The 115343-nt window shown below is 71.6% G+C and carries 98 protein-coding genes, 1 tRNA gene and 1 pseudogene (2 of these 100 running past the window's edge); 52 read left to right on the top strand and 48 right to left on the bottom strand.

Annotated features, from left to right (window positions below):
• Positions 1 to 1274 carry the 5' portion of a homogentisate 1,2-dioxygenase gene (hmgA, locus tag K4B79_RS26980; protein ID WP_232029526.1) on the bottom strand. The gene continues 52 nt to the left of window position 1, outside the view, so only the first 1274 of its 1326 coding nucleotides appear in the window; the start codon lies at positions 1272 to 1274; the stop codon falls past the left edge of the window.
• 183 nt (positions 1275 to 1457) lie between these two features.
• Between hmgA and K4B79_RS26985 the strand changes: the two genes are divergently transcribed.
• The 14 genes from K4B79_RS26985 (at position 1458) to K4B79_RS27050 (ending at position 22000) form a co-directional block, all read left to right on the top strand.
• A complete protein-coding gene (locus K4B79_RS26985; RefSeq protein WP_232029527.1) occupies positions 1458 to 2063 on the top strand; it encodes a hypothetical protein in 606 nt (201 codons plus the stop codon).
• A complete protein-coding gene (locus K4B79_RS26990; RefSeq protein ID WP_232029528.1) occupies positions 2060 to 2677 on the top strand; it encodes a TetR/AcrR family transcriptional regulator in 618 nt (205 codons plus the stop codon). Before K4B79_RS26985 ends, K4B79_RS26990 begins: the two co-directional genes overlap by 4 nt.
• A gap of 82 nt (positions 2678 to 2759) precedes the next feature.
• A complete protein-coding gene (locus tag K4B79_RS26995; RefSeq protein ID WP_232029529.1) occupies positions 2760 to 3620 on the top strand; it encodes a hypothetical protein in 861 nt (286 codons plus the stop codon).
• Entirely contained in the window at positions 3601 to 9087 is a 5487-nt protein-coding gene (locus K4B79_RS27000) for a caspase family protein (RefSeq protein ID WP_232029530.1), read from the top strand. The genes K4B79_RS26995 and K4B79_RS27000 overlap by 20 nt, the downstream gene beginning before the upstream one ends.
• A 76-nt stretch (positions 9088 to 9163) precedes the next feature.
• Complete coding sequence (locus K4B79_RS27005; protein WP_232029531.1) at positions 9164 to 11464, top strand: molybdopterin oxidoreductase family protein; 2301 nt, start codon at positions 9164 to 9166, stop codon at positions 11462 to 11464.
• A 134-nt stretch (positions 11465 to 11598) separates the two neighbouring features.
• Positions 11599 to 13071 (top strand): CitMHS family transporter, encoded by a 1473-nt coding sequence (locus K4B79_RS27010; protein ID WP_232029532.1) that lies wholly within the window; start codon positions 11599 to 11601, stop codon positions 13069 to 13071.
• Between the two features lie 20 nt (positions 13072 to 13091).
• Positions 13092 to 14333, top strand: a complete 1242-nt coding sequence (locus K4B79_RS27015; protein WP_232029883.1) for an MFS transporter — start codon at positions 13092 to 13094, stop codon at positions 14331 to 14333.
• Positions 14334 to 14434: 101 nt separating this feature from the next.
• Positions 14435 to 15064, top strand: a complete 630-nt coding sequence (locus K4B79_RS27020) for a hypothetical protein (protein ID WP_232029533.1) — start codon at positions 14435 to 14437, stop codon at positions 15062 to 15064.
• Positions 15054 to 15905 (top strand): class F sortase, encoded by an 852-nt coding sequence (locus K4B79_RS27025; protein ID WP_232029534.1) that lies wholly within the window; start codon positions 15054 to 15056, stop codon positions 15903 to 15905. The genes K4B79_RS27020 and K4B79_RS27025 overlap by 11 nt, the downstream gene beginning before the upstream one ends.
• Before the next feature lie 172 nt (positions 15906 to 16077).
• Positions 16078 to 17424, top strand: a complete 1347-nt coding sequence (locus K4B79_RS27030; RefSeq protein ID WP_232029535.1) for an ABC transporter ATP-binding protein — start codon at positions 16078 to 16080, stop codon at positions 17422 to 17424.
• 54 nt (positions 17425 to 17478) lie between these two features.
• Positions 17479 to 17952 (top strand): DUF3574 domain-containing protein, encoded by a 474-nt coding sequence (locus tag K4B79_RS27035; protein WP_232029536.1) that lies wholly within the window; start codon positions 17479 to 17481, stop codon positions 17950 to 17952.
• 99 nt (positions 17953 to 18051) lie between these two features.
• Positions 18052 to 19440, top strand: coding sequence for an aldehyde dehydrogenase family protein (locus K4B79_RS27040; protein WP_232029537.1), 1389 nt, complete (start codon positions 18052 to 18054; stop codon positions 19438 to 19440).
• An 11-nt stretch (positions 19441 to 19451) separates the two neighbouring features.
• Positions 19452 to 20531 (top strand): Zn-dependent alcohol dehydrogenase, encoded by a 1080-nt coding sequence (locus tag K4B79_RS27045; protein ID WP_232029538.1) that lies wholly within the window; start codon positions 19452 to 19454, stop codon positions 20529 to 20531.
• A gap of 146 nt (positions 20532 to 20677) precedes the next feature.
• Positions 20678 to 22000 carry an MFS transporter gene (locus tag K4B79_RS27050; RefSeq protein WP_232029539.1) on the top strand — a complete coding sequence of 441 codons (1323 nt, stop codon included), beginning with the start codon at positions 20678 to 20680 and terminating at the stop codon, positions 21998 to 22000.
• Between the two features lie 19 nt (positions 22001 to 22019).
• On the opposite strand, the gene K4B79_RS27055 is transcribed toward K4B79_RS27050, so the two are convergent.
• The 3 genes from K4B79_RS27055 to K4B79_RS27065 form a co-directional block, all read right to left on the bottom strand.
• On the bottom strand, positions 22020 to 22958 hold the full coding sequence (locus K4B79_RS27055; protein ID WP_374208517.1) for a DMT family transporter: 939 nt from the start codon (positions 22956 to 22958) through the stop codon (positions 22020 to 22022).
• Between the two features lie 91 nt (positions 22959 to 23049).
• Positions 23050 to 23760, bottom strand: coding sequence for an ArsR/SmtB family transcription factor (locus tag K4B79_RS27060; protein ID WP_232029540.1), 711 nt, complete (start codon positions 23758 to 23760; stop codon positions 23050 to 23052).
• A gap of 47 nt (positions 23761 to 23807) precedes the next feature.
• A complete protein-coding gene (locus K4B79_RS27065) occupies positions 23808 to 24458 on the bottom strand; it encodes a TetR/AcrR family transcriptional regulator (RefSeq protein WP_232029541.1) in 651 nt (216 codons plus the stop codon).
• Between the two features lie 66 nt (positions 24459 to 24524).
• Between K4B79_RS27065 and K4B79_RS27070 the strand changes: the two genes are divergently transcribed.
• The 3 genes from K4B79_RS27070 to K4B79_RS27080 all read left to right on the top strand — a co-directional run bounded on the left by K4B79_RS27070 (position 24525) and on the right by K4B79_RS27080 (position 26686).
• Positions 24525 to 25679, top strand: a complete 1155-nt coding sequence (locus tag K4B79_RS27070) for an acyl-CoA dehydrogenase family protein (protein ID WP_232029542.1) — start codon at positions 24525 to 24527, stop codon at positions 25677 to 25679.
• A 61-nt stretch (positions 25680 to 25740) separates the two neighbouring features.
• Positions 25741 to 25986 (top strand): YiaA/YiaB family inner membrane protein, encoded by a 246-nt coding sequence (locus K4B79_RS27075; protein ID WP_232029543.1) that lies wholly within the window; start codon positions 25741 to 25743, stop codon positions 25984 to 25986.
• A 73-nt stretch (positions 25987 to 26059) separates the two neighbouring features.
• Positions 26060 to 26686: a TetR/AcrR family transcriptional regulator gene (locus tag K4B79_RS27080; RefSeq protein ID WP_232029544.1), complete on the top strand. Its 627-nt coding sequence runs from the start codon at positions 26060 to 26062 to the stop codon at positions 26684 to 26686.
• Positions 26687 to 26709: 23 nt separating this feature from the next.
• On the opposite strand, the gene K4B79_RS27085 is transcribed toward K4B79_RS27080, so the two are convergent.
• On the bottom strand, positions 26710 to 27171 hold the full coding sequence (locus K4B79_RS27085) for a MaoC family dehydratase (protein WP_232029545.1): 462 nt from the start codon (positions 27169 to 27171) through the stop codon (positions 26710 to 26712).
• Between the two features lie 105 nt (positions 27172 to 27276).
• On the opposite strand from K4B79_RS27085, the gene soxR reads away from it, so the two are divergent.
• A complete protein-coding gene (soxR, locus tag K4B79_RS27090; RefSeq protein WP_232029546.1) occupies positions 27277 to 27762 on the top strand; it encodes a redox-sensitive transcriptional activator SoxR in 486 nt (161 codons plus the stop codon).
• A 118-nt stretch (positions 27763 to 27880) separates the two neighbouring features.
• Here soxR and K4B79_RS27095 read toward each other — a convergent pair whose 3' ends face one another.
• Positions 27881 to 28612, bottom strand: a complete 732-nt coding sequence (locus tag K4B79_RS27095; RefSeq protein ID WP_232029547.1) for a 3-keto-5-aminohexanoate cleavage protein — start codon at positions 28610 to 28612, stop codon at positions 27881 to 27883.
• Positions 28613 to 28766: 154 nt separating this feature from the next.
• Positions 28767 to 29369, bottom strand: a complete 603-nt coding sequence (locus tag K4B79_RS27100) for a hypothetical protein (RefSeq protein ID WP_232029548.1) — start codon at positions 29367 to 29369, stop codon at positions 28767 to 28769.
• A 232-nt stretch (positions 29370 to 29601) separates the two neighbouring features.
• Here K4B79_RS27100 and K4B79_RS27105 point away from each other — a divergent pair, with 232 nt between their 5' ends.
• On the top strand, positions 29602 to 32388 hold the full coding sequence (locus K4B79_RS27105) for a penicillin acylase family protein (protein ID WP_232029549.1): 2787 nt from the start codon (positions 29602 to 29604) through the stop codon (positions 32386 to 32388).
• 22 nt (positions 32389 to 32410) lie between these two features.
• Here the strand turns inward: K4B79_RS27105 and K4B79_RS27110 are convergent, their stop codons facing one another.
• A complete protein-coding gene (locus K4B79_RS27110; RefSeq protein WP_232029550.1) occupies positions 32411 to 33754 on the bottom strand; it encodes a serine-threonine protein kinase in 1344 nt (447 codons plus the stop codon).
• Between the two features lie 104 nt (positions 33755 to 33858).
• A complete protein-coding gene (locus K4B79_RS27115; RefSeq protein ID WP_232029551.1) occupies positions 33859 to 35097 on the bottom strand; it encodes an exo-beta-N-acetylmuramidase NamZ family protein in 1239 nt (412 codons plus the stop codon).
• 113 nt (positions 35098 to 35210) lie between these two features.
• Here K4B79_RS27115 and K4B79_RS27120 point away from each other — a divergent pair, with 113 nt between their 5' ends.
• The 4 genes from K4B79_RS27120 to K4B79_RS27135 all read left to right on the top strand — a co-directional run bounded on the left by K4B79_RS27120 (position 35211) and on the right by K4B79_RS27135 (position 39212).
• On the top strand, positions 35211 to 35984 hold the full coding sequence (locus K4B79_RS27120) for an SDR family oxidoreductase (RefSeq protein WP_232029552.1): 774 nt from the start codon (positions 35211 to 35213) through the stop codon (positions 35982 to 35984).
• Positions 35985 to 35986: 2 nt separating this feature from the next.
• Positions 35987 to 37651 carry a class I adenylate-forming enzyme family protein gene (locus tag K4B79_RS27125; protein ID WP_232029885.1) on the top strand — a complete coding sequence of 555 codons (1665 nt, stop codon included), beginning with the start codon at positions 35987 to 35989 and terminating at the stop codon, positions 37649 to 37651.
• Positions 37652 to 37704: 53 nt separating this feature from the next.
• Positions 37705 to 38298 carry a TetR/AcrR family transcriptional regulator gene (locus K4B79_RS27130; RefSeq protein WP_232029553.1) on the top strand — a complete coding sequence of 198 codons (594 nt, stop codon included), beginning with the start codon at positions 37705 to 37707 and terminating at the stop codon, positions 38296 to 38298.
• Positions 38299 to 38375: 77 nt separating this feature from the next.
• Positions 38376 to 39212, top strand: a complete 837-nt coding sequence (locus tag K4B79_RS27135; RefSeq protein WP_232029554.1) for a hypothetical protein — start codon at positions 38376 to 38378, stop codon at positions 39210 to 39212.
• 18 nt (positions 39213 to 39230) lie between these two features.
• Here the strand turns inward: K4B79_RS27135 and K4B79_RS27140 are convergent, their stop codons facing one another.
• From K4B79_RS27140 to K4B79_RS27165, 6 genes are all read right to left on the bottom strand, one after another.
• Positions 39231 to 40943, bottom strand: coding sequence for a type IV secretory system conjugative DNA transfer family protein (locus tag K4B79_RS27140; RefSeq protein WP_232029555.1), 1713 nt, complete (start codon positions 40941 to 40943; stop codon positions 39231 to 39233).
• A gap of 106 nt (positions 40944 to 41049) precedes the next feature.
• Positions 41050 to 42066: a hypothetical protein gene (locus K4B79_RS27145; RefSeq protein ID WP_232029556.1), complete on the bottom strand. Its 1017-nt coding sequence runs from the start codon at positions 42064 to 42066 to the stop codon at positions 41050 to 41052.
• On the bottom strand, positions 42063 to 43100 hold the full coding sequence (locus K4B79_RS27150) for an AAA family ATPase (RefSeq protein WP_232029557.1): 1038 nt from the start codon (positions 43098 to 43100) through the stop codon (positions 42063 to 42065). Before K4B79_RS27150 ends, K4B79_RS27145 begins: the two co-directional genes overlap by 4 nt.
• A gap of 63 nt (positions 43101 to 43163) precedes the next feature.
• Positions 43164 to 44378 (bottom strand): acyl-CoA dehydrogenase family protein, encoded by a 1215-nt coding sequence (locus K4B79_RS27155; RefSeq protein WP_232029558.1) that lies wholly within the window; start codon positions 44376 to 44378, stop codon positions 43164 to 43166.
• A 6-nt stretch (positions 44379 to 44384) separates the two neighbouring features.
• Positions 44385 to 45407: a phosphotransferase family protein gene (locus K4B79_RS27160; RefSeq protein WP_232029559.1), complete on the bottom strand. Its 1023-nt coding sequence runs from the start codon at positions 45405 to 45407 to the stop codon at positions 44385 to 44387.
• Positions 45408 to 45548: 141 nt separating this feature from the next.
• Entirely contained in the window at positions 45549 to 46502 is a 954-nt protein-coding gene (locus tag K4B79_RS27165) for a LysR family transcriptional regulator (RefSeq protein ID WP_232029560.1), read from the bottom strand.
• Positions 46503 to 46621: 119 nt separating this feature from the next.
• Here K4B79_RS27165 and K4B79_RS27170 point away from each other — a divergent pair, with 119 nt between their 5' ends.
• Together K4B79_RS27170 and K4B79_RS27175 are read left to right on the top strand one after the other, a co-directional pair.
• The gene (locus K4B79_RS27170) at positions 46622 to 47740 is read left to right on the top strand and encodes a PrpF domain-containing protein (protein ID WP_232029561.1); all 1119 of its coding nucleotides are present in this window, start codon (positions 46622 to 46624) and stop codon (positions 47738 to 47740) included.
• Between the two features lie 103 nt (positions 47741 to 47843).
• Positions 47844 to 49097, top strand: a complete 1254-nt coding sequence (locus K4B79_RS27175) for an SLC13 family permease (RefSeq protein WP_232029562.1) — start codon at positions 47844 to 47846, stop codon at positions 49095 to 49097.
• 19 nt (positions 49098 to 49116) lie between these two features.
• Here the strand turns inward: K4B79_RS27175 and K4B79_RS27180 are convergent, their stop codons facing one another.
• The 5 genes from K4B79_RS27180 to K4B79_RS27200 form a co-directional block, all read right to left on the bottom strand.
• The gene (locus K4B79_RS27180) at positions 49117 to 49413 is read right to left on the bottom strand and encodes a hypothetical protein (protein ID WP_232029563.1); all 297 of its coding nucleotides are present in this window, start codon (positions 49411 to 49413) and stop codon (positions 49117 to 49119) included.
• A gap of 279 nt (positions 49414 to 49692) precedes the next feature.
• Positions 49693 to 50016, bottom strand: coding sequence for a DUF202 domain-containing protein (locus tag K4B79_RS27185; protein ID WP_232029564.1), 324 nt, complete (start codon positions 50014 to 50016; stop codon positions 49693 to 49695).
• Entirely contained in the window at positions 50013 to 50405 is a 393-nt protein-coding gene (locus K4B79_RS27190) for a YidH family protein (protein ID WP_232029565.1), read from the bottom strand. The genes K4B79_RS27185 and K4B79_RS27190 overlap by 4 nt, the downstream gene beginning before the upstream one ends.
• 52 nt (positions 50406 to 50457) lie before the next feature.
• Entirely contained in the window at positions 50458 to 50982 is a 525-nt protein-coding gene (locus tag K4B79_RS27195; RefSeq protein ID WP_232029566.1) for an NUDIX hydrolase, read from the bottom strand.
• A 52-nt stretch (positions 50983 to 51034) separates the two neighbouring features.
• Complete coding sequence (locus K4B79_RS27200) at positions 51035 to 51928, bottom strand: DMT family transporter (RefSeq protein ID WP_232029567.1); 894 nt, start codon at positions 51926 to 51928, stop codon at positions 51035 to 51037.
• Between the two features lie 411 nt (positions 51929 to 52339).
• Here K4B79_RS27200 and K4B79_RS27205 point away from each other — a divergent pair, with 411 nt between their 5' ends.
• The 4 genes from K4B79_RS27205 to K4B79_RS27220 all read left to right on the top strand — a co-directional run bounded on the left by K4B79_RS27205 (position 52340) and on the right by K4B79_RS27220 (position 56292).
• Positions 52340 to 53293, top strand: coding sequence for a hypothetical protein (locus tag K4B79_RS27205; RefSeq protein ID WP_232029568.1), 954 nt, complete (start codon positions 52340 to 52342; stop codon positions 53291 to 53293).
• Positions 53294 to 53324: 31 nt separating this feature from the next.
• Positions 53325 to 54866, top strand: coding sequence for an APC family permease (locus tag K4B79_RS27210; RefSeq protein ID WP_232029569.1), 1542 nt, complete (start codon positions 53325 to 53327; stop codon positions 54864 to 54866).
• Between the two features lie 93 nt (positions 54867 to 54959).
• Positions 54960 to 55688, top strand: a complete 729-nt coding sequence (locus K4B79_RS27215) for a molybdopterin-dependent oxidoreductase (RefSeq protein ID WP_232029570.1) — start codon at positions 54960 to 54962, stop codon at positions 55686 to 55688.
• The gene (locus tag K4B79_RS27220; protein ID WP_232029571.1) at positions 55672 to 56292 is read left to right on the top strand and encodes a cytochrome b/b6 domain-containing protein; all 621 of its coding nucleotides are present in this window, start codon (positions 55672 to 55674) and stop codon (positions 56290 to 56292) included. Before K4B79_RS27215 ends, K4B79_RS27220 begins: the two co-directional genes overlap by 17 nt.
• 11 nt (positions 56293 to 56303) lie before the next feature.
• Here the strand turns inward: K4B79_RS27220 and K4B79_RS27225 are convergent, their stop codons facing one another.
• The 6 genes from K4B79_RS27225 to K4B79_RS27250 form a co-directional block, all read right to left on the bottom strand.
• Positions 56304 to 57356 carry a hypothetical protein gene (locus K4B79_RS27225; RefSeq protein WP_232029572.1) on the bottom strand — a complete coding sequence of 351 codons (1053 nt, stop codon included), beginning with the start codon at positions 57354 to 57356 and terminating at the stop codon, positions 56304 to 56306.
• Positions 57353 to 58084, bottom strand: coding sequence for a hypothetical protein (locus tag K4B79_RS27230; RefSeq protein ID WP_232029573.1), 732 nt, complete (start codon positions 58082 to 58084; stop codon positions 57353 to 57355). Before K4B79_RS27230 ends, K4B79_RS27225 begins: the two co-directional genes overlap by 4 nt.
• 642 nt (positions 58085 to 58726) lie before the next feature.
• On the bottom strand, positions 58727 to 59752 hold the full coding sequence (locus K4B79_RS27235) for an L-idonate 5-dehydrogenase (protein WP_232029886.1): 1026 nt from the start codon (positions 59750 to 59752) through the stop codon (positions 58727 to 58729).
• A 14-nt stretch (positions 59753 to 59766) separates the two neighbouring features.
• Positions 59767 to 60525, bottom strand: a complete 759-nt coding sequence (locus K4B79_RS27240; protein ID WP_232029574.1) for an SDR family oxidoreductase — start codon at positions 60523 to 60525, stop codon at positions 59767 to 59769.
• 10 nt (positions 60526 to 60535) lie between these two features.
• The gene (locus K4B79_RS27245) at positions 60536 to 61933 is read right to left on the bottom strand and encodes a GntP family permease (protein WP_232029575.1); all 1398 of its coding nucleotides are present in this window, start codon (positions 61931 to 61933) and stop codon (positions 60536 to 60538) included.
• Positions 61934 to 62034: 101 nt separating this feature from the next.
• Positions 62035 to 62553, bottom strand: a complete 519-nt coding sequence (locus K4B79_RS27250; RefSeq protein ID WP_232029576.1) for a gluconokinase — start codon at positions 62551 to 62553, stop codon at positions 62035 to 62037.
• A 143-nt stretch (positions 62554 to 62696) separates the two neighbouring features.
• Between K4B79_RS27250 and K4B79_RS27255 the strand changes: the two genes are divergently transcribed.
• On the top strand, positions 62697 to 63398 hold the full coding sequence (locus K4B79_RS27255) for a FadR/GntR family transcriptional regulator (RefSeq protein ID WP_232029577.1): 702 nt from the start codon (positions 62697 to 62699) through the stop codon (positions 63396 to 63398).
• 23 nt (positions 63399 to 63421) lie between these two features.
• Here the strand turns inward: K4B79_RS27255 and K4B79_RS27260 are convergent, their stop codons facing one another.
• The 3 genes from K4B79_RS27260 to K4B79_RS27270 form a co-directional block, all read right to left on the bottom strand.
• A complete protein-coding gene (locus tag K4B79_RS27260) occupies positions 63422 to 63844 on the bottom strand; it encodes a YchJ family protein (protein ID WP_232029578.1) in 423 nt (140 codons plus the stop codon).
• A 29-nt stretch (positions 63845 to 63873) separates the two neighbouring features.
• Positions 63874 to 64359 carry a hypothetical protein gene (locus tag K4B79_RS27265; RefSeq protein WP_232029579.1) on the bottom strand — a complete coding sequence of 162 codons (486 nt, stop codon included), beginning with the start codon at positions 64357 to 64359 and terminating at the stop codon, positions 63874 to 63876.
• A 310-nt stretch (positions 64360 to 64669) separates the two neighbouring features.
• Positions 64670 to 65494, bottom strand: coding sequence for a hypothetical protein (locus tag K4B79_RS27270; protein WP_232029580.1), 825 nt, complete (start codon positions 65492 to 65494; stop codon positions 64670 to 64672).
• Positions 65495 to 65616: 122 nt separating this feature from the next.
• Between K4B79_RS27270 and K4B79_RS27275 the strand changes: the two are divergent.
• Positions 65617 to 65976, top strand: a pseudogene (locus tag K4B79_RS27275) (peptidoglycan-binding protein); the annotation flags it as partial.
• Positions 65977 to 66008: 32 nt separating this feature from the next.
• Here K4B79_RS27275 and K4B79_RS27280 read toward each other — a convergent pair.
• From K4B79_RS27280 to K4B79_RS27290, 3 genes are all read right to left on the bottom strand, one after another.
• Positions 66009 to 67352 (bottom strand): M1 family metallopeptidase, encoded by a 1344-nt coding sequence (locus K4B79_RS27280; RefSeq protein ID WP_232029581.1) that lies wholly within the window; start codon positions 67350 to 67352, stop codon positions 66009 to 66011.
• 68 nt (positions 67353 to 67420) lie between these two features.
• Positions 67421 to 71284, bottom strand: a complete 3864-nt coding sequence (locus K4B79_RS27285; protein WP_232029582.1) for a Pls/PosA family non-ribosomal peptide synthetase — start codon at positions 71282 to 71284, stop codon at positions 67421 to 67423.
• A gap of 262 nt (positions 71285 to 71546) precedes the next feature.
• Positions 71547 to 71631: transfer RNA gene (locus K4B79_RS27290), tRNA-Leu, on the bottom strand.
• A gap of 190 nt (positions 71632 to 71821) precedes the next feature.
• Here K4B79_RS27290 and K4B79_RS27295 point away from each other — a divergent pair.
• From K4B79_RS27295 to K4B79_RS27305, 3 genes are all read left to right on the top strand, one after another.
• The gene (locus tag K4B79_RS27295; protein ID WP_232029583.1) at positions 71822 to 73147 is read left to right on the top strand and encodes a M20/M25/M40 family metallo-hydrolase; all 1326 of its coding nucleotides are present in this window, start codon (positions 71822 to 71824) and stop codon (positions 73145 to 73147) included.
• A gap of 171 nt (positions 73148 to 73318) precedes the next feature.
• Positions 73319 to 73552, top strand: coding sequence for a chaplin ChpH (chpH, locus tag K4B79_RS27300; RefSeq protein ID WP_232029584.1), 234 nt, complete (start codon positions 73319 to 73321; stop codon positions 73550 to 73552).
• 173 nt (positions 73553 to 73725) lie between these two features.
• Positions 73726 to 74484, top strand: coding sequence for a chaplin (locus K4B79_RS27305; protein WP_232029585.1), 759 nt, complete (start codon positions 73726 to 73728; stop codon positions 74482 to 74484).
• A gap of 101 nt (positions 74485 to 74585) precedes the next feature.
• On the opposite strand, the gene K4B79_RS27310 is transcribed toward K4B79_RS27305, so the two are convergent.
• Positions 74586 to 74774, bottom strand: coding sequence for a DUF5703 family protein (locus tag K4B79_RS27310; RefSeq protein WP_005485166.1), 189 nt, complete (start codon positions 74772 to 74774; stop codon positions 74586 to 74588).
• 47 nt (positions 74775 to 74821) lie between these two features.
• On the opposite strand from K4B79_RS27310, the gene K4B79_RS27315 reads away from it, so the two are divergent.
• Positions 74822 to 75526, top strand: coding sequence for a hypothetical protein (locus K4B79_RS27315; protein ID WP_232029586.1), 705 nt, complete (start codon positions 74822 to 74824; stop codon positions 75524 to 75526).
• A gap of 107 nt (positions 75527 to 75633) precedes the next feature.
• Here the strand turns inward: K4B79_RS27315 and K4B79_RS27320 are convergent, their stop codons facing one another.
• Both K4B79_RS27320 and K4B79_RS27325 read right to left on the bottom strand, forming a co-directional pair.
• A complete protein-coding gene (locus tag K4B79_RS27320; protein WP_232029587.1) occupies positions 75634 to 77817 on the bottom strand; it encodes a helix-hairpin-helix domain-containing protein in 2184 nt (727 codons plus the stop codon).
• Positions 77814 to 78797, bottom strand: a complete 984-nt coding sequence (locus K4B79_RS27325; protein WP_232029588.1) for an aldo/keto reductase — start codon at positions 78795 to 78797, stop codon at positions 77814 to 77816. Before K4B79_RS27325 ends, K4B79_RS27320 begins: the two co-directional genes overlap by 4 nt.
• A 188-nt stretch (positions 78798 to 78985) precedes the next feature.
• Between K4B79_RS27325 and K4B79_RS27330 the strand changes: the two genes are divergently transcribed.
• Positions 78986 to 80041 carry an LLM class F420-dependent oxidoreductase gene (locus K4B79_RS27330; RefSeq protein WP_232029589.1) on the top strand — a complete coding sequence of 352 codons (1056 nt, stop codon included), beginning with the start codon at positions 78986 to 78988 and terminating at the stop codon, positions 80039 to 80041.
• Positions 80042 to 80259: 218 nt separating this feature from the next.
• Positions 80260 to 81048, top strand: coding sequence for a ferritin-like domain-containing protein (locus tag K4B79_RS27335; RefSeq protein WP_232029590.1), 789 nt, complete (start codon positions 80260 to 80262; stop codon positions 81046 to 81048).
• Between the two features lie 34 nt (positions 81049 to 81082).
• On the opposite strand, the gene corA is transcribed toward K4B79_RS27335, so the two are convergent.
• The gene (gene corA / locus K4B79_RS27340; protein ID WP_232029591.1) at positions 81083 to 82078 is read right to left on the bottom strand and encodes a magnesium/cobalt transporter CorA; all 996 of its coding nucleotides are present in this window, start codon (positions 82076 to 82078) and stop codon (positions 81083 to 81085) included.
• Positions 82079 to 82140: 62 nt separating this feature from the next.
• Here corA and K4B79_RS27345 point away from each other — a divergent pair, with 62 nt between their 5' ends.
• The 4 genes from K4B79_RS27345 (at position 82141) to mshC (ending at position 85657) form a co-directional block, all read left to right on the top strand.
• Positions 82141 to 82827, top strand: a complete 687-nt coding sequence (locus K4B79_RS27345) for a histidine phosphatase family protein (protein WP_232029592.1) — start codon at positions 82141 to 82143, stop codon at positions 82825 to 82827.
• Positions 82828 to 82936: 109 nt separating this feature from the next.
• Complete coding sequence (locus tag K4B79_RS27350) at positions 82937 to 83527, top strand: DUF3090 domain-containing protein (RefSeq protein WP_232029593.1); 591 nt, start codon at positions 82937 to 82939, stop codon at positions 83525 to 83527.
• The gene (locus K4B79_RS27355; protein ID WP_232029594.1) at positions 83491 to 84309 is read left to right on the top strand and encodes an SCO1664 family protein; all 819 of its coding nucleotides are present in this window, start codon (positions 83491 to 83493) and stop codon (positions 84307 to 84309) included. The genes K4B79_RS27350 and K4B79_RS27355 overlap by 37 nt, the downstream gene beginning before the upstream one ends.
• A gap of 118 nt (positions 84310 to 84427) precedes the next feature.
• A complete protein-coding gene (mshC, locus tag K4B79_RS27360; RefSeq protein ID WP_232029595.1) occupies positions 84428 to 85657 on the top strand; it encodes a cysteine--1-D-myo-inosityl 2-amino-2-deoxy-alpha-D-glucopyranoside ligase in 1230 nt (409 codons plus the stop codon).
• A gap of 96 nt (positions 85658 to 85753) precedes the next feature.
• Here the strand turns inward: mshC and K4B79_RS27365 are convergent, their stop codons facing one another.
• Both K4B79_RS27365 and K4B79_RS47930 read right to left on the bottom strand, forming a co-directional pair.
• On the bottom strand, positions 85754 to 86356 hold the full coding sequence (locus K4B79_RS27365; protein ID WP_232029596.1) for a hypothetical protein: 603 nt from the start codon (positions 86354 to 86356) through the stop codon (positions 85754 to 85756).
• A gap of 48 nt (positions 86357 to 86404) precedes the next feature.
• Complete coding sequence (locus K4B79_RS47930) at positions 86405 to 88138, bottom strand: S8 family peptidase (RefSeq protein ID WP_269464008.1); 1734 nt, start codon at positions 88136 to 88138, stop codon at positions 86405 to 86407.
• A gap of 258 nt (positions 88139 to 88396) precedes the next feature.
• Here K4B79_RS47930 and K4B79_RS27375 point away from each other — a divergent pair, with 258 nt between their 5' ends.
• Positions 88397 to 89326 (top strand): SMP-30/gluconolactonase/LRE family protein, encoded by a 930-nt coding sequence (locus K4B79_RS27375; protein ID WP_232029597.1) that lies wholly within the window; start codon positions 88397 to 88399, stop codon positions 89324 to 89326.
• A gap of 55 nt (positions 89327 to 89381) precedes the next feature.
• Here the strand turns inward: K4B79_RS27375 and K4B79_RS27380 are convergent, their stop codons facing one another.
• Complete coding sequence (locus K4B79_RS27380; RefSeq protein ID WP_067429548.1) at positions 89382 to 90368, bottom strand: PAC2 family protein; 987 nt, start codon at positions 90366 to 90368, stop codon at positions 89382 to 89384.
• 228 nt (positions 90369 to 90596) lie between these two features.
• Here K4B79_RS27380 and K4B79_RS27385 point away from each other — a divergent pair, with 228 nt between their 5' ends.
• A complete protein-coding gene (locus K4B79_RS27385; RefSeq protein ID WP_232029598.1) occupies positions 90597 to 93071 on the top strand; it encodes an NACHT domain-containing protein in 2475 nt (824 codons plus the stop codon).
• 1 nt (position 93072) lies between these two features.
• Here the strand turns inward: K4B79_RS27385 and K4B79_RS27390 are convergent, their stop codons facing one another.
• On the bottom strand, positions 93073 to 93744 hold the full coding sequence (locus K4B79_RS27390; RefSeq protein ID WP_232029599.1) for a FadR/GntR family transcriptional regulator: 672 nt from the start codon (positions 93742 to 93744) through the stop codon (positions 93073 to 93075).
• A 140-nt stretch (positions 93745 to 93884) separates the two neighbouring features.
• On the bottom strand, positions 93885 to 94658 hold the full coding sequence (locus K4B79_RS27395) for a nucleoside phosphorylase (protein ID WP_232029600.1): 774 nt from the start codon (positions 94656 to 94658) through the stop codon (positions 93885 to 93887).
• Positions 94659 to 94787: 129 nt separating this feature from the next.
• Here K4B79_RS27395 and mtnA point away from each other — a divergent pair, with 129 nt between their 5' ends.
• Complete coding sequence (gene mtnA / locus K4B79_RS27400) at positions 94788 to 95819, top strand: S-methyl-5-thioribose-1-phosphate isomerase (protein WP_232029601.1); 1032 nt, start codon at positions 94788 to 94790, stop codon at positions 95817 to 95819.
• Positions 95820 to 95885: 66 nt separating this feature from the next.
• Here mtnA and mtnB read toward each other — a convergent pair whose 3' ends face one another.
• From mtnB to K4B79_RS27415, 3 genes are read right to left on the bottom strand one after another with little or no spacing between them, the layout of a single operon-like run.
• Positions 95886 to 96494, bottom strand: coding sequence for a methylthioribulose 1-phosphate dehydratase (gene mtnB / locus K4B79_RS27405; RefSeq protein ID WP_232029602.1), 609 nt, complete (start codon positions 96492 to 96494; stop codon positions 95886 to 95888).
• A complete protein-coding gene (gene mtnC / locus K4B79_RS27410; protein WP_232029603.1) occupies positions 96491 to 97219 on the bottom strand; it encodes an acireductone synthase in 729 nt (242 codons plus the stop codon). The genes mtnB and mtnC overlap by 4 nt, the downstream gene beginning before the upstream one ends.
• Positions 97216 to 97815: a 1,2-dihydroxy-3-keto-5-methylthiopentene dioxygenase gene (locus K4B79_RS27415; protein WP_232029604.1), complete on the bottom strand. Its 600-nt coding sequence runs from the start codon at positions 97813 to 97815 to the stop codon at positions 97216 to 97218. The genes mtnC and K4B79_RS27415 overlap by 4 nt, the downstream gene beginning before the upstream one ends.
• A gap of 504 nt (positions 97816 to 98319) precedes the next feature.
• Here K4B79_RS27415 and K4B79_RS27420 point away from each other — a divergent pair.
• From K4B79_RS27420 to mtnK, 4 genes are read left to right on the top strand one after another with little or no spacing between them, the layout of a single operon-like run.
• On the top strand, positions 98320 to 99417 hold the full coding sequence (locus tag K4B79_RS27420; RefSeq protein ID WP_232029605.1) for a substrate-binding domain-containing protein: 1098 nt from the start codon (positions 98320 to 98322) through the stop codon (positions 99415 to 99417).
• Positions 99404 to 100936, top strand: a complete 1533-nt coding sequence (locus K4B79_RS27425; RefSeq protein ID WP_232029606.1) for a sugar ABC transporter ATP-binding protein — start codon at positions 99404 to 99406, stop codon at positions 100934 to 100936. The genes K4B79_RS27420 and K4B79_RS27425 overlap by 14 nt, the downstream gene beginning before the upstream one ends.
• A gap of 52 nt (positions 100937 to 100988) precedes the next feature.
• Positions 100989 to 102035, top strand: a complete 1047-nt coding sequence (locus K4B79_RS27430; protein WP_232029607.1) for an ABC transporter permease — start codon at positions 100989 to 100991, stop codon at positions 102033 to 102035.
• Between the two features lie 8 nt (positions 102036 to 102043).
• Positions 102044 to 103213, top strand: a complete 1170-nt coding sequence (gene mtnK / locus K4B79_RS27435; RefSeq protein WP_232029608.1) for an S-methyl-5-thioribose kinase — start codon at positions 102044 to 102046, stop codon at positions 103211 to 103213.
• A gap of 124 nt (positions 103214 to 103337) precedes the next feature.
• Here the strand turns inward: mtnK and K4B79_RS27440 are convergent, their stop codons facing one another.
• From K4B79_RS27440 to K4B79_RS27455, 4 genes are all read right to left on the bottom strand, one after another.
• A complete protein-coding gene (locus K4B79_RS27440; protein ID WP_232029609.1) occupies positions 103338 to 104954 on the bottom strand; it encodes a glycerol-3-phosphate dehydrogenase/oxidase in 1617 nt (538 codons plus the stop codon).
• A 54-nt stretch (positions 104955 to 105008) separates the two neighbouring features.
• The gene (glpK, locus tag K4B79_RS27445; protein WP_232029610.1) at positions 105009 to 106547 is read right to left on the bottom strand and encodes a glycerol kinase GlpK; all 1539 of its coding nucleotides are present in this window, start codon (positions 106545 to 106547) and stop codon (positions 105009 to 105011) included.
• Positions 106548 to 106637: 90 nt separating this feature from the next.
• Positions 106638 to 107438: an MIP/aquaporin family protein gene (locus K4B79_RS27450; protein ID WP_232029611.1), complete on the bottom strand. Its 801-nt coding sequence runs from the start codon at positions 107436 to 107438 to the stop codon at positions 106638 to 106640.
• A 293-nt stretch (positions 107439 to 107731) separates the two neighbouring features.
• Positions 107732 to 108505: an IclR family transcriptional regulator gene (locus tag K4B79_RS27455; protein WP_232029612.1), complete on the bottom strand. Its 774-nt coding sequence runs from the start codon at positions 108503 to 108505 to the stop codon at positions 107732 to 107734.
• 316 nt (positions 108506 to 108821) lie between these two features.
• On the opposite strand from K4B79_RS27455, the gene metH reads away from it, so the two are divergent.
• From metH to K4B79_RS27475, 4 genes are all read left to right on the top strand, one after another.
• Positions 108822 to 112346, top strand: coding sequence for a methionine synthase (gene metH / locus K4B79_RS27460; protein ID WP_232029613.1), 3525 nt, complete (start codon positions 108822 to 108824; stop codon positions 112344 to 112346).
• A 99-nt stretch (positions 112347 to 112445) separates the two neighbouring features.
• On the top strand, positions 112446 to 113141 hold the full coding sequence (locus K4B79_RS27465; RefSeq protein ID WP_232029614.1) for an HAD family hydrolase: 696 nt from the start codon (positions 112446 to 112448) through the stop codon (positions 113139 to 113141).
• A gap of 445 nt (positions 113142 to 113586) precedes the next feature.
• The gene (locus K4B79_RS27470) at positions 113587 to 115191 is read left to right on the top strand and encodes an ABC transporter substrate-binding protein (protein ID WP_232029615.1); all 1605 of its coding nucleotides are present in this window, start codon (positions 113587 to 113589) and stop codon (positions 115189 to 115191) included.
• 70 nt (positions 115192 to 115261) lie between these two features.
• Positions 115262 to 115343, top strand: partial view of an ABC transporter substrate-binding protein gene (locus K4B79_RS27475; protein WP_232029616.1) — the 5' portion only. It continues 1499 nt past the right edge of the window; only the first 82 of its 1581 coding nucleotides appear in the window; it begins with the start codon at positions 115262 to 115264; its stop codon lies beyond the right edge, outside the window.

Here is a 115343-nt window from a genome sequence, read left to right on the forward strand (position 1 = left end):
CCCTGTTGCAGGTGCTCCGCCCGGGCCGCCCCGGGGGTCAGGGTGACCGGCCAGCGCGTCTCGAACATGAAGGCCAGGCCGTCGTCCACCTTCTGCGGCCGCAGCTCGGCCGCGCTCGCCCGGTCGAAGGTCTCCCGGTCCGGACCGTGCGCCGACATCATGTTGTGCAGCGAGCCGCCCCCGGGCACGAATCCCCCCTCACCGGCGGTCTTCGCGTCGTACGCGCCCTCGATCAGGCCCATGTACTCGCTCATCACGTTCCGGTGGAAGTACGGCGGCCGGAAGGTGTCCTCGCCCACCAGCCAGCGGGGCGCGAAGACGACGAAGTCGACACCGGCCAGCCCCGGGGTGTCGGACGGAGACGTCAGCACCGTGAAGATCGACGGGTCCGGGTGGTCGTAGGAGATGGTGCCCAGCACATTGAAGCGGCGCAGGTCGTAGCTGTACGGCACATGGTTGCCGTGCCAGGCGACGACATCGAGCGGGGAGTGGTCGTAGGTGGCCGTCCAGAGAGTGCCGCAGAACTTGTTGACCACCTCCACCGGGCCCTCGGTGTCCTCGTAGGCGGCGACGGGTGCCAGGAAGTCCCGGGGGTTGGCGAGTCCGTTGGCGCCGATGGGGCCGAGGTCGGGGAGCCGGAAGGGGGCGCCGTAGTTCTCGCACACATAACCGCGGGCCGAGGCGTCCAGCAGCTCCACACGGAAGCGGACCCCGCGCGGGATCAGGGCGATATGGCCCGGCTCCACATGGAGGAGCCCGAACTCGGTGCGCAGCAGCAACCCGCCGAGCTCCGGGACGATCAGCAGCTCGCCGTCGGCGTCACTGAAGACCCGCTCCATCGAGGACGTGGCGTGGTACAGGTGCACGGCCATGCCGGTGCGCTGGGTCGCGTCGCCGTTGCCGCCGAGCGTCCACAGCCCCGCCAGGAAGTCGGTCCCCGGCGCGGGCTCCGGCAGCGGGTTCCAGCGCAGGCGGTTCGGGTCGGGCACGGACTCCGTGAAAGGGGCCGTTCGGATCGAGCCGTTCTCCGTGCGGGTGAACGCCGGATGCGCGGCCGACGGGCGGATCCGGTACAGCCACGAGCGGCGGTTGTGGGCCCTCGGCTCGGTGAAGGCCGTACCGCTCAGCTGCTCCGCGTACAGCCCGAGCGGGGCGCGCTGCGGCGAGTTGCGGCCCTCGGGCAGGGCGCCGGGCACCGCCTCGGAGGCGTGCTCGTTGCCGAAACCGGAGAGGTGGGTCAGTCCCTCGGCGGTCTTGCGCGCTTCCCCGCTCATGATCACTCCCTGGATCTCTGATTCCTATGCAACACCGTAGGATTGCGGTTTCTCGGGCGCAAGAGGTCGGCAGGACGTCCTCATCGAGACGCAGGACGTCCTCATCGAGAACGACCGGAAGGAGACCGGAACCCGACCCCAGGGGGATTCGAGGTGTCGGACCGGTGTTCTACGCTCCCGGGCATGTCGTGGAGGCGGGGAGTTCTGGCCGTGCTCGCGGTCTGTGTCCTGTTGCTGACCGGATCCGCGGGCTGCGGGTCCAGTGGTGCGCGGGAGCAGGAGGACGGGAAGGGCGGATCCTCGCCCTCCCCGGTGGGCGAGCTCCTCGACGACCGGGACAAGCAGGGCCACCGCTACCGCGAGGTCGACGAGAAGGGCGCGCCCGACGTCGGCATCGAGGTGCAGCCCGCCGCCGGCGGCGCCTGGGACGTACGGCTGACCGTGCGCGACTTCCGCTTCTCGCCCGCCGGTACGCCGGCGCGGGCCGTGGCCGGGCGGGGCTTCGCCCGCCTCTTCGTGAACGGTCGTCCGGTCGTCCTGCTGCGCACCTCCGAGTACCGCCTCCCGGCCCGCTACGTCCCGCACGGCACCCATCACCTCACCGCGCGCCTGTACGCCGACGACTCCACCGTCTGGGCCGTCGACGGCAAGCCCGTCGAGAGCACGGCCGACATCACCGCCTCCGAACCGGCCCCCGATGCGAGCGGGAGCGGTGCGCTGAGTGCCCCGGCCACCGTCCTGCGTACCGGGGGGCGAGGTTCCCCGGACGACGGCGGAGAGGCATCATGAAGCCCGTGCCCCACGTGACATCGCTCCGTCGCGCTCCCGTGCAGCGGCGCAGCGCCGAACGGCTGACCAGGATCCTCGACGCCTGCGCCGACCTGCTCGACGAGGTCGGCTACGACGCCCTGAGCACCCGGGCCGTCGCCCAGCGCGCCGAGGTGCCCATCGGCTCGGTCTACCGCTTCTTCGGCAACAAGCGCGCGATGGCCGACGCGCTCGCCGAGCGCAACCTGGAGCGCTACACCGAGCGTGTCACCGACCGCCTCAAGGACGCCGGCGACGGCGGCTGGCGCGTGGCCATGGACGCCGTGCTCGACGAGTACCTCGCCATGAAGCGCACCGCCCCCGGTTTCTCCCTCGTCGACTTCGGCAACCAGATCCCGGTCGGCGTCCGCCACGCCGAACCCAACCACCGTGTCGCCGACCGCCTCACCGACCTGCTCTCCGGCTATCTCGCCCGCACCCCCGACGACGACCTCCGCCGCGTCTTCCTCGTCGCCGTCGAAACCGCCGACGCCCTGGTCCACCTCGCCTTCCGGGTCGCGCCGGAGGGCGACGAGCGGATCATCGCGGAGACGCGGGAGATGCTGCGGGCCTATCTGGCGCGGGTGCTGGACTGAACCGGCCGATGCGCCAAGGGCCCCACCGCGCCCCGTCGTTGCTAGGGTGATCACACCCTTGGGTCGGGCATGGGGGGACGCGATGGCTCGGGTGGTCTGCATCCATGGGATCGGCCAACAGTACGCGGGAGAAGCGGAGTTGACCGGCGCCTGGCACACCGCGCTCTCCGACGGCCTGCGCCGCGCCGCCTCCCCGCTCACCCTCGCCCCCGACGACGTCCACTGCGTCCTCTACGGCGACCTGTTCCGCCCACCCGGCCGCACCCTCGCCTTCGGCGACCCACCGCTGGACGCCACGGACGTGGGCGAGGGGTTCGAGACGGAGCTGCTGTTCGCGCTGTGGGAGGAGGCGGCCCGTACGGATCCGGGCGTCATGCCGCCCGACGCGCGCACCCTCGTCCGCACGCCGCGGACGGTGCAGCGGGCGCTCGACGCCCTGGGCCAGTCGCGGTTCTTCGCCTCCCTCGCCCTGCGCGCCCTGGTCCTCGACCTGAAACAGGTCCGCGCCTACCTGCACGACCCCGCGGTGCACGCCGCCGTGCAGGCACGCGTCGAGGCGGCCGTCACCGACCGCACCGAGGTCGTCGTCGGTCACTCCCTGGGCAGTGTGGTCGCCTACGAGGCGCTGTGCGCGCATCCCGAGTGGCCGGTGCGGGCCCTGCTCACCGTCGGCTCGCCGCTCGGCATCCGACGGCTCGTCTTCGACCGGCTGCGGGTCGGCGGGAGCGGCACACCGGGGGACTGGCCGGGCTCCGTCACGACCTGGACCAACCTCGCCGACGAGGGGGACGTCGTCGCCCTGGTGAAGGACCTGCGCCCGCTGTTCGGACCGGACATACGGTGCCTGACCGTGCACAACGGCTCCCGGGCGCACGATGCGACGCGCTACCTCAACACCGCCGAGGCGGGCCGGGCGATCGCCGATGGCTGCTTTCCCGACTGAGGACGGCGGGCCCCCGGAGCCGCCGCCCCGCCGCTACCTGATCACCGCGACCGTCCCCCGGGTCCACGCCTTCCCCGACCTCGAACGGCCGGAACTCGCCTCCGACGTACACCGGGTCGAGGACCTCTTCGTCGGGCTGCTCGGCCACGAACGGGTCGCTGTCACCGGCCCCGACCCCACCAAGGAGCAACTCCTCAAGGCCTTGAGGGCGTTCGCCGTCTCCGACGAGCGCCGCCCCGACGACTACGTGGTGCTCTACTTCGCCGGCCATGGAGCGCTCGCCGAACAGAGCGGCCGGCACTACCTGTTGACCGCGGACAGCGACCGCGACCTGCGGGGCACCGCTCTGCCGACGGAGGAACTGGTCGCCCAGCTCTGGGAGGAGACCGGGATCGAGCGGTTGCTGGTCCTGCTGGACGCCTGCCACGCCGAGGCGGGCCTCGACGAGGCGCTGCGCGGCGCCCTCCAGGACCGCCGGTTCCGGCCCACCTCCGGGCGGGGCCCCGGCAACGGCCTGGTCATGGTCGCCTCGTCGCGGCGCAAGCAGGAGACCGCGCCCGGTGCGCTGTCCGCCGCCCTCGACCGGGCCGTGCGCCGGGAGGCGACGTTCGCGGGCCGGGTACCCGAGCATCTGCGCCTGGACGACGTCCTGAAGCGGGTGGCGAGCGACCCCGACGTGCCGACGTGGCAGGAGCCCGTCGTCGCCACGGCGCACTGCACCTCCGGCCTGCCGAGCTTCCTGCCCAACCCCCGCCATGTGCGCGGCGCCCAGGGCCGCAGGGTCGACGAGGGCGACGAACTGTTCGCCCGGTTCACCCGCGGCCGGGAGGAACGCAAGGCCGAACTGACCGCCCACTTCGACCCGAGGGCGCGCGGGACCGACGTACCGGCATCCGAGGTCGCGTACTTCACCGGCCGGCACGCCGCGCTGCGTACGATCGGCGCCTGGCTCGCCCCCGAACGCGCCGACGAACGGCTCTGCCTGGTCACCGGGGACCCTGGTTCCGGCAAGTCCGCGCTCCTCGGACTGGTGACCGTCCTGGCCGACCCGCGACGGCGGGCCTCCCTCCCGCGCGACGGTCTGCCCGCCGACGCCCTGCCGGCCCCGGGAGCCCTGCACGACTCCGTGCTCGCCAGCCACAAGTCCACCCGGCAGATCCTCGACCGGCTCGGAGCCGCCGCCGGCATGGGCACCGTGGAGTCGTCCGCCGCGCTCGTGCGGACGCTGCAACGACGGACCGAACCGCTGGTCGTGGTCCTGGACGCGGTCGACGAGGCACTCGTCCCGCAGGAGGTGGTCGACCTGGTGCTGGCGCTGACGGACCCCGCCCTCGGACTGCCCCTGCGCCTGCTGGTGGCGGCCCGGCGGCACGTGACCGACCAGCTGAGCTCGGGCGTGCTGCGCGTCGACCTGGACGACGAGCGGTACGTCGATCCGCCCGCCGTGCGGGCCTACGTCCGCAAGCTCTTCGGCGCACCCGGGTCGACCCTGGCGGACCACCGGGCCGACCATCTCGGCGCCATCGCGGACGCCGTCGCCGAGGCCGCGGGACGCTCGTTCCTCGTGGCCCTCATCACCGCGCGCACCCTGATCCGCGAAGAGCCGCCCGCCGACCCCTACGACCCGGCCTGGCGGGCCGGACTGCCCACGCGCCCGGGTCAGGCCATGCAGCGCGATCTGGAGCGGCGGCTCGGCGACGGCACCCGCCGGGCCCGGGACCTGCTGCTCCCGTTGGCCTTCGCCCAGGGTGCCGGACTGCCCTGGGGCGGTGTGTGGCCGAGCCTGGCCACCGCGCTGGCCGGTCGCGAGTACACCAGCGAGGACATCGTCTGGCTGCGGGAGGTGGCCGGCTCCTACCTGGTGGAGACCGAGGAGGACGGAGAGTCCGTCTACCGGGTCTACCATCGCGCGCTCATCGACCATCTGCGCGCCGGGCACGCCACCGGCTTCGCGCAGCGCACCGTCACCCGCGTCCTGCGCGCCACCGATCACCCCTACGCCCGGCGGTACCTGGCGCGACACGCCGCCGAGGGCGGTGTCCTGGACGACCTGGTGCAGGACGCCTCCTTCGTGCTCCGGGCCCGTCCCGGTCCGCTGCTCGCCGCGCTGCCCGCGCTGCGCACACCGGCCGGGCAGGCGGCCGGGCAGGCTCTGCGGGACCTCGAACCCCTGCTGCGCGACCACGAGGGCGGCGGCCCGGACCCCACCGCCCTGGCCAGGCTGCGGCTGGCCGCCGTATGCCGACGGGCGGACGCGCTGGCGCGCTCCTGCGACCAGGGCGTACCGCTGCCCTGGCGAGCCCGCTGGGCGGTGTGGGACGCCCGGGAGGGTGACCGCTCCCTGGCCGGGCTCCCCGGCGGCCGGGGCGTCGTCGTGCCGATGCCGGGAGGCGGCGCCCGGGTCGTGGAGCCGGGCGACCGCGGAGAAGCCCTCGTCCGCGGACGGGACCTCGTCACCGGCCGGGCGGTGCGCACCAGACGGCTGCCCTTCACTCTGTACGACACGACACTGACCGTCCTGCCGGCGCTCGGCCCGTGCGTGGCCGTCCTGTCCGCCGATTTCGGTGACGTCCGCAGTGTCACCCGGCGTGTCCTCGGCAGCTCGGAACCGAAGGAGAGGCCCGGCTTCCCTCTGGCGCACCGACTGCCGGGGCGCGCCGACCCCGCCGGGCGGGGCACAACGGTACGGCGTGAGGTGGCCGAGGCGCGCCTGCTGCACGTCTGGCGGCTCGACGGGACCGCGGGCACGGACACCTGGCGGCTGCCGGCCCACCCGACCCTGGACCAGGAGGGGCACGCGCGTGGCCTGGTGCCCGCCGAGGAGCTGACCGTGCTGCGGGCGCGGGGCGGACCGCGGTACGCGGCCCTGCGCTTCACTGGCGGACAGGTCGTCGTGCACGCGCTGGCGGAGACCAGCGACCTGCCCGGCCTGCCCCGGCGGCGCTGGCGTCAGATCCACCCCACCGACCAGGCGCTCTACAACCAGCTGCGCGCCCAGCGCATGGCCACCGTCTCGGCCACCCTGGGACCGGAGGTACCGGGCGCGGGCAGGCACCTGAGGCTGCCTCCCGTCACGCGCTGCGCCCCCGCCGGGGCCCTGCCCGACGAGCTGCTGCTCGGCCACGCGGACGGCAGCGTCACCGTCTACGCGGCGGACCGGCACCTGACGCGCCGGTTCGCTCCCGGGCACGAGGGAGCGGTGACCGCGCTGGAAGTGGTACGGCCCGACGGCGAGGGACGCCTGCTGGTGTCGGCCGGCCGGGACGGATCGGTCCGGCTCACCGCGCTGGACACCGGAGAGCCCGTCCGTACCCTGCACCGGGGCGCCGCCGCGGTGAGCGCCGTCGCCGTGCACCGGGTGGAACCGGACGGCGTGGAACCGGGCGGCGTGGAACCGGACGGCCAGTGGCTGGCGGCCGTGGCCACCGCCGACGGCCTGCTGCACCGGATCGACGTCGCCAGCGGCCGCCCGGTCGGTCGCCCGACGCGCTGCGGCGGCGCGGGTGAGCGCGCGCTCACCACGCTCGACCTGCACGGCAGGCCGAGCGTGCTGGTCCGGCTGCCGGGCCGGCCGGGCGCCCAGGTGTACGCCCTCGACACCGGGGAGCGCATCGGCGCCCCGGCCACGCGGCACGAGGTCACCGCCCTGTGCACCGTGAACGGCACGGTGTGGGTGGGCGGTTCGGACGGGGTCGTCCGTTGCTGGCCGACCGAGCACGCGGCGAACACCACCCGCGTCGACGCGCACGACGAGCGGATCCTCGCGCTCGGCGTGATCCGTGGCCCCCGGGGCGTACCGGCGGTCGTCAGCGTGGGCCAGGACCACATGATCCGCTGCTGGTCGGCGGACGGCACGGCCCACGAGCTGTGGCACCGGTCGGTGCCCCGTCCGCACCCCTGGGAGGTTCCGCTGATCGGGGCGGCCGCCGTCGGCGCCACGGCGGACGGCCGGGACGTGGTGGTGACGGGGGAGTACGGCGGCCTGGTCCGGGTGCTCGTGCTGCGCGGCGGACTCGCCGTGGCCGAACAGCGGTTCACGGTCCCGGAGACGGTGACCGCGCTGTGCGTGGGGCGGGTGCGCGGCCGGGACGTCGTGGTGGTCGGCACGGGGACCGGGCGGGTGTCGTGCTGGGACGTGACCGGTGCCCGCTGGTACGCGCGCGGACCGGCGCCCGACCGGGAACGGTGGACCACCGCCGTCGCCCTCGGCCCCGACGGTCGGCTCGCGGTCGGCGCCGACGACGGCACCGTCCAGGAGTGGCTGCTGCCGGCCTGCCGTCCCCTCGGGCCGCCGCGGACCGTGCACACGCGGGTGGCCGCCCGGGACCCCCTGCCCGGTTCCACGGCACGGGTCACGGGTGTGGCCCATCTGCCCGGACCGGACGGGCCGTCGCTGGTCAGCGCCGGCAGCGACGGGCGCCTGGAGGATGTCTCGGGGGGCCCTGGACACGGGCTTCCCGCCCCCGCCACAGTGCTGACCTCCACGACGGAGGGCGTGCTGTGCGGGGACGAACGAGGGGATGTCTTCCTGCTGGGCCGCTCCGGGCAGAAATGGCGCACGCTGCGGGCGCTGGAGAGTGTGCGCCCGGTCACCGCCGTCGCCGTGGTCGAGGGGGCGGACCGGACGGATGTGGTGGCGGGCGGTCCGGACGGCGAGATCGCGGTCCGCGACCTGCGCGACGGCACGGCCCGGGGGCGGCTGCGGCCGATCTCCGACGGCGGAGTGGCCGCCCTGAGCACCGAGGACGGTTCGGGTCCGGTACTGCTCTCGCGCAGTGCCCACGGTGTCGTGGAGCGCTGGGATCTCACGGAGCCGGCCCGCGCCTGGCTCGGCGTGGCCGACCTGCGCCACCGGGACACCCCCGGGGAGTGGCGGTTGCGGCTGGGACGGCGACGCGTCCTCGCGTCCTGGCCCGACTTCTCCAGGCGGCTGGAGACCCGCACGGAGGTGTGGGCGGCGGTGCGTGACGGCCTGCGGATGATGGTGCGCCAGAAGCTCGCCCGCCGTGCCCCGGATCCTTCGCTGACGGGGCTGCTGTTCCGGGATCTGGACGAGGGGACGCTCTTCCAGGGAGACGTGATGGGTTTCGGGGCCCAGCACGTGGTGGCGCGCGATGATCCCGTGCGCCCGGAACTCTTCCTGGGCTGGGACGAGAGGGTGCACGTCTACGGCGTCGATCCGGACGATCCCGCCCGTGCCGAGCTCGTGGGCGCCTGGTACGCGCCCTTCCCGATCCGGCACCTTGCTCCGCTGCCCGGGCCCAGGTGCGCCGTGGCCGGAGACGGCCCCGGCGAACTCGCCCTGCTGGGACCCGGGATCCTCGACCGGGACGTGCCCGTCACGATTCCGTCCGTGGTGGTCGGCCTCTCCGCGGGCCCCGACGGCACGCTGGCCGTCGCCACCCCCAACGGACTGGTCGTCCTGGAAGTGCCGTCCGAGGTCCCCGCACCCTCCGACGAACGGTGAGCCCGCCCCCCTCCCGCCCGTCCATACCGCTCGGTATGCTCACCCGGACAGGCGCCGCTGCCCTCCGGGAGGACCCGTGTCCCGCACCGCCCTACGCATCTGCCCGCTGTGCGAGGCCACCTGTGGCCTGACGCTCACCATCGAGGGCACCCGGGTCACCGGGGCCCGCGGGGACCGGGAGGACGTGTTCAGCAAGGGGTTCATCTGCCCGAAGGGGGCCGCCTTCGGGGCCGTCGACGGGGATCCCGACCGGCTGCGCGCCCCGCTGGTGCGCAAGGACGGGGAGCTGCGGGAGGTGGGCTGGGAGGAGGCGTTCGACGCGGTCGCCGCCGGGATCCGGCCCGCGGTGGAGCGGTACGGGGCGAACGCGGTGGGGGTCGTGCTCGGCAACCCGAACGTGCACACCATGGCCGGTGCCCTCTACCCGCCGGTCCTGCTCGCCGGGCTCGGCACCCGCAGCGTCTTCACCGCCTCGACGGTCGACCAGATGCCCAAGCACGTCTCCAGCGGCCTGCTGTACGGCGACGCCAACGCGATCCCGGTGCCGGACCTGGACCGCACCGACCATCTGCTGCTCATCGGGGCCAACCCCCTGGAGTCCAACGGGAGTCTGTGCACCGCGCCCGACTTCCCGGGCCGGCTCAAGGCGCTCAAGGCCCGCGGCGGCACCCTCACCGTGATCGACCCCCGCCGCACCCGCACGGCCCGCCTCGCCGACCGGCACATCGCGATCCGGCCGGGCACCGACGCCCTGCTGCTCGCGGCGATGGCGCAGGTCCTGTTCGAGGAAGACCTCGTGGATCTGGGCGCGTTGGCGCCCCATGTGCAGGGGATCGACGAACTCGCCGACGCCGTACGGGAGTTCACGCCCGACGCGGTGGCCGACGCCTGTGACGTGGACGCCGGGACGATCCGGGCCCTCGCCCGCGAGCTCGCCGCCGCTCCCACCGCCGCCGTCTACGGCCGCATCGGCAGCTGCACCGTGCCGCACGGCACCCTCGCGAGCTGGCTCGTGGACGTTCTCGCCGTCCTCACCGGCAACCTCGACCGGCCCGGCGGCTCCCTCTTCCCGCGGGCGGCCACCGACCGGACGCCCCGGCCCGCCGGACCCGGCCACGGCTTCAGCCTCGGCCGGTGGCACTCCCGGGTGAGCCGACACCCCGAGGCGAAGGGGGAGTTGCCGCTGTCCGCGCTCGCCGAGGAGATCGACACCGCGACCGAGGAGGGCGAGCCGATCCGGGCCCTGATCGTCGTCGGCGCCAACCCGGTGCTCTCCGCCCCCGACGGCGACCGGCTCGACAAGGCCCTCGGCGCGCTCGACTTCATGGTCAGCGTCGACCCGTACCTCAACGAGACCTCGCGCCACGCCCACGTCGTGCTGCCCCCGCCGCCGCCCGCGCAGAGCCCGCACCACGACTTCGCGTTCAACACCCTCGCCGTCCGCAACCAGGTCCGCTACACCCGCCCCGCCGTCCCGCTGGAGCCGGGCCGGACGGCCGAGACGGAGATCCTGGCCCGGCTGGTCCTGGCCGCGACCGGCATGCACGGCGCCGACCCGTCCGCCGTGGACGACCTGGTCATCGGCCAGACCCTCGGCAAGGCCGTCAACGAACCGCACTCCCCGGTCCACGGCCGCGACCCACAGGAGCTCGCCGCACAGCTCACCGGCGTCAGCGGCCCCGAGCGGCGGCTCGACATGATGCTGCGCCTGGGCCCCTACGGCGACGGTTTCGGCGTACGCCCGGACGGCCTGAGCCTGGACCGGCTGCTCGCGCGTCCCCACGGCATCGACCTCGGGCCGCTCACGTCCCGGTTGCCGCAGCCGCTGAAGACCAGGAGCGGCAAGGTGGAGCTGCTGCCGGGACCGATCGCCGAGGACCTGCCCCGGCTCCGGGAGGCGATGACCCGGCGTCCCGACGGGCTCGTCCTCGTGGGCCGCCGCCATCTGCGCTCCAACAACAGCTGGATGCACAACGTCCCCGCCCTCACCGGCGGCAGCAACCGCTGCACCCTCCAGATCCACCCCGAGGACGCCGAACGCCTCGGTGTCGTGGACGGGGCGCCGGTCCGCGTCAAGGGAGCCGGCGGAGAGGTGACCGCCCCCGCCGAGGTCACCGACGGCGTGCGCCCGGGCGTGGTCAGCCTGCCGCACGGCTGGGGCCACGACCGGCCCGGCACCCGCCTCCGCCACGCCGGTGCCGACCCCGGTGTCAACGTCAACCAGCTCCTCGACGGCAGCCTCCTCGACCCGCTCTCGGGCAACGCGGTCCTCAACGGCGTGCCCGTCGACGTGGCACCCGAGAAGCCCGCCGAGAAGCCCTCCGAGAAGCCCGCCGTGGAGCCCTCCGTGACCGAAAAGCTCACCGCTCTGACCTGAGCAAAGCTGTGACCAGGAGTTTTGCGCTTATTGCTCGCATGTCAACGTCTTGTTAACGCCGCTTGACGGGACCTAACGTCATCGCACCGCCGTCCCTGGTGGGATGTTCAAGGGCGAACGTTAGGTATCCACACATGCTGACCATCCTCGGCTTCGCCATGATCGCGACCTTCCTGGTCCTGATCATGATGAAGAAGATGTCGCCGATCGCGGCGCTCGTGCTGATCCCGGCACTGTTCTGCGTCTTCGTCGGGAAGGGCGCCAAGCTGGGTGACTACGTCATCGACGGCGTCACCAGCCTCGCCCCCACCGCGGCGATGCTCATGTTCGCGATCGTCTACTTCGGTGTGATGATCGACGTCGGCCTCTTCGACCCGATCGTGCGCGGGATCCTGAAGTTCGCGAAGGCCGACCCGATGCGGATCGTCGTCGGTACGGCCATCCTCGCCGCGATCGTCTCGCTGGACGGCGACGGCTCCACCACCTTCATGATCACCGTCTCGGCGATGTACCCGCTGTACAAGCGCCTGAAGATGAGCCTGGTCGTCATGACCGGTGTCGCCGCGATGGCCAACGGCGTGATGAACACCCTGCCCTGGGGCGGCCCGACCGCCCGCGCCGCCACCGCGCTGAAGCTGGACGCCAGCGACATCTTCGTCCCGATGATCCCGGCCCTGGCCGTGGGCCTGCTGGGCGTCTTCGTCCTCTCGTACGTGCTCGGCATGCGTGAGCGCAAGCGGCTCGGCGTGCTCACGCTGAACGAGGTCCTGGTCGACGAGAAGGCCTCCCTGAAGGCTGACGTGAAGGTCGAGGAGACCGAGACCGTCCTGGTCGGCGCCGGTTCGGGTGCCTCGGGCACGAGCACCGGTTCGGGTGCCTCCGGCACGGGCAAGGGCGCGGTCGCCACCGGCGGGTCCGGCTCGGGCACCGACGCCGAGGACGACGAGGCCGGCGACGCCGAGCGCTTCCAGGTCCTCGACCCCAACCGGTCCACCCTGCGCCCCAAGCTCTACTGGTTCAACGCGCTGCTCACGGTCACCCTGCTCACCTGCATGATCATGGAGTGGCTGCCGATCCCGGTGCTGTTCCTGCTCGGCGCCGCGCTCGCGCTCACCGTGAACTTCCCGCACATCCCCGACCAGAAGGCCCGCCTGGCCGCCCACGCGGACAACGTCCTGAACGTCTCCGGCATGGTCTTCGCCGCCGCTGTCTTCACCGGCGTCCTCCAGGGCACCGGCATGGTCGACCACATGGCCCGCTGGATGGTGGACGTCATCCCCGAGGGCATGGGCCCGCACATGGCCCTGGTCACCGGCGTCCTGAGCCTCCCGCTCACCTACTTCATGTCCAACGACGGCTTCTACTTCGGTGTCCTGCCGGTGCTCGCCGAGGCCGGCGCCGCGCACGGCGTCTCGCCGCTGGAGATGGCCCGCGCCTCCCTGGTCGGCCAGCCGCTGCACATGTCGAGCCCGCTCGTCCCGGCCGTCTACGTCCTGGTCGGCATGGCCAAGGTGGAGTTCGGCGACCACACGAAGTTCGTCGTCAAGTGGGCCGCGCTCACATGCCTCATCATCCTCGGGGCAGGGATCCTCTTCGGAATCATCTGACGTTCATGGAGGACATCGTCGTGAGGCCCGGTGGGAACCGCGGCTGGCTGCTCCGCCTCGTCATCGCCTTCAGCTTCGCGCAGGGGGCGGTGTCGATGGCCCGGCCCGCCGTCTCCTACCGGGCCCTCGCGCTGGGCGCGGACGAGCGGGCCATCGGCGTCATCGCGGGCGTCTACGCCCTGCTCCCGCTGTTCGCCGCCGTCCCGCTGGGCCGCCGCACCGACCACGGCCGCTGCGCGCCCCTGCTGCCGGTCGGCGTGGTCCTGATCGCCGGCGGCTGCGCCCTGAGCGGCATCGCGAACTCCCTGTGGGCGATGGCGGTCTGGAGCGGGGTGATGGGCCTCGGCCACCTCTGCTTCGTGATCGGCGCCCAGTCGCTGGTGGCCCGCCAGTCCGCCCCGCACGAACAGGACCGCAACTTCGGCCACTTCACCATCGGCGCCTCGCTCGGCCAGCTGGTCGGCCCGATCGCGGCGGGTGCGCTGATCGGCGGCTCCGACATGGCCCGTACGAGCGCGCTGGCGTTGGTGGTCGCAGGCGCGGGAGCGGCGGTCGCGTTCACGTCGTTGTGGCGGATAGAGCACCGCGACACGACGTCCAAGTCCCGTGCGGAGAAGGGCGACCGGGTCCCCGTCGGGCGCATCCTGAAGGCGCGGGGCGTGCCCGGGGGCATCTTCGTCAGCCTCGCCGTGCTCTCCGCGACCGACATCCTCACCGCCTACCTCCCGGTGGTCGGCGAGCACCGGGGCATCGCCCCCTCCGTGATCGGCCTGCTGCTCAGCCTGCGCGCCGCGGCCACGATCGCCTGCCGTCTGGTGCTGACACCGCTGCTGCGCCTGCTGGGCCGCTCCCTGCTCCTGACGGTCACCTGTCTGCTGGCGGCCGTGCTGTGCGCGGGGATCGCCCTCCCGGTGCCGGTGTGGGCGCTGGCCGTCATGCTGGCCGTCCTCGGCTTCTGCCTCGGCGTCGGCCAGCCCCTGTCCATGACCACGGTCGTCCAGGCCGCCCCCGACGGCGCCCGCTCCACCGCCCTCGCCCTCCGCCTCACCGGCAACCGCCTCGGCCAGGTCGCCGCCCCCGCCACGGCCGGCCTGGTCGCCGGGGTCGCGGGCGTGGCGGCCCCGTTCGTGATGCTGGGCGCGCTGCTGCTGCTGTCCTCCGGCGTCGCGCTGCGCTCGCCGGCGCGGTCGGCCGGGGACACCGGTGAGGCGCCCGAGCCCCGCCGGAGCGGGGTGGCGTTGAGCCGGAAGAGCGATGACTGACGTGTCGTAGGGCGAGGCTCATCCCGTTCGCCGTGGATATGTGACAAAGAGTCAGGTGAAGTGCGATTTATACGACAATCGTCTGACTCGGAGGACTTCGCATGCCCACCACTTCTCTGCCACGCCGCGCGGGAGCGCGCACCGCGGCTCTCGCGGTACTCACCGTCGTGGCGAGCCCGCTGGCCGGGATGCCCGCCGCGGGTGCCGCGCCGATGGCCCCCGGGGACAACGGCACCGTCAAGATCCACACAGCTCCGTACGACTCCGTCCCGCGCACCCCCTACGGTGACCCGCGGGACGAGCCGAAGGTCTGCAAGTTCTACATCGACGCGGCGCACTTCGACACCGTCCAGCAGATCACCTGGAACATCGAGACCCAGCCGACGGAGCCCGGCGGCGCCACGCTCGACGGTGAGATCACGCTCGCGGGCGGCGCCGGCCACACCGAGGACCTGACGCTGCCCGACGGGATGTACAAGCTCGTCTGGAAGATCACCGGCGGGTCGGGTACGGGCAAGCAGAAGGTGTTCCGGGTCGACTGCGTCACCCCGCCCGGCGGACCTGGCGGCCCCGGCGGCCCCGGCGGTCCCAACGGCGGTCCGCCGGCCGGCGGCGGCGGGCTCGCTCGCGGTGACGCCTTCGCCCCGGTCGCCGGTGCCGCGGCCGTGGGCATCGCCGCGGTCGGCGGGGTGGCGTGGCTCCGGCTCCGCCGTCGCCCGCATGGCGCGTAGGCACAGACGCAGGCCCTGGTACCGGACGCGCGCCTACCGCCTGGTGAGGACGGTCGCCGTGACCGTCTCGCTGGTGGCGGGCGGCGTCTGGTGGGCCCAGGGCGAGGAGCCCGGCGGGGCGGCTTCGGCCGCCCGGCCGGGCTCCCCGGCGGCTCCCGGCGAGGCGTCCCCCGCCGGGGACCGCGGCGACGTGCGGGGGACGCCGCAGCGGCGTGCGGAGCGGACCGAGGGGGCGGCGGCGCCGGGCCGCCCGGCCGTGCCGCCGCGGGCCCCCAAGGCCTCCTCGACCCCCTCGACCCGCCCGGCCCCCTCGACCCCTTCGACCCGCCCGGCTCCCGCGCCCCCCCTCCGCCCCCTGTCGCGCTCCCGCGCGACGCGACTCGCCGTTCCCTTCCTCGACGTCGACGCCCCGGTCACGGGCCTGCGCCTCGACCGCCGGCGCCGGCTGCCCGCACCGCCGGACGACGACCCGAACCTGGTCGGCTGGTTCGAGGGCGGACCGTCCCCCGGTGAGCAGGGCACCGCCGTCGCCGTCGGCCACCTCGACACCGCGACCGGCCCCGCCGTCTTCGCCGGCCTGGCCGAAGCCGAGCGCGGCCGCCTGGTCGAGGTGACGCGCGCCGACGGCCGGATCGCCGTCTACGCCGTCGACGCCGTCAAGTCGTACGAGAAGGACCGGTTCCCCAACCGTGAGGTGTACGGCGCCCGGGGCCGCCCCGAACTGCGGCTGATCACCTGCGGCGGCGACTACGACCGCAGGACCGGCTACTCGGGCAATGTCGTCGTCTTCGCCCACCTCGTGCAGACCCGAGAACCGCCCGGGGCCGCGGTCCGGCGCTGAATCCGGACGTCCGCTTTCTCATCTGCTGGACCGCGATGCCCGATCCGGCCGTTTCCCTTCCCCGGGCCGCGCACATTCCGTTAACTTCCGTGACCCACAGGCCCCGTTCGGCACGCGCGGGGCATCCGACCACGGAGCATCAGCGCTCAGTCAGCCCTCGGGGGCATCTGCCATGACACGCGCCATCTCTCTGCACGACGTGAGCAAGACCTACACGCGGGGCGTCCGCGTGGTGGACCGGCTGTCGATGGACGTCGAGCCCGGCGAGTTCCTCGTCCTGCTCGGCCCCTCCGGCTGCGGCAAGTCCACCGTGCTCAGGATGATCGCCGGCCTGGAGGACATCACCGAGGGACGGCTGCTGCTGGACGGCGAGTACGCCAACGACCTGGTCCCCTCCCAGCGGGACATGGCGATGGTGTTCCAGAACTTCGCGCTGTACCCGAACATGACCGGCCGCGGCAACATCGGCTTCCCGCTGCGCATCGAGGCCCCCGGCGAGGACCCGGGCCCCCGCGTGGACGCCACCGCCCGCATGCTGGGCATCCAGGACCTCCTGGACCGCTTCCCCGGACAGCTCTCCGGGGGCGAACGCCAGCGCGTGGCCATGGGCCGGGCCATCGCCCGCCACCCCTCCGCCTTCCTGATGGACGAACCGCTCTCCAACCTCGACGCCAAGCTCCGCAACCACTTACGCGCCGAGATCGCCGCGCTCACCCGGGAACTGGGCGTCACCACGGTCTACGTCACCCACGACCAGGCCGAGGCCATGTCGCTCGGCGACCGGGTCGCCGTCCTGCGCGGCGGGGTGCTCCAGCAACTGGGCACTCCGCGCTCGGTCTACGCCCTGCCCCGCAACGTCTTCGTCGCCGCCTTCATCGGCACCCCGCGCATCAACCTGCTGCGCGGCCTGGTCCGGGCCCCGCTCGACGGCGCGATGACCATCAGCCTGGGCAAGCAGTCCCTGCGGCTGCCCGAACCGCTGTCCCTGGACCACCAGTTGCTCCGTGTCCAGCAGGGCCGCGAGGTCATCGTGGGGCTGCGTTCGGAGGCGATCCGGCTCGCCAAGCCGGCCGCTGCCCGCCCCGGCGAGGCGGCGATCAGCGGCCTGGTGGAGCACGTGGAGTTCCAGGGGCACGAGGTCCTGGTCCATTTCAACACCGGCTCCAGGCCCGCCGTCGTACCCGAGCTGGAGGCGCCGCGCCCCGCCGCCCGTCCGTCCAGGCGCCGCCGCCGGGACGGCGGATCCGTCCTGGGACGCTTCCGGGAGCGGGCCGGAACCCTGCGCGCCGGCCCGCCGGTGATGCTGGACGAACCGGAGGGTGCCGGACCCGAACCCGAACCGGATCCGTCGGACACCCGCCTCCCCGGCGACCTGGTCGTCCGCGCCACCCCCGACATCGACCTCCGCCGCGGTATGCAGGTCCCCCTGCTCGTGGACATCGCCCACCTGTTCGTCTTCGACCAGCACGGCGAACGCATCTGCCCGGCCCCGGCGCGGCTGCCCGACCTGGAGGAGTGAACCTCCGGCGCGGCTGCGGGACTTGGCGGGACCGGGCCCGTTAGGCATGGGCCCATGAACGTGCACTTCACCCGAAGCCGGGCGATTCTCACCACCGTCGGCCTCCTGCTGACCGTCGCGGCCCCGACCGCGTACGCCGCCCTCGACGACGACACCGCCGCGCCCGCATCGGCACCCGCGCCGGCTCCCGCCCGCGGCGAGCCGTACGTCGAGAGCCGCCTCTTGTTCGGCACCGCCCGCCCCGACGCTGGCCCGGCCGTCACCGACGCGCAGTTCACCCGCTTCGTCGACCGCGAGGTCACCCCGGAGTTCCCCGAAGGGCTCACCGTGCGGAGCGGGCGCGGGCAGTGGCGGGACGCGAGCGGGGCGATCGAGAAGGAGCGGTCGTACGAACTGGTCCTGCTGTACCCGGTGCGGAAGGCGGCCGTGAACGACCCGAGGATCGAGGAGATCCGCCGGGACTACCGGAAGGCGTTCGGCCAGGAGGCGGTGGCGAGGGTGGACGGCCGGGCGCGCGTCGACTTCTGAACCGCCGGACAGGCCTTGGGGCCCACCCTGGCGCCAGAAAACTAACATCGCTAGTTTAGGTGCCGGACGACGGAACGGCCCGGCCCCGGAGGAAGCGCGATGAAGGCACACGACGGCATGTACATCGACGGCGGGTGGCGCCCCGCCGCCGGCGGCGACACGGTCGAGGTCGTGAACCCGGCCGACGAGCAGATCGTCGGCCGGGTCCCGGCCGGCACCGCCGAGGACGTCGACGCCGCCGTGCGCGCCGCCCGTGCCGCCCTGCCGGGCTGGTCCGCGACCGCCCCCGCCGAGCGGGCCGCGCGCCTGGCCGCCCTCCGGGACGCCCTGGAGGCCCGCGCCGAGGAGATCGCCGAGACGGTCACGGCCGAACTCGGCTCGCCGCCGAAGCTCTCGCAGGCCGTCCACGCGGCCGTACCGATCGCCGTCATGGGCTCGTACGCGGAGCTGGCGGCGACGTACGCCTTCGAGGAGAAGGTCGGCAACTCGGTCGTCCACCACGAGCCGGTCGGCGTGGTCGGCGCGATCACGCCCTGGAACTACCCGCTCCACCAGATCGTCGCCAAGGTCGCCCCCGCGCTCGCCGCGGGCTGCACGGTGGTCGTCAAGCCCGCCGAGGACACCCCGCTCGTGGCCCAGCTCTTCGCCGAGGCGGTCCACGAGGCCGGCGTCCCGGCGGGCGTCTTCAACCTGGTCACGGGCCTCGGCCCGGTCGCCGGACAGGCCCTGGTCGAGCACCCGGGCGTCGACCTGGTCTCCTTCACCGGGTCCACGGCCGTCGGACAGAAGATCGCCGCCGCGGCGGGCGCGGCGATCAAGAAGGTGGCCCTGGAGCTGGGCGGCAAGTCCGCCAACGTGATCCTGCCGAGCGCCGACCTCGCCAGGGCGGTCAACGTCGGCGTCGCCAACGTGATGTCCAACTCCGGTCAGACGTGCAGCGCCTGGACCCGCATGCTGGTCCACACCTCGCAGTACGAGGAGGCACTCGGCCTCGCCGCGACCGCCGCCGCGAAGTACGGCGACCGCATCGGCCCGGTCGTGAGCGCCAGGCAGCAGGCGCGGGTGCGGGGTTACATCGAGAAGGGCATCGCGGAAGGCGCCCGGCTGATCGCCGGCGGGCCCGAAGCGCCGCGCGAGCGGGGCTACTTCGTCAGCCCGACCGTCTTCGCCGATGTCACCCCCGACATGACGATCGCCCAGGAGGAGATCTTCGGCCCGGTCCTGTCCGTCCTCCGCTACACCGACGAGGAGGACGCCCTGCGCATCGCCAACGGCACGGTCTACGGCCTCGCGGGCGCCGTCTGGGCCGGTGACGAGGCCGAGGCGGTGGCCTTCGCGCGCCGCATGGAGACCGGGCAGGTCGACATCAACGGCGGGCGCTTCAACCCCCGTGCCCCGTTCGGCGGTTACAAGCAGTCGGGCGTGGGCCGCGAACTCGGCGTCCACGGCCTCGCCGAGTACCTCCAGACCCAGTCCCTCCAGTTCTGAGGAGCCCTTCCGTGGTCCGTGCCGCCGTCCTTCCCGCCGTGGGCGCTCCCCTGGAGATCGCCGAGATCGACCTGCCCGACCCCGGCCCCGGGCAGGTCCGGGTCCGGCTCGCCGCCGCCGGTGTCTGCCACTCCGACCTGTCCCTGTCCAACGGCACCATGCGCGTCCCCGTCCCCGCCGTCCTGGGCCACGAGGGCGCGGGCACGGTCCTCGCGGTCGGCGAGGGCGTCACCGCCGTCCGCCCCGGTGACGAGGTCGTCCTCAACTGGGCGCCGTCCTGCGGCACGTGCCACGCCTGCTCGCTCGGCGAGGTCTGGCTGTGCGCCAACGCGCTGAACGGCGCCGCCGACGTCTACGCCCGCACGGCGACGGGCACCGACCTCCACCCCGGCCTGAACGTCGCCGCGTTCGCCGAGGAGACGGTCGTCGCGGAGTCCTGTGTCCTGCCGCTCCCCGAGGGCATCCCCCTCACCGACGCGGCCCTGCTGGGCTGCGCGGTGCTCACCGGCTACGGAGCCGTCCACCACGCGGCGCGGGTCCGCGAGGGCGAGACGGTCGCGGTGTACGGCGTCGGGGGAGTGGGTCTGGCGGCCCTCCAGGCGGCCCGGATCGCGGGAGCCTCGCGGATCGTCGCCGTCGACGTCTCCCCGGCGAAGGAGGAACTGGCGCGCGCCGCGGGAGCCACCGACTACGTGATCGCCTCGGAGACCACCGCACGCGAGATCCGGGGCCTGACCGGCAAGCAGGGCGTCGACGTGGCCGTCGAGTGCGTGGGCCGCGCGAGTACCATCCGCACCGCCTGGGACTCCACCCGCCGCGGCGGCCGCACCACGGTCGTCGGCATCGGCGGCAAGGACCAGCAGGTCACCTTCAACGCCCTGGAGATCTTCCACTGGGGCCGCACCCTGTCCGGGTGCGTGTACGGCAACTCCGATCCGGCCGCGGACCTGCCCGTGCTCGCCGACCACGTCCGGGCGGGCCGCCTGGACCTGGGCGCGCTGGTGACGGAGCGGATCGCACTGGAGGGCATCCCGGCCGCGTTCGAGAACATGCTGGCGGGCAAGGGCGGACGGGCCCTCGTGCTGTTCTGAGCCCTACGGGTCGCCAGGAGCCCCACGAGTCGCCCGGACCCCTCACGGGTGCTCCGGGCAACCTTCCCGCACACCCGTTGACCCCATACCGTCCGGTCAGTATGTTCGCCGCCAACGTCCCCTCGCACCCAACGGAGCGTGCACGCATGGACATGGCCCCCTCCGCTCCCTCCCTCCCCGGCACCGTCCTCCCCACGGTGAACCGGCGTCGTGTGGCCACCGCGGCGGCGCTCGCCTCCGCCGTCGAGTGGTACGACTACTTCGTCTTCGGCATCGCCGCCGCGCTCGTCCTCGGCGACCTGTACTTCCCGGCGGGCAGCTCCACCGCCGGTGTCCTCGCCTCCTTCGCCACCTTCGCGGTCGGCTTCCTCGCCCGGCCGCTCGGCGGCATCGTCGCCGGTCACCTCGGCGACAAGCGCGGCCGCAAGCCGATGCTGGTCCTCGCGCTCACCCTCATGGGCCTGGCCACCACCGGCATCGGCCTGCTGCCGACGTACGACACGATCGGCGTCGCCGCCCCGATCCTGCTGGTCGCCCTCCGCGTCCTCCAGGGCATCGCCGTCGGCGCCCAGTGGGGCGGCGCGATGCTGCTGGCCACCGAGTACGCCCCCGAGGGCAAGCGCGGTGTCTACGGCAGTGTCGTCCAACTCGGCGTCCCCATCGGCGTGGTGAGCGCCAACACGGTCTTCCTGCTCGCCGGGGCCTTCACCACCGACACCGAGTTCGCGGCCTGGGGCTGGCGGGTGCCGTTCCTGATCGGGCTGTTCGTCCTCGGGCTCGCCTGGTACATCCACACCCGCGTCGAGGAGACCCCCGCATTCCGGCAGGCCGAACAGGAGTTGGCCGAGAAGGCGAGGACGGAGCGGAGCTCCCCGCTGCGCACGATCCTCCGGCACCACCTGGGCACCGTGCTCCTCGCCGGCGGCTCCTTCGCCGTGAACACCGCGACCTTCTACATCCTCATCACCGGCGTCCTCGACTACACGACCCGCGAACTCGACATGAAGAGGAGCGCGGTCCTCACCGTCTCGCTCTGCGTCAGCCTCACCCAGCTGATCCTGATCCCGGCCGCCGCCGCGCTCTCCGACCGCCTCGGCCGGATCCGGATCTACGCGATCGGCGCGGCGGGCATCGCCCTGTGGGCCGTACCGCTGTTCCTGCTCATCGACACCGGCTCGCTGCTGTGGCTGGCCGTCGGGACCTTCGTCGCCAGCTGCTTCCTCAGCATCATGTACGGCCCTCAAGCCGCCCTGTTCGCCGAGCTGTTCACGCCCGAGATGCGCTACACCGGCGCCTCGCTCGGCTACCAGATCGCCGCGGTGCTCGGCGGCGGACTCGCGCCCTTCCTGATGGTGCTGCTCCTGGAGGCGACCGGCACCTCGATGGCGGTGTCCGGCTACATCATCGTGCTGTCGGTGATCGCCCTGGCCTCCATCAAGGTGCTGGCCGACCGTTCCCGTTCACACTGAGTCCGACGCCTTCCCCGGTTCACGCTGAGTCCGACGCTTTCTCGGGCCGCGGTCCCGGAGCGACCTCCGGCGCCGCGGCCCGCCGCCGGGACCGCGACACCGCCACCCCGGCCAGGCACAACGCCCCACCGGCCAGCGTGAGCGGACCGGGCACCTCGTCCAGCGCCAGCCACGACATCAGGACGACCAGGGCGGGCACCGCGTACGTGGTCGCCCCCATCCGGCTCGCGGTCGTCCGGGCCAGGGCGTACGCCCAGGTCGTGAAGGCCAGCGCGGTCGGGAACACCCCCAGGTACACCATGTTGAGCGTCGCGGAGGCCGGTGCCCTCGCCGCCTCCGACACCAGCTGCCCGGCGAACGGCAGGCACAGCACGGCGCCGACCAGACACCCGAACGTCGTCACCTGGAGCGCGCTCGCCCGCTCCAGGGCCGGCTTCTGCGCCACGACACCGCCGGCGTAACCCACCGCGGCGAGCAGACACAGCGCGACGCCGAGGACCGACGAGCCGCCGTGGTCCGACATCGACAGACCCACCGCGACGGCCCCGGCGAACGACACCGCCATGCCCGCCAGGAGGCGGGGCGGCATCGCGTCGCCCAGCAGCCGGGCGCCCAGCAGGGCGATGAGGATCGGGCCGATGTTCACCACCAGGGCCGCCGTGCCCGCGTCCACCTGCTGCTCACCCCAGTTCAGGGCCACCATGTACAGGCCGAACCAGAGCACCCCCGAGATCGCGATGCCCCGCCAGGCGGAGCGGGGCGGCAGGCCCTCCCCGCGCAGCAGGCAGATCGCTCCCAGGGCCAGCCCTCCGGCCAGGAGCCGTCCCAGCGCGAGGGCGCCCGGCGAGTACGCGGAGCCCGCGCTGCGGATCGAGACGAAGGCGGAGGCCCACAGGACGACGGTGACGGTGGCGGCACCGGTGGCCAGGAGTTCCGTGCGGCGGGAGACGTGCATCATGCTCCTGAGGCTAGGGAGGGCGGGGCGCTGGGGCTGGCGGGATTCGGACGGGTGGGTGGCAGGTGCGGGAGCGTCGTGGCCGGTCGTGCTTTTAGCGCGATGTCGGTGGGCGGATGCCCAGCAGGTCCGACAGGGCCCGCTCGCCCGCCGCCGTCACCTTCACCGCGCGCTCCGTGCCGATGTGGACGCACCAGCCCTCGTCGAAGGCGTGCCGGCACAGGGCCGCGCCCGCCACCCCGGCCAGGTGAGGACGGCGTTCCGTCCAGTCCAGGCAGGCGCGGGACAAGGGGCGGCGGCCCGTGCGGTCGAGCGGGATGCCGGCGTCGGCGAACCACTCCAGTCCCGCGTCCGTGAGAGCGAAACCGGTGTCCTGGAGCAGGAGTTGACGTTCCGTCATGGCATCCGTGATCGCGATGCCGAGCCGGCCCGCGAGATGGTCGTAGCAGGTGCGGCCCCGGGCCATCGCCGATCCCGCGCTCGACTCCCTGAGACCGCGCGGCCGGTGGGCCGGTTCCGGGGAGATCTGCGAGGTCAGGTCCTCCACCAGGTGGGCCACGCGCGGGTCGGCCAGCCGTACGTAGCGGTGCCGCCCCTGGCGTTCCTCCGTGAGCAGGCCGCCCGCGACGAGCTTGCCCAGGTGCTCGCTCAGCGTGGACGGGGCGACGCCCGCGTGGCGCGCCAGCTCACCGGCGGTCCAGGCCCGCCCGTCGAGCAGGGCCAGCAGACAGGCCGCTCGGGTCTCGTCGGCGATCAGCGCGGCGAGCCCGGCCAGTCGCGGTGCCTGCGGGTCCCTCGGGGTCATGCGTCCCAGCATGGGACAGGAACACTTCGGCGCCCACCGAAATATCCCTAGGCGGTGCGCCCGACCTGCTCGTACTGCTGGGACAGTCCGTCCAGCAGCGCCCTGAGCCCGGTCTCGAAGGCCCGCTCGTCGATCTTCTCCTGCCGTTCGGCGAGGAGGTGCGCCTGCCCGAGGTGCGGATAGTCGGCGGGGTCGTAGGCGCCGGCGTCGGCCACGAAACCCCCGGCGAACGAGCCGAGCGCGGAGCCCATGACGAAGTACCGCATGAGCGCGCCGATGGAGGTGGCCTGCGCCGGTGGCCAGCCCGCGGCGACCATCGCGCCGTAGACGGCGTCGGCCAGGCGCAGTCCGGCGGGGCGGCGGCCGGGGCCCCGGGCGAGGACCGGCACGATGTTCGGGTGGTCGCGCAGGGCGGCCCGGTAGGACAGGGCCCAGTCGTGGAGCGCGGTCCGCCAGTCGCGGCCGTCCTCGAACATCGACAGGTCGACCCGGGAGCTCACCGAGTCGGCGACGGCCTCCAGGATCTCGTCCTTGGTGCGGAAGTGGTTGTAGAGCGAGGGCCCGCTGACCCCCAGTTCGGCGGCGAGCCGCCGGGTGGAGACGGCCGCGAGGCCCTCCGCGTCCACGAGTCCGCGGGCCGTCTCGACGATCCGGTCGGTGCTGAGGAGGGGCTTGCGCGGTCGGGCCATGGCGCACATAGTAGGGCTGCGCAGAGAAACTAGCAGTGCTAATTTAAATGTACGGCTTTCAAGTGAGGTGATCCCGTGGTCAGCCTGGGGCTCAGCGAGGAGCAGGAAGCCGTCCGGCGGCTCGCCAAGGACTTCGTGGACCGCGAGATCGCTCCCCATGTCGTCGCCTGGGACCGCGCCGAGGAGGTCGACCGCTCGATCGTGAAGAAGCTCGGCGAGGTCGGCTTCCTGGGGCTGACGATCGACGAGGAGTACGGCGGCTCGGGCGGCGACCACCTGGCGTACTGCCTGGTGACGGAGGAGCTGGGCCGGGGCGACTCGTCCGTGCGCGGGATCGTCTCCGTCTCCCTCGGCCTGGTCGCCAAGACGATCGCCGGATGGGGGAGCGAGGAGCAGAAGCGGCGCTGGCTGCCGGGCCTCACCTCCGGTGCGTCCATCGGCTGCTTCGGCCTCACCGAACCGGGCACCGGCTCCGACGCAGGGAACCTCACCACCCGTGCGGTCCGCGACGGCGACGACTACGTGATCAACGGCGCCAAGATGTTCATCACCAACGGCACCTGGGCCGATGTCGTCCTGCTGTTCGCCCGCTCCACCGACGCTCCGGGCCACAAGGGGGTCTCCGCCTTCCTGGTGCCCACCGACACACCCGGCCTGACCCGCCGCACCATCCACGGCAAGCTCGGCCTGCGCGGCCAGGCGACGGCCGAACTGACCCTGGAGGACGTGAGCGTCCCCGCCTCCGCGCTGCTGGGGGAGGAGGGCAAGGGCTTCTCGGTGGCCATGTCCGCCCTCGCCAAGGGGCGGATGTCGGTGGCGGCGGGCTGCGTGGGCATCGCCCAGGCCGCCCTCGACGCGGCGGTGCGGTACGCGGGGGAGCGGGAGCAGTTCGGGAAGCCGATCGCGGGGCACCAGCTGGTGCAGGAGCTGATCAGCGACATCGCCGTCGACGTGGACGCGGCCCGGCTGCTCACCTGGCGGGTCGCCGACCTGATCGACCGCGGCCTGCCCTTCGCCACCGAGTCATCCAAGGCCAAGCTGTTCGCCTCTGAGGCCGCCGTCCGCGCCGCCAACAACGCCCTCCAGGTCTTCGGCGGCTATGGCTACATCGACGAGTACCCGGTCGGCAAACTGCTGCGCGACGCCCGGGTGATGACCCTCTACGAGGGCACCAGTCAGATCCAGAAGCTGGTCATCGGGCGGGCGTTGACCGGTGTCTCGGCGTTCTGAGTACCCCGTCTGAGTATCCGCACGGATGTGGTGTGCCCCACGTCCGCCGAGACTCGACCCCATGAGTGACACACCGGGCAAGCAGCAGAACACCGCCGCCTTCTACGGCCAGGCCGTGGCGTCCTTCTCCATCGCCATGGCCGCGACCGCCATCGGCATCTTCAAACTGAGCGCGGACGCCTGGGTGCGGGCCTTCCTCGGCATCGCCGTCCTGTACCTGGTGACCTCCGCCTTCACCCTCTCCAAGGTGATCCGGGACCGCCAGGAGGCGGCACAGCCGGCCTACCACCCGTTCGAGAAGCTCTGAGCGGGCAGACTAAGCGCTCGCTCACCCTCGGCGGTATGGTGGTGCCCCTGCCATCGAGAGGGGCGAGAGAGCGATGAGTACGGCGGAGGAGACGGCCGGCGGCGAGACGTCGGCGTGGGGCGAGGTCACGCCCGACGCGGCGCGACGGCTGCTCATTGCCGCGGTGGAGGCTTTCGCCGAGCGGGGCTACCACGCCACGACGACCCGTGACATCGCGGGCCGTGCCGGAATGAGCCCGGCCGCGCTCTACATCCACTACAAGACCAAGGAGGAACTCCTCCACCGCATCAGCAGGATCGGCCACGAGAAGGCCCTGGACATCCTGCGGGTGGCGGCCCGTCGCGAGGGCACCGCGGCCGAGCGGCTCGCCGACGCGGTGAGCTCCTTCGTCCGCTGGCACGCCGGCGGGCGCACCACGGCACGGGTCGTGCAGTACGAGCTGGACTCGCTCGGCCCCGACGCCCGTGAGGAGATCCTCGCCCTGCGGCGGCAGTGCGACGCCGAGGTGCGCGGGATCGTCGAGGACGGTGTGGCCTCCGGCGAGTTCGACGTCCTGGACGTCAAGGGCACCACCCTCGCCGTGCTCTCGCTCTGCATCGACGTGGCCCGTTGGTTCAACGTCGACGGCCCGTGGACGCCCGACGAGGTCGGCGCGCTCTACGCCGACCTCGTGCTGCGGATGGTGGGGGCGGGGAAGTAGACCCCCGGCCGAGAGGCACGCACCTACAGGTAGTACCGGGAGACCGACTCCGCCACGCACACCGGCTTGTCGCCGCCCTCGCGCTCCACGGTGAACGCGACGGTGACCTGGACGCCGCCGCTCACCTCGTCGACGGCCGTGATCGTGGCGGTGGCGCGCAGCCGGGAGCCGACCGGGACCGGGGCGGGGAAACGGACCTTGTTCGTCCCGTAGTTGACGCCCATCCGCACGCCCTCGACCGTGATCAGCTGCGGGCCGAAGAGCGGCAGCAGCGAGAGGGTGAGATAGCCGTGCGCGATGGTGGTGCCGAAGGGCCCCGCGGCGGCCTTCTCCGGATCGACGTGGATCCACTGGTGGTCACCGGTGGCCTCGGCGAACAGGTCGATCCGCTTCTGGTCGACCTCCAGCCAGTCGGTGTACCCCAACTGCTCGCCCACCGCCGCCTTCAGGGCGTCGGCACCCGTGAAGATCCTCGGCTCTGCCATGTCCCGGCCTCCTTGCCGCAAAAGTCTAAGCGACTGCTTAGCATGGTCGGCTGGGGAGCCCCTGTCAACGGACCCCTCGCGGTATGACTGGGTAGGGTTCGAGAGGTGCCCCAGATTCCCGAGAAGATCCATGAACTCACGGTCGGCCAGCTCGCCGCCCGCAGCGGCGCCGCCGTCTCCGCCCTGCACTTCTACGAGTCCAAGGGCCTGATCAGCAGCCGCCGCACCGCGGGCAACCAACGCCGGTACTCCCGTGACACGCTGCGCCGGGTCGCCTTCGTCCGCGCCGCCCAGCGCGTCGGCATCCCCCTCGCCACGATCCGCGAGGCCCTCGCCGAACTCCCCGAGGAACGCACCCCCACCCGCGAGGACTGGGCCCGTCTCTCCGAGGCCTGGCGCTCCGAACTCGACGAACGCATCAAGCAGTTGAACCGGCTGCGGGACCATCTGACCGACTGCATCGGGTGCGGGTGCCTGTCCATGGACACCTGCGTCCTGTCCAACCCGGACGACGTGTTCGGGGAGCGGCTGGGGGCGGGGTCGCGGCTGTTGGTGGAGAAGCGGCGTGATCGTCGGGAGCGGTGCGGGTAGGTCCCGGAGTGGTCCGGCCGAGGCGGGCGGGCCCGGTCCTCGCGGGCGGGAGCGCCGCCCGGCCGCGCGCCCGGGGCGGGCGTGACACGGCGATCCACGCCGCACTCCTGACCCGGCCCTAAGACGAGCGCCGGGCCGACTCGTACTGGGACAGCCCCCGGGCCACCAACTGGGCGTTGGACAGTGCCCGGTCCCCGTCCGGCAGGAGCAGGGTGTCCTCCAGGCCGATCCGGGTCGCCAGCCCGAGCCGCCCGGCCAGCCGGAGCACCGGCCATGCGCCGCCGTCCTCGCCGTGCAGCAGGACGGGGCTGCGGGAGAGGGCCGGTCCCAGTTCGGTCAGCAGCATCCGCGCGGTGTTCTCGGCCGTCTCGGGCGAGGTGTCCGTCACCTCCGCCAGTACGCGCAGCACCTCGGGGCGCAGGGGGGAGACGGCGAACCTGGCCGCCCCGTCCGTCCCCGACCAGACGCCGGCCTCCACGCCGACCCCCAGGTCGATCAGGGCGGCGGCGACCTCCTCGGCGCCCGGCTCGTGCCAGTTCACCGAGGCGTGATCGGGCAGCACGGTCCAGTCCCGGATCCGCGCGAGACGTGCCGAGGGATCGGGCTCCGCCCAGGCGCCCGTGGTCACACCCACCGGCACCGTCACCCGGGCGCGGAGCGCCTCCAGCGTTTCCGCGACGACCCGCGGCGACACGGTGTCCCGTCCGCACGGCGTCTTGGGGTGGACATGGATGTCCGTCGCCCCGGCCGCGACGGCCTCGGCCGCGGAGTCGGCCATCGCCTGCGGCGTGAGCGGCACCGTCGCTCCGTCGACGGCTCCGCGAGAGCCGTTGAGGCACACCTGAATCATGACTCGATGGTGCCAGCCGCCACGGACAACGGCCCGGAAGCCCACTCATGAGGACCCGACGGTGAACAGTCGGGGGGTGCGGCATCCCCGGCGCACCCCCGCACGCTCGGTTCCTAGGTTCGCCCGGTCGGTCCGGTCGAAGCCGCCGGTGCGGTCAGGCCGACACCAGCAGCCGTCCGCGCCTGGCGTCCGCCAGGGCCTCGGGCGTGAGTACGGGACGCGGTACAAGAATTCCGCAGTCCGTGCAGACCGGACCCGTGGAGGGTTCGTGGTCCAGTTCGTACTTCCAGACGAGGCGCTCGCCGCCACACGCCGGGCACTCCGAGCCCGGTTCCCGCTCCAGCGCGGAGATCAGCCGGCGCAGTACCTCCGCCAGCGGTTGATGGGGATGGACCCTGGGGTCGTCGCACCAGGCGACTCCGAAACCGCCCCAGGTCAGCCGGTGCCAGTCGTCCACGCTGCCCGGCCTGCGCAGCCCGTCGTGCTTCTCCTTCTTGCGCCGCTCGGCGAACTCGACCTCGTAGGCCAGCCAGACCGAACGCGCTTCCTCCAACTCCTCCAGTGCGGCCACGAGCCGCGCTGGGTCGGGGGAGCGGTCCTCAGGACCGAATCCTGCCCGGGAGCACAAATGGTCCCAGGTCGCCCTGTGCCCGTAAGGAGCGAACCTTTCGAGGCACTTGCGGAGCGAGTAACGCCGTAGCGCCAGATCGCACCGTGGATCGCGCACCTGTCTCGCCAGACTCCGGAAACCGGCCATCGCCCTGCACCTCCGTCACACCTGCACCTGTACTTCGGTCACTTCGGCGTCGTCGTACGGACTTCGCACGACGTTGCCGAATAGACGTATCGACAAGCGTTTTGGCTCCATCCGATTTCCGATGGCCTCCATAACCCATGGCACCGACTCCGAAAAGTGACGCATGTTCACCTTCAATCCCGGGGATACCGCCGGTAACATCCCGGCTCACCCCCCGTCGGTAGGAGCTGCCATGTCACGGCGCACCTCACGCACCGCTCTCGACAGACTGAGAACTCCCGGCAGACTCACCGGGTTCCTGAAGTCCGCATCCGTATGCGCGCTGATCGCCGGTCTCTTGACCCCGCTCGCCCAGGCCCCCTCGGTGGCCGCGGAGGCGGCGGTGGCCAACGACCACTGCGGCAACCAGTGTTCCGACATCCTGCCGCCCGGCCAGAACGGCAACGCCACCCTCGCGCAGATCCTGCTCAACCAGGCGTTCGGCAGCCAGCCCGAGCACGCCGAGGACCAGCTCGGCCCGTACGCCAACCTGGCCAAGGGCTACCCGTCGCTCACCAACTCCACCATCAACACGTTCTTCAACGACGCGTCTTTCGGGGTCCCCGCCGATCAAGTCGCCTCCACGCTCAAGCCCGCCGGCCGCAGTGACGTGACGATCGTCCGCGACAAGAAGACGGGTGTGCCGCACATCACCGGTACCACCAGATACGGCACCGAGTTCGGAGCGGGCTATGCGGCGGCCCAGGACCGCCTGTGGCTCATGGACGTCTTCCGGCACGTGGGACGCGGCCAGCTGACCCCCTTCGCGGGCGGCGCCCCGTCCAACCAGGGCCTGGAGCAGCAGTTCTGGCGCAGCGCCCCCTACACCGAGGCCGATCTCCAGGCCCAGATCGACAACGCGGCCGCGGCGGCCGGCGAGCGCGGCAAGCTGGCCCTCGCCGACGTCAACGCCTACGTCGCCGGCATCAACGCCTACATCGACGCCTCCGACAGCGGCCGCTACTTCCCCGGCGAGTACGTCCTGACCGGCCACAAGGACTCCGTCACCAACGCCGGCACGATCGAGAAGTTCAAGCCCACCGACCTGGTCGCGCTGGCCTCCGTCATCGGCGCGCTCTTCGGCGCCGGGGGCGGCGGCGAGGTCAACAACGCCCTCTCGCTGCTCGCCGCCCAGGAGAAGTACGGCGTCGCCGAGGGCACCGAGGTCTGGGAGTCCTTCCGCGAGCGCAACGACCCCGAGGCCGTCCTCACCGTCCACGACGGCAGCTTCCCGTACGCCACCAAGCCCGCCGACCCGCAGGGCGAGGCCCTGCCCGACGCCGGCACGGTGGCCGCGGAACAGCTCGTGTACGACCGCACCGGCAGCGCGGCCACCACGGGCGCCACCAGCGCCTCCACCACGGCGGCGAAGGCGGCCGTCAGCTCCGCCAGGCGCGGGATGTCCAACGCCCTGGTGGTGAGCGGCGCGCACACCGCGAGCGGCAACCCGATCGCCGTCTTCGGCCCGCAGACCGGCTACTTCGCGCCCCAGCTGCTGATGCTCCAGGAGATCCAGGGCCCCGGCATCAGCGCCCGCGGCGCCTCCTTCGCGGGCCTGAGCATGTACGTCGAGCTGGGCCGCGGCCAGGACTACGCCTGGAGCGCCACCACCTCCGGCCAGGACATCATCGACACCTACGCCGTCGAACTGTGCCAGGACGACTACCACTACCTGTACCGCGGCACCTGCACGCCGATGGAGAAGGTCGAGCGGAAGAACGCCTGGGTGCCGACCACGGCCGACGGCACCGCCGCGGGGTCGTACACGATGCGGGTCTGGCGCACCGCGTACGGACCGGTCGAGTACCGCGCGACCGTTGGCGGCAAGAAGGTCGCCTACACCACCCTGCGCTCCTCCTATCTGCACGAGGCCGACTCGATCATCGGCTTCCAGATGCTGAACGACCCGGACTACGTCAAGGGCCCCGAGGACTTCCAGGAGGCGGTGCAGCACATCAACTACACCTTCAACTGGTTCTACGCCGACTCCGAGCACACCGCGTACTACAACAGCGGCGACAACCCGGTGCGGGCCACCGGCGTCGACGCCGAGTTCCCGGTGTGGGCGCGGCCGGCGTACGAGTGGCGGAACTGGACGCCGACGACCAACACGGCCCAGTACACCGCCGCCTCCGCCCACCCGAACTCCATGGACCAGGACTACTACATCTCCTGGAACAACAAGCAGGCCAGGGACTACACCACCGCCCCCTGGGGCAACGGCTCGGTCCACCGCGGCAACCTCCTGGACGACCGGGTGAAGAAGCTGGTCGCCGCGGGCGGGGTCACCCGGGCCCAGCTGGTGAAGGCCATGGCCGACGCCGGTCTCGCCGACCTCAGGGCGGAGGACGTCCTGCCGGACCTGCTCAAGGTCGTCACCAGCTCGCCGGTGACCGACTCGACCGCCGCGGCGGCGGTGAGCAAGCTCCAGGCGTGGGTGACGGCCGGTGCCAGGCGCACGGAGACCTCGGCCGGTTCGAAGACGTACGCCCACGCCGACGCGATCCGCATCCTGGACGCCTGGTGGCCGCTGCTGGTCAAGGCCGAGTTCGAACCGGGGCTCGGCAGCGACCTGTACACCGCCTTCACCGCCAACCTGCCCGTCGACGAGGCCCCCTCCGCCGCCCACGGCCCGACCGGGGCGCACGCCGGAAGCTCCTTCCAGTACGGCTGGTGGAGCTATGTCGACAAGGACATCCGCTCGGTGCTCGGCGAGTCGGTCCAGGGGCCGCTCGCGCGCGAGTACTGCGGCGGCGGCAGCCTCAGCGCCTGCCGGGACGTCCTGATCGCCTCGCTGAAGCAGGCGGCGGGCAGGACCGCGGCCCAGGTCTACCCCGGCGACGACCTGTGCGCCGCGGGCAACCAGTGGTGCGCCGACTCGATCGTCCAGCGCACCCTGGGCGGCATCAAGCACTACAACATCAGCTGGCAGAACCGGCCGACCTACCAGCAGGTCGTGGAGTTCACCTCGCACCGGTAGGCCGACGACGGTCGGCGGCGGGTCAGCGGACGCGGCCCGCCGCCACCACCAGCTGGGCCAGCTCCCGGTGCACGATGTCGCTGTGCGCGCCGGAGGGCGCCCCGCCCCGTTTGACCACCTCGGCCGCGTCCACGTTCACACACCCCGAGGCGGGCAGCTTCGCCGTCAGCGCGGCGGCGAGCGTGAGCGCCCGCGTGCCCGGCAGCGCCTGAACACCGCCGTACCCGAGCGCCCCCCACCGGGTCCGCAGCGACCTCCCCATGTCGAGGCCCGCCGCGGCCTCGGGGGTGTCGTCGTCGCGGAACTCCCGGTCGTGGCCCGCCATCCGGGAGGCCAGCGGATAGATGCTCCCGAGGGCCGAGTCGTGCCGGGAGTGGCAGCACACCAAGGGCCCGTCGATCCGCAACTGCTGCCCCTGGAGCACCCCTCCCGCGCGCGTGTCGTGCGGCAGCCGGGGCGCGAACGCGTAGTGGGAGAAGGCCCCTTGGAGCAGGGTCACCGACTTCACCGACCGCACCCCCTCCGGCAGCCCGCGCAGCGCGAACGACACCAGCCGCGCGCCGAAACTGTGCCCCACCAGATGCACCCGCAGGGCGGGCGCCTTCGCGGCGAGCTGCCCGACCACCCGGCCGAGCCCGCGCTCGCCGACCGTCCCCGCGCGCCGCTTCATCGCGTAGTACGTCGCCTGCCGCAACAGCTCGTGCGCCCCGTGCCACGGGTTGGGAATCGCGAACTGGGCCGCCCCGTCCGGGGATTCGGCCTCGGCGAGCGCCCCCGCGAACTCCTCGCAGACCTCCGCCGCGGACCGCGCGAACATCAGGGGCTCGTCCTGCGGCACGCCCTCCGCCAGCGTGTCCGCGGCGAACAGCACCTGCGGCCCGGCCGGGACCACCTCCACCAGCAGTCGCACCAGCCGCCCGAACTCCTCCAACTCGGCCTCCTCGCGCGGCTGCTGGTCCAGCAGTCGCGCGATCCGGTCGATCACGGTGGCCCGGCCCGGAAAGGTCTCCAGCAGTGCGTGCCGGGTGTCCTTGTCGAGCACCGGACGCGGCGGGAGCTCGGCGGCCACGGCCCGCGGGAAGTCCGGGATCGGCTCGTCCGAGAACCGCATCGACGGCCACACCACGCCGACGTACCCGAGCTTCGCCTTCGGGACGAGCGCCGGGAACGGCGCGAAGAAACGGCTGTAGAGCCGGGTCGCGCCCGAACGGTCGCTGTTCCAGCCGTGCGCGAAGACGACCAGATCCTTGACGCCGTGCTGCACCACGCCCGCGAGCAGCCTGTCCCGCCGCCCGGTGTCCGGATCCCCGTCCGCGTCGAACGTCAGCTCCCAGTACGGTGTCACGCTCATCGTCGGTTCCGCCATGACGATCCCCTTGTCCCCCGAAGTGATGCGATATGGGCGCATCGTCCTGCTGTCGGGGGAACTTGGCCAGACGTCGTGGCTCAGTCGTCACCCATTCGTATGGCTCATCTGTAAAGGAGGTACTTCCGGCGCATCGCGCGGAACGCGGCCAGCTCCTCCTGCCAGGCGGCCACCACCTCGTCGGTGTCCGCGCCGGCGTCGATCATCGTGCGCACCAGCGTGGACCCCGTCAGCTTGTCGATCCAGTTGTCCGGGCGCCAGGCGAAGCCGCTCCACACCCTCCTGGCGGTCACCAGGAGCGCGATCCCGGTGCGTACGGGGTCGTAGGCGTCCCGGTCGTGCACATGGACCTGCACGCCCCCGACCGTCTTCCCCTGGAACTTGGAGAAGGTCGGCGCGAAGTACGCCTCCCTGAAGCGCACCCCCGGCAGCGCGAGTTCGTTCGCCGCGGCGGCCCACCGCCCGTCGACGCCCTCCGCGCCGAGCAGTTCGAAGGGCCGGGTCGTCCCGCGCCCCTCCGACAGGTTCGTGCCCTCGAAGAGACACGTCCCCGAATACACCAGGGCGGTGTCCGGCGTCGGCATGTTCGGGCTCGGCGGCACCCAGGGCAGCGCTGTGTCGTCGTACCACTGCGACCGCCGCCAGCCGGTCATCTCCACGGTGTCCAGCTCCACCGGCGCGGTCAGGAACTCGCCGTTGAACAGCCGTGCCAGCTCGGCGGCCGTCATCCCGTGCGCCTGCGCGATCGGCTGCCTCCCCACGAAGGTGGCGAACTCCTTGTGCAGGACGGGGCCGAGCGCCGCGCGGCCGGTGACCGGGTTGGGGCGGTCCAGCACGACGAAGCGTTTGCCCGCCAGCTGGGCCGCCTCCATGCAGTCGTAGAGCGTCCAGATGTACGTGTAGAAGCGGGCGCCGACGTCCTGGATGTCGAAGACGATCGTGTCCACGCCGGAGGCGGTGAAGATGTCCGCCAGCGGGCGGCCGCTCTTGAGGTACGTGTCGTAGACGGGGAGCCCTGTGGCCGGGTCGTCGTAGCGGCCCTCGGAGCCGCCGGCCTGGGCGGTGCCGCGAAAGCCGTGCTCGGGGCCGAAGACGGCGGTGAGGTTCACCCGGTCGTCGGCGTGCATGACGTCGACGATGTGGCGGACGTCCCGGGTGACGCCGGTGGGGTTGGTGACGATTCCGACCCGCCGGCCGTTGAGGGCTTTGTAGCCGGTCGCGGCGAGGTTCTCGAAGCCGGTGCGGACGCGGCGGGGGTGGGTGGCCGCCGCGGCGGGGGATGCGGAGGTGAGGGAGGTGGCTGCCGTGGTCGCTGCGAGGAGGGCTCGTCTGGATAGGCGCATGGGGGGCACGGTATTGCTCCCGAAGGGCGCGAGGAAGCATCTCCGACACCCCTTTCTTACAACATACCGACCGGTTAGTCTGACTGGCGTCGAGCCGCAGTCGAAGGAGACCGATGGTGGAAGCCCTGCGAGATGCCTCAGTCGTGGTCACCGGGGCGGGAGGTGGCATCGGGGCGGCTCTCGCCCGGCGGTTCGCCGCCGAAGGTGCCCGGGTCGTCGTCAATGATCTGGATGCCGGGCGGGCCAAGGCCGTGGCCGAGGAGATCGGGGGGATCGCCGTCGCCGGGGACGCCTCCGCGATCGTCGGGGAGGCCCGGGACGCGCTCGGCGGGACCGTCGACGTGTACTGCGCCAACGCCGGGGTCGGCTTCGCGGGCGGGGACGCCGACGGACCGCTGGACGAGAACGTCTGGGCCACGTCCTGGGACGTGAACGTGATGGCACATGTCCGGGCCGCTCACGCGCTGCTTCCGGGCTGGCTGGAGCGCGGCAGCGGGCGGTTCGTGTCCACCGTGTCGGCGGCCGGGGTGCTGACGATGATCGGGGCCGCGCCCTACAGCGTGACCAAGCACGGGGCGTACGCCTTCGCCGAGTACCTGTCGCTGACGTACCGGCACCGGGGGCTGAAGGTGCACGCGATCTGTCCGCAGGGGGTGCGCACCGACATGCTGGCGGCGACCGGGAGGGCGGGCGACCTGGTGCTGAAGCCGACGGCGGTCGAGCCCGAGGATGTCGCCGAGGCACTGTTCCGGGGGATCGAGGAGGACCGCTTCCTGATCCTGCCGCATCCGGAGGTGGCCGGGTACTACCAGGCACGGGCGGCCGATCCGGACCGCTGGCTGGCCGGCATGAACCACATCCAGCGGAAGTGGGAGGAGGCCCGATGACCGTGCACGACTCCGGCTACGCGGCCAAGCCCTGGGTGGCGCTGCTGAACGACGCCCAGCGCGGCCCGATCGAACCCGCCGACTCCCTGGTGCACGCCCTGCGCCGGGCCGTCGCCGAGGCCCCGGACCGGGACTTCCTGGCCTACTTCGACGGCCGTCTGACCTATCGCGAGGTCGACGAGCTGAGCGACTCGGTCGCCGGTCATCTCGCCGCCCGCGGACTGGAGCGGGGCGAGCGGGTGGCGATCCTGCTCCAGAACTCGCCGCACTTCGTGATCGCCCTGCTCGGGGCGTGGAAGGCGGGCGCGATCGTCGTACCCGTCAACCCCATGTACAAGGCGGGGGAGGTCGGCCACGTCCTGCGCGACGGCGAGGTGGCCGCGCTGGTCTGCTCCGACCGGGCCTGGGAGTCGTATCTGCGCGGGACGGCCGCCGACTCGCCGGTGCGGATCGTGCTCACCGGCTGCGAGCTGGACTTCCAGACACGGGGCGACACCCGGGTGCTGGCCTTCGAGCGGCTGCCGCGGGCCGAGGACGCCGACGACCTGACGGCCGTGGCCCGTGCGGGGCACAAGGCGCCCGCCGGGCGCGACCTGGGACCGTCCGACCTCGCGCTGATCAGCTACACCTCGGGCACCAGCGGCACCCCCAAGGGCGCCACCAACACGCACGGCAACATCATGGGCAACGCCGAGCGGCAGCGAGTCGGCCTGGACCTGCCCGAGGCGCCCGTGTACTTCGCGCTGGCGCCGCTGTTCCACATCACCGGGATGGTCTGCGAGCTCGGCGCGTGCCTCAACAGCGCGGGGCTGCTCGTGCTGGCGTACCGCTTCGAGGCGGGGGTCGTGCTGGACGCCTTCGCCGAGCACCGGCCGCACTACACGGTCGGCCCGTCGACCGCGTTCATGGCGCTGGCCGCCCACCCGTCCGTCACCCGTGAGCACTTCTCGTCCTTCCGGAACATCTCCTCCGGCGGCGCGCCGCTGCCGCCCGCCCTGGTGGAGAAGTTCCGGGCCGGTTTCGGGCCGTACATCCGCAACGGCTACGGCCTCACCGAGTGCACCGCGCCCTGCGCCTCCGTACCGCCCCAGCTGGAGGCGCCCGTCGACCCGGTCTCCGGGACGCTGGCCGTGGGCCTGCCCGGTCCCGAGACGGTCGTCCGGATCGTGGACGACCAGGGCGCGGAGGTGCCCTTCGGGGAGCAGGGCGAGATCGTCGTACGAGGGCCGCAGGTGGTGCCCGGATACTGGCGGCGCCCCGACGCCACCGCCGAGACCTTCCCGGACGGGGAACTGCGCACCGGCGACATCGGGTTCATGGACCCGCAGGGCTGGCTGTACGTCGTCGACCGCAAGAAGGACATGATCAACGCCTCCGGCTTCAAGGTGTGGCCGCGCGAGGTCGAGGACGTGCTGTACACCCACCCGGCGGTGCGCGAGGCGGCCGTCGTCGGGGTGCCCGACGGGTACCGCGGGGAGACCGTCAAGGCGTACATCAGCCTCCGTCCGGGTGCCGAGACGGACCCCGACGATCTCGCCGCGTACTGCAAGGAGAGACTGGCCGCCTACAAGTACCCGCGCCAGGTGGAGATCCTGCCCGACCTGCCGAAGACGGCGAGTGGGAAGATCCTCCGACGGGAACTGCGTTCCCAGGTGGACGGCCGGTAACAGCGACGGCCGGCAAGGCAACGGCAGAAGGACTCGGAAGGCAGGTGGCGGCAGTGCCCAGGACGACGGACGGTGACGGGACCCCCGTACCGCAGCGGCTCCTCGCCGCCGCCACCCGGCTCTTCGCGGAGCAGGGGTACGACCGCACCTCGGTGCAGGAGATCGTCGAGGCGGCGGGCGTGACCAAGGGGGCGCTGTACCACTACTTCGGCTCCAAGGACGACCTCCTGCACGAGGTGTACGCGCGCGTGCTGCGCGTCCAGCAGGAGCGCCTCGACGCCTTCGCGGGCGCCGACGAGCCGATCGAGAAACGGCTCAGAGGAGCGGCCGCGGACGTCGTCGTGACGACGATCGAGAACCTCGACGACGCGATGATCTTCTTCCGCTCGATGCACCACCTCAGCCCCGAGAAGAACAAGCAGGTCCGTGCCGAGCGCCGCCGCTACCACGAGCGCTTCCGCGCCCTCGTGGAGGAGGGCCAGGAGGCGGGCGTCTTCTCCAAGGCGACCCCGGCCGACCTGGTCGTCGACTACCACTTCGGCTCGGTCCACCACCTGTCTACCTGGTACCGCCCGGACGGTCCGATGAGCCCCAAGGAGGTCGCCGACCACCTGGCGGACCTGCTGCTGCGGGCGCTGCGTCCCTAGGGGTCCGCCCTGGCGGGCGACTGCCTACCGGGCAGGGTGTTCTTGTGGCGCCTGCTCCTGGCCGCCACCATGCCGCTATGACCTTGGATCCCGACGCCTCCGCGTCACCGGGCGGTTCGCTGCAGGCCGAGCGCTGGCAGCGTGCCGTCACGCGGTGGGCTGCCGTCCTCGGCGGCGCGTCGCTCGTGCTCCTCGTCGGCCTGGTGCTGTCCATGGGCGACGCCGATCTGGCCGGCAACCTGGTGAACGCCGTGGTGGCCGGGGCGAATATGGCCTTCGTCATCTTCACCTGGGCGGTGTTCAAGGCAGGTCAGGAGCAGCTGGCCCAGATGCGCAGCGAGGCGCGGGCCCAGAGCGAGGCATGGAGACATGAGTACCGCAACGCGCTGGCCACCTACGAAGAGGCCGTGCGGGCCCGCCTCGACCAGTCTGCTCCCCGCGTGAGCGTCACCTTCGACACCTGGACGGCGCATCTGGTCAACGGCGGTCGCACCACTGTCATTCAGCCCGGTACGGCCATCCCCGAGGGCGCCCCGGAATTCGCGGTACGCCTCGCGACCCGGTGGGTCGTCAAGAACTGGGGCACAGAGCCAGTCGTGGTGCACTACCCGGTCGCTCCGTCGACCACCGAGGACATCCGCATCGCACCGTCCGGCGAGCACACCTTCCCGCACGAGGAGGAGCGCACGGCGGACGAGTGGCGGACCGCCCAAGGGCGCTGGCGACACAGCATCGAGGTGCGTGCCGAGGACCTGGGCGGCGGCGTCCTCGACAGCCACACCTGGACCCGGGAGATTCCGGCCTTCCGGCTCGACCAGGTATCCCGCCTGACGCTCCAGGACCTGGACATCGTCCGCGGATCGGTGGCCAAGCGCAGCCGCACCTACAGGGGCCCGGCGGCGGCCTCGCCGTGACATGGGCCTGGCCCGCCCTCACCACACCGAACCATCGTTGTCCGCCCATGGCGGTAGCGGCAATGGAGGCGGCGGGGGTGGCGGGGGCCGCAGCAACTCGAGCTGCCGGTCGATCTGGATGCGGTGCTCGTCACGTGCCCCGGCCCGCTGCGACGGTGCCGGGACGTGGCTGGCTCGGCACCGTCGCAGCAGGATCGAGATGCGCCGCGAAGACGTGCTCAGGTTGTAGTACCAGTTGACATCGCTACGCGTGCCCCAGGTGTCCTTCAGCGCGAGCAGTTCGTCGACGACTCCGCGATGCGCATACCAGCACGGCAGCACCGAACGACCCAGATCGTGCTGCTCGATGACAGTGAGGACGAAGTCTCGCAGTTCGAGCAACTCATCGTACGAGGCGACGGACACCGGCTCTGCGGCGGTGACAGGCGGTGCCGGGGCCGTCTCGTCCCGATGCGGCGGGCGGTAGCGGGCGCGAGCCTCGTCGACCTGGCGCCGGAGGATCGCATCGTTGTCCCAACGCCGTAGTCCGATGAGTTCGGGCGGCATCCCGCCGTACAGGCACAGAGCGGATTCGGGCGGCATCTCGCGCAGGTCGGATCGGTCCCAGCCGAGCCGGTTGTGGCGGCGTACAGCGGTGGTGTGGAGCTGTTCCTGGAGGAAGATGCCGGTCCGGGTGTCGCTGTTCCCCGGCAGGAACAGCTTGCCGCGGTGGTTGTTCACGATGAGGGCGCCGCGGTCCTCGCCGTACGTGGCGTAGAGCTGGCTCATGTCGTGGAAGACGGAGATCAACTGGATGCCGCTGCCCGCGGCCGTCGTCGCGAAGGTGTCCAGGTCGTCGAGCCTGGCGATGTTGCCTGCTTCGTCAAGACAGAGCATCAGGGGGATCTCGATGATTCCCTGACCGTCCTTGCTCGGCACACCGTTGCGTTCGATCGTCTCACTGACGACCTGCCGGGCGAGAGCGGTGAACAAGGGCATGAACTGCCGCTGCTGATGAGGGGGAGCGCACAGGAACAATGTGTGGCGGCCGCAGTCGAGAAAGGTCGACAGGGACAGCCGACGGGTCTGTGAACAGCGCCGGTCGACACCCTCCAGCGCGAAGACCTCCAAGGTGGTCGCGGCGGTGGCACAGATGGAGCCGTAGGTGTTCTCGCTGTACTCCTCGTAGTTGATCAAGCGGGACAGGCACCTGCGCCAGCCGCTGGAATCAGGTTCGTCGTCGAGTGACCGACGCCGTTCGGCGATGAGGTAGACCAGATCGGACGCGCTCATGCCCAGCCAGTCCAGGACGTTGCCCATGGTGCCGCCGGTACGCGCGGCCGCGTACAGGAGAGGGGTGAGCAGCAGCCGTCCCTGGCTCGACCAGAAGTCGCCGTTGCTGACATCCCGGAAGTCCGTGCCGGTGGAGAGGCTCTCCGCCTGGCGCACAGCATCGTCCCAGACCGTGATCGAGTCCAGTGGGCTCCACCCCACACAGTGCGCCGCGAAGCGCTGGCCGATGGACTCGGTGAGCCCGGCAGGGTCGAAGATGAACACTTCGCCCACCGAGCTCCGGTACTCCAGGGTGGCGGCTATCACGTCGAAACGGACCGAGGTGACCAGGCTGGGGCCCGCCCATTCGAGCACAGCGGGAATGACGACGCTGGTGGTCTTCCCGCTGCGCTGCGGACCGAAGACGATCAGCGGTTGGAGTACCTCGCAGCGGTGTACGACGCCCTCGGTGGAGCCCATGGCGACACGGTGGCGGGAATCCGCGTCCGGGGGCGTCCGGAGAGGTGAACCACTCTGCTTGCCGGCCACGGCCGTCCTCCTTGTCCCGATCGTCGTCCGGCAGGTGTCAGGCGAGACTGCCGGACGTGGTGTCGAAGTGGTATCCGTCGGTGACGGAGTGGACGAATCCCTTCAGTCCGATGTCGCGGAAGAACGAGATGTAGGCGTCGGCCGCGGCGGCCGGCTGAAGGAAGTGCTGCGAATCCAGACGGAAGCGCTCGCCGCGTGCGTCGGATCCGAAGGCGGCCCCGCTGTACACGAGTTGGAAGAACAGTCCGCTCCAGTCGGAGGCCGAAGGCGCCATCACCTGCATCTGCTGGACGATCCCCTCGCGGAGCGGATGGGTACGACTCACCCGGTAGTCCATCCGGCCGTAGGAACCGAAATCACTGGGAGGCGTCGCACCGTTGGCCGAGCGGTCGATACGGCCGTCGGCATCGGGCAGCCGGATCGCGATGTTCTCCATCATGACGTCGAGATTGCGAACCTGACGGTCTTGTTCGCGGTACGGGCGGAAGTTGTGGCACACGACGTCGAAGGTGAAGGAAGCGGTGATGAGTTTCACCCGCTGTGGGATTTCGTCAGCAGGTACCGAGCCGTTGTCGTTTCCCTCCAGGGTGCGGTGGAGTTCCGTGTCGAAGGCGGCGATGGCCTTGGAAAGGATGTCGGGGACGGTCGGCATGAAATGCGTGTACCAGCGGTGAAAGGTGCGCAGCGTGGAGCCGAGACGGGTGATCACGACCCGCCCGTTCCCGTAGAAGTCCAGACCGAAGGCGTAATCGGTGTCCCTGAACTCGAAATTCAGTCGCTCGTCGCTGATGTTGGTTTCCAGATTGGCGATGTTGGCGAACCGTGCTTCGGTGAGGGCCTCTTCGATGGCACCGTGCAGGCGCAGTGCGACACGGCTCGAGTCGACGAGATTCGCCCACCGCCCCACGCCCGACACAATGGCCTCGAACGTGAACCCGCGGATGTTTCCGACGAACGGAGTGAACCCGGTGCAGAAGTCGTCCCAGGCCACCTGGTCGAGGAACACGCCGGCGTAGTTGCGGTCGCGCAGGGCCCGCTCCAGTTCGTCATTCATACGTCGCGCTCCATGACCTCTTTGTCGATGGCGGTCTTGTGTTCGGGGTGCAGTTCGTAACTGCCGTTCTTGAGCTGGCGGTGAATCGTCGACGTCAACTCGAAGCGGGTGTGCGGGTCCTGAGCGTCGGCCGCGGAGTCGGCGGGTATGAGTTGGTTCGCCAGGTCGTTCAGCACGGGGAAGAGCTCCTGATGCAGACCGCGAGCGCCCAGCTGCGACTGGGCGGCGGCTTCCGCGACGGCTTGCTGGGCGTCGGGTGCGATGTCCAGCTGGATTCCGTGCCGTTTGAAGTACTCCCGGTAGAATTTCAACGGTGAGACCTCGTCCCGCACCAGGATCTCGCGCAGCGCGTCCGCGTCCAGATCGTCGAAACGGATGATGATGGGCAGCCTGGCGGCGAGTTCCTCCAGGAATCCGTACCGGTGCACATCCTCGGGTCTGATGAGGTCACCCCAGCCCCGACCCACGGCCCGTTTGTGCACGACGCTCTGAATATTGGTGAAGGCGCCTGCCGCGATGAAAAGGATCCCCTGCGTGTCAAGGTCGCGCGGTACGTCGTACTCGCCCGGCGCCAGATCGACACTGTCACCCTCGATGAACTGCAGCAACCGTCGTTGCACGGCCGCCGTGTCGTCGGTCGGCTTGAGGTACCGGAGCTTGTCGAACTCGTCCAGAAAGATGATTCCGCGGGCTGCGACGTCCTCTGGCCGACTGTGACCGGACACCGGGCGGGCCCGTTTCACCAGCGACTGCAGAATGTCCTCAAGAGTGAGACTTGTTGAACTGCCCGTGCTCACCAGGCGAGTCGAGTCGACCACCAGGCACGGGATCTGGAGCGCGGCGGCTGCCACCTTGATGGCGTGCGTCTTGCCGGTGCCGGTCGGACCGACGATCAGCGCGTTCGGCGGCCGGTGCTGCGGATCCGGCATGTCGAACCATGAGAAGTGCATGTCGATCAGTCGGCTCAGCGCTGCGACGGCCTGACTCTGCCCCACGACGAGGCGTTTGAGCGCTTTGCGCGCCGTGTTCGTCATGTCGCCCTCCCCGAGAGGAAAGAGGCTACCCAGGGCAGGGCGACGTCAATGATGGATCATCGGTCAGGAGTACTTCTTCAACTCCCGTCGTGCCAGCGACCGCTGGTGCACCTCGTCCGGGCCGTCGGCGATCATCAGGGTGCGGGCGCCGGCGTAGAGCTCGGCCAGGGGGAAGTCCTGGCTGACGCCGCCCGCGCCGTGCAGCTGGATCGCCCGGTCGATGATGTCGACGACCGCGCGGGGCGTGGCGATCTTGATGGACTGGATCTCGGTGTGGGCGCCCCGGTTGCCGACGGTGTCCATCAGCCAGGCCGTCTTCAGGACCAGCAGCCGCAGCTGCTCGACCTGCACGCGCGCGTCGGCGATCCAGTTGTGGACCACGCCCTGCTGGGCCAGCGCCTTGCCGAAGGCGGTACGGGAGACGGCCCGCCTGCACATCAGCTCGATCGCCCGCTCGGCCATGCCGATCAGCCGCATGCAGTGGTGGATACGGCCGGGACCGAGCCGGGCCTGGGCGATGGCGAAGCCGCCGCCCTCCTCGCCGATCAGGTTCGACACCGGCACGCGCGCGTGGTCGAAGACCACCTCGGCGTGGCCGCCGTGGGAGTGGTCCTCGTACCCGAAGACCCGCATCGCGCGCCGGACCGTGACGCCCGGGGTGTCGCGCGGGACCAGCACCATGGACTGCTGGCGGCGGATGTCGGTGCCGTCCGGGTCCGTCTTGCCCATCACGATGAAGATCCTGCAGTCCGGGTTCATCGCCCCGGAGATGTACCACTTGCGGCCGGTGACGACGTACTCGTCGCCGTCCCGCTCGATGTGTGTGGTGATGTTGGTGGCGTCGGACGAGGCCACCTCGGGCTCGGTCATCGCGAACGCCGAGCGGATCTCACCGGCGAGCAGGGGCTCCAGCCACTGCTTCTTCTGCTGCTCGTCGCCGAACTGCGAGAGCACCTCCATGTTCCCGGTGTCCGGCGCCGCGCAGTTCAGCGCGGTGGGCGCCAACTGCGGGGAGCGGCCGGTGATCTCCGCGAGCGGGGCGTACTGGAGGTTGGTCAGCCCGGCCCCGTACTCGGCGTCCGGGAGGAAGAGGTTCCACAGGCCCTGGCGGCGGGCCTCGGCCTTCAGCTCCTCGACCACGGCGGGTGTGTCCCACGGGGACGCCAGCGCGGCCCGCTGCTCCTCCGCCACCGCCTCGGCCGGGTAGACGTACTCGTCCATGAAGGCGAGCAGCCTGGCCCGCAGTTCCTCGGTGCGTGCGTCGAACGCAAAGTCCATGGCCGGTCAGCCTTCCTGAAGAGTGGTCAGTCCGTGCTCGATGAAGACGGGCACGAGTTCGCCGATGCGGTCGAAGCCCGGTCCGACCGTCTGGCCCAGCGTGTAGCGGTAGTGGATGCCCTCCAGGATCACGGCGAGCTTGAACCACGCGAACGCCGTGTACCAGGAGACGGCCGAGACATCGCGCCCCGAGCGGGCCGCGTACCGCTCGATCAGCTCGGCCGGTGCCGGATGCCCCGGGGCCTCGCCGGTCGTGGAGACCGGCGACTCGGGCATGCCCAGCGGCAGGCTGTACATCACCAGCAGGCCCAGGTCGGTGAGCGGGTCGCCGAGCGTGGACATCTCCCAGTCGAGGACGGCCTTGATGCGGTCGTCCTCGCCGATGAGCACGTTGTCGAGCCGGTAGTCGCCGTGCACGACGGCGGGCGCGGGGGAGTCGGGCAGCCGGCGGCCGAGGGCCGCGTGCAGTTCGTCGACGCCGGCCAGGTCGCGGTTGCGGGAGGCGTCCAGCTGCTTGCCCCAGCGCCGCAGCTGGCGGTCCAGGAAGCCCTCGGGGCGGCCGAAGTCGACCAGGCCCACCTCGGCGGGGTCCACGGCGTGCAGTTCGACGAGCGTGTCCACCAGGGACAGCACGGCGTCCCGGGTGCGCTCCGGGCCGAGCGGGGCGAGCTGCTCGGCGGTGCGGTACGGCGTGCCCTCCACGTACTCCATGACGTAGAACGGCGCCCCCAGCACCTCCTCGTCCTCGCACAGCAGCACCGGGCGCGGCACCGGCACGTCCGTCGGGTGCAGGGCGCTGATCACCCGGTGCTCGCGCCTCATGTCGTGCGCGGTGGCCAGGACATGGCCGAGCGGGGGCCGTCGTACGACCCATCGGGCCGTGCCGTCGGAGACCGCGTAGGTGAGGTTCGACCGTCCGCCCTCGATCAGTCGGCCGGTCAGGGGGCCGTGCACCAGACCGGGCCGCTCACGGTCGAGCAGGGCGCGCAGCCTGTCGAGATCGAGTCCTGGTGGATGGTCGGGGCTCATCGATGCTCCTCACGGGTGTGCGCGTGTTGTACGGCGGTGAAGCTGCCCCCTCAATGATGCCGACCGGTCGGTATGTCGTCCAGAGTGGGGGCCGAACGTGATCGGAGCCACCATAGGCCGCCGGTGACACCCGCCACGACCTCAGCCGCGTCGGACCGCCCCGAGCTGTGCCCGGTGCAGGCCGGGTGCGGTGAATCGCTGCGCCACGGTGCGCAGGACACGGGCCATCGCCTGGGCGGGTGGGGTGGCGGGGCGGGCCGTGGCGCGGGCGAGGAGGATGCGGCGGGTGGGGGCGGGGACGTCCGAGGCGAAGGGCAGCAGGCGTACGTCACTGCGGCGGCTGGTGAGGGCCAGGCGGGGGGCGAGGGCGATGCCGAGACCGGCGGCGACCATGGCCTGTGCCTCCTGGTAGTCGTGCGAGGAGTAGGCGATACGCGGCTCGAATCCCGCCTGGCGGCAGCTTCGGCGCAGGACGTCGGCGACGGGGTGGTTGTCGGCGCGGATGATCCACTCCTGGTCGGCGAGGTCGCCCAGGCGCACGGCGGGGTGGGTGCGCAGGGGCGAGTCGGCGGGGACGACCAGCACCGTGGGGTCGTCCAGGAGGTGGGTGAGGGAGAGCGCCGGATCGTCGAGGCGGTTCCATTCGTAGTCCCAGAGCAGCCCCTGCTCCACCTCGCCGGTGTGGAGCATCTCCCGGAGCTCTGAGAGGACCCCGGCGCGCACCTCGATACGGATCCCTGCGTGGCCGCGCCGGAAACGGGTGAGCGCGAGCGGCAGCAGGGACGCGCTGGCCGTGGGGAAGGAACCGAGCCGGAGCGTGCCCTGGTCCAGGGCCGTGAAGGAGTCCAGGTCGGCCTGCGCGGCACGCAGTTCACGGCGGATCACCCGACCGCGTCCGGCCAGCGCGGCACCGGCCGGGGTGGGGCGGATGCCGCGCGGCAGCCGCTCGATCAGGGGCTGCCCGGCCTCCTGCTCCAGCAGGGACATCTGCTGTGAGGCGGCGGACGTCGTCATGCCCAGCGCCTCCGCCGCCGCGGTGAGCGAACCGCGCTCGGTGGCCTCGGTGAGCAGCAGCAGGCGACGCGTGTTCAGCATGCCTGTGACTTTAGCGGAGCTAAACCCATGTGAAGCGAACTGCGATTGTTCCGAAGTCACGCCTCTGCGAAGGTCTCCGCAATCTCTCCCCCTCTCATTGATCAAGGAAGACCTCTGACGTGCACATTCCCGCGACCCTGGTGCGTGGCGGCACCAGCAAGTGCTGGCTGTTCAACCAGGTCGACGTCCCCGCCGACCGTGGCGAACTGGAGAAACTGCTGGTCTCCGCGTACGGCGCCACCGATCCCGTGGAACTGGACGGCGTGGGCGGGGCGACCCCCACCACCTCGAAGGCGGCGGTCGTCAGCGCCTCCCCCGAACCCGGGGTGGACGTGGACTACCTCTTCGCCCAGGTCGGCATCGGCACGGGCCAGGTCGAGTGGACGAGCAACTGCGGCAACTGCGCCACCGGGGTCGCCCTGTACGTGGTCGCGAAGGGCATGGTGGCGATCACCGGTGACCGGACGCGGGTGGTGATGCGCAACACCAACACCGGCGCGGTCCTCGAAGGGCTCGTGGACACCACCGGCGGCGTCGTGCACCACTTCGGCCGCCAGACCGTGCCCGGCACCCGGGCCGGCGGGGTCGCCGTCGGCCTCACCTTCCGCGATCCGGCCGGTGGCACCACCGGTTCACTGCTCCCCACCGGGCAGGCCGCGCAGGATCTCCCGGTCGCCGCCGAACCGGTACGGGTGAGCATGGTGGACGCCGGAGCACCCGTCGTCCTCATCGACGCCCTCGAAGCCGGCCGCAGCGGCGCCGAGCCTCTGGAACGGATCGGCGCGGACGTGCCCTGGCTGCGCACCGTCCGCCATGCCGCCGCACCGCTCATGGGACTGATCGAGCCGGGCGGACAACCGGGCGACGCGGTGCCGAAGGTGGGCCTGGTGGGCCCGCCGGTGCCCTACACCACCACCCTCGGCGAGCGGATCGCGGCCGAGGACCACGACATCTCGGTGCGGATGCTCAGCATGAACGCCCCGCACCCCGCGATCGGCCTGACCTCCGCCGTCGCCGTCGCGGCGGCCGGGCTGGTCGAGGGCTCCGTGGTCTGTCGGATCACGGGCGGCCCGACCGACGAGTGGCTGCGTCTGGGCACACCCGCCGGCGTCGTCGCGGTCCGCTGCACCGACGTACGGGACGGTCTGCCACGGCGGGTCACCGTGCAGCGCGCGGCACGGCTGCTCGCCGACGCCCGCATCTACGTCCCGGGAACAGTCCGCGCACAAGCCGCCTGAACCGGGTCGGACATCATCTCGGTCGGCCGGTCACGCAGCCGTCCGCACCGGGGCACTCTCGCGCCCTCGGGGCGCGCCCCTCCCCATCGCACCAAGGACAAAGATGTCTGCTGAAGTGATCTCCATAGGCGCGCTGCTGGTGATGTTCGTGGTCGGCACCGTGCTGCCGATCAACCTGGGCATCCTCGCCTTCGTCGCCACCTTCGCGGTCGGCACCGCCTCGCTCGGCCTCACCGAGGACGAGATCTTCGAGGGGTTCCCGGCGAAACTCTTCGTCACCATCGTCGGGGTCACCTACCTGTTCTCCGTGGCCCGTCGCAACGGCACCATCGACTGGCTCGTCGCCGCCGGCGTACGGCTGGTGCGCGGCAAGGTCGCGCTCATCCCCTGGGTGCTGTTCCTGGTGGCCGCCCTGCTGACGGCGTTCGGCACCTTCACCCCCGCCGCGGTCGCGATCCTCGCGCCGATCGGCATGAACTTCGCCTACCGCTACCGGCTCAACCCGCTGGTCGTCGGCATGATGGTGATCAGCGGCGGACACGCGGGGGCGTTCTCCCCGCTGGCCGTGTCCGGTGCGCTGGTCCTCGGCCTCGTCGACAAGACCGACCTGCACGTCTCCGCGGTCACGTTGTTCAGCGCCAGCTTCCTGATCAACCTGGTGCTCTCCGCACTCACCTATGTGCTGCTCGCCAAGCGCCCCGCTCCACTGGCCGAGGATTCCGGGGAAGCGGCCGAGGACGAGGACCTCGACGTGTCCGGCAGGCCCGACTGGCGCCAGTGGCTCACCCTCACCTGCCTGGTGGCCCTGGTGGTCGGCGCCCTCGGCTTCCATCTGGAGATCGGTTTCCTGGCCCTCGCGGCCGGTGCGCTGCTGGCCCTGGTGGACATGAAGCGGCAGGAGAAGGCCGTGGACGGCGTCAGCTGGTCGACCCTGCTGCTGGTCGCGGGGATGATGACCTACATCGCCATGCTGGAGAAGGCCGGCATCATCGAGAACATCTCCGAGCACGCCGCGAACCTCGGCGCCCCCGTCGCCGTCGCCCTGCTGCTGTGCTTCACCGTGGCCATCACCTCCGCCTTCGCCTCCTCCACCGCGATCCTCACCGCGATCATCCCCATCGCCGTACCGCTGCTGCTCTCCAGCCACCTCAGCGCCGCCGGACTGATCGCCGCGCTCGCCGTCTCCACGACGATCGTCGACACCTCGCCCTTCTCCACCAACGGCGCGCTCGTCCTCAGCAACGCCCGCGGAGTGGACGGCCGCCGCTTCTACCGCCAGGTCATCGGCTACACCGGCGGCATCGTGGCCCTCGGTCCCGTCGTCGCCTGGGGCACGCTGGTCCTGCCCTGGTCGTGACGGGGTCGGTGTGACGGGGTCAGTGGTCGTCCCAGTGGCCCTCGTGCTCGGCGTGCCGGTGACCGTCGTGGAGGTAGTCGACGTGGTCGCCGTGGAGCACGCTCTCGTGACCGCAGTCCTGGCCGTGGCGGTGGTCGTGGCCGTTGTGCGCTAGGTGTTCGGCGGGCTCGCACTCGTCCCAGTGACCGCTGTGCTCGCGGTGCAGATGCCCGTCGTGCGCGTAGTCCACGTGGTCGCCGTGCGGCACCTCGGAGTGGCCGCAGTCCGGGCCGTGGGTGTGCGTGTGGGAGGCGTGTTCCTGGTGGAGGGTGGTCATGGTGCTCACCTTCGGGGGTGCGGGTGATCGGATCGGCCGCCACGCGAACGGGGCGTGTGCGGCGATACGGCCTGCGTGGCGTCCGGGTGCCCCTGAGGGCCGGACCCATGGAGGCAGACCGTCACCTACCGACCGTAGGACGACACGGGGAGACTCGCCCACCAAGAGCGGTTCAAGGTCGTCCATCGGGGCGGGTGGGCCGCGCGCCCCCGGGGCCGCTCAGCCATACGTCCACGGGGCCGGGACCGCTCAGCCGCACGACCCCAGGGCCGGGACCGCTCAGAGGACGAGCGCCACCGCGCACACGGCTAGGGCCACCGTGAGCAGCGCGCCGGCCGTCGCGTGTCGGGGGGCCAGGGCCTGCGGGCGGGGCGTGGTGGCCAGGGTGCGGATGCGGTGGTGGGCGACGAGCAGGAAGGCCAGCCACAGGCCGCCGCTCACCGCGCAGACGGCGACACGGCCGGGGGAGACCCCGCCGTGCAGCGCGGTCTTCACGGCGAGCAGGGCGGCCACCGTGCTCGCCAGTGTCGTACGGCGCCAGGCGAGCCGGGTCCGTTCGGGCTGGAGCCCGGGATCGCGGTCCTCGGCGGCCCGGGGGTTCATCCCTCCCACCCGACGAGGACCACCACGACCATCGCGACGGCCACCACCGCGACCGCCAGGCTCAGCAGCGCCGGGAAGCGTGACACCGGCAGGTCCTCGCCCCGGCGCATCGCCCGCTCGCAGCGCACCCAGTGGTTGACCGCCCTGAGCGCACACAGCACGCCCGCCCCGAGCAGCGCGAGCGCGAGCCCGACGCGCCAGGCCCAGCGCAGGTCCGGCAGGAACTGGTCGACGGCGAAACCGCCGCCGATCAGCGCGAGCGCGGTGCGCAGCCAGGCGAGGAAGGTGCGCTCGTTGGCCAGCGAGAAGCGGTAGTCGGGGGTGTCGCCCTCCTGCCGGATCTCCTGGGGCGCGAACCACAGCCGGACGTTCCGTGCGAATCCGATCACGCGCAGGACCCTATCCGGACGGTTCCCGCGGGGCGCATTTGCCGGTCCGCGCTCAGGCGCCGGACAGGCCGGAACGGTACGCCTTCAGCCGCTCGTACGCCGCGAGGCCGTCCGGCACCCACGGCCAGTCCCCGAGGCGCGCCTCCACCTCGTCGTCGGTGAGGAAGGCGTGCCAGGCGACCTCCTCGGCCTGCGGGCTCACGGTGAGCTCGCAGCGGACCTCGTACACCGCCGACCACCAGGTCTGCCCCGCGCCGTCGTCGTAGAGGAACTTGAAGAGGAACTCGGGGCGGGGCAGTCCGCTCACCCCCAGCTCCTCCTCGGCCTCGCGCAGGGCGGCGTCGTCGTAGGACTCGCCGGCGCCCACGACCCCGCCGACGAACATGTCGTACCGGTCGGGGAAGACCAGCTTGGTCGGGGTGCGGCGGTGGACGAAGAGCCGGCCCCGGCCGTCTCTGGCCTGGATGAAGACGCAGCGGTGGCGCAGGCCCCGCGTGTAGGCCTCGCCACGCGGGGACCGGCCGATCACCCGGTCCTGCTCGTCGACGATGTCGAGGATCTCGTCAGCAGCGCTCATGCGTCCATCCAAGCAGCGGCCTCGGCCGAGCCGGTCGGCCCCGTCGGTTCGGTCAGCTCGGCTGGAGGTCGCGCACCGGCTCCTGGCGGGGCACGCCGCGCGGCATCGCCGGGTGCATGCCCAGCAGCACGATGCCGACGACGATCCCCGCGAGTCCGGCTGCCTCCCAGGCCAGCGCGCCCGTGTCGGTGCGCAGCCGGTCGCCGAGGAAGCCGACGCCGCAGAGGATGCCGGCCAGCGGCTGGGCGGCGGTCAGCGCCGGGAGCGACATCCGCAGGGGCGCGGTCTCGAAGGCGCTCTGGACCAGGATCAGGCCGGTGACGCCGAGCACCAGCACGGCGTACGGCTGCCAGCCGGTGAGCAGCGCCGGCAGGCCGCCCTCGGCGAAGCGCTGGCCGCTCACCCGGGTCAGGGCGTCCTGGACGCCGTAGACGAGACCCGCGGCCACGCCCAGCAGGACCGGGCCCGAGGTCAGCCGGGAGCGCTTGGCGTAGGTGGTGAGCAGCAGGGCGAGGCCGAGCATGGAGCCGATGATCAGCCAGTGCCGGAACGGGTCGGTGAGCGCGGTGCCGCCGCGCGGCTCGCCCGCCACGATGAACGCCGTCACCCCGCCCGCGAGCAGCAGCAGGCCCGACCAGCCCTGGCGGCCCAGCGGCTGCCCGGTCTGCTTGCGGGACAGGGCGAGGGCGAACAGCAGGTTCGTGGCGAGGAGGGGTTCCACCAGGGAGATCTCGCCCCGGCCCAGCGCGATCGCGCCGAGGGCCATGCCGACCGCCATCAGGCCGATGCCGGCGAGCCAGCGCCGGACCTTCATCAGGTCCAGGAGCAGCCGCGGCGAGAGGAAGTCGCTCAGGGGCGCCTGCCGGGCCGCGTTCTGCTGGAGCACGAAGCCCAGGCCCAGGCAGCAGGCAGCGCTCACGGCGAGAACAAGAACCAGAACCGACACGCTGCGTACCTCGAGATCATCCGGCCGGGCTTCGGGGTGCGTGGAGACCGACTGTAGCGGCCGGGGGCCCGGGGTGTCCGTCCCGTCATGGTGAGGGGCCCGGGCGCACGGCGCCATGGCGTACGCCACAGGGACGGCCCGGGATCCGGAGGGGGTCGCTCCGGACGGGAGGCAAGTGCCTTGTGGATCAAGGGAGTTGACGCGTGTAACGACCGATCGGGCCTTGACGGAAAGCATGGGCGGGGGATTGGCTGTGCGTGATCAGCCGATGGCCGACAGAAAAGTCCGGACCATGACGTCCGGCCCCTCCGTATGTCCCGACCAGTAGCCCGGCCATGTCCAGACCAGCAGTCCGGCCACGAGGCCGGCCCCGACCGACGACGAGCCGCGTCGCGTGAGGAAGTCCCCGCGGTGTCCCCACCCCCGCCCCCTCTTGGGCGCAGTCGAAGACGCGCCGCCGCCCAGGCTCTCGACGCCGCCCTCGACGACACCGAACTCGTCGCCGCACGCGCCGCGTTGGCCCAGGGCCGATGGCAGGCGGCCCGCGCTCTGCTCGCCGAGACCGGCGACGACTGGGACCGGCGCGGACATCGCGTCACCGTCCTCGCCCAGGAGCCCTACTGCGCCGCCTGGGCCCAGGACTGGCTGGGCGTCGAGCCCGACTCGGGCGACGCCGCCGTCCTGCTCGCCCTCGCCGAGGTACGGCGCGTCCTGCGGGGCAAGGGCAAGCCGGATCAGGCCCGCGAGGCCTGCCGGACCGCCGCCGCCCTCGCCCCCGCCGACCCCACCCCCTGGCTCGGCCTGCTGATGCTGGAGCACGCCGGGGCCACCAAGGAAGAGCTTCTGAGCCTGTTCGGCGAGGTCCGGGCCCGGTACGCCGACCACCACCACGCCCACCACCTGATCGTCGCCCGCCTCGCCGAGACCCGCGCCGAGGCCGGTCCGGACCCGCTGCACGAGGTCTACGACTTCGCGAACTGGGCCGCCGAACAGGCGCCCGCCGACTCCCCGCTGGCGATCCTCCCGGTCGTCGCGCACGCCGAGCGCTACCGCGTGCTGGCCGCCGCCGGACACGAACCGGGAGACCCCACCGCCTCGGGCCACTGGGTCGGGCGCCGGGCGCGGCAGGTGATGAAGGCCGCCTTCGACTGGTGGCTGGAGTGGGAGCACGAGGGCCACCCGCGCCGCCTCGTCGACCTCAACTTCCTCGCCCACGCCAAGGTCTGCGAGGGCCGCGGCGCCGAGGCCGCCGCCCTCTTCCACCGCATCGGCGAGCACGCCACCCCGGCGCCCTGGTCGTACCCGGACCGCGATCCGTACCCCGCCTTCCGTGCCGCACGCGACAGCGCGCTCGGCACGGCGTAACGCCCTCACCCCCGAGAAGGACGGTCTCCCTGTGACAACGGACAGTTCGAGCCCCAGCAGAGCCGCCGCCGACGGCATCAGTACGTTCAAGGGGCAGGAGCGGGCCCTGCGCGCCGACCGCCTGGGCACCGGCGGCCTGCTGCTCTCCGTGCTCGCGGCGACCGCCCCCCTCATGGTCGTCGCGGGTGTCATGCCCACCACATTCGCGGTGATGGGCATCGTCGGACAGCCCCTGCTCTTCGTCGTCCTCGGCGTCGTCCTCGTCCTGTTCGGCATCGGCTACGCCGAGATGAGCCGCCACGTCCACAACGCCGGCGCCTTCTACGCCTACATCTCCCGCGGCCTCGGCGGCACCGCCGGAGCGGGCGCCGCCATGGTCGCCCTCGTCGCCTACAACGCCCTCCAGGTCGGCATCTACGGCATCTTCGGCTTCGAGGTCTCCGGCCTGTTCGCCACCTACGCCGATCTCTCGGTGGCCTGGTGGATCCCGTCGATCGTGGCCGCTCTGGTCGTCGGCGCGCTGGGCTGGCTGAAGATCGACGTCAACGCGCGCGTGCTCGGCGTTCTGCTGATCATCGAGGTGGCCCTCGTCGTCATCTTCGACATCGCGGCCGTCGCCGACCCCGCCAAGGAAGGGCTGTCGCTGCACGCCTTCAACCCGGACACCCTCAGCGGCGCCGGCGTCGGCACCGCCCTGTGCTTCTGCATCGCCGCCTTCCTCGGCTTCGAGCAGGCACCCGTGTACGCCGAGGAGACCAGCCGCCCGCACATCCTGGTGCCCCGCGTGATGTTCCTCGCGGTCGGCGGGGTGGCCGTCTTCTTCGCGCTCAGCAGCTGGGCCCTGACCGTCGCCGCCGGACCGTCCGCGATCGTCGGCGAGTCGCAGAAGCAGAGCGCGGGACTGCTGTTCTCCCTCACCGAGTCCCGGCTCGGCGGCACCTTCACCGACGTCCTGCACGTCCTGTTCGTGACCGGCATGTTCGCCGCCCTGCTCAGCTTCCACAACGTCGTCGCCCGCTACGCCTTCGCCATGGGCCGCGAGGGACTGCTGCCCGCCGCCTTCGGCCGCACCACCGGCACCAGCGGCGCGCCCGGCACCGGCTCGCTGCTCCAGACCACTGTGGCCGTGCTGGTCGTGGCCGCCTTCGCGATCGCCGACGACAAGCCCGCCGGTGACCCGACCGAGCCGGTCCTGCACCTGTTCACCTGGTTCGGCAACATCGGCGCCCTCGGCGTGATCCTGCTGATGGCGGCGGCCTCCGCCTCCGTGGTCGCCTTCTTCGTCCGGCGCGGAGCGGCCGGCGCGCAGGCCTGGCGGCTGGCCACCTCGACCCTCGCGGGCCTCGCCCTGCTGGTCATCGCCGTCTACACGGTGAAGGACTTCGACGTCCTCGTCGGCGCGGGCCCGGACTCCTCGCTGAGCTGGGCGCTGCCCGGCATCATCGGCCTCGCCCTCGTGGCGGGCCTGGTCCAGGGACTCGTCCTGCGCGCCCGCAACCCCCGGGCGCACGCCCGGATCGGGCTCGGCAACGAGGCGTTCCAGCTGGACAAGGCGGCGGAGCGGACGCCGTAGCACCCCGGGAACGCCGTAAGAAGTGGTTACGGAAGTCTGACGGGCACCCGCGATTCCTGGCCCCGCCGGGGTCACGGGTGTTCGAATGAGGAGGTGAACCCCGAACACTCCGAGGAGCAGCAGGGCGCGCCCATCGGCCGCCGTGTCCTCCTCGGCACCCTCGGCCTGGGCGCGCTCGGCGTGATCGCCGCGCCCACCCTGCAACGCGGTCTGGAGTCCTTCCTCGGCGGCGCCGCCGACAAGGACCCCACCGGCCTGACCGGCCTGCTCCCGAACGGCGGCGGCTTCCGCTACTACTCGGTGACGTCCTCCGTCCCGCGCAAGAACGCCGGGAACTACCGCCTCAAGGTCGACGGCCTGGTCGCGCGCCCCGCCGAGTACACCCTCGCCGACCTGCGGGCGATGCCCCAGACCCGGATGGTCAAGGACGTCCAGTGCGTCACCGGCTGGCGGGTCCCCGACACCCCCTTCGAAGGCGTACGGCTGTCCCGGCTGCTGGACGCCGCGGGCGTGCGCGGCAATGCGGGCGCCGTCCGCTTCACCTGCTTCGACGGCGCCTACACCGAGAGCCTCACCCTCGAACAGGCCCGCCGCGCGGACGTCCTGGTCGCCCTGCGCATGCAGGACAAGGACCTCGGGCACTCCCACGGCGGCCCCGTCCGCCTCTACGTGGCGCCCATGTACTTCTACAAGTCCGCCAAGTGGCTCTCCGGCATCACCGTCACCGAGGACGTGGAGCCGGGCTACTGGGAGGAACGGGGCTACGACGTCGACGCCTGGGTCGGCCGGTCGAACGGACGCGACGATGAGCCTACGAGTTGACGCCCCGGCGCCCGCGCGGATCCGCCGCTTCGGCCGCTCCCAGCGGTGGGTGCACCGCACGACCGCCGCGCTGATGGGCGTGTGCGTGCTGACGGCGGCCTGCCTCTACCTCCCCCAGCTCGCCGAACTCGTCGGCCGCCGCGAGCTGGTCGTCCGCGTCCACGAGTGGTCCGGCCTCGCCCTTCCGGTGCCGGTCCTGGCGGGCCTGGTCTCCCGCGCCTTCCGCGCCGACCTCGGCCGCCTGAACCGCTTCGGTCCGCACGACCGCGTCTGGCTGCGCGCGGCGCTGCGCCGCGACAAGCGGCGCGCGGCCCGGCCGGCCGCCAAGTTCAACGCCGGGCAGAAGATCTACGCCGCCTGGATCGCCGGCGCGACCCTCGTCATGCTCGGCACCGGCCTGCTGATGTGGTTCACCCACCTCACCCCCATCCAGTGGCGCACCAGCGCCACCTTCGTCCACGACTGGCTCGCCCTCACCCTCGGCATCGTCCTCGCCGGCCACATCGGCATGGCCCTCGCCGACCCGGAGGCCCGCCGCGGCCTGCGCACCGGCTCGGTGAGCCGGGAGTGGGCGGAGCGCGAACACCCGCTGTGGCGGCCGTGACCTGACTGAGGTCAGGGGCACTCGGTCGCGCGGTACGCACCGCCGCTGACGTACTCCACGCGCAGGCTCTCGTCCTGTTCCCGCAGCACGTACAGCCTGCCCTGCCAGGGCGCCCAGTCCCGGGCCACGAGGAACAGCCGGTCACCGGAGACATGGAACAGCCGCAGCCCGGCGTACCGGTAGCGATAGGGGCTGCCCTTGGCGTCCACGACGGCGAAGCAACTGCCGTCGCCCCGGATCAGCAGGTCCCGCTCGCTGAACACGACGACGGCCGGGAACCCCTCGTCGACCGTGGCGGCCGTCGTCGCCGCGCGCCCCCGGCCGACGATCCCGGCGTAGGCGTACACGGCCCAGAACAGCGCGATCACGGCGACCAGGAGAGCGGGCGCCCAGATCCGCGCGACGCGGGGCCGGGGCGTCCTCGCGCCGGATCCTCCCGGCCGGGCGTGCGCGTAGGCGCTGACCAGTGCCCCGGCCAGGATCACCAGCGGGAGAAGGAGTTCGAGGAGGCCGCGTGCCACGTAGTACATGGGCGCGAGCAGCACCGAGAGCACCCACGCGTGCCGCAGCACCCGCAACACCGGAGCGGCCCGCTCCGGATCCCGCTCCACCCGCCGGTGCAGCGCCGCCGCCCCGATCCAGACGGCGGCCGCCACGAGCACGGGCAGGTACAGCGCGTCGACACTGCGCAGCAGATAGTCGGCCGTGGAGAACCGGAAGAGGGTGTCCCGCAGGCCCAGTGCCCGGGTCTCGGCGTCCGTGCTCGCCCAGCCGAAGTAGAAGAGGACGGCGGTGAAGAGGGAGAGGAACGAGCCCGCGGTGCCGAGGAGTTCGAGCCATCGGGGGGCGGTGGCGGGCGGGGGTTCCGGCTCGGGCGAGGGCTCCGGCTCGGGCGGAGGTGGGGGCGAAGGCGGAGGCGGAGGCGGGGGTGCCGGTTCGGGCGTGGGCGTCGGCGGCGTGGGTCTCGGGTCCGGATCGGGCGGCGGCGGTGTACGGCGGAGCGCGCCTCGGGCTCGGGCCGCCGCCGTACGCAGGCGACCGAGCGGGGTGGTGTTACCGCTCACGGGGAGCCGGTGGTGGAAGGGGAGTCCTCCGGGGACTCGACCGGCGACGGACCGGGGGAGACGAGGGTGAAGGCGTTCTCCACGGTCGCCGTCGCGGAGCCGCCGTTGTGGTCGAGGTGCACGGTGGCCTCGCGCGGGTAGTCGCCCCCTTCCGGGGCGGGTACCTCGAAGGTCCACTGGTCGGGTCGCCCGGCCGGCGGGCTCGGCACGTCCGGCAGGTCGACACCGATCCCCGCGACGGTGAGGACACTCGCACCGCCCGGCAGCTCCGCCTTGTCGAAGAAGATGCCGTCGAGCTTGATCCTGATCCTCTCGCCCGGCGCGGCCCTGCCGTCCTCGCCGACGTCCACGGAGGCGATCCGGAACGAGCAGACGGCACTCCCGTTGGCCGAGGACGGCGTCAGTCGCGCGGTGGCGGAGGGATGCTGCCGGTGGAAACGCAGGACGTCGCCGAGTACGGCGAGGGCCGCGCGTCCCTTGCAGTCGCCGAGCCGGCCCTGGGCAGCGGCGTAGTCGGCCGCGGCCGTGTCCCAACTTCCCTTCCCGCCCTGTACGGCCTGACAGGCCTCGGCCAGCCCGCGCAGCACCCGCCACTCGGGGGACGACGGGTTCGCCGGGATCTTCCCCGCGGTGTCCGCGCAGCTCTGCGGGGACGTGCCGAGCAGGTCGTAGGCCGTCTCCGGGTCGATCGTGCCATTGGTGTTGGGCGACCTCGGGCCCGGCGGCAACCACGAGGGTCCTTCGATACGTCCGCCCCCGCCGCCGGAGTTCCCACCGTTCCCCGAGCCGCCGGAACCGCCGGAACCGCCTGGGCCCTCCGAGCCGCCCGAGCCTCCAGACCCTTGGGATCCGCCAGAGCCTCCGGACCCGGAACCCCCGGACCCGGAACCCCCAGATCCGCCCGACCCGCTCGAACTCCCGCCGCCACCCGACCCGTTGGACCCGTCACCGCCGCCGGTACCGTCGTCCGGCCGCCACGTCGGTGTCCCCTCGCCGGAGCCCGAGCCGCCCGTGCCGCCGGTCCCTTCGTCGTCCCCGCCGGAACTCTCGCCGGAACCCCCGCCCGAGGTACTCGTCCCACCGCCGCCGGACCCACCGCCCGACTCGTCACCGCCCCCACCGCACGCCGCGGCCGTGCCGATCGCCAGGGCTCCCGCGAGCAGGAGCCCCGATATGCGCATCCCGAGTGAAATCGCCATGACGCCCCCGAAGCCATAGGCCCCGGGACGTCGGCCGCGCAGGCCGATGACGGCGGGCGGCGCCCCGGAGTGTTCCCATGATGGGACGCGCCCCCGTGTCCGGGAAGCGGCTTCGCCCAGGCTGCGAAAGCTGGGGCGAATCGATGCCAGGGGGGCGAGGTTCGGCCGACGTCAGGGCGTGAAGTCGAGCAGCACCTTGCACGACCGGCTCCGGTCCGCCGCCAGCGCGAACGCCGACTCGGCCTCCCGGACCGGGACCACCGCGCTGATCAGCTCGTCGAAGGCGGGCTCCGTCGCGAGCAGCGCCAGCGCCTCGTCGAACTCGCCGTCGAAGCGGAACGCGCCCCGCAGCTCGATCTCCCGGCTCACCACCAGGTTCCCGGCGAAGGGACTGGGCCCCGGCGGCAGCATGCCGAGCTGGACGAGGACCCCGCCGCGCCGGACCAGGCGGAGGCAGGTGTCCAGGCCCGCGGCCACCCCGGACGCCTCGACGGCGATGTCGACTTCGGACGGCCACCCGGGATCAGCCGGATCGTCCGCCCGTACGAGGGTGTCGGCGCCCGCGGCCGAGGCGTACGCCAGGGCCGCCGGGAGCAGGTCCGTCACCGTCACGTGGGCGGCGCCCGCGGCCCTGGCCGCCGCGACCACCAGACAGCCGATCGGCCCGGCCCCGGTGACCAGGACGTGCCGTCCCCGCACGTCCCCGGCCCGCCGGACCGCGTGCAGGGCCACCGACAGCGGCTCCGCGAGCGCCGCCCGACGCAGCTCCAGACCGGGCGGCAGGGGCCGCAACTGCTCGGCCGGTACGGTCACTTGAGCCGCGAAACCGCCCTGCACGTGCGGGAAGCGCGCCGCGCTGCCGAGGTAGCGCGTGTCCCGGCAGACGTTCCGGCGCCCGTCGGCGCACTCCGGGCACACCCCGCAGGGGGTCGCGGGGTGCACCGCGACGGCCGTACCGGGAACGGGACCCGACGCCCCGTCACCGTAGGAGACGACCGTGCCGACCACCTCGTGGCCCAGCAGCATCGGCTCCTTGAGGCGGAAGTCGCCGACCCCGCCGTGCCGCCAGTAGTGCAGATCCGAGCCGCACACCCCGCCGTAGCGGACGGCGACCAGGGCCTGACCGGGACCGGGCGCCGGAGTCGCCAACTCCTCCACACGCAGGTCGTCCTGACCGTGGATCACACAACCGAGCATCAGCGCGGCCCCCTTCACAGAACGCTCGTCATGCCGCCGTCGACGTACAGGATCTGTCCGCCGATGAAGTCCGCGGCCGGGGAGGCCAGGAACAGCACCCCGCCCACCAGGTCCTCGGTGCGGCCCCAGCGCCCGGCCGGAGTGCGCTTGCGCACCCAGGCGCTGAACTCCGCGTCCTCGACCAGGGGTTGGGTCAGCTCGGTCTCGATGTAGCCGGGCCCGAGGCCGTTGACCTGGACGCCGTACGGCCCCCAGTCGGCGCACATGCCCTTGGTGAGCATCTTCAGCGCGCCCTTGGTGGCGGCGTAGGGCGCGATGCCGGGCCGGACCACCTCGCTCTGCAACGAGCAGATGTTGACGATCTTGCCGTGGCCGCGTTCCGTCATCCGCCGGGCCGCCTCACGCCCCACCAGGAAGGCGCTGGTGAGGTTGGTGTCGAGGACGCGATGCCAGTCGGAGTCGGTGAACTCCAGGAGCGGGGCGCGCAGTTGCATGCCCGCGTTGTTGACCAGGATGTCGAGCGGGCCGACGCGTTCCTCGACGTCCGCGATCCCGGCGGCCACGGACGGGCCGTCGGTCACGTCGAACACGGCGGTGTGGACCTCGCCGGGCAGGTCCGCGGCCGCCTTGGTGAGGCGGTCGCCGTCGCGTCCGTTGAGGACGACCCGGCAGCCCGCCTCGGCCAGGCCCCGGGCCAGCGCGAGGCCGATGCCCCGGCTGGACCCGGTGACCAGGGCGGTCCGGCCGGTGATGTCGAACAGAGGGTGACTCATCCTCGTACTCCTAGATGATCAGCGACAGGAGCAGGACGATGCCGCCCGCGACCACCGAGATGATCGTCTCCATCACGGACCAGGTCTTGATGTTCTGGCCGACGCTGAGGCCGAAGTACTCCTTCACCATCCAGAACCCGGCGTCGTTGACGTGGCTGAAGAACAGCGAACCGGCGCCGATGGCCAGGACCAGCAGGGCCGCGTGGGTCGTGGACATGTCGGCGGCCAGCGGGGCGACCAGTCCGGCCGCGGAGACCGTGGCCACCGTCGCCGAGCCGGTCGCGAGGCGGATCGCCACGGCGATCAGCCAGGCCAGCAGCAGCGCCGGGATCGACCAGTCCTCGGAGATGTCCAGGATCATCCGGCCCACGCCGGTGTCGATCAGCGTCTGCTTGAAGCCGCCGCCCGCTCCGACGATCAGCAGGATGCCCGCGATCGGGGCGAGGCCCTTCTCGACCAGCGGGGTGAGCCGGTCGCGGCCGAAGCCGGCGGGCCGCAGCAGCGTGAAGATGCCCACGAGCACGGCGGCGAGCAGGGCGATCAGCGGGGAGCCGATGACGTCGAAGACCCGCTGGACGGTGTTCTCGGGGTCGTCGATGACGATGTCGACCAGCGCCTTGGCGAGCATCAGGACGACCGGGAGCAGGATCGTGATCAGCGTGGCGCCGAAGCCGGGACGCTTGTCCAGGTCCTCCGAGACGCGCTGGGGGATCATCCGGTCCGGGGCGGGCACATCCACCCAGCGGGCCGCGTACCGCGAGAACAGCGGACCGGCGATGATCACCGTCGGGATCGCCACGAGGACGCCGAGGGCCAGCGTGACCCCGAGGTCGGCCTTGACCGCGTCGATCGCGACCAGCGGGCCGGGGTGCGGCGGCACCAGGCCGTGCATCACGGACAGACCCGCCAGCGCCGGGATGCCGATCCGCATCAGCGAGTAGTTGCCGCGCTTGGCGACCATCAGCACGACCGGGATCAGCAGGACGACGCCGACCTCGAAGAACAGCGGCAGACCGATCACGGAGGCGATCAGGACCATCGCCCAGGGCATCGTCCGCCCGTTGGCCCGCGCCAGGATCGTGTCGACGATCTGGTCGGCGCCGCCGGAGTCGGCGAGCATCTTGCCGAGGATCGCGCCGAGCGCGATCAGCACACCCACACCGGCGACCGTGGTGCCGAGCCCGGTGGTGAAGCTGGTGATGGCCTTGTCGAGCGGGGCCCCGGCGAACGCGCCCAGCGCCAGCGACCCGATGGTCAGCGACAGGAACGCGTGGAGCTTGAACTTGGTGATGAGCAGGACGATGACGGCGATGCCCGCCAGGACGGCGATGCCCAGCTGGGCGTGGCCGGCCGAGGTGATCGGCTCGGGCGCGTCCGCTGCCAGCATCTCGACGCTGAGTCTGGTCACGGGGGTGGTTCCCTTGCAGGTACGGGGATGGGGGAGGGGGAGGTGCCGTGGGGGGTGGCGTTACAACGGGGCGTTACAGCGGGGGCGTTACCGCGGGGGTGTTACGCGGATGCGTCGGGAAGGGCGTCCAGCGCCCTGGTCGCGCGCTCGGTGATCTCCTCGGGGGTTCCGGAGACGTCCACGGCGACCCCGGCCTCGTCGGGCCCGAGCGGCTGGAGCGTGGCGAACTGCGAGTCCAGCAGGGCCGTCGGCATGAAGTGGCCCTTGCGGTGCGCCATCCGGTCCTCGATGAGCTTCCGGTCGCCCGTGAGGTGCACGAACGTGATCCCGGGAGCGGCGGCCCTGAGCCGGTCGCGGTACGACCGCTTCAGTGCCGAGCAGCTGACCACTCCGCCCAGCCCGGCCCGCCCGTGCGCCCAGTCACCGATGGCGTCGAGCCACGGCCACCGGTCCGCGTCCTGAAGCGGGGTGCCGGCCGACATCTTGTCGATGTTGGCCTGCGGGTGGAAGTCGTCGCCCTCGGCGTACGGGACGCCCAGCCGGTCCGCCAGCAGGGGACCGATCGTGGTCTTGCCCGTGCCGGCGACGCCCATCACCACGACGACGTGAGGGGTACGCATCACTGCCTCGCTGTCTTCCTCGACATCCGACGTCGACATCTGACGTCGGCCACACTGAAACCCATTAGGTACGACGAATTCAAGACCCTGACATAAATAAGTCTGACTTTTTCTTCCCGTGACGTGCCCCGTACGCTGAGTGCATGAGCACATCGGGCCGGGGGTTGCACGGCCAGGTACTGGAGATCCTCGGTCCCGCGATCACCGCGGGCGAGTACCCGCCGGGCAGCGTTCTGCGCACCGACGAACTGGCGCAGCGTTTCGAGGTGTCACGCTCGGTGATGCGCGAAGCGGTCCGGGTCCTGGAGTCCATGCACCTGGTCGAGTCCCGCCGCCGCGTGGGCGTGACGGTCCGCCCCACCGCCGAGTGGAACGTCTACGACCCCCAGGTCATCCGCTGGCGGCTGGCCGGCACCGACCGCCCCCGCCAGCTGCGCTCCCTGACCGTGCTGCGCTCCGCGATCGAGCCGGTCGCCGCGGGCCTCGCCGCCAAGCACGCCACGGCCGAGCAGTGCGCCGAGCTCACCGAGTGCGCCCTCGGCATGGTCGCCCACTCGCGCGGCCATCAGCTGGAGGGCTATCTGATCCACGACATGGCCTTCCACCGGGTGATCCTCAATGCCTCCGGCAACGAGATGTTCGCCCGCCTCGGCGACGTCGTCGCCGAGGTCCTCGCCGGCCGCACCCATCACGAGGTCATGTTCGAGGACCCCGACCCGGCCGCCGTCACCCTGCACGTCCAGGTCGCCGAGGCGGTCCGCGGCGGCGACGCGATGCGCGCGGAGGCGCTCACCCGCGAGATCACGGTCGGCGCCCTCCAGGAACTGGACATCCTGGCGCCCTGACCGTTCGGCGAGCTCCCGCCGGGTCAGTCCAGGAACTCCCCGTGGACGTACACCCATGCCCCCTCGACCCGTTCGAAGCGGCTGCGCTCGTGCAGTGAACCGCCCTTGAAGGACGCGCGGAACGTCACCGTCCCGGTGGCATGGAAGGCCGTGCCCTCACCGGTGGCGAGGATCTCCAGTCCGGTCCAGCGCATCCCCGGGTCGAACTCGACGCGTGGCGGGCGGGTGCGCGGATGCCAGGTCCTCAGCAGATAGGCCTCGTCGCGCTTCACGAACGCGCTGTAGCGCGAACGCATCAGCGATTCGGCGGTCGGCGGCTGCGCCTCACCCCGATGGAATCGGCCACAGCACGCGTCGTACGTCTCCGCAGGACCGCAAGGGCAGGAGGGCTTGCGAGCAGGGGCGGGACCGTGCTGCTGCCGGGATCGAGAGGCGCGTCGGGACATGGACTCTATTCTGCTGCACCATCGACCGGTCACTCATCGGGGTTGCTTGCCGCGCCTATTCCAGCATCATGCTGACCTGTCGGAGTGCTTGTGCCAGAGATTCGAGACGCAGTGCTGTTACGTTCGCAGACTCCAAAGAGAAATAGTTCTTCCCCTTCTGGGAGACCGCCAGAATCAATGGAGACGACAGCAGAGTCAGAACCTTTTCGATCTCCTGAGGGTCCGGCTTCGACTCCATCTCTCCTCGTATCGAACAGCCCGACCAGGTCATGAGGGGCCAGAGGAGTGTCTGATTGACGCCGAAGAACATCAGCCAGAAATTCCGCGCTGATGAGCGCAACACCATGTTCCGCTGCACGTTTTTTGATTCGATTCTCGGTGAAGGAAGGTCCGACGATGGCGACTTGATCGGCTTCATGCTTCTTTTTGTGTTCACGCAGCGTGTCGAAGTCCACCTGTTGCTCTCGAATGAGGCCCGAAGCTGAGCTCTTGGCGTCGACGATGATCAGCTTCATCTTGGTTTGCCCAAAAGGTACAGTGATAATGACGTCGGTGTTTCCCGGGCTACCGTCTCGCCTTGCGTCAAGTCCGAGGTACTCGAAGGCTGCTGCGATCGAGTTCTGAACCGGATCGGGTTGGCGGAATCCTTTGAAGCGGAAAGCAGCTCCAGTGCTAGGGATTCTTCTTTTGGCAATGCCCGGGATTCGTTCTGTACAGCTGGGAATTCGATACTACGACCGACTTCAGGTGGCAGGAGTGGGATTGTCTCCTTGAAGGCTTCGCCCAGAGGTGTGATCCTGAATCGAGCACACGAGATTTCTTCGATCAATCCGCATCCGCGGAGGATCTGCAATCGAGTTCTGATGCCGGCCACGTCCTCGCGTGGCATCCCGCGGTCGCGGCGAAGGTGTCCAGTCCGATCTGTTCGACCAAGCCGGTGCCACGCAACATGGAGATAGTTGCCGAAGTGGAAGATTCCTTGCTGCCGAATTCTGTCTGGCAGAAATTATAGAAATCCTTGCGTGAGACGCTGGGGATTGTGCAGCTAACTAGCGCCTGAAGACTTGCGATGGCATCACCATTGGTTCCCTTAGGGATAAATCCAATCGTTGACTTCCGGGCTTTGAGGCGGAGTTCGTCAAGATCGTTGAGTAGGGATTGAGTGGTTTCAGATGCTTTGGAAACGTCAACCACTCGGGTTTGATCGGCCTGTTGGGAATGTGGAAGTTTGGAAGCGTCAGCCACCTCTATGGAGGGGAGGAAGTCGCGACCCGCCTGAGTGAGAGTTAGCTTTTTGTCGAATCTGAGCTCGATGAGCGCCGCGCACCGAAGCCAGTTGGTTCTGCGGCGCAGCTGATCGAGAGATGACCATCCCAGTCCGAAGCGCTCATTGGCGAGACTCCTTAGTTCGTCATGGCTGAGGTCGCCATCTTTCAAAACGCTGAGGATTTCGCCAACAAATCGGACATGCGCATGTAGCGTCGCCATAAGCAGCTCGTCGTCGTTCTTCTCCAGCCATAGTTGAGCTGCGTCTGTCAGTTGAACGGTCTTGCGGTCGACCCGCTTTGCAAGACCGCAGGCACCCAGTCTGTGCATGGCGTCGCGGACTGTGGTTGTTCTGTCGGTCGGCCAGGGAATCTCGTCCGCCAAATGACAGTGATCTCGAATGAGTTCGAGTAGCGACCTCAAAGTCGTGACATGTTGGCCATGCCCCCCAGGCATCGAGGGCATCGATCCAGACCGGGAAAGCCAAGGCAAGGTTGTCGGGTACCCAGAGCGGCTCTGAAGATCCATGTGCCAACGCTAGGGACAGCATGCCGAGCCGCACGACCGATCTGCTGGGCGGCAAGGCACAGGCCCCGAAACCCACACCGCCGAAGCCGTCGTACGAGCCGTTCCCCGGCAGCGGCTTCTTCCACGTCGGGCAGAAGTCCCCGGTCATCACGGCCATGGGCCGCCGCCTGGTCGCCGAGGGCTGCGGCCGCTACGAGGAGGGCCCCGGCCCCGAGTGGACCGAGGCCGACCGCCTCTCCTACCAGGCCTGGCAGCAGAAGCTCCACTTCAAGGGAAAGGACGCCGACGGCATCCCGGGCCGGGTCAGCTGGGAGAAGCTCAGAGTGCCCAACTCCTGAGCGCCCGGCTCACATCCGCGGCCCCGCCGCCCCTACCCGGCCATCCGCGTGTCGGCCGAGGGCAGGGGCGGCAGCGCCGCGCCGTACACCCACGCCTCGAACACCTCGTCCAGCGGCTCGGAGGCGAACCGGTTCACATGCGCGGTGAACGTCGTCGTGCTCACCGCCCCGCCCCGGTGCAGCCCGGCCCAGCCGCGCAGCATCCGGAAGAAGTCCTCGTCGCCCATCGCGCACCGCACCGCGTGCAGGGTCAGTCCGCCGCGCTCGTAGAGCCGGTCGTCGAACATCGACTTGCGCCCGGGGTCGGCCAGCCGCAGGTCCTGGGGGAGCGAGGACAGCAACCGGTGCGCGGCGGCGGCCAGTTGCTGTGCGCTGCGGCCACCCGAGCGCTCCGACCACAGCCACTCCGCGTACTTCGCGAACCCCTCGTTCAGCCAGATGTGCCGCCAGTCCGCGATGGACACGCTGTTGCCGAACCACTGGTGGGCCAGCTCGTGCGCGACCAGCCGCTCCGAACCCCGGGCCCCGTCCACGTGGTTGGCGCCGAACAGCGACAACCCCTGGGCCTCGACGGGGACATCGAGCTCCTCCTCGGTCACCACTACCGCGTACTCGGCGAACGGGTAGGGCCCGAAGAGCTGTTGGAAGACATGCATCATCTGCGGCTGCCGCGCGAAGTCCCGGGAGAACTCCGGCAGCAGCTGCGCCGGGATGTGCCCGTGCTGCGGCACCCCGCCGAGGCCCGGGTCGGCCAGCACCACCGTCTGGTACTTGCCGATCGCCAGCCCCACCAGATAGCTGGACGTCGGCGCCGACTGCTCGTACACCCAGGTCGTCGTGGAGGCCTTCGTCGTCCGGGTCAGCAGGCGCCCGCCCGCCACCACCGCGTACGCCGACGGCGTGGTGATGGAGATCTGGTACGAGGCCTTGTCGGCGGGCCGGTCGTTGCACGGGTACCAGGACGGCGCTCCGACGGGCTGGCTCGCCACCAGCGCTCCGTCCTCCAGCTCCTCCCAACCCAGCCCGCCCCAGGGGCTGTTGACCGGTTTGGGATTGCCCGACCAGTGCACCTCGACGGTGAACGCGGCCCCGGCCCGCAGCGGCTTGGCCGGACGCACCCGCAGCCGTCCGCCCCGGTGCGTGTAGTGCGCCTGCCGGCCGTCCACCCGCACCCGGCCGACCTTGAAGTCGGCGAGGTTCAGCACGAACTCGGCGAGCGGCGACCGTCCCGCGATGGCGTTGATCCGGCCCGTCCCCGCCAGCCGGTTGGGGCCCGGACGGTAGTCCAGCGCCAGCTCGTAGCGATGGACCCGGTAACGGGGGTCGCCGTTGGCCGGGAAGTACGGGTCCGGACCCACTGCCTGCTGAACCGTCACTGCTGCGTCTGCTCCCTGCACTGCGCTCGGACTCGGTGCACCGCCCTCCCGTTCCGAGTGGCCCGTGCTCAGGGTCGCCATGCCTCGATCGGATTGCCCAGCCAGCGGGTGTCGTCGGGGACGGACTCCGCGGCCATGACCAGCGACGCGGGGCCCAGGGTCGTACGGGCCCCCACCGAGCTGCCGGGCAGGACGATTCCGCCAGGACCCAGCGTCGCGCCCTCACGGAGGACCACAGTATCCGTCCGCAAGATCCGGTCGTGGAAGAGGTGCGTCTGGAGCACACAGCCCCGGTTCACCGTCGCCGCGTCGCCCAGGGTCACCAGGTCGGTCTCGGGCAGCCAGTAGCTCTCCACCCACACGCCCCTGCCGATCCGTGCGCCGAGCCCGCGCAGCCACGCCGTCATCACCGGCGTCCCCGGTACGGCACCGGCCAGCCAGGGCACGGCCAGCACCTCGACGAAGGTGTCCGCCAGCTCGTTGCGCCACACGAACCCGCTCCACAGGGGATGCTCCCCGGCGCGGTGCCGGCCGACGAGCGCCCACTTGGCCGCCACCGACACCAGACCGGCCGTGATCCCCGCGCCGAACAGCACGAGCCCCGACAGCAGCGGCGCCCAGGCGCCCAGCGACGCCAGCGCACACAGCGCCGCCACCGTCAGCACCGCCAGCCACGCCGAGCAGAACACCGGCACGATCCGGCACAGCTCCACCACACCGCGCGCCCACAGCAGCCGCGCCGGCGGGTCGTAGGTCCGGCTCTGGTCCCCGCCGCTCGTGCTGCGGGGCAGCTTCACCGGCGGCAGCCCCAGGTACGAGGTGCCCTTCTTGGCCTTCTTCGGCGTCGCCGACAACACCCCGACCAGCCCACCGTCCGGCACGGACCGCCCCGGAGCGGTCATCCCCGAGTTCCCGAGGAAGGCCCGCCGCCCGATCTCGGCCCGCCCGATCCGCATCCAGCCGCCGCCCAGCTCGTACGGCGCGGTCAGCGTGTCGTCGGCCAGGAACGCGCCCTCGCCGACCGTCGTCAGGCTCGGCAGCGCCAGCACCGTCGACACCTCGGCGCCCCGCCCGATCCGCATTCCGAGCAGCCGCAGCCACACCGGCGTGACCAGGCCCGCGTACAGCGGGAACAGCGTCTCCCGCGAGCGGTCCATCAGCTGCGTGACCGTCCAGGCCTGCCAGCCCACCCTGCTGTGCGTCGGATACGTGCCCTCGCGCAGCCCCAGGCTCAGCAGCCGTACGGCGATCAGGAGCAGCAGCGCGTACGCCAGGCCGAAGGCGAGCGTCGCCGGTATGAGAGCCAGGGCGGCGCCCGTCAGCGGCGCGTCCGGGGTGAAGAACACCCGGGCCACGAGGAACGCGGCCGCTCCGGCCAGCACGGGCAGCGCGGTGAGCGCGAAGCCCGTGATGCCGTACATGACACGCCAGTACGTGCCCCGCACCGGCCGCTCCTTGGGCCAGTTCCGCTTGGCCTTGCCGAGCTTGACCGCGGGGGCGCCCGCCCACCGCTGCCCGGTGGGGATCTGGCCGGTCACGGCCGAACCCGGCGCCACCTCGGCCCGCTTGCCGACCCGGGCGCCCGGGAAGAGCATGCTGCGCGTGCCGACCACGGCGTGCGCGCCGACCCTGACCGCGCCGATCTCCAGCCGGTCGCCGTCCAGCCACCAGCCCGACAGGTCCACCTCGGACTCGACGGCCGCGCCCCGCCCCAGCCTGAGCATGCCGGTGACCGGCGGCAGCGAGTGCAGATCCACGTCGGGACCGATCCTGGCGCCCAGCGCCCGCGCGTACCGCTCCAGCCACGCCCCGGTCAGCGAGGTCGCGCCGCTGAACTCGGCCAGCCGCTCGGCGGTCCACAGCCGCAAGTGCACCCCGCCGCCGCGCGCGTACCGTCCCGGCCGCACCCCGCGCAGCAGCAGCCGCGCCCCGCCCGCGGCGAGCGCGAGCCGACCGGGCGGACTGAACAGCAGCACCGCCCCGGCCGCGACCAGCCACCAGGGGGCCGTCGGCAGCCAGGCGTACCCGGGCAACAGATTCCCGGCAGCGGCCAGCACCACGCTCCAGCGCAGCCCCATCAGCGTGAACAGCGGGACCAGCAGCAGAAGCTGGATCACCTGGGCGCGCACCGGCACCGGGGCGACGACCCGCTCGGCCCCGTCGTCCTGCGCGGACTCCTCCAGGTGCCGGGCCAGCTTGCGCAGCACGGGCTGCTGGTAGATGTCCAGGACGGCGGCGCTCGGGTAGCGGGTCCGCAGCCGAGTGGTCAGCTGGGCGGCGGCCAGGCTGCCGCCGCCGATCGCGAAGAAGTCGTCCCGCGCGCTCGCCACGGGGATGCCGAGCACCTCGCTCCACTGCTCGGCGAGCCACGCCTCGGTGCCGTAGAGCTGCTCGACCGGACCCGCGTTCTCCAGCTCCTTCAGCGGCCAGGGCAGCGCGCTCCGGTCCACCTTGCCGCTGGTACGGGTCGGCAGGTCCTCGACCGGCGCGAGCAGCGGGACGAGCGCGGCGGGCAGCTCGGCCCGCAGCTTCTCGACGGCCGCCGCGTGGTCCCACCCGTCCTGGGTGACGACATACCCGACCAGCAGCTGATTGCCGCTGCGCGCGGTCCGTACGGCGGCCGCGGCCCCCGCGACCCCGGGCAGCGCCTGCAAGGCGGCATCCACCTCACCGAGCTCGATCCGCCGCCCGCCCAGCTTGATCTGCTCGTCCGCCCGGCCCAGGAACACCAGCCCCTCGGGCTCGGCCTTGACCAGGTCCCCGCTGCGGTACGCCCGCTCCCAGCCCAGCGACTTCAGCGGCGCGTACTTCTCCGCGTCCTTCTCGGCGTCCAGGTACCGGGCCAGCCCCACCCCGCCGATCACCAGCTGCCCGGTGCCGCCCATCGGCACCGGCTCCCCGGCCTCGTCGACGACGGCCAGCTCCCAGCCGTTCAGCGGCAGCCCGATCCGGATCGGCTCGGCCCCGCTCATCAGCGAGGCACAGGCCACCACGGTCGCCTCGGTGGGCCCGTAGGTGTTCCACACCTCGCGCCCCTCCGTCACCAGCCGCTGCGCCAGCTCCGGCGGACAGGCCTCACCGCCGAAGATCAGCAGCCGTACGTCGTTGAGGGTCTCCGGCTCCCACAGCGCGGCCAGCGTCGGCACCGTCGAGACGACGGTGATCTCCTGCTCGACCAGCCAGGGCCCGAGATCAGCCCCGCTCCTGACCTGCGACCGGGGCACCGGCACCAGACAGGCCCCGTACCGCCACGCCAGCCACATCTCCTCGCAGGACGCGTCGAAGGCCACCGACAGCCCCGCCATGACCCGGTCACCGGGCCCGATCGGCTCCTCGGCGAGGAACAGGGCCGCCTCGGCGTCCACGAACGCCGCCGCGCTGCGATGGCTGACGGCGACGCCCTTGGGCTTCCCGGTCGACCCGGAGGTGAAGATGATCCATGCGTCGTGCTCGATGCCGGGCCGGGCGGCGGGGACGTCGGAGCGCCCGTTCAGGACCAGCTCGTGCCCGGCCCCGATCACGGCCCGGACCTCCGCCTCCCCGAACACCAGCTCGGCCCGCTCGTCCGGGTCCTCGGCGTCCACGGGCACATAGGCGGCACCGGCCGCCAGCACGGCCAGGATCGCCACGTACAGCTCATTGGTCCCGGACGGCACCCGGACCCCCACCCGGTCCCCGAGCCCGACCCCGGCACCGGCCAGCGCGCGCCGCAGGTCCTCCACCTCCACGGCGAGCTGCCGGTAGGTGAGCCGAGAAGTCCCGTCGTCCAGGGCGAGTTCGTTCGGGTACGACCGCACGGAGGCGTCGAAGATGTCGACGAGCGTGCGCGCGGAAGCCGCCGGCCCCCCGGAGAAACGTGCCGTGTCGCCGAACCGCTCGCGTATCTCTTCGTCGAGCAGACCGAGAGCGCTGCTCTCGTGTGTGGCTGCCATCGGGTCCTCGCGTCTCGATCCCGGAAGTCCGGGGCGCTGGCGGGGCCCGCAGGTCTGCCTGGGGTTGTCCGGGTCCAGCTCCTGTCCGTAACAAGCCGGAAATTTTAGTACGACGCTAGGTTCGGGCCTCTCGCTTCGCCACCCGGAGCGGCCGTACGGGGCCGACGGCACCCCGGCTGACCTGGTGATCTTCGTGCGGACGAGACATGCCCCACACAACGGGCGAAGGCCGCGACCTGATGGTCGCGGCCTTCACCGTCAGTGTCCGAGGGGGGACTTGAACCCCCACGCCCGATAAAGGGCACTAGCACCTCAAGCTAGCGCGTCTGCCATTCCGCCACCCGGACAAGGTGTCTGTCGTGCGGGGTTTCCCTCGCGGCGACGAAGGAAACATTACCAGGCTTCCGAGAGTGCCCGATCAACCCCCCCACGCCGGCGTGAACGGCTTGTGACGGGCCGGGACCGGTCTTGGGCGGGTGCCGCCGGAGAGAGAGGATGAGGGGGAACCACCAGCAGCGACAGCGCGGGAGGAACAGCGTGAGCGAGACGGACACGGCCAGGGGAGTCACCGGTCAGGACGAGGTCGTGGACCTCTGCCGCGAGCTGATCCAGATCGACACCAGCAACTACGGCGACCACTCGGGCCCGGGTGAGCGCAAGGCGGCCGAGTGGGCCGCCGAGAAGCTCGCCGAGGTCGGCCTCGAACCCAGGATCTTCGAGTCGCACCCGGGTCGCGCCTCCACCGTGGCCCGCATCGAGGGCGAGGACCCGTCCCGGCCGGCCCTGCTCATCCACGGCCACCTCGACGTCGTACCGGCCAACGCGGTCGACTGGACCCACCACCCCTTCTCCGGCGAGGTCGCGGACGGGTGCGTGTGGGGCCGGGGCGCGGTCGACATGAAGGACATGGACGCGATGACCCTGGCGGTCGTGCGCGACCGGATGCGCAGCGGGCGCAGGCCGCCCCGGGACATCGTGCTGGCCTTCCTCGCGGACGAGGAGGCGGGCGGCACGTACGGCGCCAAGCACCTCGTGAAGAACCACCCCGAGCTCTTCGAGGGCGTCACCGAGGCGATCAGCGAGGTGGGCGGCTTCTCCTTCACGGTCAGCGAGCAGCGGCGGCTCTATCTGATCCAGACGGCCGAGAAGGGCATGCACTGGATGAAGCTGACCGTGGCCGGCACCGCCGGGCACGGGTCGATGATCCACCGGGACAACGCCATCACCGAACTGTCGGAGGCCGTCGCCCGGCTCGGCCGGCACACGTTCCCGGTGCGGGTCACCAAGACCACCCGGGCCTTCCTCGACGAACTCGGCGACGCGCTCGGCACCGAACTCGACCCGGAGGACATGGAGTCGACCCTCGCCCGGCTCGGCGGCATCGCCAAGCTGATCGGCGCCACCCTCAGCAACACCGCCAACCCCACCCAGCTGAACGCCGGCTACAAGGTCAACGTCATCCCCGGCGAGGCCACCGCCCACGTCGACGGGCGCTTCCTGCCGGGGCACGAGGAGGAGTTCCTCGCCGACCTCGACCGGATCCTCGGCCCGACCGTGCGGCGCGAGGACGTGCACTCCGACAAGGCCCTGGAGACGTCCTTCGACGGCGCGCTGGTCGAGGCGATGCAGTCCTCGCTGCTCGCCGAGGACCCGACCGCGAAGGCCATCCCCTACATGCTCTCCGGCGGCACCGACGCCAAGTCCTTCGACGACCTCGGCATCCGCGGCTTCGGTTTCGCGCCGCTGAAGCTGCCGCCGGAGCTGGACTTCGCCGGGATGTTCCACGGCGTCGACGAGCGGGTACCGGTGGACGGGCTGCAATTCGGCGTGCGGGTGCTCGACCGGTTCATCGACGCGTCCTGAATCAGCGCGTCCTGAATTGCCTTACTGAAACGACACTTCAGTATTCGCTCGGATGTGCGGACCCCACTGGGAAGAGTGAATGCGACGATAAGCTCGTAGCTCCATTACTCCCTCCTCGTTACAGGTGATGCGATCCGCTACTTGGGATCGCATTGCCAACAAGGAGGAATAATGATCAAGAAGGTCGTCGCTGCTGCGGCTGCCACTGGTGGCCTGGTTCTCGCGGGTGCGGGCATGGCCGTCGCCGACTCGGGTGCCCAGGGTGCCGCCGTGCACTCCCCGGGCGTCCTGTCCGGCAACGTGGTCCAGGTTCCCGTTCACATCCCGGTGAACGTCTGCGGCAACACGGTCTCCGTGATCGGGCTGCTGAACCCCGCCTTCGGCAACACCTGCATCAACAAGTGACGTTGTGCCTCGCCCCGTGAGGGGCTGAGCCCGTCGGCCCCGGAGCACACGCCATGTGCTCCGGGGCCGACGGGCCTTTTCGGAACGGTTTCTTTTCGAGCACCGAGAACGTTGATGATCTCGATACATGTTCGAGAAATTACGGGACAACGTCGAAAGGCAGGGATCAGTAAATGCGACAGGTCACCCGCAAAGGCCTGATGACCGTGGCCGCCGCGACCGGCGTGATCGCCGCCACGGGGGGTGCCGCGCACGCCGACTCGGGCGCGCACGGTTCCGCTTCCAACTCGCCCGGTGTGCTGTCGGGCAACTCGGTGCAGGCGCCGGTGAACGCACCGGTCAACGTCTGCGGCAACACGGTCAATGTCGTCGGGGTGCTCAACCCGGCGATGGGCAACAAGTGCGTCAACACCGGCGTCGAGACCGATGACGGCTACGGGGGCTCCGGAGGCTCGCACTCCGGCGGACACACCGGCGACTCCCCGGGCGTCGGCTCGGGCAACCATGTCGAGGTGCCGATCCACGCCCCGGTGAACGCCTGCGGCAACAGCGTGGACGTCGTCGGGGTGGGCAACAGCACCACCGGCAACGACTGCTCCAACGGCGGCGGGCACACCGGCACGCCTCCCGGCGGAACCACCCCGCCCGGCAGCGAGCACCCCGGCAACCCCGGCACCCCGGAGCAGCCCGGTGGACCGGGCGGCCCGGGACAGCCCGGCGGACCGGGCGACCCCGCCACCCCGCCCGCTCCGGAGGGCGGCAAGCCGGGCGGCAACCAGCCCGGTACCCAGACCGTCACCCAGCCCCACGGCGGCTCGGCCCAGCTCGCGCACACCGGCAGTGACCTGCCGATGGGCCTCGCGCTTCCGGTGGGTGCGGGGGCGCTGCTGGCGGGAGTCGTGCTCTACCGCAAGGCCCGCGCCTCTGTGTGAACCGGGGCAGGAGTGATCGAAGCACCGCGAACCTCCCCGGCGGTGCACGCCGCGGAGCGGGCCCTGCCTCGGTGGGCCCGCTCCGTTTTTGTCGCCTCAGTTCACCACGTGGCGCGTACCTGGCGGATGATCCGCCGTCGCAGCCGCACCCTGCGGCTGCCGTCGCGCAGCAGGCTCAGGCGGTCCAACTCCCAGTGACCGTACTCGGCATGGTCCGTCAGCAGACGAGTGGCGTCCTTGCGGGAGACCCCGCGCGGTACGTACACGTCGACAAATTCGTATTCCGGCATCGCATCTATTGTGCGGGCAGAGCCCCGCTACGGATAGCGTCTGCACTATGTCTGATGCTGTGCAGCCCACCGCTGCCGAGGTACGCGCCGCCGCCGAGGCGGTCAAGACCGCGCTCGACCGCCACCTGGCGGCGGTCGAGCGCAGGTCGGGCGAGGACGACCCGGCCGTCTACGAAGCGTTCAACGAGCTGGCCGCGGCCGCCGAGACGTACGACGAACTGCTCTACGACCGATACGACGAGGTCACGCCCTTCGAGATCCCCGCGGCGGAGGAATCGCTGCCCCCGTACACCGGCCCGGAGGAGCCGAACGCGCTGAGCGTGCTGATCCGCCGCGACTACGCCGTGGTGGAGCCGCAGCGGCTGCTGGCACAGGCCCAGCGGGTGGAGGCCGCGGACGACGAGGCCGCGGCAGGCGTGGCGTCCGGCACGGTCCACGGCGCACTGGGCCTGCTGTTCGGCGAGTTCGAACCGGACGAGATCGCCTCCCGGCACAAGGAGTTCGGTCTGGAGGAGGGCGACTCCACCCTCTGGGTCACGGCCTCGGACGAAGCGGCCGATCCCGGCGAGTGGCTGGAAGCCCCGTTCGAGCAGGTCGACGAGCAGCGGGTGGTCTGTCGCTTCGACGTCAGCGCGGTCTTCGACGACGAGATCGATGACGTGGACGACGGGGACGACATCGAGGACGCCGACGACCTCGACGCGGAACTGGACGAGGACGAGGACCTGGAGCCCCTGGACGCGGATCGCTGATCCGACGGCCGGGCCCGTACGGCAGCGGCGGCGCCACCGGAGACCGACCTCCGGCGGCGCCGCCGCTGTCCTGTACGGGCCCTCGTCACGAGGACTCCCGCGCCGGGTCAGTCGGCCGTCGGTACCTGCGGGGCCAGCAGCACGGGAAGCCGGGTCGTGCGCGGCCTGGCCACGACCTCGGCCACGGCCCGGGGCAGTGCCTGCTCCACGCCGTGGACCACGGACAGATGCCGGTCCGCCCGTCCGAACGCCGTGTAGACCCACGGCCGGCTGAGAGCCTGCGCCGCGTCCCCGGGCAGCACCGCGACCACGGCAGGCCATCTGCCGCCCACCGCCTGGTGCGCGGTCAGCGCCCACCCGTGTCGCACGGACTGCTCCACCCGCTCCTTCGGTACGACGACCGCCTCGCCGGCGCACGACAGGTGCAGCCCGCCCGCGTCGGCCCCGACCACCCGGCCCGGCACCGTGCGGCCCGGGACGGGGGAGTAGGCGACGCGGTCACCGGGGTCGAAGCCGCCGAAGCGGCCGGGACCGGGGTTGAGCCGCTCCTTCAGTGCCGCGTTCAGCACCCGGGTGCCGGCCGCGCCGCCGTGTCCCGGGGTGATCACCTGGGTCTCCTCGGCGGGAACCCCGAGCGCCCGCGGCACCGAGTCCGCGACGAGCTGCACGGTCCGGTGGACTGCCTCGCCCGCGTCCCTCACCGGCACGATCACGACCTCCTTGCCGGGCGCCTCGACCTGGCTCAGTTCACCGACGCCGATGCCCGAGACCAGCTCGCCCAGCGGCCCGGGGTCCGGCCGGCGGGAGGCGACCTGGGGGCAGATCCGCGCGGCCAGCAGATCCGCGAAGACCCGCCCGGGACCCGCGGACCACAGCACCGCCGGATCACCGGCCAGCACCAGCCGGGCGCCGTCCGGCAGCGACTCCACGAGCAGCGCCGCCGTCTCCACGTCCAGCGCCGGGGCGTCGAGCACGACGAGCAGATCGAGCGCGAACGCCCCGTCGGAGTCCCGCCCGGGACCCTCGGCACCGGAGAGCAGTCCGGCGACGGTGGCGACACCGGCCTCCTGGGCACTGTCCGAAGAGCCGTCAGCAGGGCCGTCCGTTCCGGCCGAACTGCCTGTCAGGGCCGTGAAGCGGGAGCGGCCGATCGGGCTGTGGGTGGCGGCCCAGGCCCGCAGGCCCAGACCACGCGCCGCGCCCAGCAGGGCCGCCGGTTCCGTGAGGGAGGCCTCGCCGCCGGTGTGCAGGACCAGGCCGTGGCCCGCGACCGCGCGGATCAGCTCGGCGGCCGAGCCCGGGGCCGAGGCGGCGGCCTCCTCCCACGCGGCGGCCGAACCGTCCTCCTTCGGCACGGAGTTGATCAGCCGGGCCAGTCCGTCGGCGAGGCTCTCCTCCGCGAGGGCGTACCGCTCCAGACCCACCAGGACACGGACCGGCCGCTCCTCCTCGTCCTCGTCCTCCTCGCCCTCCGCCGCCTCCCGCCGGACGGGCGCGCCCGGTTCGTCCAGGGCGTCCTGGAACACCAGGGCCTCGCCCTCCGCCAGGGTGTCCTGGACGGCCGCGACGGGATCCGGCACGTGCCGCTGGGTCAGCGCCGCGGTGAGGGCCGACATCTCCAGCGCGGTGTGCCCGGCCAGAGCGGCCTGCTCCAGCAGCCAGACGGTGAGCGCCCGGCCGCGCCGCTCGTCCTCGGGACCGCACTCCGCGCCGAGCAGCGCCCGCGCGAAACCGTCGGCCTGCTCGGGGCGCACCCCGCCGACACGCAGCAACTGCCAGGGATCCGCCCGCAGGTGGTCCTCGGCCCCGTCGCCGAGCGTCGTGGCGGCCTGCGCCGCGAGGGACTCCGGGGCACCGCCCCCGGCCAGCACCCGCCGTACGGCTTCGACGGTGTCCGGCGCGGGAGCCGTGGCCGGGGCGGCGACCGCCGCCGGCACCGGCCCCGCCTGCCGTACCGCCCCCGGAGCGGGGCGCCGCGGCGGTTCCGGCTCGCTGAAGACGGTGTCCGCGGGCTTCTCGCCGCTCTCCACGGCCCGCACGGCCGCGAGCAGATCGGCCGCCGTCCCGCTGAGCTTGGCCCCGGCCGCGACGGCCGCCCTCTTCTCGGCCTTGCGCTTCTCGATCCGCTCGCGCTCGATCCGCTGGGCGGCGAGTTCGGCCTCGGCCTCGGACAACTGCTTGGCGCCTTCACCGGCCGCGGGGCCGGCGCCCTCTTCCACGGCCTCCGCGACGTCCGGCGTCCCCGACTCGGTGTCCTCGGCGTCCCCGGCGGTCTCCGGCTCCGTGCTCACAGCGTGCTCCAGTCGTGATCGGGATAGCGGTGCACGGGCGCCGACACGTCGTCGAGCGCCCGGCAGATCTCGTCAGGAAGACTAAGGGCCTCCACTGACAATGCCGCCGCGAGCTGCTGCGCGTTGCGCGCGCCGACCACCGGCGCGGCCACGCCCGGCCGGTCCCGGACCCAGGCCAGGGCGACCTGGAGCGGTGTCGCCGCGAGCCCGTCCGCCGCCGTGGCGACGGCGTCCACGATCCGGCTCGCCGTGTCGTCGAGGTACGGCGCGACGAACGGCGCCAGATGCTCCGAGGCGCCCCGCGAGTCGACCGGCGTGGCGTCGCGGTACTTGCCGGTGAGCACCCCGCGCCCGAGCGGCGAGGAGGGCAGCATGCCGATCCCCGCGTCGAGGGCGGCCGGCAGCACCTCTCGCTCCACTCCCCGTTGCAGCAGCGAGTACTCCATCTGCGTGCTCGCCAGCCGGGTGCGCAGACCGGGCGCCGCGAGCTGCCAGGTGGCCGCCTTCGCCAGCTGCCAGCCGCAGAAGTTGGAGACCCCGGCGTAGCGGGCCCGCCCGCTGCTCACGGCCAGGTCCAGGGCCTGGAGGGTCTCCTCCAACGGGGTGTCGGGGTCGTAGGCGTGGACGTGCCACACGTCGACGTAGTCCGTGCCGAGCCGGGCGAGCGAGGCGTCCAGCGCGGAGAGCAGGTGGCCGCGCGAGCCGTCGAAGCGGCGGTCGGGGTCGGGCACGCTGCCCGCCTTCGTGGAGATGACCAGGTCCCGGCGCGGCACGAGCCCTTCTATGAGACGTCCGAGCAGATACTCGGACTCCCCGTCGCCGTACACGTCCGCGGTGTCGACGAGGGATCCGCCCGCCTCCCAGAACGTCTTCAAGAGGTCCGCGGCGTCGTGCTCGTCGGTGTCCCGCCCCCAGGTGAGGGTGCCGAGCCCGATCCGGGACACACGCAGGCCGGTGCGGCCGAGATGCCTCTGCTCCATGAACGCCGAGATTACTGGCCAGAACCTGCCGTGTGGGGGCCTGTGGACAACCAGTTTCCCCAGGGGCACGGGAGTTGGAGCCGGGCCCGGCGCGCGCCACGAACACCGACCGCGACCTGCCCCGATCCGCCCGCCCGCGCTAAGGTCTGCGGACAAGGGACGTTACTGATCGGTAAGGGGAATGCGGCATGCAGCTCGGGATCAACCTCGGTTACTGGGGTGCCGGCATGGACGCGGACAATCTGGCCGTGGCCCAGGAGGCCGACCGGCTCGGCTACGCCGTCTGCTGGGCCGCCGAGGCCTACGGCTCCGACGCGGCCACCGTGCTGAGCTGGGTCGCCGCCCAGACCGAGCGCATCGACGTGGGCTCGGCCATCTTCCAGATCCCGGCCCGCCAGCCGGCGATGACCGCGATGACAGCGGCCACCCTCGACTCGCTCTCCGGCGGCCGGTTCCGCCTCGGCCTCGGCGTCTCCGGACCGCAGGTCTCCGAGGGCTGGTACGGCGTCAAGTTCGACAAGCCGCTCTCCCGGACCCGCGAGTACGTGGAGATCGTCCGCAAGGCGATGACCCGCGAGCGGCTCTCCTTCGAGGGCGAGCACTGGACGCTGCCGCTGCCCGGCGGCCCCGGCAAGCCGATCAAGCTGACCGTGCACCCGGAGCGCGAGCACATCCCGCTGTACATCGCCGCGATCGGCCCCAAGAACCTGGAGCAGACCGGGGAGATCGCCGACGGGGCGCTGCTCATCTTCCCGTCCGCCGAGCACCTGGAGGACACCGCGATCACGTATCTGCGGGCCGGCCGCGAGAAGGCGGGCAAGACCCTCGACGGCTTCGACGTCTGCCCGACCCTGCCCCTCGCGGTGGGCGACGACAAGGACGTGGCCGCGCTCGCCGACACCTTCCGCCCCTACACCGCGCTCTACGTCGGCGGCATGGGCAGCGCCAAGCAGAACTTCTACAACCAGCTCGCCCGTCGCATGGGGTACGAGAAGGCGGCCGCCGAGGTCCAGGAGAAGTACCTCTCCGGCGACAAGCAGGGCGCCGCGGCCGCCGTACCGCACGACCTGATCGACAAGACGACGCTGCTGGGTTCCGTGGACCGCATCGCGGACCGGATGAAGCAGTACGCGGCGGCCGGTGTGACCACGCTGAGCCTGGCGCCCGCGGGCTTCACGCTGGAGGAGCGGATCGCCTCGCTGCGGGCCGGCAGTGAGGCGCTGGAGCGCGCGGGCCTCGCCTGAACCCCGGAAGTGTCAGCGGCCGTGGTGGGGGCTCGGGGGTCTTCCCCGCCACGGCCGTCACAGGGATCAACGCGCCCGGAGGCCCGGGGTTACGCCCCGTCATGGCCCTGGGCGTCATCCTTTTGGCGGAGTTGTCCGACACAGCTGTTGCCGCGCCCCTCGTACCGCACTTGACTCGTTCTTTACGGAACCCTGCGGAACGCAGAGAGGTGCCATCGATGCTGACGGCCAAGAGTCTGTTCCAGGAGATTGTCGACAACGACGAGTCGTACCAGCTCTTCTGCTCCATCGCGGCCAGCGGGGAGACCCAGGGCGGCTGGGAGAACGCGCGCATCGCGGCGCTGGTGCCCGAGAGCGAGCGGGCCATGGCGCCCAAGATCACCCGGCACGGCGCGGACGAGGACAAGCACGGGCGGATCTTCAACGCCCTGATGAAGAAGCGCGGCGTGGAGCCCGTTCCCGTCCCGCCCGAGGCCGACTACACGATGCTCCTGGAGCGGCACGGCATCGGTCTCGCCCACGAGAAGCTCAAGGCCGACCAGCCGCTGACGGTGCGGGACATCATCACGTACCTGGCGCACAGCCGGGTGACCGAGCAGCGGGCCGCCGACCAGATGGTGATGCTGCGGAAGTTCTTCGCCGACCACCCCGAGGTCGGCAGGGCCGTCCGGATGATCTCCAACGACGAGGACAACCACCTCGCGTACACCCACGAGGAGTTGCTGCGGTTCGCCGCCGCCGGGCACGGCCGGCTCATCCAGAGCACGCTGCGCGAGTGCGCGCTCGCCGAGATCGGCGTCTACCGGGACGTCAGCCTCGCGGTGATGGGCCACATGGGCCGCATCCTGGGCTGGCCGAAGGCCAAGTCGGCGGCCCTGGCGGCGGGCATCCACGCCATGTACGCCTACGAGCGGCTCGGCGGCTGGCGCCGCATGGTCTCCCTGAGGATGCCCGAGCGCCGGAACGCGCTCGGCGGACCGGCGACCTCCGCCCCCGAGTTCGCCTGAGACCGGAGCCGGGAGCCAGGTCCCGGGCGGCCCCTCACAGCCAGCCGCGGCTCTTGAACAGCCGGAAGAGCAGCACCTCCAGGGCGGCCATGAGCCCGATCACCGCCGGATACGACCACACCCAGCGCAGCTCCGGCATGTGGTCGAAGTTCATGCCGTAGATCCCCGCGATCATCGTGGGGACCGCGGCCATGGCCGCCCACGCGGAGATCTTCCGCATGTCGTCGTTCTGCCGGACGCTCATCTGCGCGAGATGCGCGGACAGGATGTCGGAGACCAGCCGGTCCAGGCCCTCCACGGACTCGTTCACGCGCGTGAGGTGGTCGCTGACGTCACGGAAGAAGGGCCGGGCCCGCTCGTCCACGAACGGCACCGTCCCGCCGTAGGCCGGGGAACCCGCCAGCTTGGTCAGCGGCAGGGCGAGCGGGCCGGTCGCGCGGCGGAACTCCAGGATCTGCCGCTTGAAGTTGTAGATCCGGGACGCGGTGTGGCGCGAACCGCCGTCGTCCGGCGAGAACACCTCCGCCTCCAGCTCCTCCAGGTCGGTCTGGAGCTCGGTCGCCACGTCCAGATAGTGGTCGACGACCGCGTCGGCGATCGCGTACAGCACGGCGGTGGGGCCCTTGCCCAGCAGGTCGGGCTCCTGCTCCAGACGCCGTCGTACGGCACTGAGCGGGGCGCCCTCGCCGTGGCGGACGGTGACCACGAAGGAGTCGCCGAGGAAGAGCATGACCTCGCCGGTGGAGACCTCGTCGCTCCTCGGCTCGTAGACGACCGGCTTCAGGACCAGGAAGAGCGAGTCGTCGTAGACCTCCAGCTTGGGCCGCTGATGGGCCTTGAGCGCGTCCTCGACCGCCAGCGGGTGCAGCCCGAACTCCTGGGTGACGTGGTCGAACTCCTTCTCGGACGGCTCGTGCAGCCCGATCCAGACGAAGCCGTGCGCCGACCTGGCCTCGGCGAGCGCGTCGGACAGGTCCTCGGGGCCCTCGCTGCGGTGTCCGTCACGGTAGATGGCACAGTCGACGATCACGGAGCGTATTCTCCCGTCGCCCGGGGGCCGCCGCACGCGGGCGTACGCCTACGCTGGGCCGCATGCCCACGTTGATCCTCGTCCGGCACGGACGATCCACCGCCAACACCGAGGGCCTGCTCGCCGGCTGGACGCCCGGTGTCGCCCTGGACGAGCGGGGCGCCGAGCAGGCCGCCGCGCTGCCCGGACGGCTCGACGGGCTGCCGATCTCCGAGGTCGTCACCAGCCCGCTGCAGCGCTGCCAGGAGACGCTCGCGCCACTGCTGGAGGCCCGGCCCGGCCTCACCGCGCACACCGACGAGCGGATCGGGGAGTGCCACTACGGCGACTGGTCCGGCCGCAAGCTCGCCGAACTCATGGACGAGCCGCTGATGCAGGTCGTCCAGGCACACCCCTCCGCGGCCGCCTTCCCCGGCGGCGAGTCGATGCGGGCGATGCAGACCCGCGCCGCCGAGGCGGTACGCGAGTGGAACGCGCGCGTGGAGCGCGACCACGGGGCCGACGCCGTCTATCTCATGTGCTCCCACGGCGACGTCATCAAGTCGCTCGTGGCCGACGCACTCGGACTTCATCTCGACCTCTTCCAGAGGATTTCCGTCGAACCGTGTTCCATCACCGCGATCCGTTACACCCGTCTCAGGCCGTTTCTCGTCCGCCTCGGCGACACCGGTGACTTCGCGTCCCTGGTGCCCCGTGAGGAGCCCCCGGCCGACGACGCCCCGGTCGGGGGCGGTGCGGGCGCACCGTGATCGTCGGGCGCAGTAGGGTGAAGCGGTTCGCGCAAGCGCGTTCACCCATGGACGTCCCCGCACAGCCACGCACACACGCACGTACTCACGATTCCAATGGAGACAGGACGTGTCCCGTCAGGTGTTCCTCTACGATCCCCCGGACCGCTTCGTGGCCGGTACGGTCGGACTGCCCGGACGCCGTACGTTCTTCCTCCAGGCCACAGCCGGCGCCCGGGTGACCAGCGTGGCCCTGGAGAAGACCCAGGTCGCCGCGCTCGCCGAGCGCATGGACGAACTGCTGGACGAGGTCGTCCGCCGCAGCGGCGGCAGCGCGGCCGTCCCGGCCGTGGCGCCCACCGAAGTCGCCGACACCCGCCCCCTGGACACCCCCGTCGAGGAGGAGTTCCGGGTCGGCACCATGGCCCTCGCCTGGGACGGCGAGGAACAGCGCATGATCGTCGAGGCGCAGGCCCTCGTGGAGCTGGAGGCGGACTCCGAGGAGGATCTCGCCGAGGCCGAGGAGCGGCTGCTCCAGGACGAGGAGAACGGTCCCCCGATGCTGCGGGTCCGGCTCACCGGCGCGCAGGCGAGAGCCTTCGCCAAGCGCGCCCTGGACGTCGTCAACGCCGGGCGGCCGCCGTGCCCGCTGTGCAGCCTCCCGCTGGACCCGGAAGGACACGTATGTCCGCGCCAGAACGGATACCGCCGCGGAGCGTGACCACCGCCGAACTGCTGACCCGTGGTGAGCTCACCGTGCGCGGGCAGATCCGGGAAGCCTCCAACGCGGTGCTGTACTGCTCCGTCTCCCACGAGGGGCAGGAGGCCTTCTGCGTCTACAAGCCCGTCCGCGGCGAGCGACCGCTGTGGGACTTCCCCGACGGCACCCTCGCCCAGCGCGAGGTCGCGGCCTACGAGGTGTCCGAGGCGACCGGCTGGGGCCTGGTGCCGCCGACCGTGCTGCGCGACGGGCCCTACGGCGAGGGCATGTGCCAGCTGTGGATCGAGGGCGTGCCCGGCGCCGACCTGCTGGCCCTGGTCGACGACGAGGAGCCCGAGCCGGGCTGGAAGGCGATCGGCTTCGCCGAGGTCGGCGAAGGGAAGACGGCGCTGCTCGTGCACGCCGACGACGAACGGCTGCGCAGGCTCGCCGTGCTCGACGCCGTGATCAACAACGCGGACCGCAAGGGCGGCCATCTGCTGCCCGCGGCGGAGAACCGGCTGTACGGGATCGACCACGGCGTGACCTTCAACACCGAGAACAAACTGCGGACGCTCCTGTGGGGGTGGGCGGGGGAGCCGCTCACGGACGAGGCGGTCGCCGTCCTCAAGGGACTCCAGGAGGGCCTGACGGCATCGGGAGCACTGACCGAGCGGCTGACCGGCCTGATCACCGCTGCGGAACTCGACGCCACGCGCGCGCGGGTGGACGCGCTCCTGGCGTCCGGCAAGCACCCGGAACCGGGCGGGGAGTGGCCGGCCATTCCCTGGCCGCCCGTCTAGGAGCACACTGCGCACAGGGCGGTACTGCACACCGGGCCGTACCGCGCAAGAAGGCCTTACCGGCCATCCGGCCCGGTCCGGTTCGTATACGGAACATCCGTCCGGTTAGGCTCATGACATGCATGCCTGGCCCGCTTCCGAGGTCCCCGCCCTGCCTGGTCAGGGCCGCGACCTGAGGATCCACGACACCGCGACCGACGGTCTGGTCACCCTCGACCCCGGTCCCGTCGCCCGTATCTACGTCTGCGGCATCACGCCGTACGACGCCACCCACATGGGACACGCGGCGACCTACAACGCGTTCGACCTCGTGCAGCGCGTGTGGCTCGACACCAAGCGGCAGGTTCACTACGTCCAGAACGTCACCGACGTCGACGATCCGCTCCTGGAGCGGGCGCAGCGCGACGACATCGACTGGGTCGCCCTCGCCGAGAAGGAAACGGCCCTCTTCCGCGAGGACATGACCGCCCTGCGGATGCTGCCCCCGCGCCACTACATCGGCGCGGTCGAGGCCATACCCGGCATCGTGCCGCTGGTCGAGCGGCTGCGGGACGCGGGCGCCGCCTACGAACTCGAGGGGGACGTGTACTTCTCCGTCGAGTCCGACCCGCACTTCGGCAAGGTCTCCGGCCTCGACGCCGCCGCCATGCGGCTGCTGTCCGCCGAGCGCGGCGGCGACCCCGAGCGGCCCGGCAAGAAGAACCCGCTCGACCCGATGCTGTGGATGGCCGCCCGCGAGGGCGAGCCCAGCTGGGACGGCGCCTCGCTGGGGCGCGGCCGGCCGGGCTGGCACATCGAGTGCGTCGCCATCGCCCTCGACCACCTGGGCATGGGCTTCGACGTCCAGGGCGGCGGCTCCGACCTCGCCTTCCCGCACCACGAGATGGGCGCCTCCCACGCCCAGGCGCTGACCGGCGAGTTCCCCATGGCCAAGGCGTACGTCCACGCCGGCATGGTCGCCCTGGACGGCGAGAAGATGTCCAAGTCCAAGGGCAACCTCGTCTTCGTGTCGAAGCTGCGCCGCGAGGGCGTCGACCCCGCCGCCATACGGCTCGCGCTGCTCGCCCACCACTACCGGGCCGACTGGGAGTGGACCGACCAGGTGCTGCGGGACGCCGTCGACCGGCTCGGCCGCTGGCGTGCCGCCGTCTCCCGGCCCGACGGCCCGCCCGCCGAGGCCCTCGTCGAGGAGATCCGCGAGGCCCTCGCGAACGACCTGGACGCCCCGGCCGCACTGGCCGCGGTCGACCGCTGGGCCGCCTCCCAGGAGGAGCACGGCGGCACCGACGAGGGTGCGCCGGGCGTGGTGACTCGCGCTGTGGACGCGCTGCTGGGCGTGGCTCTGTAGGCGGTCGTAGGCAGTCATAGGCAGTCATAGGCAGTCATAGGTAAAGGGGCGCTTCCTCCTCGCGGAGGGAAGCGCCCCTTTGCGTGGCTCAGTGCGTCAGATCCGCTGGATCCGCACGCTGCGCAGGACGTTCGGGGACTGGGTGTCCCAGATGCCGACGACCTGGTGGCCGAAGGCGAAGGCCTCCTGGATCTGCTGGTGGACGTGCGGGGCCGGGTTGTTGAGGACCCGGAACTGACCGTTGACGCGCAGGAAGATCTGCTGCGGCTGTCCCTGGAGCGGGTGCGCGATGTCGATGAAGCCGTTCGCCACACCCGAGGCGAGTGCCTGCGCCTGCACCTGCTGGACGATCTGCTGCACCACCTGCTGCGCGAGCTGCGTCAGCTCCTGCTGCACCTGGCGCTCCTGCTGCTGCGCCTGCTGGTCCTGCTGCTGACCCTGGCCGAAGCCGCCCTGCTGGCCGTACTGCTGGCCGAGCTGCTGGAGCAACTGCTGGAACGGCTGCTGCTGGCCGAGCTGCTGGAGCTGCTCCATCGTGCCGCCGCCCATACCGGGGTTCTGCTGGCCGCCTTGCTGGCCGAAGCCCTGCTGACCCTGGCCGAAGCCCTGTTGGCCGCCCTGCTGCTGGTAGGGCGACGTGCTCGGGAACTGCTGGCCCTGTTGCTGACCTTGCTGGCCCATCTGCGGGGTGATGCTCATGCGGGTGCCACCTTCCCTTGAGGTGATGGGTCTTGCCGTGCGGAGTCGTCAGCCCGTGATGACCAGGCCGACGATCTCGTCGTCCGCGAACCAGACACGGACGTCGGGCCGTCCCCCCGCGAAGGCGGTGTGCACCGCCTGGCGGATCTCGGGGGACGGGTGGTTGAGGTTGCGCCAGGCGCCGGCGACGAACAGCCGGAGCCGGGGCGGGAGTTCACGGGGATAGGGCAGAAGCTCGTCCCAGTACCGGTCGGCCCGGCCCGAGCCGACCGCCTCGGGCAGCAGGCGGGTCACGGCCGCCCGGATGTCGGGCCGGTTGCCGATCCGCTGGGAGGCGGGCCGGCCCGGCGCGTCCTGCTGCGGGGAGCCCGTGGCGCGCAGCACCTCACGGGCGCGTTCCGGGGACATCGCCGGCCGTCCGGCCGACTTGAGCATGCCCTGGAGTGCGGCCAGCGCGCCGACCACCACCGGGGAGGCGGAGGAGGTCCCGGAGAACGTGTCCGTGTACCAGGCGATCTCCTCGGGCCCGCCCTGAAGGTCGCCGGGCCGGTCCCAGGAGCCGCCGGTGGTCGTGACCTCGCGGCCCCAGCCCTGGGCGTCCACGCGGGCGCCGTAGTTGGAGAACTCCAGCCGTGAGCGGTCCGGGCCGTGGTCCCGGCCGTGCGTGCCGGGCGGCGGGGCGCCCGCACCGACCAGGACCGCGCCGGAGGACGGGTTGGACGGGTTGAACGGGCCGCGCCACCCCTGCGGGAACTCGTCCGGGCGCCGCTCGTAGACCCCGTCGTCGAGGGACTCGCCGCCGTTGCCCGCGGCGGCCACCACGAGGATGCCCCGGGCGGTCGCGTGCCGGATCGCCGCGAAGTCGTCCGGCCACCACTCCAGCGCGATGTAGCCGCGCTGGTCGTCGCGCTCCTCGAAGTCGAACCGCGGTCCGGGCCGGTGGAGTTCGATCAGCACGATGTCGCCGGGCGCGAGCCGGTCGGCCGCCGCGTGGATCGCGGCCGCGGTGCCGATGCCCTGGAAGGACGCGGCGGCGGTCACCGCGTCCGGCACGATGCCGGTGACCCCGTGCCCGCCCTGGTCGCCGCTGATCACGCCGATCACGGCGGTGCCGTGGTTGCGCCAGGCCACATCGGTCAGCGGGGTGCCGACGACCACGCCGGCCAGCTTGGCGGCCAGGTCCTCGTGGCCCAACTGCCAGGCGCCCTCGACGTCGATCACCGTCACCCCGTGACCCGTCCCACCAGGTCGCTGCCAGGCCCAGTGGGCGTCGATGCCCTCGGGCGCGGGGCGCAGATAACCCTGACGGCCGGTGAAGTCGGGGGTGGCGGGCGCCCCTTCCTTCAGCCGCCGGGTGTCCTCCCCGACCTGCCCGAGGGTGGCCGGCACGGCGGGCGGCTTGACGTACGCCGTGTCGACGCCGGGCAACGCGGCGATCCGTGCCCGCAGTTCCTGGGCCCGGTCCTCACCGCCGCGCACCCGGTAGAACAGCGCCAGGTCGGGCACGTTCTCGGTGCCCTGCCCGGCGGCGGACTGCTGAAGTCGTTCCTCGCCGCCGAACAGCGGCTCCAGGGCGAGCTGTTCGTCACTGAGGAACATGTTGAGGGCCGACACATCGGCGTCCGTCGCCGAACGGACGCCCTCGGCACGGGCCCGCAGCCCGGCTTCCGGGCGTGCGACGACGATCAGCTCCTGCTCGGCTCCGCGATAGGTGAATCCCGCTCCGTCGGGCCCCGGCCCGGCCGCCCCCGGGCCTTGCGCCGGCTGTACCTGTTCGGTCATCGGATTCCGCTCCCTTCGGTCCGTGCGGGTGCGCCTTCCGGGGGACAACCAAGCACCAGGACGGCGACTCGTCCACCCGTGGTGCCCAACTGGGTTTGAAAACAAGTTGAATTGGGTACCGTGTGCAATCCGTCCTGAAACAGATGTCACGTCACAATCCGGCCGAAGGCTGCGGGGGTGACGGTCATGTGATGGGGTGGGAGCGTCTGCTGACCGTACGGCCGGCCACGGGCCGGCCCTTCCGCGGAAGGACGCACAGTGGCTCCCACGGACCGCTCCTTCGCACGTCGAAGACTTCTCACCACGGCCGCCGCCCTGTCCGGCACGGCCCTGCTCGGCGGCACCGCGCACGCGGCCGGAACCGGGCGCACCGCCTGGCCGACCGAGTTCCCGCTGCCCAACGGCTTCCAGCCCGAGGGCATCACCATCGGTTCGAAGCCTGTCGCCTACTTCGGTTCGCTGGCGGACGGCGACATCTACCGGGCGAGCCTCGCCACCGGCCGCGGCTCGGTCGTCGTCAAGGGCACCGGAGGCCCGACGGTGGGCCTGAAGACCGACCGGCACGACCGGCTCTTCCTGGCCGGCGGCGACAGCGGCGAGATCCGGATCGCCGACGCCCGCGCCGGCCGTATCGAGAAGGTGTACGCCACCGGCGGCACCTTCGTGAACGACGTCGTCCTCACCCCGGGCGCCGCCTGGTTCACCGACTCCTTCGAACCGGTGCTCTACAAGCTGGCCGGGGGCACGGTGGAGACCGTACCGCTGACCGGGGACTGGCAGCAGGGGCCCGACTTCACCGCCAACGGCATCGAGCGCACCCCCGACGGCCGCGCCCTGCTCGTGGTGAACGCCTTCGCGAACGGCGGCGGCCTCGCCCGGGTCGACCCGCGCACCGGCGTGGCCCGGACCGTCGACCTCGGCACGGCGAAACTCCCCAACGGCGACGGCCTGCTGCTGCTCGGCCGGATCCTCTACGCCGTCCAGCAGCAGCAGAACGCGATCGACGTCTTCCGGCTGAACGACTCCGGCACCCGGGGCACCGCGATCGCCCGCATCACCGACCCGCGCTTCCGCATCCCGACGACGGCCGCCGCGTGGGGCAGGCGCCTGTACCTGCCCAACGCCCGCTTCGACGTGACACCGACGCCGGAGACGGAGTACGACGCGGTGGCCGTGGACCAGGTCTGAGAACGGCCGGGGGCGGTGCGCGTCACGCGCACCGCCCCCGGCCGTCCGGCCTGCTTCAGTCCTCCGACGACGAGTCCTCGTCGTCCGCCCCCGGCTTCGGGGGCTTCGGCGGCTTCGTACGACCGCTGGGGTTGTCCCGCAGATACGACGTGCTGTCGCTGCCGTCCGCCGTGGCGTGTCCGCCCGGCGGCCCCGGCTGGCCCCCGTCCCGGCGTCTGAGGTACCGCTCGAACTCGCGGGCGATCGCCTCGCCCGACGCCTCCGGCAGCTCCGCGGTGTCCCGGGCCTCCTCCAGCGTCTGGACGTACTCCGCGACCTCGCTGTCCTCGGCGGCCAGCTGGTCCACGCCCACCTGCCAGGCACGCGCGTCCTCGGGCAGCTCGCCCAGCGGGATGCGCACGTCGATCAGGTCCTCCAGGCGGTTCAGGAGGGCCAGCGTCGCCTTCGGGTTCGGCGGCTGCGACACGTAGTGCGGTACGGCCGCCCACAGCGACACGGCCGGTACGCCCGCGTGCGTGCAGGCCTCCTGGAGGATGCCGACGATGCCCGTGGGGCCCTCGTACTTGGTCTCCTCCAGGTCCATCCGCTGGGCCAGGTCCGGATCGGACGTGACACCGCTGACCGGGACCGGGCGGGTGTGCGGGGTGTCGCCCAGCAGGGCGCCCAGGACCACGACCAGCTCCACGCCCAGTTCGTGGGCGAAGCCGAGCAGCTCGTTGCAGAACGAGCGCCACCGCATCGACGGTTCGATGCCGCGCACGAGGACGAGATCGCGGGGCTTGTCACCGCCGACCCGGACGACCGACAACCTTGTCGTCGGCCACGTGATCTTGCGCACGCCGCCGTCCAGCCACACCGTGGGGCGGTTCACCTGGAAGTCGTAGTAGTCCTCGGCGTCCAGCGCCGCGAACACCTCGCCCTTCCACTCCCTGTCCAGATGAGCGACCGCGGTGGAGGCGGCGTCGCCGGCATCGTTCCAGCCCTCGAACGCGGCCACCATGACCGGGTCGATCAGCTCGGGAACCCCCTCGAGCTCGATCACCCAGGCCTCCTTCCGACGTGCCCTCGCTTGACCACCCAACCTTACGGCGTCCCGCGGGGGCGCCCGCAGCCCCCTTGCACGGGGGAGTGAACGGATCACTGCCCCGATAGCCGTCCCGGAACACCCCGCGGTCATCGGAGCTGTTCCGGGCCGGGGGGCTTCACCCACTCGGGTGGCGGTGCGGGGAACCCGCTCCCGTCGGGGCGGTCCTGCGCAACTCTTCTTCGGGTGAGCGGAGTTGCCCCCAGGTCGCGGGTACGGCGGGTCGGGATCGTGTATGTGACGCTTCTGTGCACGGGGACGCTCGGGGTACTGCTGGTGGTCCCATGGGTCGACGACCCCGCGACCGTGATCGCGGGACTGCTGCCGACCGGAGCGGGTGCCTATCTGGCGTGGAGCGCCTATCGGGCGGACCGGGTCGAGGCGGCGGCCGCCTCCACGTCCCCCGGTGTCATCGCCGACCGGCTCGCCACCGCCGTACGACGGCAATGGGAGGCGGAGGCACAGGTGCGGCGGCTGGCGGATCCCTGGCCGCTGCCGGTCGCCTGGCGGGGCGCCGATCCGGGCCTGGCGGAGGTGACCGAGGGCCTGTCCGGCCGGGACGGGGAACTCGGCGCGATCTTCGCCGCACGGGTACCGGACCGCCGGCTGCTGGTGCTGGGCGACCCCGGATCGGGCAAGACGCTGCTGCTCGTACGGCTGGTCCTGGCGCTGATCGAGGACCGGGCCGGGGGCGATCCGGTGCCGGTGCTGTTTCCGCTGGCGTCCTGGGATCCGACGGCCGTGGATCTGCGCGGCTGGATGGAGCGCAAGCTGGTCCAGGACCATCCCGAACTGGGTGCGACGGCGCCGGGCGAGTACGGGCGGTCCACTCTCGCCGCGATGCTGCTGGACCGGCGCCTGGTGCTGCCCGTGCTGGACGGGTTCGACGAACTGGCCGCCGAGGTGAGCGCGTCGGCCCTGCACCGGATCGGGGAGGCGTTGCCGTACGGTCGCGGACTGGTGTTGTCGAGCCGGCCCGCGGAGTACCGGGCCGCGCTGCGGCCGCGGGCGGGAGTGCCCGCGCGGCTGTCCGGGACGGCGGGCATCCGGCTCGAACCGCTCGGCGCCGAGGACGTGGCCGCCTACCTGCTGCGGGACGCGGGCGGGGCCGACACCTCGGCGGCACGGCGATGGGCGCCCGTGGTGGCGGTACTGGGAACGGACACGCCCGTGGCACAGGCGCTGACCAGCCCGCTGATGGTGGCGCTGGCCCGGTCCGTGTACAACCCGCGCCCGGGGGAGGGCGACGGGGACCTGCCGGACCCCGGTGAGCTGGTGCGGTGTCCCACGCGGGCGGTGGTGGAACGGCATCTGCTCGACGCGTTCGTGGAATCCGCCTACCGGCCCCGTGCACGCCGCACCGGCCGCTGGACGGCACGACAGGCACGTGTCGCGCTCACCTTCGTGGCCCGGCACCTGCGGCGAGGCCGTGACGGAGCGGCGGAGGTCGCCTGGTGGACGGTGAACGCGGTGGTGCCTGGCGTGCTGCCACGCGTGCTGGCCGGACTGCTGCTGGGCACCCTGGGATGGCTGCTGGAAGGCGCGAGTGGGGAGCTGATGCACCACCTCACCCGGGCCCGGGCGGACGAGCCGCACTGGGAACAGGCGGGGGCGCTCGGCGTGCTGGCGGCGGGGATCTGCGGCGGTCTGGTGGGCGGACTCACCGCCGCGCTGCTGACGACCGGACTCTGCGCGGTCGCCGCGGGATCCACGCTCTCGGCGGGTCTTGTACTGAACGGCCTGGCGGCCGGGACCGCCATGACGCTGGCGGGCATGGTCATCGCCGGGTTCTCGGACGGTGTCCGGCCTGTGCTGCGTCCGCCGTCGGCCTGGGACCGGCGGGCCCTGCTCGCCGGGGTTGGCGCCGCGTGCCTCTACGCGGTCGCGTTCCGCAACGGGTGCGGAACGGTCGGCGCCCTTCTCTACGGCCTCCTCGCCGCAGCCGTCGGGGCCGACGGCCCCCGTCCGCACTACGCGCCTCCGATGGCCCGGGTCCAGTGGTCCTGGAGCCCTCGCGGTGTCCTCATGGGGTGCGCGGGTGGCGCCCTGCTGGGTGCGGTCTTCCTCGTGGAGGGGTTGCTGGCCGGTGTCCTCGTGGACCGGTCGACGTACACCGGGTCCGTCGCCCCGCCCGGCGGGCCGATCACCGCCATCTGGTTCGCGACCCAGCAGGGGGCGATGTTCGCCGTGGCCTGTCTGCTGCTCCGAGGCATGCGCATGGCGCCCGTGGAACCGGGTGCCGCGGTCGACGGCAGAGCACTGCTGCGCAACGACCGCCGCATCCTGACGACCTGCGTCGCTACGGCGACCCTGCTGGGCACCGCGGTGATCGGTGCCCAGAACTGGCTGATGACGGTCATCGTTCCGGTCCGTGTATGGGGCTCGGAACTGAGCGGCCACCGTCTCTGGCCGGTCCTCGTGGGCCTGGTGCCGGCGCTGCTGGTGGGCCTGGCCGCCGCCCTGCGACAGGCGGCGTGGCCCTGCTACACCGCCGCCCGGCACTACCTGGCGCTGCGGTCGGGGCTGCCCCGCGACCTCATGGGCTTCCTCGCCGACGCCCACGACCGGGGCGTCCTGCGACGGGTCGGTGCCGTCTACCAGTTCCGCCACATCGAGCTGCAACACCGGCTCGCCGCCGACGAGAACTCCGTCGGCCGGTGACTCACAGCGTGGACCGCAGCCACTGCTCCACGCTCGCGATGTGCACGGTCGCCCAGGAGCGGGCGGCCTCCGCGTCGCGGTCGCGGAGGGCGGCCAGGATGGCGCGGTGTTCGTGGAGGGTGCGGCTGACGGCGTCCTCCTGGGTGAGGCCGCGCCAGATGCGGGCCCGGGTGGTGGGGCCGGACAGGCCGTCCAGGAGGGAGCAGAGCACCGAGTTCCCGGAGCTCTGCACGATGCCGCGGTGGAAGTCCAGGTCGCAGGCGACGAGTTCCTCCACCGAGGGCGCGTCGCCCAGCTTGGCCAACTGGGCGGAGAGGGCGTCGAGTTGCTGCTCGCTGATCCGCAGGGCCGCCATCGCCGTGGCGGCCGGCTCCAGGATGCGCCGCACGGCCAGGAACTCCAGCACGGTGTCGTCGCGGTGGAAGTCGACGACGAAGCTCAGCGCCTCCAGCAGGAGTTGCGGGTCGAGGCTCGTGACATAGGTGCCGTCGCCCTGGCGCACGTCCAGGATCCGGATCAGGGACAGGGCGCGCACGGCCTCGCGCAGGGAGTTGCGGGACAGTCCCAGCTCGGAGGCGAGTTCGCTCTCCTTGGGCAACCGGTCCCCGGGGCGCAGCGCGCCGGAGACGATCATGCCCTTGATCTTCTCGATCGCCTCGTCGGTGACTGCCATGACGGCCTCCCTGTCGCCCCGCACCTGTGCCGAGACATCCGATGTCTCGGCCCTCATTATGGCGCCGCGCGGAGGGCCGCCTCCAGCTCGGCGATCAGTTCGGCGATCAGCGCGGCCGCGTCCGGTGCCCCGCCCACCCGTTACGGAGCGCTTCCCGGCGCCCCCTCGGCGAGCAGCCGCAGCGCCTCCAGGGACACCACGGCACCCCGCTCCACGCCCGCCGCGACGACTTCGCGGTGCGGGTCGTAGACGCTGGTGCCCTCCTCGTCCACCAGCTCGTCCGCGTTCACCCCGTCCACGACGACGATCCCGCCCGCGACGAGCCCGCGCAGCGAGGCCGTGACCAGCAGCGCCGACAGCTCCATCTCGATCGCGGCGAGCCCGGCACCGGCGTAGGAGAAGAGGGGCAGAAGGCCCGGCTGGAAGGCCGCCCGGGTCCAGACGATGCCCCGGTGGTGCGGGGCGCCGCTCTCGCGGGCCGCGCGCTGGAGCGCGAGGACCGCCTCGGGCGCGGAGACCGCCGGGTACTCGGGCGGGAGCAGCTGCTGGGTGACCCCGTCGTCCCGTACGGCGGCCTCGGCGATGACGAGATCGCCGTCGCCGATGCCGGGCCGCATGGCGCCCGCCGTACCGAAGCGCAGGATCGTGCGGATCCCCGCGTCCGCGAGCTCCTGGAAGAGCAGGATCGCGCCCGGCGCACCCACCCCGTGCGAGGCCACGGTGACCGGCAGCCCCTTCCAACTCCCCCTGAACACATGGTATTCGCGGTGGTGGGAGACCTCCTCGGCGCCGTCGAGGAGCGCGGCGACGGCCGCGGCGCGCGCCGGGTCGCCGACGACGACCGCGTGCGCGGGTAGTCCGGTGCGGGGTATCCGGGTGACGGGCAGCAGGTCCTCGGGCGGATCGTGGGTCATGTGGCGGCTCCCGGCTCGGCGTCGGCGGAGGCCGGTCGGCCCCGGACGGCCGCTCGAATGTATCGAACGGCAGTTCTCCCAGGTCATGTACGGTGGCGGAGACCATCGGAACATCAGGAGTATCCCGATATGCCCCAGGACCTGCGCGCTGTCGAGTGGACCGGAACGGGCCTCGCGCTGATCGACCAGACCGTGCTGCCGCATCGCACCGAGACGGTGCATGTCCGCGATGTGGACACCCTGGTGGACGCCATCCAGCGGCTCGTGGTGCGCGGCGCGCCCGCCATCGGGGCGGCCGGCGCGTACGGTGTGGCGCTCGCGCTGATCCAGGGGGAGCGGGAGGGGTGGACGGACGGCGAGATCCTCGCCGCCGTCGCCCGCGTCCGTGCCGCCCGGCCCACGGCCGTCAACCTCATGGTCTGCGTCGACCGCGTCACCAGCCGGCTGCCCGAGGGCCTCGACGCGGTCCTGGACGAGGCCGCCGCCGTCCAGCGCGAGGACGTCGAGGCCAACCGGGCGATGGGCGCCTTCGGTGCCGACTGGCTGCTCGACCGGCTGCGCCTGGAGCGGCCGTTGCGCGTCCTGACCCACTGCAACACCGGCGCGCTCGCCACGGCCGGCTGGGGCACGGCCCTCGGTGTGATCCGCGAACTGCACGCCCGCGGCCTGCTGGAGGTCGTGTACGCCGACGAGACCCGCCCCCTGCTCCAGGGGTCCCGCCTGACCGCCTGGGAGCTGGTCCAGGAGGGCATCCCGCACTACGTCCAGGTGGACGGCGCCGCCGCCGGAACGATCCTGCGCGGCGAGATCGACGCGGCGATCGTCGGCGCGGACCGCATCGCCGCCAACGGCGACACGGCGAACAAGGTCGGCACGGTGGGGGTCGCGCTGGCCTGCGCCGACGCCGGGATCCCGTTCCTGGTGGCGGCCCCCACGACCACGGTCGACCTGTCCACCAAGACCGGCGACGACATCCACATCGAACTCCGCGGCGAGGACGAGGTCCTGGCGTGGGGCGGCGTACGGACGGCTCCCGCCGAGTCGCGCGGCCACAACCCCGCCTTCGACGTCACCCCGGGCCGCCTGGTCACCGGGCTCGTCACGGAGCGGGGCGTGCTGGAGGTCGCGGCGGGACAGCTGCCGGGGGAGTACCTGCGCTAGACCTCCTCACGGTCATGGCGAAGAGGGGGCCCGGTCACCGTGACCGGGCCCCCTCCTGACGTACCGTCAGCGCTGCGAGAGTTCCAACTCCAGCAGCCACTCCACCACTTCGGTGTGATGCCGCGCCTGCCGGGGATCGTCGCCCCACACGTACAGCCCGTGCCCGGCGACGACCACCGCCGGCATCCGGGGGTCCCGGGCCGCCTCCAGGCGGTCCCCGAGGACCTTCATGTCCTGGCTGTTGGTGATGACCGGCAGGGTCACCTCGACGTCGTGGGCGGGCTGGCCGACGCCCTTGAGCATCTCCAGGTCGCTGAAGACGATCCCGCCGGGCTCCCGGCGCCCCATGGCGACCGAGGCGACCGTGTGCACGTGGACGACCGCTCCGGCCCCCGTCAAAGCGGCGACCCGCGCGTGCAGTTCGGCCTCGGCGGAGGGCTTGCCGCCGTGCACCGCGGCGCCTCGGCCGTCGACCAGCACCACGTCGGCGGGCGTCAGTTCACCCTTGTCGTGCCCGCTGGCGGTGACCGCGAGCCGCAGCGGGTCGCGGGAGAGCACCACGGAGAGGTTGCCGGAGGTGCCCCGCATCCAGCCGAAGGAGGCGAACCGGGCGGACTCCGCGGCGAGGACCGCCCCCGCCTCCTCCAGGTCGAGTGTGCTGATGTCGGCGGTCACGAAGCGCTCCTTGAAACGGTGATCTCGTCGAACGTCCCCGCCTGCGCGTGGTTGCCGACGCCTTGCTCGAAGTACGGCTCCCCGGGCCGCCGGATCCCCACCGCGTGCCAGCCGGCCGCACGGGCCGCGTCCAGTTCGCCGGGCCGGTCGGAGAGGAAGAGGAGCCGTGCGGCCGGGACGCCCGCCGACTCCGCGATACGGCGGTAGGACTCCGGCTCCTGCTTGGGCCCCGCGGTCTCGGTGTCGTGGAGACCGGAGACCAGCGGGGTCAGGTCGCCCTCCGGGCTGTTGGCGAACCACGCCCGCTGCGCGGCCACCGAACCGGACGAGTAGACGTACAGCCGGACGCCCGCCGCGTGCCACCCGCGCAGCACCGGGACGACGTCGTCGTAGAAGTGCGAGACGAGGTCGCCGCGGGCGAAGCCCTCGGACCAGATGATCCCCTGGAGGGTCTTCAGCGGGGTCGCCTTGCGGTCCTCGTCGAGCCAGGCGTTCAGCGCCTTCTCGATGCGGACGGCGTCGGCGTCCGGGTCACCGATCTCCGCGCGCACCTGCGCGACGGCCCGCGCCACCTCGGGGTCGTCACCGCGCTCGGACAGCAGCGCCGCGAAACGGGAGCGCGAGTACGGGTACAGCACGTCGACCACGAAGCCGGTGGCGCTCGTGGTGCCCTCGATGTCGAGCACCACGGCGTCCACGTCGTACGACAGGCCCGCGAGGCTCACGCGGCGGCCCTGTCGGCCTCGTGGCCGGCCGCGATCGTGTCGTAGTCCGGGAAACGGGAGGCGATCGTCGAACCGGTGAAGTTGCCGATCCAGCCGTCCTCCTCGTGGAAGAAGCGGATCGCGGTGAAGGAGGGGCTGGTGCCCATGTCGAACCAGTGGGTGGTGCCGCGCGGCACGCCCAGCAGGTCGCCCTTCTCGCAGAGGACGGCGTGCACCTCGCCGTCCACGTGCAGATAGAAGATGCCGGAGCCGGAGACGAAGAAACGGACCTCGTCATCGTCGTCGTGCGTGTGCTCCTGGAGGAACTTCTCGCGGGCGGCCTTCGCCTTCGCCGGGAACTCCGGGTCGTCGCTGGGGTGCAGGCCGAGGACGTCGACGGTGGTGAAGCCCTCCTCGGTGTTCAGCTTCTCGATCTCCGGGCCGTACGCGGCGAAGACGGTCTCGCTGTCGGCGTCGAACGGCACGTCCTCGCGGACCGGCCACTGCTCGTAGCGGACACCGAGCGGCCTGAGGGCCTCGGCGATCTCGGCGGGGTCCGAGGTGCGGCGGACCAGGGTCTCGGGGCCGGACTCGGACCAGGTGGTCAGCAGCGTCATGGGGGCAACTCCGGGAGTCTGGAAGGAAAGTCCGGATACCGAGACAAGCACCGGACGGGCGGGGAGGGAACAGGGCGGCGGCGAGCGGTACGTCAGCCGCGACACGGCGCGCCGGGACAGCGGTGCATGCCGGGCATGCACATCGCTTTCGCGCCAGGTGTCGTCATCGGGGCCTCACGGTGCCGGGTCGGGTGCCGGTCTTGTGATGGTAACCGGCACCGTGACCTGGGTCGGGTGTGACGTAGTCGTTGTCTCACCTGCTGAGAAAGCGGTTCCAGAACATTTGACGTGTGGCTGAAATCGTTCTCATGATCTGCCTATGAAGACGCTGCTTCTCGTGCGTCGGCTGTACGTGGACCTGCTCCGGACGACCACGGCCAGCTGTCGCTGACCCTCCCCGGAGCCCCCGCGCGCCCCGACCGTCCGATGTCGGCGGCGCCCTTCTTCTGCCCGCTCCGGGACACGCGCCCCTCTGTCTTCTCCCTCCCGCACCTGGAGCCGTACATGTCCCGCATCCGTCTTCCGCTCGCCGCGCTCTCGCTGGCCTCCGTCTCGGCCCTGGTGCTCTCCGGCTGCTCGCAGTCCACCGACGCCTCCAAGGACACCGGCGACACCACGGCCTCCGCCGCGGCCGCCACCGGCAAGAAGCCCGCCCCCTTCAGCGCGGGCGCGGTCAAGGTCGCCCTGGTCCGGCAGAGCGGCGCCGGCGACTACTTCGAGCAGTGGGGCAACGGCGCCAAGGCCCAGGCCAAGGCCCTCGGCATCGACCTGACGGTGTACGACGCCCAGGCCGACAACGCCAAGCAGGCCACCGACCTGTCCTCGGCGATCAACTCCGGCGCCAAGGCGATCATCATCGACCACGGCTTCCCGGCGACCATCCAGCCGGAGATCGACAAGGCCGTGAAGAAGGGCATCAAGGTCGTCGTCTACGACGTGGAGACCTCCACCAAGGGCGTCGTGAGCACCAAGCAGGACGACGCCAGCATGGCCAAGGCCGTGCTCGACGTGATGGCCAAGGACCTGGGGAAGAACGCCAAGGTCGGCTACGTCAACGTCGCCGGTTACGCCGCCCTCGACAAGCGGGACTCGGTCTGGAAGGCGGCCGCGGCCGCGAGCGGCTGGACGCAGGAGTTCAAGGTCGGCAAGGTCACCGACTCCACCGCCACCGACAACGTGCCCCTGGTCTCCGCCGCGCTCACCCAGCACTCCGACGTGACCGGCGTCTTCGCCCCGTACGACGAGCTCGCCAAGGGCACCGTCCTCGCCGTCCAGAACAAGAAGCTCCAGGACAAGGTGAAGGTCTTCGGCGCGGACGTCTCCAACGCCGACATCCAGCAGATGACCGCCGACGGCAGCCCGTGGGTCGCCACGGCGGGTACCGACCCCTCGGCCGTCGGCGCCGCCGTCGTCCGGACGACCGCGCTGGAGCTGGCCGGGCAGCTGAACAAGGCCTCGGTGGAGTTCCCGGCCGTCGCCATCACGCAGGACTTCCTGCGCGAGAAGAAGATCGAGAACATGAACCAGCTGCGCGAGGCGCTTCCCGCGCTGAACCTGTCGCAGGTCTCGACCGCCGACTGGATCTCGAATGTCGCCCACTGACATCAGCCGTGCAAAGGCAGCTGTCGGTCTCACCGACGTCAGCATGGCGTTCGGCGGCAAGACCGTGCTCGCCTCCGTCACCCTCGACATCGCCCCGGGCAGCGTGGTCGCGCTGCTCGGCGCGAACGGCGCCGGCAAGTCCACGCTGATCAAGATCCTGTCGGGCGTGCACACCGGCCACGGCGGCCAGGTACGGGTCGACGGACGGCCCGTCGCCCTCCAGTCCCCGCTCGCCGCCCGCCAGCTGGGCATCCAGACCGTGCACCAGAGGATCGGCGAGGGCATCGTGCCCGGCCTGAGCGTCGCCGAGAACCTGGTCTTCGAGGAGCTGGCACAACAGCGCGGGAACCCGTTCCTCAACGGTGGCAGACTGCTGGCCCGCGCCCGCGAGATCCAGGCGGGCCTGGGGCTGGACTGGAGCGACACCGTCCTGAAGCGGGACGTCACCGAACTCGGCATCTCCGACCGTCAGTTGCTGATCCTCGCACGCGCCCTGGCCACCCGCCCCCGGCTGCTGGTCCTCGACGAGCCGACCTCGGCCCTGTCGGCCGCCGAGGCGGATCGCCTCTTCGCGCTCGTCGAGCGGATGCGCGACGACGGCATCGCCGTCCTCTACGTCTCCCACCGCCTCGGCGAGATCGACGCCCTGGCCGACCGGCTGGTCGTCCTGCGGGACGGCCGTCTCACCGAGGACCAGGCCAAGCCCTTCGACTGGGACGCCGCCCTGCGCGCGATGCTGGCCCAGACCCAGGAGGCGACGACGGCCCGCCCGGTCCGGCCGGACGCCTCCGGCGACGTGGTGGTGTCGTTGCGCGGGGTACGCCTCTTCGAGGGCCGCGCCCCTCTTGACCTCGACCTCCACGCCGGCGAAGTCACCGGCGTCGTGGGCCTGTTGGGCGCCGGCAAGACCGAACTGGCGCGCGGCCTGTTCGGAGCGGAGCCCTTCGGGACGGGCACGGTCGCACTCGACGGCAAGCCGTACGAGCCCCGCCGCCCCGCCGACGCGATCCGGGCCGGCGTCCACCTGGTCCCCGAGGACCGGCACGCCGACGCCCTCGTCCCCGGCTGGTCGGTGGCGCAGAACATCTCGCTGCCGTTCCTGAGATCCCTCTCGAAGGCGGGTCTCGTCCAGCGGTCCAGGGAGGACGCGCTCGGCCGCGCCACCATCGACGCCCTCGGGGTCGTCACCCGCGACGAGCACAGCACCGTCGAGGAGCTGTCCGGCGGCAACCAGCAGAAGGTCGTCGTCGGCCGCTGGCTCGCCGAGACTCCCCGCGTCCTCATCCTGGACGAGCCGTTCCGAGGCGTGGACATCGGTGCCCGCCGGGACATCGGCCGCCGCGCCCGTGCCCTCGCCGCCGAGGGCGCCGCCGTCCTCGTGCTGTCCGCCGACGTCGACGAGGTCCTGGAGGTGGCCGACCGGGTCGTCGTCCTGGCGGCCGGCGAGATCCACCTCGACGCCTACGGCGAGGACGCCGAACGAGACCGCGTCATCCAGACCATCTCGGAGTCCGTGTGACCCGGCCCCCTGCCCCCGGCTCCCCGACCCCGGCTTTCTGAGGAACTACGCCATGACCACCGCCCAGAGCACCGAGGTCCCCTCGAAGACGGCGCTCCCGCCCGCCACCGGTACCGCCGTCCGCGTCCAGAACGCCGTCATCAAGTACGGCTTCATCTTCGTGACGGTCGCGCTCTTCCTGTACTTCGCGCTGAGCGAGGGCTCCTTCCGCGAGTCGGCGACCCTCCTCGACACGCTCAGATACGTCTCGGTGGCCGCCATCCTCGGCCTCGGGGTCACCCTCACCATGGCCGTCGGCGGAATGGACATGTCCGTCGGCGCGGTGGCCGGCCTCGGTGTCTCGGTCGCCGCCCAGACGATGGTCGTCTTCAACCAGGTCGGCACGGTCGCCATCCTCGCCGTGCTGGCGGCGGGCGCCCTCGCCGGCCTGCTCAACGCGCTCCTGATCGTCGTACTGAAGATCCCCGACATGCTCGCCACCCTCGGCACCATGTTCGTGATCCAGGGCAGCAAGCTGATCCTGGTCGACGGCCAGTCGATCACCCCGGGCATGACGATGGACGACGGCTCCACCGCCCCGGGCAAGTTCACCTCCGGCTTCCTGAAGATCGACCGCGGCACGGTCCTCGGCATCCCCATCTCGGTCCTCATCTTCGGCGGTCTGACGATCGCCGCCTGGGTCTTCCTCGCCCGCACCCGCTGGGGCCGCGTCCTCTACGCGATCGGCGCCAACCCCGAGGCCGCACGCCTGGCGGGCATCCGCGTCGGCGCGTACCGGGCGCTGGCCTACGTCCTGTCCGGCGTCCTCGCCTCCATCGGCGGCCTGATCCTGGCGTCCCGCATCGGCCAGGGTGATGTGAGCGCCGGGACCTCGCAGCTCCTGGAGGCGGTGGCCGTCGCCCTGGTCGGCACCTCGGTCCTGGGCCGGGGCCGCCCGAACGTCTGGGGCACCGCCCTCGGCGCGGTGCTCATCGGCATCATCACCACCGGCCTGACCATCAAGGGCCTGCCGTACTACACCCAGGACGTCGTCGAGGGCGCGGTCCTCATCCTCGCCCTGGTCTTCAGCTTCACCCTGTCCAAGCGCCGCACGTCATAAGGAGACCGATGGGTTACCGCATCCTGGAGCCGGAGGACATCCCGGCGTATCTGCGCGAGCGCGGCCACTGGGACGAGACCACCGACCCCGAGGTCCGCGAGGTCTCCGACGGCAACATGAACCGCGTCTTCCTGGCCTCCGCGCCCGACGGCACCCACAGCCTCGCCGTCAAGCAGGCCCTGCCCTGGGTCCGGGTGGCCGGCCCCTCCTGGCCGATGAACCCCGACCGCGCCGACGCCGAGGCCCGCGCCTACGAGCAGGTCGCGAAGGTCGCCCCGGACAAGATCCCGGCGATCCACGGCTACGACCCCGAGAACTACGCCCTCGTCATGGAGGACATGTCCGACCTGGAGGTCCTGCGCACGCTCCTCAACGAGGGCGCGTCGTACGGCCCCCACACGTCGGCGCGCATCGGCGAGTTCGTCGCCCAGTTCTCCTTCGCCACCAGCGACTTCGGCATGGCGTCGGCCGACCGCAAGGCCCTGATCGCGGCCTCGGTGAGCCCCGAGCTCTGCAAGATCACCGAGGACGTGGTCCTCTCCGAGCCCTACATCGAGCACGAACACAACCACTGGCACGAGGGCGTGGCCGACCTGGCAGCGCAGTTCCGCGCCGACGCCCGCCTGCGCACCGAGGTGGCCGATCTCCGTCACGTCTTCATGACGAGCGCCCAGGCCCTGCTCCACGGCGACCTCCACACCGGCAGCATCATGGTCGGCGACCGCGAAGGCACCCCCGTGGTCCGCGTCTTCGACCCCGAGTTCTCCTTCGTCGGCCCCATCGGCTTCGACCTCGGCCTGTACTGGGCCAACACCCTCGTCTCGGAGCAACGGGCGCGGGCCCTGGGCCGTCTGACCGACCACGCCGATCAACTCCGGCTGTCCTGGGAGGCGTTCGAGACGGAGTTCCGCCGCCTGGGGCCCACCCGCGTCGACACCTTCTTCGACGACGCCTACCTGGACCGCTTCCTGAAGAGGGTCTGGACGGAGTCCCTCGGCTACGCCGGCACGGAGATCATCCGCAGAATCATCGGCTTCGCCCACCTGACGGACCTGACGACGTTGCCGGACCCGGTTCAGGCGTCACGCAGGGCACTGCTGATCGGCCGCGAGCTGATCGTGCGCCGCGAGGAGTTGACCGACGTGAACTCTGTAAGAGCAGTGGTGCAGTCGGCCTAGGGGCGCGGGGCTGTGCTGGATATGCGGCTACCGCCGCGCGGGCGCGACCAGCCCCCCACGACCCGCAGACGGCAGAAAAGGGCGGCCCCCCACGACGAGGAGCCGCCCTTTACCGCGTCACCGCTCACTTCTTGTCGAGCAGATCCTGAACCTTGGCCCGAACATCATCCGTCGCGAGCCCACGAATCGTCAGCGTGGTCCGACGCCGCAGCACATCATCCTGCGTCTCGGCCCACTCGTTGTCCCGCGCATAGACAACCTGCGCCCAAATCTCGGGGGCATCGGGGTGCACCCGCTCACCCAACTCCGGGTTCTCATTGGCCAGCCGAGCGATGTCGAACGCCAACGACCCATAATGCGTGGCGAGATGCTTCGCCGTATCCGCACCCATCCGCGGCCCAGGCGCAGGATTGTCGACCAGCAACCGGTGCGCGACAGCGCGAGGGTTCGCAACCCCCGGCAGCGGCAGCTTCTTCGGCAGCGAGGAGACCGGCTCGAAGTCGTCCCCGAGCGGAGCGCCCGGCAGGGCTTCCAGCTTCTGCATGATCGTGCGGCCGATGTGCCGGAAGGTGGTCCACTTGCCGCCCGCGACGGACAGCATGCCGCCCTTGCCCTCGGTCACCACGGTCTCGCGCTTGGCCTTGGCGGTGTCGCCGGGACCGCCCGGCAGCACGCGCAGACCGGCGAAGGAGTACGTGATCAGGTCGCGGGAGAGCTGCTGGTCCCGGACGGAGAACGCGGCCTCGTCCAGGATCTGGGCTATGTCCTTCTCGGTGACCGAGACATCCGCCGGGTCGCCCTCGAACTCCTCGTCCGTGGTGCCGAGCAGGAGCATGTCCTCCCAGGGCAGGGCGAAGGTGATGCGGTACTTGTCGATCGGGGTCGCGAGGGCGGCCTTCCACGGGGAGGTCCGCTTCAGGACCAGGTGCGCGCCCTTCGACAGCCGGATGGACGGCGCGGCGTTGGGGTCCTCCATCTTGCGCAGGTGGTCGACCCAGGGACCGGTCGCGTTCAGCACCAGGCGCGCGTTGACGCCGAACTCGTCACCGGTGAGACCGTCGCGCAGATCCGCACCCGTCACCCGGCCGTTGGTGAAGCGCAGCCCGCTCACCTCGGCGTGGTTGAGCACGACCGCGCCCGCCTCGACGGCCCCGCGGACCGTCATGAGCGCCATCCGGGCGTCGTTCATCTGGTCGTCGCCGTACACGGCGACGGCCTTGAGGTTCTCGGTGCGCAGCTCGGGCACGTCCCGCGCGGCCTTCGAGGGGCTGAGCAGGTGCCCCACGCCGTCGCCGAAGGCCGACAGCATCGAGTACGCGAACACGCCCGCGCCGAGCTTGGCCGCGCCGTGCGGCCCGCCCTTGTACACGGGGAGGTAGAAGGTGAGCGGGTTCGCCAGGTGGGGAGCCACCTGGCGGGAGACCGCACGCCGTTCGAAGTGGTTCTCCGCGACCAGCTTCACCGCGCCGGTCTGGAGATAGCGCAGACCGCCGTGGAGGAGCTTGGAGGAGGCGGAGGAGGTGGCGCCGGCGAAGTCGCCGGCGTCGACCAGGGCCACCCGCAGACCGGACTGCGCGGCGTGCCAGGCGGTGGAGATGCCCAGGATGCCGCCGCCGATCACGAGAAGGTCGTACGACGCCTTGGAGAGCTGCTCCCGGGTCTCGGCGCGGCTCGGGTTGGAGCCGGAGGCCGGGCGCGTACCGAGGGCAGGCACGGACTGCAGGGTGGACTGACTGGTCATGTCGGGTTCTTACTCCTCATCAGAGCCGCGAGATGAGCGTGGGGTGCTCGCTCTTCAGCTCTCGTCCTCGAGCCAGCCCATGGTCCGCTCGACGGCCTTGAGCCAGCTCTCGTACTCACGGTCGCGCTTCTCCGCGGCCATGTTGGGGGTCCACTCGGCGGCCCGGCGCCAGTTGGCGCGCAGGTCGTCGGTGCTGGTCCAGAAGCCGACGGCGAGACCGGCGGCGTAGGCGGCGCCGAGGCAGGTGGTCTCGGCGACCATCGGGCGCACCACGGGGGCGTCCACGAAGTCGGCGAGGGTCTGCATCAGCAGGTTGTTGGAGGTCATACCGCCGTCGACCTTGACGGCCGCGAGCTCGACGCCGGAGTCCTTCGTCATGGCGTCGGTGATCTCACGGGTCTGCCAGGCGGTGGCCTCCAGGACGGCGCGCGCGAGGTGCGCCTTGGTGACGTACCGGGTCAGACCGGCGATGACACCACGGGCGTCGGAGCGCCAGTACGGGGCGAACAGGCCGGAGAAGGCCGGCACGAAGTACGCGCCGCCGTTGTCCTCGACCGTGAGCGCCAGCGTCTCGATCTCGGCGGCCGTGGAGATCAGGCCCATCTGGTCGCGCATCCACTGCACCAGCGAACCGGTGACGGCGATCGAGCCCTCCAGGGCGTAGACCGCCTTCTCGTCGCCGATGCGGTAACCGACCGTGGTCAGCAGGCCGTTGTAGGAGTTCACCGGCTTCTCACCGGTGTTCATCAGCAGGAAGGTGCCGGTGCCGTACGTCGACTTGGCCTCGCCCTCGGCGAAACAGGTCTGGCCGAACAGGGCCGCCTGCTGGTCGCCGAGCGCGGAGGCGACGGGGATGCCGCCGAGGATGTCGCCGAGCTTGCCGCCCGTGACCTCGCCGTAGACCTCGGCGGAGGAGCGGATCTCCGGGAGCATCGCCAGCGGCACGCCGATGGACTCGGCGATCTTGGCGTCCCACTCCATGGTGTGGAGGTTCATCAGCATGGTGCGCGAGGCGTTGGTGACGTCGGTGACGTGCCGGCCGCCGTCGACACCGCCGGTCAGGTTCCAGATGACCCAGCTGTCCATGGTGCCGAAGAGGATGTCGCCGGCCTCGGCGCGCTCGCGCAGGCCCTCGACGTTGTCCAGCAGCCAGCGGGCCTTCGGGCCGGCGAAGTAGGAGGCCAGCGGCAGGCCGGTCTCGCGGCGGAAGCGGTCCTGGCCGACGTTGCGGCCGAGCTCCTTGCAGAGCGCGTCGGTGCGGGTGTCCTGCCAGACGATGGCGTTGTGGACGGGCTCACCGGTGTTCTTGTCCCAGAGCAGCGTGGTCTCGCGCTGGTTGGTGATGCCGATGGCCTTGATGTCGTCGCGGGTGATGCCGGCCTTCTCGATGGCCCCGGCGACGACCTCCTGGACGTTGGTCCAGATCTCGGTGGCGTTGTGCTCGACCCAGCCCGGCTTCGGGAAGATCTGCTCGTGCTCCTTCTGGTCGACCGAGACGATACGGCCGTCCTTGTCGAAGACGATGCAGCGGCTGGACGTGGTGCCCTGGTCGATCGCGGCGATGAAGGGCCCGGCGGTGTGGGCGTCGGTCACTGTGTGCTCCTGAGGTTCCGTGAGTGGGAGGGAACGGTCTACGACTGCTCTGCGACTGCTTCGGACGCGTCTACGACTGCTTCGGACGCGCTAGGCGAAAGCGATGTTGTAGATGCCCGCAGCGATGGCGCCGCCGAGCAGCGGACCGACCACCGGGACCCAGGCGTAGCCCCAGTCGGAGCCGCCCTTGTTGGGCAGGGGCAGGAGGGCGTGCACGATACGCGGACCGAGGTCACGGGCCGGGTTGATCGCGTAGCCGGTCGGACCGCCCAGGGACAGACCGATGGAGACCACCACGAGGGCGGTGATCAGGGCACCCAGGGTGCCGAGGCCCTTGCCGTCGCCGTTCAGGCCCTGCGTGAGGACGGCGAGCACCAGCACGATCGTGCCGATGACCTCGGTGGCGACGTTCTGCCAGGCGACCCGGACCTCGGGACCGGTGGAGAAGATGCCCAGGACCGGTCCCGCGCCCTTCTCCTGCGCCTCGACGGCCTTGGCCTTGGTGGCCTGCGCGCCGGGGGCGCCGACGATCTCCTTGTCGGTCAGGTGCGCGTGGAACTGGCCGTAGTAGGCGATCCAGACCAGGGCCGCGCCGATCATGGCGCCGAGCAGCTGCCCGCCCCAGTAGATCGGGACGTCGCCCCAGGGGATGCCGTCCTTCTTGAGCGCGAGCGCGAGGGTGACGGCCGGGTTGAGGTGGGCGCCGGAGAGCGGCGCGGAGGTGTAGACGGCCGTCAGAACGGCGAAACCCCACCCGAAGGTGATGGCGAGCCACCCGGCGTTGCGTGCCTTGGAGGCCTTCAGCGTGACGGCCGCGCACACGCCGCCGCCGAGCAGGATGAGTATGGCGGTACCGATGGTCTCGCCGATGAAGATGTCGGAGCTGGACACCCGCGACTCCTTTGTCCTTCGTCCAGGGGGAGAGCTGCCGGCCCTTGGCGTCGTACCACTGTAACGCCTATTGCCGGTCGGTGTTCGACAATGTCGACCGATGGACGGGAGTCTTGCTCCGGCGTTACAGGCACGTCAAGAGTTCTGTTGTCGAAAACACGATCGTTATTGAGTGACATGTCCTATCGATCTTCCGCCGCCCGGCGGACGACGGCATCCCGGGGCGCGACGAAGGCCGGGACGCCCTTGGCGCCCCGGCTCCCCGCACGTCCCGCCCGCTGCTGCTGCGGGCCTCAGAACCGCCCGGCGCCCAGGTCCCGGGAGACCGCGCGGGCGCAGTCCCGCACCGCCGCGATCAGCTCGGGCCGCAGCGCGCCCTTGTCGTCCTCCCGGCATAGCCGCTCCACGGCACCGGTGATGCCGACCGCGCCCACCGGCATGCGCCGCCGGTCGTGGATGGGCGCGGCGACGGACGCGACGCCCTCCCAGGTCTCCTCGACGTCGGCCGCGTACCCACGCGCGCGCGTGACGTCGAGGAGCTGCTCGAAGTCGTCCAGGTCGCAGATCGTGCGGTCGGTGTACGCCTTGCGGTCGGTCTCCACCGCCTCGCTGTGCGCGACCGGGTCGTAGGCCGACAGCACCTTGCCCAGGGCCGTGGAGTGCAGCGGCTGCATGGCCCCGATCTCCAGGACCTGCCGGCTGTCGTCGGGCCGGAAGACGTGGTGCACGATCAGCACGCCCTGCTGGTGCAGGACGCCCAGGTGGACGCTCTCGCCGCTGGAGCGGGCCAGGTCGTCGGTCCACACCAGGGCGCGCGCCCGCAGCTCGTGCACGTCGAGATAGGTGGTGCCCAGGCGCAGCAGTTCGGCGCCGAGCTGATAGCGCCCGGAGGCGTCGTCCTGCTCCACGAAGCCCTCCTGCTGGAGGGTGCGCAGGATGCCGTGCGCGGTGCCCTTGGCCAGGCCCAGGGACGAGGCGATGTCCGACAGGCCGAGTCTCCGTTCGCCACCCGCGAGGAGTCGCAGCATCGCGGCCGCACGTTCGAGCGACTGGATGTTCCGTGCCATCGCCGTCCTGCCTCCGTCCCCTTCGACGGCCGTTGCCCTTCGGCGTCACCGCCGCCGCTGCCGTCGTTCGGCAATGTCGAACACTACCGGTCCATGCCGACCTCCCGCCAATGGTCGGTCCCCAACAGTCCCCAACAGTCCCCAACTGTTGCGTCACTCGTACGCCGACGGTGACGCGCCCGCCATCCTCGTCCGTCCCGTGGACCGCCTGACCATCCGGGCCTGGACCCGGCTACCCTGGCGGCGTGTGCCCACCGCGGGACGTCGCCCAGGGCACCGGAAAGCCGACAGCCGTCGCACCTGAGGGAGCCCTTTCATGGCCTCGTTGCCACCGACCCCTTCCGCCGACAGCCGGACCCGTGCGTCCGCCCTCCGTGAGGCACTCGCCACCCGCGTGGTGGTCGCCGACGGGGCGATGGGCACCATGCTGCAGGCCCAGGAGCCCACGCTCGACGACTTCCAGCAGCTGGAGGGCTGCAACGAGGTCCTGAACGTCACCCGCCCCGACATCGTCCGCTCCGTGCACTCCGAGTACTTCGCCGCGGGCGTCGACTGCGTGGAGACCAACACCTTCGGCGCGAACCTCACCGCCCTGGGCGAGTACGACATCCCCGAACGCGTCGCCGAACTGTCCGAGGCCGGCGCCCGCATCGCCCGCGAGACGGCCGACGAGTTCGCCGCCCGTGACGGCCGGCAGCGCTGGGTGCTGGGCTCGATGGGCCCCGGCACCAAGCTGCCCACGCTCGGCCACACCACCTTCGGCGCCATCCGCGACGCCTACCAGCAGAACGCCGAGGGGCTGCTCGCCGGCGGCGCCGACGCCCTGCTGGTGGAGACCACCCAGGACCTGCTGCAGACCAAGGCCTCCGTGCTGGCCGCGCGCCGGGCCATGGAGACGGCCGGGTACGAGGTCCCGCTGGTGGTGTCCGTGACGGTGGAGACGACCGGCACGATGCTGCTCGGCTCGGAGATCGGCGCCGCCCTCACCGCGCTGGAGCCGCTGGGCATCGATCTGATCGGCCTGAACTGCGCCACCGGCCCGGCCGAGATGAGCGAGCACCTGCGCTATCTGGCCCGCCACTCCCGCATCCCGCTGTCGTGCATGCCGAACGCCGGTCTGCCCGTCCTGGGCAAGGACGGCGCCCACTACCCCCTGTCGGCCCCGGAACTCGCCGACGCCCAGGAGACGTTCGTCCACGAGTACGGCCTCTCCCTCGTCGGCGGCTGCTGCGGCACCACCCCCGAGCACCTGCGCCAGGTCGTCGAGCGCGTCCGGGACCTCACCCCCGCTGCCCGCGACCCGCGCCCCGAGCCCGGTGCCGCCTCGCTCTACCAGACGGTCCCGTTCCGCCAGGACACCTCGTACCTGGCCATCGGTGAGCGCACCAACGCCAACGGCTCGAAGAAGTTCCGCGAGGCCATGCTGGAGGGTCGCTGGGACGACTGCGTGGAGATGGCCCGCGAGCAGATCCGCGAGGGCGCCCACATGCTGGACCTCTGCGTGGACTACGTCGGCCGGGACGGCGTCGCCGACATGGAGGAGCTGGCCGGCCGCTTCGCCACCGCCTCCACCCTGCCGATCGTCCTGGACTCCACCGAGGTTCCCGTCATCCGCGCCGGCCTGGAGAAGCTCGGCGGACGCGCGGTCATCAACTCGGTCAACTACGAGGACGGCGACGGCCCCGAGTCCCGGTTCGCGAAGGTCACCAAGCTCGCGCAGGAGCACGGCGCCGCCCTGATCGCCCTGACCATCGACGAGGAGGGCCAGGCGCGCACCCCGGAGAAGAAGGTCGAGATCGCCGAGCGGCTCATCGACGACCTCACCGGCAACTGGGGCATCCACGAGTCCGACATCCTCATCGACACCCTGACCTTCACCATCTGTACCGGTCAGGAGGAGTCCCGCAAGGACGGCATCGCCACCATCGAGGCGATCCGCGAGCTCAAGCGCCGCCACCCGGACGTACAGACCACCCTCGGCCTGTCGAACATCTCCTTCGGCCTCAACCCGGCCGCGCGCGTCCTGCTCAACTCCGTCTTCCTCGACGAGTGCACCAAGGCGGGCCTGGACTCGGCGATCGTCCACGCGTCGAAGATCCTTCCGATCGCCCGGTTCACCGAGGAGGAGGTGGCCACCGCTCTCGATCTCGTCTACGACCGCCGCAGCGAGGGCTACGACCCCCTCCAGAAGCTGATGGCCCTGTTCGAGGGCGCCACCACCAAGTCCCTCAAGGCGGGCCGGGCCGAGGAACTGGCCGCCCTGCCGCTGGACGAGCGCCTCAAGCGCCGCATCATCGACGGCGAGAAGAACGGCCTGGAGGCCGACCTCGACGCGGCCCTCCGGGACCGCCCCGCCCTGGACATCGTCAACGACACCCTCCTGGACGGCATGAAGGTCGTCGGCGAGCTGTTCGGCTCCGGCCAGATGCAGCTGCCGTTCGTGCTCCAGTCCGCCGAGGTCATGAAGACCGCGGTCGCCTACCTCGAACCGCACATGGAGAAGGTCGAGGGCGACGAGGAGGGCAAGGGCACCATCGTGCTCGCCACCGTCCGCGGCGACGTCCACGACATCGGCAAGAACCTCGTCGACATCATCCTGTCCAACAACGGCTACAACGTCGTCAACCTCGGCATCAAGCAGCCGGTCTCCGCGATCCTGGACGCCGCCGCCGAGCACCGCGCCGACGTCATCGGCATGTCGGGCCTCCTGGTCAAGTCCACGGTGATCATGAAGGAGAACCTGGAGGAGCTCAACCAGCGCGGCCTGGCCGCCGACTTCCCGGTCATCCTCGGCGGCGCCGCCCTGACCAGGGCCTACGTCGAGCAGGACCTGCACGAGATCTACGAGGGCGAGGTCCGCTACGCCCGCGACGCCTTCGAGGGCCTGCGCCTGATGGACGCCCTCATCGGCGTCAAGCGGGGCGTGCCCGGGGCCAAGCTGCCGGAGCTGAAGCAGCGCCGGGTGCGCGCCACGGCCGCCGCCGTCGAGACCGAGGAGCGCCCGGAGGAGGGGCACGTCCGCTCCGACGTCGCCGTCGACAACCCGGTGCCCACCCCGCCGTTCTGGGACACCCGCGTCATCAAGGGCGTCCAGCTCAAGGAGTACGCGACCTGGCTCGACGAGGGCGCCCTGTTCAAGGGCCAGTGGGGCCTCAAGCAGGCCCGCACCGGCGAGGGACCGTCGTACGAGGAACTCGTGGAGACCGAGGGCCGGCCCCGGCTGCGCGGCCTGCTGGACAAGCTCCAGACCGAGAACCTGCTGGAGGCGGCCGTCGTCTACGGCTACTTCCCGTGCGTGTCCAAGGACGACGACCTGATCATCCTGGACGAGGAGGGCAACGAGCGCACCCGCTTCACCTTCCCGCGCCAGCGCCGCGGCCGCCGGCTGTGCCTGGCCGACTTCTTCCGCCCGGAGGAGTCGGGCGAGACGGACGTGGTCGGTCTCCAGGTCGTCACCGTCGGTTCCCGGATCGGCGAGGAGACCGCGAAGCTCTTCGAGTCCAACGCCTACCGCGACTACCTCGAACTGCACGGCCTGTCCGTGCAGTTGGCCGAGGCGCTCGCCGAGTACTGGCACGCCCGCGTGCGCTCGGAGCTCGGCTTCGCGGGCGAGGACCCGAACGAGATCGAGGACATGTTCTCCCTGAAGTACCGGGGCGCCCGCTTCTCCCTGGGCTACGGCGCCTGCCCGAACCTGGAGGACCGCGCCAAGATCGCCGACCTGCTGCGGCCCGAGCGGATCGGCGTCCAGCTGTCGGAGGAGTTCCAGCTGCACCCGGAGCAGTCCACCGACGCCATCGTGATCCATCACCCCGAGGCGAAGTACTTCAACGCACGCTGATCGGATCAGTCGTACACTGGTCGGTCCACCGCAGGCCGGTTGCCTCTCTGCGAGAAGGGGGAGGCGACCGGCCTGCTCGTCCCTCCAGGAGGTACGTGGATGACCAGCACGGTTCCCGCACCGACAACCCGTACGGCCGAAGGCTCCGCCCTGCAGGCCGTGCTCCTCGACATGGACGGGACCCTGGTGGACACCGAGGGTTTCTGGTGGGACGTGGAGGCCGAGGTCTTCGCCGGTCTCGGGCACACGCTCGACGACTCCTGGCGCCATGTCGTGGTCGGCGGGCCGATGACCCGCAGCGCCGGATTCCTGATCGAGGCCACCGGCGCCGACATCACCCTCGCCGAACTCACGGTGCTCCTCAACGAGGGCTTCGAGGCCCGCATCGACCGCGCGCTGCCCCTGATGCCCGGGGCCACCCGGCTGCTGGCCGAACTCGCCGCGCACGACGTGCCCACGGCCCTGGTCTCCGCCTCGCACCGGCGCATCATCGACCGGGTCCTGGCCTCGCTCGGCCCGCAGCACTTCGCGTTGACCGTGGCCGGCGACGAGGTGCCGCGCACCAAGCCGCACCCCGACCCCTACCTGGTCGCCGCCGCCGGACTCGGCGCGGACCCGGCCCGCTGCGCGGTCGTCGAGGACACCGCGACCGGGGTCGCCGCGGCCGAGGCGGCGGGCTGCCAGGTGGTGGCGGTGCCCTCCGTCGCCCCCATCGCCCCGGCCCCGCGGCGGACGGTCGTGACCTCGCTCGAAGAGGTGGACCTGACATTTCTGCGCGGCCTGATGACGCTCTGACGGGGTTTGCCGACGGAAATGCACCGGGTGTTCACTCAGCGTGCGGGGCCGATAGCGGGGAATTCCGCGGGGTGTGTCCGCGGGTAATTCCCCTCACGCGGGCCGGCCGAATTCCGGTGTGACCGCACACCGTTGAGCATGTGAGGTTCCCCACTCCCCGCGGGATCGACAGGGTCGGACAGGTGTGCTGAAGACCCCCGTTCGAGGCACCCGGACACGCCCTTGTGTCCCGATTGGTGAAGGCCTGCACCAATCCTTCCCCGCGTGGGTGTTCGGTCCGTCCACACCTGGTTCCGCTGCGTGATGGGCCCTCAACTCCGGCCGCCGCCAACCCTCGTACAGGTGCGGACTAACCTCCTGCTGAGAACATCGCCCTTACCCCGTGACCGGCATCTCCACCCATGCATGCCGGGTACACGGACTCGAGCTCTGGAGAACGTCGAGCATGAACCGCAAGTCTTTGGCGCTGCCGGCCGTGATCGGTCTGCTCGCGCCGGTGCTCGCAGCCTGCGGTGGGTCCAGCAGCGGGAGCGGCAGCGACGGTGCGATCGTCGTCGGCACCACCGACCGGTTCACCGCCACGAGCGAGGCCCCCGCGCCCCTCGACCCGGCCTACGCCTACGACGTCGGCTCCTGGAACATCCTGCGCCAGACCGTGCAGACCCTGATGATCCTGCCGAAGGGCGACGGCGACCCGGTCCCCGAGGCCGCCGAGAAGTGCGCCTTCACCGACACCGGCAACGAGCGCTACGCCTGCACCCTGCGCGAGGGGCTGAAGTTCTCCAACGGCAAGGCCATCACCGCCGAGGACGTGAAGTTCTCCATCGAGCGTGCCCTGGCCCTGAAGGCCGACAGCGGTGTCTTCGCCCTGCTGTCCACCATCGACACCGTCGAGACCCAGGGCGACCGCGAGGTCATCTTCCACCTCAAGACCGCCGACGCCACCTTCCCGTACAAGCTGTCGACCCCGGTCGCCGGCATCGTCAACCCCGACGACTACGAGAAGGGCAAGCTGCGCGACGGCTTCGACGTGGACGGCTCCGGCCCGTACACCATGAAGGCCGACGTCAAGAACGACGAGCTGGTCGACGCCGTCTTCACCAAGAACCCCGACTACAAGGGGTCGCTCAAGGTGAACAACGACGAGGTCGACCTGCGCTCCTTCGAGGACGCGGACGCCATGGGCGCCGCGCTGGAGAAGGGCGACATCGACCTCATGACCCGCACCATGTCCCCCGAGCAGATCGACAAGCTCGGCAACGAGACGGGCGGCGACATCGACCTCGTCGAACTGCCCGGCCTGGAGATCCGCTACCTCGGCTTCAACACCGACGCGCCGTCCGTGAAGTCCAAGGCGGTCCGTGAGGCGATGGCCCAGGTCGTCAACCGCAGCGAACTCGTCGCCAAGGTCTACGGCTCGCAGGCCGAACCGCTGTACTCGATGGTCCCGGCCAGCATCACCGGCCACTCCAACTCCTTCTTCAACCAGTACGGCGAGCCGAACGTCACCAAGGCCAGGTCGCTGCTGACCAAGGCCGGCATCAGCACCCCGGTGAAGCTCACCCTGCACTACACGACCGACCACTACGGCCCGGCCACCAAGCAGGAGTTCGAGGTGCTGCAGAAGCAGCTCAACGACACCGGCCTGTTCCGCGTCGGCATCGAGGGCGCCCCCTGGTCGACCTTCCGCCCCGCCGAGAAGAAGGGCGAGTACGACGTCTACGGCATGGGCTGGTTCCCCGACTTCCCGGACGCCGACAACTACCTCGCCCCGTTCCTGGACAAGGACAACACCATCGGTTCGCCGTACGTGAACAGCCAGATCCGCAACACGCTGATCCCGGAGTCCCGCCGTGAGTCGGACCGGCTCTCCGCCGCCACGAGCCTGACGAACATTCAGGACATCGTCGCCGCCGACGTGCCCGTGCTTCCGCTGTGGCAGGGCAAGCAGTACGTGGCGGCACGCGACGACATCACCGGAACCGCGTACACGCTCAACTCCTCCTCGACGCTTCAGCTGTGGGAGCTCGGCCGCGGTGTGAGCGGCTGACAGTCTCCCGTGCCCGGGGCCAGGGAGGGTGGCCCCGGGGTCCCGCACACCGACGACAAGGCATTCCTACGTGAACATGCGCACCCAGTGGCCGGTCCTGCCGATCGTGGCAGGACTGGCCTCCGGCCTGTTGACCGCCTGCGGAACGGAGT

This window comes from Streptomyces lincolnensis (assembly GCF_021173675.1).
GTDB lineage: Bacteria > Actinomycetota > Actinomycetes > Streptomycetales > Streptomycetaceae > Streptomyces > Streptomyces lincolnensis_B.

Bases quoted from the DNA above. Each gene is read 5' to 3' on its own strand.
- K4B79_RS26985 (WP_232029527.1), top strand. From the start codon at position 1,458: ATGTCGTGGAGGCGGGGAGTTCTGGCCGTGCTCGCGGTCTGTGTCCTG.
- K4B79_RS26990 (WP_232029528.1), top strand. From the start codon at position 2,060: ATGAAGCCCGTGCCCCACGTGACATCGCTCCGTCGCGCTCCCGTGCAG.
- K4B79_RS26995 (WP_232029529.1), top strand. From the start codon at position 2,760: ATGGCTCGGGTGGTCTGCATCCATGGGATCGGCCAACAGTACGCGGGA.
- K4B79_RS27000 (WP_232029530.1), top strand. From the start codon at position 3,601: ATGGCTGCTTTCCCGACTGAGGACGGCGGGCCCCCGGAGCCGCCGCCC.
- K4B79_RS27010 (WP_232029532.1), top strand. From the start codon at position 11,599: ATGCTGACCATCCTCGGCTTCGCCATGATCGCGACCTTCCTGGTCCTG.
- K4B79_RS27020 (WP_232029533.1), top strand. From the start codon at position 14,435: ATGCCCACCACTTCTCTGCCACGCCGCGCGGGAGCGCGCACCGCGGCT.
- K4B79_RS27025 (WP_232029534.1), top strand. From the start codon at position 15,054: ATGGCGCGTAGGCACAGACGCAGGCCCTGGTACCGGACGCGCGCCTAC.
- K4B79_RS27030 (WP_232029535.1), top strand. From the start codon at position 16,078: ATGACACGCGCCATCTCTCTGCACGACGTGAGCAAGACCTACACGCGG.
- K4B79_RS27035 (WP_232029536.1), top strand. From the start codon at position 17,479: ATGAACGTGCACTTCACCCGAAGCCGGGCGATTCTCACCACCGTCGGC.
- K4B79_RS27040 (WP_232029537.1), top strand. From the start codon at position 18,052: ATGAAGGCACACGACGGCATGTACATCGACGGCGGGTGGCGCCCCGCC.
- K4B79_RS27050 (WP_232029539.1), top strand. From the start codon at position 20,678: ATGGACATGGCCCCCTCCGCTCCCTCCCTCCCCGGCACCGTCCTCCCC.
- K4B79_RS27055 (WP_374208517.1), bottom strand. From the start codon at position 22,958: ATGATGCACGTCTCCCGCCGCACGGAACTCCTGGCCACCGGTGCCGCC.
- K4B79_RS27060 (WP_232029540.1), bottom strand. From the start codon at position 23,760: ATGACCCCGAGGGACCCGCAGGCACCGCGACTGGCCGGGCTCGCCGCG.
- K4B79_RS27065 (WP_232029541.1), bottom strand. From the start codon at position 24,458: ATGTGCGCCATGGCCCGACCGCGCAAGCCCCTCCTCAGCACCGACCGG.
- K4B79_RS27075 (WP_232029543.1), top strand. From the start codon at position 25,741: ATGAGTGACACACCGGGCAAGCAGCAGAACACCGCCGCCTTCTACGGC.
- K4B79_RS27080 (WP_232029544.1), top strand. From the start codon at position 26,060: ATGAGTACGGCGGAGGAGACGGCCGGCGGCGAGACGTCGGCGTGGGGC.
- K4B79_RS27085 (WP_232029545.1), bottom strand. From the start codon at position 27,171: ATGGCAGAGCCGAGGATCTTCACGGGTGCCGACGCCCTGAAGGCGGCG.
- K4B79_RS27095 (WP_232029547.1), bottom strand. From the start codon at position 28,612: ATGATTCAGGTGTGCCTCAACGGCTCTCGCGGAGCCGTCGACGGAGCG.
- K4B79_RS27100 (WP_232029548.1), bottom strand. From the start codon at position 29,369: ATGGCCGGTTTCCGGAGTCTGGCGAGACAGGTGCGCGATCCACGGTGC.
- K4B79_RS27105 (WP_232029549.1), top strand. From the start codon at position 29,602: ATGTCACGGCGCACCTCACGCACCGCTCTCGACAGACTGAGAACTCCC.
- K4B79_RS27110 (WP_232029550.1), bottom strand. From the start codon at position 33,754: ATGGCGGAACCGACGATGAGCGTGACACCGTACTGGGAGCTGACGTTC.
- K4B79_RS27115 (WP_232029551.1), bottom strand. From the start codon at position 35,097: ATGCGCCTATCCAGACGAGCCCTCCTCGCAGCGACCACGGCAGCCACC.
- K4B79_RS27120 (WP_232029552.1), top strand. From the start codon at position 35,211: ATGGTGGAAGCCCTGCGAGATGCCTCAGTCGTGGTCACCGGGGCGGGA.
- K4B79_RS27135 (WP_232029554.1), top strand. From the start codon at position 38,376: ATGACCTTGGATCCCGACGCCTCCGCGTCACCGGGCGGTTCGCTGCAG.
- K4B79_RS27140 (WP_232029555.1), bottom strand. From the start codon at position 40,943: ATGGGCTCCACCGAGGGCGTCGTACACCGCTGCGAGGTACTCCAACCG.
- K4B79_RS27145 (WP_232029556.1), bottom strand. From the start codon at position 42,066: ATGAATGACGAACTGGAGCGGGCCCTGCGCGACCGCAACTACGCCGGC.
- K4B79_RS27150 (WP_232029557.1), bottom strand. From the start codon at position 43,100: ATGACGAACACGGCGCGCAAAGCGCTCAAACGCCTCGTCGTGGGGCAG.
- K4B79_RS27155 (WP_232029558.1), bottom strand. From the start codon at position 44,378: ATGGACTTTGCGTTCGACGCACGCACCGAGGAACTGCGGGCCAGGCTG.
- K4B79_RS27160 (WP_232029559.1), bottom strand. From the start codon at position 45,407: ATGAGCCCCGACCATCCACCAGGACTCGATCTCGACAGGCTGCGCGCC.
- K4B79_RS27165 (WP_232029560.1), bottom strand. From the start codon at position 46,502: ATGCTGAACACGCGTCGCCTGCTGCTGCTCACCGAGGCCACCGAGCGC.
- K4B79_RS27175 (WP_232029562.1), top strand. From the start codon at position 47,844: ATGTCTGCTGAAGTGATCTCCATAGGCGCGCTGCTGGTGATGTTCGTG.
- K4B79_RS27180 (WP_232029563.1), bottom strand. From the start codon at position 49,413: ATGACCACCCTCCACCAGGAACACGCCTCCCACACGCACACCCACGGC.
- K4B79_RS27185 (WP_232029564.1), bottom strand. From the start codon at position 50,016: ATGAACCCCCGGGCCGCCGAGGACCGCGATCCCGGGCTCCAGCCCGAA.
- K4B79_RS27195 (WP_232029566.1), bottom strand. From the start codon at position 50,982: ATGAGCGCTGCTGACGAGATCCTCGACATCGTCGACGAGCAGGACCGG.
- K4B79_RS27220 (WP_232029571.1), top strand. From the start codon at position 55,672: ATGAGCCTACGAGTTGACGCCCCGGCGCCCGCGCGGATCCGCCGCTTC.
- K4B79_RS27235 (WP_232029886.1), bottom strand. From the start codon at position 59,752: ATGCTCGGTTGTGTGATCCACGGTCAGGACGACCTGCGTGTGGAGGAG.
- K4B79_RS27240 (WP_232029574.1), bottom strand. From the start codon at position 60,525: ATGAGTCACCCTCTGTTCGACATCACCGGCCGGACCGCCCTGGTCACC.
- K4B79_RS27250 (WP_232029576.1), bottom strand. From the start codon at position 62,553: ATGCGTACCCCTCACGTCGTCGTGGTGATGGGCGTCGCCGGCACGGGC.
- K4B79_RS27255 (WP_232029577.1), top strand. From the start codon at position 62,697: ATGAGCACATCGGGCCGGGGGTTGCACGGCCAGGTACTGGAGATCCTC.
- K4B79_RS27260 (WP_232029578.1), bottom strand. From the start codon at position 63,844: ATGTCCCGACGCGCCTCTCGATCCCGGCAGCAGCACGGTCCCGCCCCT.
- K4B79_RS27265 (WP_232029579.1), bottom strand. From the start codon at position 64,359: ATGAAGCTGATCATCGTCGACGCCAAGAGCTCAGCTTCGGGCCTCATT.
- K4B79_RS27285 (WP_232029582.1), bottom strand. From the start codon at position 71,284: ATGGCAGCCACACACGAGAGCAGCGCTCTCGGTCTGCTCGACGAAGAG.
- chpH (WP_232029584.1), top strand. From the start codon at position 73,319: ATGATCAAGAAGGTCGTCGCTGCTGCGGCTGCCACTGGTGGCCTGGTT.
- K4B79_RS27305 (WP_232029585.1), top strand. From the start codon at position 73,726: ATGCGACAGGTCACCCGCAAAGGCCTGATGACCGTGGCCGCCGCGACC.
- K4B79_RS27310 (WP_005485166.1), bottom strand. From the start codon at position 74,774: ATGCCGGAATACGAATTTGTCGACGTGTACGTACCGCGCGGGGTCTCC.
- K4B79_RS27315 (WP_232029586.1), top strand. From the start codon at position 74,822: ATGTCTGATGCTGTGCAGCCCACCGCTGCCGAGGTACGCGCCGCCGCC.
- K4B79_RS27325 (WP_232029588.1), bottom strand. From the start codon at position 78,797: ATGGAGCAGAGGCATCTCGGCCGCACCGGCCTGCGTGTGTCCCGGATC.
- K4B79_RS27330 (WP_232029589.1), top strand. From the start codon at position 78,986: ATGCAGCTCGGGATCAACCTCGGTTACTGGGGTGCCGGCATGGACGCG.
- K4B79_RS27335 (WP_232029590.1), top strand. From the start codon at position 80,260: ATGCTGACGGCCAAGAGTCTGTTCCAGGAGATTGTCGACAACGACGAG.
- K4B79_RS27345 (WP_232029592.1), top strand. From the start codon at position 82,141: ATGCCCACGTTGATCCTCGTCCGGCACGGACGATCCACCGCCAACACC.
- K4B79_RS27355 (WP_232029594.1), top strand. From the start codon at position 83,491: ATGTCCGCGCCAGAACGGATACCGCCGCGGAGCGTGACCACCGCCGAA.
- mshC (WP_232029595.1), top strand. From the start codon at position 84,428: ATGCATGCCTGGCCCGCTTCCGAGGTCCCCGCCCTGCCTGGTCAGGGC.
- K4B79_RS27365 (WP_232029596.1), bottom strand. From the start codon at position 86,356: ATGAGCATCACCCCGCAGATGGGCCAGCAAGGTCAGCAACAGGGCCAG.
- K4B79_RS47930 (WP_269464008.1), bottom strand. From the start codon at position 88,138: ATGACCGAACAGGTACAGCCGGCGCAAGGCCCGGGGGCGGCCGGGCCG.
- K4B79_RS27390 (WP_232029599.1), bottom strand. From the start codon at position 93,744: ATGGCAGTCACCGACGAGGCGATCGAGAAGATCAAGGGCATGATCGTC.
- K4B79_RS27395 (WP_232029600.1), bottom strand. From the start codon at position 94,658: ATGACCCACGATCCGCCCGAGGACCTGCTGCCCGTCACCCGGATACCC.
- mtnA (WP_232029601.1), top strand. From the start codon at position 94,788: ATGCCCCAGGACCTGCGCGCTGTCGAGTGGACCGGAACGGGCCTCGCG.
- K4B79_RS27415 (WP_232029604.1), bottom strand. From the start codon at position 97,815: ATGACGCTGCTGACCACCTGGTCCGAGTCCGGCCCCGAGACCCTGGTC.
- K4B79_RS27420 (WP_232029605.1), top strand. From the start codon at position 98,320: ATGTCCCGCATCCGTCTTCCGCTCGCCGCGCTCTCGCTGGCCTCCGTC.
- K4B79_RS27425 (WP_232029606.1), top strand. From the start codon at position 99,404: ATGTCGCCCACTGACATCAGCCGTGCAAAGGCAGCTGTCGGTCTCACC.
- K4B79_RS27430 (WP_232029607.1), top strand. From the start codon at position 100,989: ATGACCACCGCCCAGAGCACCGAGGTCCCCTCGAAGACGGCGCTCCCG.
- mtnK (WP_232029608.1), top strand. From the start codon at position 102,044: ATGGGTTACCGCATCCTGGAGCCGGAGGACATCCCGGCGTATCTGCGC.
- K4B79_RS27440 (WP_232029609.1), bottom strand. From the start codon at position 104,954: ATGACCAGTCAGTCCACCCTGCAGTCCGTGCCTGCCCTCGGTACGCGC.
- K4B79_RS27455 (WP_232029612.1), bottom strand. From the start codon at position 108,505: ATGGCACGGAACATCCAGTCGCTCGAACGTGCGGCCGCGATGCTGCGA.
- metH (WP_232029613.1), top strand. From the start codon at position 108,822: ATGGCCTCGTTGCCACCGACCCCTTCCGCCGACAGCCGGACCCGTGCG.
- K4B79_RS27465 (WP_232029614.1), top strand. From the start codon at position 112,446: ATGACCAGCACGGTTCCCGCACCGACAACCCGTACGGCCGAAGGCTCC.
- K4B79_RS27470 (WP_232029615.1), top strand. From the start codon at position 113,587: ATGAACCGCAAGTCTTTGGCGCTGCCGGCCGTGATCGGTCTGCTCGCG.